The 114135-nt window shown below is 57.5% G+C and carries 105 protein-coding genes, 1 tRNA gene and 2 other annotated features (1 of these 108 only partly in view); of the genes, 65 read left to right on the top strand and 41 right to left on the bottom strand.

Annotated features, from left to right (window positions below; translation table 11 throughout):
* A protein-coding gene (locus DWV57_RS12465) for a LexA family transcriptional regulator (protein WP_097776430.1) crosses the window boundary here: on the bottom strand, window positions 1–379 show its 5' portion. It extends 449 nt beyond the left edge of the window; 379 of the gene's 828 nt are visible here — the first part of the coding sequence; it begins with the start codon at window positions 377–379; the stop codon falls past the left edge of the window.
* Window positions 380–588: 209 nt separating this feature from the next.
* On the opposite strand from DWV57_RS12465, the gene DWV57_RS12460 reads away from it, so the two are divergent.
* The 9 genes from DWV57_RS12460 (at window position 589) to DWV57_RS12420 (ending at window position 6984) form a co-directional block, all read left to right on the top strand.
* The gene (locus DWV57_RS12460; protein WP_097775157.1) at window positions 589–786 is read left to right on the top strand and encodes a hypothetical protein; all 198 of its coding nucleotides are present in this window, start codon (window positions 589–591) and stop codon (window positions 784–786) included.
* 43 nt (window positions 787–829) lie between these two features.
* Complete coding sequence (locus DWV57_RS12455; protein ID WP_097775158.1) at window positions 830–1111, top strand: hypothetical protein; 282 nt, start codon at window positions 830–832, stop codon at window positions 1109–1111.
* Window positions 1111–1818, top strand: coding sequence for an ImmA/IrrE family metallo-endopeptidase (locus DWV57_RS12450; protein WP_097784816.1), 708 nt, complete (start codon window positions 1111–1113; stop codon window positions 1816–1818). The genes DWV57_RS12455 and DWV57_RS12450 overlap by 1 nt, the downstream gene beginning before the upstream one ends.
* Window positions 1819–2351: 533 nt before the next feature.
* Window positions 2352–2843, top strand: a complete 492-nt coding sequence (locus DWV57_RS12445; RefSeq protein WP_015565818.1) for a sigma-70 family RNA polymerase sigma factor — start codon at window positions 2352–2354, stop codon at window positions 2841–2843.
* A gap of 374 nt (window positions 2844–3217) precedes the next feature.
* Window positions 3218–3445 carry a hypothetical protein gene (locus DWV57_RS12440; protein WP_097775161.1) on the top strand — a complete coding sequence of 76 codons (228 nt, stop codon included), beginning with the start codon at window positions 3218–3220 and terminating at the stop codon, window positions 3443–3445.
* Window positions 3446–3531: 86 nt separating this feature from the next.
* Window positions 3532–4206: a type II toxin-antitoxin system PemK/MazF family toxin gene (locus DWV57_RS12435; RefSeq protein WP_097771475.1), complete on the top strand. Its 675-nt coding sequence runs from the start codon at window positions 3532–3534 to the stop codon at window positions 4204–4206.
* Window positions 4197–5006 carry a DUF6551 family protein gene (locus tag DWV57_RS12430; RefSeq protein ID WP_097775162.1) on the top strand — a complete coding sequence of 270 codons (810 nt, stop codon included), beginning with the start codon at window positions 4197–4199 and terminating at the stop codon, window positions 5004–5006. The genes DWV57_RS12435 and DWV57_RS12430 overlap by 10 nt, the downstream gene beginning before the upstream one ends.
* A 113-nt stretch (window positions 5007–5119) precedes the next feature.
* On the top strand, window positions 5120–5485 hold the full coding sequence (locus DWV57_RS12425; protein WP_113993110.1) for a helix-turn-helix domain-containing protein: 366 nt from the start codon (window positions 5120–5122) through the stop codon (window positions 5483–5485).
* Between the two features lie 2 nt (window positions 5486–5487).
* Window positions 5488–6984: a site-specific integrase gene (locus tag DWV57_RS12420; protein WP_118526504.1), complete on the top strand. Its 1497-nt coding sequence runs from the start codon at window positions 5488–5490 to the stop codon at window positions 6982–6984.
* A gap of 62 nt (window positions 6985–7046) precedes the next feature.
* On the opposite strand, the gene DWV57_RS12415 is transcribed toward DWV57_RS12420, so the two are convergent.
* A tRNA-Leu gene (locus tag DWV57_RS12415) sits at window positions 7047–7125 on the bottom strand.
* A gap of 538 nt (window positions 7126–7663) precedes the next feature.
* On the opposite strand from DWV57_RS12415, the gene DWV57_RS12410 reads away from it, so the two are divergent.
* The 7 genes from DWV57_RS12410 to rfbB all read left to right on the top strand — a co-directional run bounded on the left by DWV57_RS12410 (window position 7664) and on the right by rfbB (window position 17381).
* A complete protein-coding gene (locus DWV57_RS12410; RefSeq protein WP_165853703.1) occupies window positions 7664–9586 on the top strand; it encodes an HD domain-containing phosphohydrolase in 1923 nt (640 codons plus the stop codon).
* Between the two features lie 155 nt (window positions 9587–9741).
* Entirely contained in the window at window positions 9742–10791 is a 1050-nt protein-coding gene (locus DWV57_RS12405; RefSeq protein ID WP_120020952.1) for a SpoIID/LytB domain-containing protein, read from the top strand.
* Window positions 10792–10921: 130 nt separating this feature from the next.
* The gene (locus DWV57_RS12400; RefSeq protein WP_120020951.1) at window positions 10922–13345 is read left to right on the top strand and encodes a glycosyltransferase family 2 protein; all 2424 of its coding nucleotides are present in this window, start codon (window positions 10922–10924) and stop codon (window positions 13343–13345) included.
* Window positions 13346–13350: 5 nt separating this feature from the next.
* Complete coding sequence (locus DWV57_RS12395; RefSeq protein ID WP_097776436.1) at window positions 13351–14142, top strand: glycosyltransferase; 792 nt, start codon at window positions 13351–13353, stop codon at window positions 14140–14142.
* A gap of 329 nt (window positions 14143–14471) precedes the next feature.
* Window positions 14472–15359: a glucose-1-phosphate thymidylyltransferase RfbA gene (gene rfbA / locus DWV57_RS12390; RefSeq protein WP_005944568.1), complete on the top strand. Its 888-nt coding sequence runs from the start codon at window positions 14472–14474 to the stop codon at window positions 15357–15359.
* 21 nt (window positions 15360–15380) lie between these two features.
* Entirely contained in the window at window positions 15381–16298 is a 918-nt protein-coding gene (gene rfbD, locus DWV57_RS12385) for a dTDP-4-dehydrorhamnose reductase (RefSeq protein ID WP_120020950.1), read from the top strand.
* 18 nt (window positions 16299–16316) lie between these two features.
* Window positions 16317–17381 carry a dTDP-glucose 4,6-dehydratase gene (gene rfbB / locus DWV57_RS12380; protein WP_120020949.1) on the top strand — a complete coding sequence of 355 codons (1065 nt, stop codon included), beginning with the start codon at window positions 16317–16319 and terminating at the stop codon, window positions 17379–17381.
* A 98-nt stretch (window positions 17382–17479) separates the two neighbouring features.
* Here the strand turns inward: rfbB and DWV57_RS12375 are convergent, their stop codons facing one another.
* A complete protein-coding gene (locus tag DWV57_RS12375) occupies window positions 17480–17995 on the bottom strand; it encodes a hypothetical protein (RefSeq protein WP_120020948.1) in 516 nt (171 codons plus the stop codon).
* Window positions 17996–18270: 275 nt separating this feature from the next.
* A complete protein-coding gene (locus DWV57_RS12370; protein WP_120020947.1) occupies window positions 18271–18870 on the bottom strand; it encodes a uridine kinase in 600 nt (199 codons plus the stop codon).
* Between the two features lie 332 nt (window positions 18871–19202).
* Here DWV57_RS12370 and DWV57_RS12365 point away from each other — a divergent pair, with 332 nt between their 5' ends.
* The 8 genes from DWV57_RS12365 to DWV57_RS12330 all read left to right on the top strand — a co-directional run bounded on the left by DWV57_RS12365 (window position 19203) and on the right by DWV57_RS12330 (window position 27102).
* Window positions 19203–19787, top strand: a complete 585-nt coding sequence (locus DWV57_RS12365; protein ID WP_120020946.1) for a DUF3793 family protein — start codon at window positions 19203–19205, stop codon at window positions 19785–19787.
* A gap of 445 nt (window positions 19788–20232) precedes the next feature.
* The gene (locus DWV57_RS12360) at window positions 20233–20448 is read left to right on the top strand and encodes a FeoA family protein (protein ID WP_005944556.1); all 216 of its coding nucleotides are present in this window, start codon (window positions 20233–20235) and stop codon (window positions 20446–20448) included.
* Window positions 20449–20530: 82 nt separating this feature from the next.
* The gene (locus DWV57_RS12355) at window positions 20531–20752 is read left to right on the top strand and encodes a FeoA family protein (RefSeq protein ID WP_005944554.1); all 222 of its coding nucleotides are present in this window, start codon (window positions 20531–20533) and stop codon (window positions 20750–20752) included.
* Window positions 20753–20777: 25 nt separating this feature from the next.
* On the top strand, window positions 20778–22964 hold the full coding sequence (feoB, locus tag DWV57_RS12350; protein ID WP_120020945.1) for a ferrous iron transport protein B: 2187 nt from the start codon (window positions 20778–20780) through the stop codon (window positions 22962–22964).
* A gap of 33 nt (window positions 22965–22997) precedes the next feature.
* Window positions 22998–23180, top strand: coding sequence for a FeoB-associated Cys-rich membrane protein (locus tag DWV57_RS12345; protein ID WP_044954063.1), 183 nt, complete (start codon window positions 22998–23000; stop codon window positions 23178–23180).
* A gap of 117 nt (window positions 23181–23297) precedes the next feature.
* A complete protein-coding gene (locus tag DWV57_RS12340; protein ID WP_005944549.1) occupies window positions 23298–23702 on the top strand; it encodes a MarR family transcriptional regulator in 405 nt (134 codons plus the stop codon).
* Window positions 23699–25429: an ABC transporter ATP-binding protein/permease gene (locus tag DWV57_RS12335; RefSeq protein ID WP_120020944.1), complete on the top strand. Its 1731-nt coding sequence runs from the start codon at window positions 23699–23701 to the stop codon at window positions 25427–25429. The genes DWV57_RS12340 and DWV57_RS12335 overlap by 4 nt, the downstream gene beginning before the upstream one ends.
* 2 nt (window positions 25430–25431) lie before the next feature.
* Window positions 25432–27102 (top strand): ABC transporter ATP-binding protein, encoded by a 1671-nt coding sequence (locus DWV57_RS12330; RefSeq protein ID WP_120020943.1) that lies wholly within the window; start codon window positions 25432–25434, stop codon window positions 27100–27102.
* A gap of 65 nt (window positions 27103–27167) precedes the next feature.
* Here DWV57_RS12330 and DWV57_RS12325 read toward each other — a convergent pair whose 3' ends face one another.
* The 11 genes from DWV57_RS12325 to glgB all read right to left on the bottom strand — a co-directional run bounded on the left by DWV57_RS12325 (window position 27168) and on the right by glgB (window position 43162).
* Complete coding sequence (locus tag DWV57_RS12325; RefSeq protein ID WP_120020942.1) at window positions 27168–28205, bottom strand: GDSL-type esterase/lipase family protein; 1038 nt, start codon at window positions 28203–28205, stop codon at window positions 27168–27170.
* A 205-nt stretch (window positions 28206–28410) separates the two neighbouring features.
* Window positions 28411–30147, bottom strand: a complete 1737-nt coding sequence (locus DWV57_RS12320) for a class I adenylate-forming enzyme family protein (RefSeq protein ID WP_120020941.1) — start codon at window positions 30145–30147, stop codon at window positions 28411–28413.
* A gap of 222 nt (window positions 30148–30369) precedes the next feature.
* Complete coding sequence (locus tag DWV57_RS12315; protein ID WP_120020940.1) at window positions 30370–31299, bottom strand: ATP-binding cassette domain-containing protein; 930 nt, start codon at window positions 31297–31299, stop codon at window positions 30370–30372.
* Between the two features lies 1 nt (window position 31300).
* Window positions 31301–32353 carry an ABC transporter ATP-binding protein gene (locus DWV57_RS12310; protein ID WP_120020939.1) on the bottom strand — a complete coding sequence of 351 codons (1053 nt, stop codon included), beginning with the start codon at window positions 32351–32353 and terminating at the stop codon, window positions 31301–31303.
* Between the two features lie 12 nt (window positions 32354–32365).
* Complete coding sequence (locus tag DWV57_RS12305) at window positions 32366–33397, bottom strand: ABC transporter permease (protein WP_120020938.1); 1032 nt, start codon at window positions 33395–33397, stop codon at window positions 32366–32368.
* Entirely contained in the window at window positions 33397–34338 is a 942-nt protein-coding gene (locus DWV57_RS12300) for an ABC transporter permease (protein WP_118526474.1), read from the bottom strand. Before DWV57_RS12300 ends, DWV57_RS12305 begins: the two co-directional genes overlap by 1 nt.
* A 255-nt stretch (window positions 34339–34593) precedes the next feature.
* Complete coding sequence (locus DWV57_RS12295; RefSeq protein WP_243112358.1) at window positions 34594–36627, bottom strand: ABC transporter substrate-binding protein; 2034 nt, start codon at window positions 36625–36627, stop codon at window positions 34594–34596.
* Window positions 36628–36781: 154 nt separating this feature from the next.
* Complete coding sequence (locus DWV57_RS12290; protein ID WP_097776453.1) at window positions 36782–38143, bottom strand: 4Fe-4S dicluster domain-containing protein; 1362 nt, start codon at window positions 38141–38143, stop codon at window positions 36782–36784.
* A gap of 3 nt (window positions 38144–38146) precedes the next feature.
* Window positions 38147–39121 (bottom strand): trigger factor, encoded by a 975-nt coding sequence (tig, locus tag DWV57_RS12285; protein ID WP_120020936.1) that lies wholly within the window; start codon window positions 39119–39121, stop codon window positions 38147–38149.
* Between the two features lie 36 nt (window positions 39122–39157).
* Window positions 39158–41077 carry a hypothetical protein gene (locus DWV57_RS12280; RefSeq protein ID WP_120020935.1) on the bottom strand — a complete coding sequence of 640 codons (1920 nt, stop codon included), beginning with the start codon at window positions 41075–41077 and terminating at the stop codon, window positions 39158–39160.
* Window positions 41078–41212: 135 nt separating this feature from the next.
* The gene (gene glgB, locus DWV57_RS12275; protein WP_120020934.1) at window positions 41213–43162 is read right to left on the bottom strand and encodes a 1,4-alpha-glucan branching protein GlgB; all 1950 of its coding nucleotides are present in this window, start codon (window positions 43160–43162) and stop codon (window positions 41213–41215) included.
* Window positions 43163–43398: 236 nt separating this feature from the next.
* Here glgB and DWV57_RS12270 point away from each other — a divergent pair, with 236 nt between their 5' ends.
* The 3 genes from DWV57_RS12270 (at window position 43399) to DWV57_RS12260 (ending at window position 46003) form a co-directional block, all read left to right on the top strand.
* Window positions 43399–44757, top strand: coding sequence for an alpha-amylase family glycosyl hydrolase (locus tag DWV57_RS12270; protein ID WP_005944533.1), 1359 nt, complete (start codon window positions 43399–43401; stop codon window positions 44755–44757).
* 79 nt (window positions 44758–44836) lie between these two features.
* Complete coding sequence (locus DWV57_RS12265) at window positions 44837–45355, top strand: transcription repressor NadR (RefSeq protein WP_005944532.1); 519 nt, start codon at window positions 44837–44839, stop codon at window positions 45353–45355.
* A 96-nt stretch (window positions 45356–45451) separates the two neighbouring features.
* Window positions 45452–46003 (top strand): TetR/AcrR family transcriptional regulator, encoded by a 552-nt coding sequence (locus tag DWV57_RS12260; RefSeq protein WP_118526462.1) that lies wholly within the window; start codon window positions 45452–45454, stop codon window positions 46001–46003.
* A gap of 436 nt (window positions 46004–46439) precedes the next feature.
* Here DWV57_RS12260 and asnB read toward each other — a convergent pair whose 3' ends face one another.
* Window positions 46440–48014, bottom strand: a complete 1575-nt coding sequence (gene asnB / locus DWV57_RS12255; RefSeq protein WP_005944530.1) for an asparagine synthase B — start codon at window positions 48012–48014, stop codon at window positions 46440–46442.
* A 64-nt stretch (window positions 48015–48078) separates the two neighbouring features.
* Window positions 48079–48341 (bottom strand) — a binding site (T-box leader).
* Window positions 48342–48355: 14 nt separating this feature from the next.
* Window positions 48356–48841, bottom strand: coding sequence for a transcriptional repressor (locus DWV57_RS12250; protein WP_097775183.1), 486 nt, complete (start codon window positions 48839–48841; stop codon window positions 48356–48358).
* A 344-nt stretch (window positions 48842–49185) separates the two neighbouring features.
* On the opposite strand from DWV57_RS12250, the gene DWV57_RS12245 reads away from it, so the two are divergent.
* Window positions 49186–49845: a GntR family transcriptional regulator gene (locus DWV57_RS12245; RefSeq protein WP_097781559.1), complete on the top strand. Its 660-nt coding sequence runs from the start codon at window positions 49186–49188 to the stop codon at window positions 49843–49845.
* Between the two features lie 85 nt (window positions 49846–49930).
* Here the strand turns inward: DWV57_RS12245 and DWV57_RS12240 are convergent, their stop codons facing one another.
* The 9 genes from DWV57_RS12240 to rpmG form a co-directional block, all read right to left on the bottom strand.
* Complete coding sequence (locus DWV57_RS12240; protein ID WP_118526460.1) at window positions 49931–50701, bottom strand: HAD family hydrolase; 771 nt, start codon at window positions 50699–50701, stop codon at window positions 49931–49933.
* Between the two features lie 51 nt (window positions 50702–50752).
* Window positions 50753–51889 carry an aldo/keto reductase gene (locus DWV57_RS12235; RefSeq protein WP_120020933.1) on the bottom strand — a complete coding sequence of 379 codons (1137 nt, stop codon included), beginning with the start codon at window positions 51887–51889 and terminating at the stop codon, window positions 50753–50755.
* A gap of 179 nt (window positions 51890–52068) precedes the next feature.
* A complete protein-coding gene (rplL, locus tag DWV57_RS12230) occupies window positions 52069–52443 on the bottom strand; it encodes a 50S ribosomal protein L7/L12 (protein WP_005944525.1) in 375 nt (124 codons plus the stop codon).
* A 73-nt stretch (window positions 52444–52516) separates the two neighbouring features.
* Window positions 52517–53032 (bottom strand): 50S ribosomal protein L10, encoded by a 516-nt coding sequence (gene rplJ, locus DWV57_RS12225; RefSeq protein ID WP_005944524.1) that lies wholly within the window; start codon window positions 53030–53032, stop codon window positions 52517–52519.
* Between the two features lie 277 nt (window positions 53033–53309).
* Window positions 53310–54002, bottom strand: a complete 693-nt coding sequence (rplA, locus tag DWV57_RS12220; protein ID WP_005920494.1) for a 50S ribosomal protein L1 — start codon at window positions 54000–54002, stop codon at window positions 53310–53312.
* A 57-nt stretch (window positions 54003–54059) separates the two neighbouring features.
* Window positions 54060–54485 carry a 50S ribosomal protein L11 gene (gene rplK / locus DWV57_RS12215; protein WP_005920496.1) on the bottom strand — a complete coding sequence of 142 codons (426 nt, stop codon included), beginning with the start codon at window positions 54483–54485 and terminating at the stop codon, window positions 54060–54062.
* A 136-nt stretch (window positions 54486–54621) separates the two neighbouring features.
* On the bottom strand, window positions 54622–55155 hold the full coding sequence (gene nusG, locus DWV57_RS12210) for a transcription termination/antitermination protein NusG (protein ID WP_005944521.1): 534 nt from the start codon (window positions 55153–55155) through the stop codon (window positions 54622–54624).
* Between the two features lie 30 nt (window positions 55156–55185).
* Window positions 55186–55437 (bottom strand): preprotein translocase subunit SecE, encoded by a 252-nt coding sequence (secE, locus tag DWV57_RS12205; RefSeq protein ID WP_097776462.1) that lies wholly within the window; start codon window positions 55435–55437, stop codon window positions 55186–55188.
* 16 nt (window positions 55438–55453) lie between these two features.
* Complete coding sequence (rpmG, locus tag DWV57_RS12200; protein WP_005920501.1) at window positions 55454–55603, bottom strand: 50S ribosomal protein L33; 150 nt, start codon at window positions 55601–55603, stop codon at window positions 55454–55456.
* A 308-nt stretch (window positions 55604–55911) separates the two neighbouring features.
* On the opposite strand from rpmG, the gene DWV57_RS12195 reads away from it, so the two are divergent.
* The 5 genes from DWV57_RS12195 (at window position 55912) to dusB (ending at window position 61407) form a co-directional block, all read left to right on the top strand.
* On the top strand, window positions 55912–57003 hold the full coding sequence (locus DWV57_RS12195; RefSeq protein WP_097775185.1) for a D-alanine--D-alanine ligase family protein: 1092 nt from the start codon (window positions 55912–55914) through the stop codon (window positions 57001–57003).
* Window positions 56996–57823 (top strand): glutamate racemase, encoded by an 828-nt coding sequence (murI, locus tag DWV57_RS12190; protein ID WP_097776463.1) that lies wholly within the window; start codon window positions 56996–56998, stop codon window positions 57821–57823. Before DWV57_RS12195 ends, murI begins: the two co-directional genes overlap by 8 nt.
* A 15-nt stretch (window positions 57824–57838) precedes the next feature.
* Window positions 57839–58315, top strand: a complete 477-nt coding sequence (locus DWV57_RS12185) for a DUF1934 domain-containing protein (protein WP_120020932.1) — start codon at window positions 57839–57841, stop codon at window positions 58313–58315.
* Window positions 58316–58348: 33 nt separating this feature from the next.
* On the top strand, window positions 58349–60163 hold the full coding sequence (gene argS / locus DWV57_RS12180; RefSeq protein WP_118526452.1) for an arginine--tRNA ligase: 1815 nt from the start codon (window positions 58349–58351) through the stop codon (window positions 60161–60163).
* A gap of 224 nt (window positions 60164–60387) precedes the next feature.
* Complete coding sequence (gene dusB, locus DWV57_RS12170) at window positions 60388–61407, top strand: tRNA dihydrouridine synthase DusB (protein WP_097776466.1); 1020 nt, start codon at window positions 60388–60390, stop codon at window positions 61405–61407.
* 8 nt (window positions 61408–61415) lie between these two features.
* Here the strand turns inward: dusB and yfbR are convergent, their stop codons facing one another.
* Window positions 61416–62006 (bottom strand): 5'-deoxynucleotidase, encoded by a 591-nt coding sequence (yfbR, locus tag DWV57_RS12165; protein ID WP_118526448.1) that lies wholly within the window; start codon window positions 62004–62006, stop codon window positions 61416–61418.
* Between the two features lie 131 nt (window positions 62007–62137).
* Between yfbR and DWV57_RS12160 the strand changes: the two genes are divergently transcribed.
* From DWV57_RS12160 to DWV57_RS12145, 4 genes are all read left to right on the top strand, one after another.
* Window positions 62138–64525: a YfhO family protein gene (locus tag DWV57_RS12160; RefSeq protein WP_120020931.1), complete on the top strand. Its 2388-nt coding sequence runs from the start codon at window positions 62138–62140 to the stop codon at window positions 64523–64525.
* 446 nt (window positions 64526–64971) lie between these two features.
* Window positions 64972–66069, top strand: coding sequence for an ABC transporter substrate-binding protein (locus tag DWV57_RS12155; RefSeq protein WP_118526444.1), 1098 nt, complete (start codon window positions 64972–64974; stop codon window positions 66067–66069).
* Between the two features lie 179 nt (window positions 66070–66248).
* A complete protein-coding gene (locus DWV57_RS12150; RefSeq protein ID WP_120020930.1) occupies window positions 66249–67193 on the top strand; it encodes an ABC transporter permease in 945 nt (314 codons plus the stop codon).
* A gap of 7 nt (window positions 67194–67200) precedes the next feature.
* Entirely contained in the window at window positions 67201–68013 is an 813-nt protein-coding gene (locus DWV57_RS12145; RefSeq protein ID WP_165853704.1) for an ATP-binding cassette domain-containing protein, read from the top strand.
* 143 nt (window positions 68014–68156) lie between these two features.
* Here the strand turns inward: DWV57_RS12145 and DWV57_RS12140 are convergent, their stop codons facing one another.
* From DWV57_RS12140 to DWV57_RS12100, 8 genes are all read right to left on the bottom strand, one after another.
* On the bottom strand, window positions 68157–68390 hold the full coding sequence (locus tag DWV57_RS12140) for a hypothetical protein (RefSeq protein ID WP_005944505.1): 234 nt from the start codon (window positions 68388–68390) through the stop codon (window positions 68157–68159).
* Window positions 68391–68478: 88 nt separating this feature from the next.
* Window positions 68479–69294: a TatD family hydrolase gene (locus DWV57_RS12135; protein WP_120020929.1), complete on the bottom strand. Its 816-nt coding sequence runs from the start codon at window positions 69292–69294 to the stop codon at window positions 68479–68481.
* Window positions 69291–70253: a DMT family transporter gene (locus DWV57_RS12130; RefSeq protein WP_120020928.1), complete on the bottom strand. Its 963-nt coding sequence runs from the start codon at window positions 70251–70253 to the stop codon at window positions 69291–69293. The genes DWV57_RS12135 and DWV57_RS12130 overlap by 4 nt, the downstream gene beginning before the upstream one ends.
* Before the next feature lie 6 nt (window positions 70254–70259).
* Window positions 70260–72257 carry a methionine--tRNA ligase gene (gene metG, locus DWV57_RS12125; RefSeq protein ID WP_005944502.1) on the bottom strand — a complete coding sequence of 666 codons (1998 nt, stop codon included), beginning with the start codon at window positions 72255–72257 and terminating at the stop codon, window positions 70260–70262.
* A gap of 69 nt (window positions 72258–72326) precedes the next feature.
* Window positions 72327–72568: a binding site (T-box leader), on the bottom strand.
* A gap of 45 nt (window positions 72569–72613) precedes the next feature.
* Complete coding sequence (locus tag DWV57_RS12115) at window positions 72614–72916, bottom strand: Dabb family protein (RefSeq protein ID WP_097775196.1); 303 nt, start codon at window positions 72914–72916, stop codon at window positions 72614–72616.
* A gap of 74 nt (window positions 72917–72990) precedes the next feature.
* Window positions 72991–73209: a hypothetical protein gene (locus DWV57_RS12110; RefSeq protein WP_120020927.1), complete on the bottom strand. Its 219-nt coding sequence runs from the start codon at window positions 73207–73209 to the stop codon at window positions 72991–72993.
* Between the two features lie 9 nt (window positions 73210–73218).
* The gene (locus DWV57_RS12105; protein WP_120020926.1) at window positions 73219–73524 is read right to left on the bottom strand and encodes an SdpI family protein; all 306 of its coding nucleotides are present in this window, start codon (window positions 73522–73524) and stop codon (window positions 73219–73221) included.
* 19 nt (window positions 73525–73543) lie between these two features.
* Window positions 73544–73867 (bottom strand): hypothetical protein, encoded by a 324-nt coding sequence (locus tag DWV57_RS12100; RefSeq protein ID WP_120020925.1) that lies wholly within the window; start codon window positions 73865–73867, stop codon window positions 73544–73546.
* 1543 nt (window positions 73868–75410) lie between these two features.
* Between DWV57_RS12100 and DWV57_RS12090 the strand changes: the two genes are divergently transcribed.
* From DWV57_RS12090 to DWV57_RS12055, 8 genes are all read left to right on the top strand, one after another.
* Window positions 75411–76097 (top strand): F0F1 ATP synthase subunit A, encoded by a 687-nt coding sequence (locus tag DWV57_RS12090; protein ID WP_165853702.1) that lies wholly within the window; start codon window positions 75411–75413, stop codon window positions 76095–76097.
* 43 nt (window positions 76098–76140) lie between these two features.
* Complete coding sequence (gene atpE, locus DWV57_RS12085) at window positions 76141–76368, top strand: ATP synthase F0 subunit C (protein ID WP_118526424.1); 228 nt, start codon at window positions 76141–76143, stop codon at window positions 76366–76368.
* A 15-nt stretch (window positions 76369–76383) separates the two neighbouring features.
* The gene (locus DWV57_RS12080) at window positions 76384–76881 is read left to right on the top strand and encodes an ATP synthase F0 subunit B (RefSeq protein WP_120020924.1); all 498 of its coding nucleotides are present in this window, start codon (window positions 76384–76386) and stop codon (window positions 76879–76881) included.
* Window positions 76865–78592, top strand: coding sequence for a F0F1 ATP synthase subunit alpha (gene atpA, locus DWV57_RS12075; RefSeq protein ID WP_118526420.1), 1728 nt, complete (start codon window positions 76865–76867; stop codon window positions 78590–78592). The genes DWV57_RS12080 and atpA overlap by 17 nt, the downstream gene beginning before the upstream one ends.
* Window positions 78579–79460, top strand: a complete 882-nt coding sequence (gene atpG / locus DWV57_RS12070; protein WP_118526418.1) for an ATP synthase F1 subunit gamma — start codon at window positions 78579–78581, stop codon at window positions 79458–79460. Before atpA ends, atpG begins: the two co-directional genes overlap by 14 nt.
* A gap of 33 nt (window positions 79461–79493) precedes the next feature.
* Window positions 79494–80906 carry a F0F1 ATP synthase subunit beta gene (gene atpD, locus DWV57_RS12065; RefSeq protein WP_120020923.1) on the top strand — a complete coding sequence of 471 codons (1413 nt, stop codon included), beginning with the start codon at window positions 79494–79496 and terminating at the stop codon, window positions 80904–80906.
* Entirely contained in the window at window positions 80906–81313 is a 408-nt protein-coding gene (atpC, locus tag DWV57_RS12060; protein WP_005944484.1) for an ATP synthase F1 subunit epsilon, read from the top strand. The genes atpD and atpC overlap by 1 nt, the downstream gene beginning before the upstream one ends.
* Before the next feature lie 171 nt (window positions 81314–81484).
* Window positions 81485–82333, top strand: a complete 849-nt coding sequence (locus tag DWV57_RS12055) for a sugar phosphate isomerase/epimerase family protein (protein ID WP_120020922.1) — start codon at window positions 81485–81487, stop codon at window positions 82331–82333.
* A 161-nt stretch (window positions 82334–82494) separates the two neighbouring features.
* Here the strand turns inward: DWV57_RS12055 and DWV57_RS12050 are convergent, their stop codons facing one another.
* Genes DWV57_RS12050 through DWV57_RS12040 form a run of 3 tightly spaced genes read right to left on the bottom strand, consistent with a single transcriptional unit; the run spans window position 82495 to window position 84372 of the window.
* A complete protein-coding gene (locus DWV57_RS12050) occupies window positions 82495–83307 on the bottom strand; it encodes a hypothetical protein (RefSeq protein WP_120020921.1) in 813 nt (270 codons plus the stop codon).
* Window positions 83301–84002: an ABC transporter ATP-binding protein gene (locus DWV57_RS12045; RefSeq protein ID WP_118526408.1), complete on the bottom strand. Its 702-nt coding sequence runs from the start codon at window positions 84000–84002 to the stop codon at window positions 83301–83303. Before DWV57_RS12045 ends, DWV57_RS12050 begins: the two co-directional genes overlap by 7 nt.
* The gene (locus tag DWV57_RS12040; protein ID WP_120020920.1) at window positions 83995–84372 is read right to left on the bottom strand and encodes a GntR family transcriptional regulator; all 378 of its coding nucleotides are present in this window, start codon (window positions 84370–84372) and stop codon (window positions 83995–83997) included. Before DWV57_RS12040 ends, DWV57_RS12045 begins: the two co-directional genes overlap by 8 nt.
* 260 nt (window positions 84373–84632) lie before the next feature.
* On the opposite strand from DWV57_RS12040, the gene fucO reads away from it, so the two are divergent.
* The 3 genes from fucO (at window position 84633) to DWV57_RS12025 (ending at window position 88459) form a co-directional block, all read left to right on the top strand.
* Window positions 84633–85781, top strand: a complete 1149-nt coding sequence (fucO, locus tag DWV57_RS12035) for a lactaldehyde reductase (RefSeq protein WP_120020919.1) — start codon at window positions 84633–84635, stop codon at window positions 85779–85781.
* Between the two features lie 167 nt (window positions 85782–85948).
* On the top strand, window positions 85949–87256 hold the full coding sequence (locus DWV57_RS12030; protein WP_118526404.1) for a putative ABC transporter permease: 1308 nt from the start codon (window positions 85949–85951) through the stop codon (window positions 87254–87256).
* A gap of 240 nt (window positions 87257–87496) precedes the next feature.
* On the top strand, window positions 87497–88459 hold the full coding sequence (locus tag DWV57_RS12025) for a calcium/sodium antiporter (RefSeq protein ID WP_118526402.1): 963 nt from the start codon (window positions 87497–87499) through the stop codon (window positions 88457–88459).
* Window positions 88460–88513: 54 nt separating this feature from the next.
* On the opposite strand, the gene DWV57_RS12020 is transcribed toward DWV57_RS12025, so the two are convergent.
* The 3 genes from DWV57_RS12020 to aroF form a co-directional block, all read right to left on the bottom strand.
* Window positions 88514–89596 carry an FAD:protein FMN transferase gene (locus DWV57_RS12020; RefSeq protein ID WP_118526400.1) on the bottom strand — a complete coding sequence of 361 codons (1083 nt, stop codon included), beginning with the start codon at window positions 89594–89596 and terminating at the stop codon, window positions 88514–88516.
* A complete protein-coding gene (locus DWV57_RS12015) occupies window positions 89593–90015 on the bottom strand; it encodes a DUF3783 domain-containing protein (RefSeq protein WP_118526398.1) in 423 nt (140 codons plus the stop codon). The genes DWV57_RS12020 and DWV57_RS12015 overlap by 4 nt, the downstream gene beginning before the upstream one ends.
* Window positions 90016–90232: 217 nt before the next feature.
* Window positions 90233–91246, bottom strand: coding sequence for a 3-deoxy-7-phosphoheptulonate synthase (gene aroF / locus DWV57_RS12010; protein ID WP_097776488.1), 1014 nt, complete (start codon window positions 91244–91246; stop codon window positions 90233–90235).
* Window positions 91247–91689: 443 nt separating this feature from the next.
* On the opposite strand from aroF, the gene ybaK reads away from it, so the two are divergent.
* The 17 genes from ybaK to DWV57_RS11920 all read left to right on the top strand — a co-directional run bounded on the left by ybaK (window position 91690) and on the right by DWV57_RS11920 (window position 113995).
* Window positions 91690–92172 carry a Cys-tRNA(Pro) deacylase gene (gene ybaK / locus DWV57_RS12005; protein ID WP_005944468.1) on the top strand — a complete coding sequence of 161 codons (483 nt, stop codon included), beginning with the start codon at window positions 91690–91692 and terminating at the stop codon, window positions 92170–92172.
* A gap of 446 nt (window positions 92173–92618) precedes the next feature.
* Window positions 92619–93119, top strand: a complete 501-nt coding sequence (gene purE, locus DWV57_RS12000; protein WP_097775213.1) for a 5-(carboxyamino)imidazole ribonucleotide mutase — start codon at window positions 92619–92621, stop codon at window positions 93117–93119.
* A gap of 10 nt (window positions 93120–93129) precedes the next feature.
* A complete protein-coding gene (purF, locus tag DWV57_RS11995; RefSeq protein WP_120020917.1) occupies window positions 93130–94608 on the top strand; it encodes an amidophosphoribosyltransferase in 1479 nt (492 codons plus the stop codon).
* Between the two features lie 4 nt (window positions 94609–94612).
* A complete protein-coding gene (purM, locus tag DWV57_RS11990; protein ID WP_118526394.1) occupies window positions 94613–95659 on the top strand; it encodes a phosphoribosylformylglycinamidine cyclo-ligase in 1047 nt (348 codons plus the stop codon).
* Window positions 95653–96249: a phosphoribosylglycinamide formyltransferase gene (gene purN / locus DWV57_RS11985; protein ID WP_120020916.1), complete on the top strand. Its 597-nt coding sequence runs from the start codon at window positions 95653–95655 to the stop codon at window positions 96247–96249. Before purM ends, purN begins: the two co-directional genes overlap by 7 nt.
* A 176-nt stretch (window positions 96250–96425) precedes the next feature.
* Window positions 96426–97232, top strand: a complete 807-nt coding sequence (locus DWV57_RS11980) for an IMP cyclohydrolase (protein ID WP_120020914.1) — start codon at window positions 96426–96428, stop codon at window positions 97230–97232.
* Window positions 97233–97261: 29 nt separating this feature from the next.
* Complete coding sequence (locus DWV57_RS11975; RefSeq protein ID WP_097775217.1) at window positions 97262–98443, top strand: phosphoribosylaminoimidazolecarboxamide formyltransferase; 1182 nt, start codon at window positions 97262–97264, stop codon at window positions 98441–98443.
* A 185-nt stretch (window positions 98444–98628) separates the two neighbouring features.
* Window positions 98629–99933 carry a phosphoribosylamine--glycine ligase gene (purD, locus tag DWV57_RS11970; RefSeq protein ID WP_120020913.1) on the top strand — a complete coding sequence of 435 codons (1305 nt, stop codon included), beginning with the start codon at window positions 98629–98631 and terminating at the stop codon, window positions 99931–99933.
* Between the two features lie 183 nt (window positions 99934–100116).
* The gene (locus DWV57_RS11960) at window positions 100117–103809 is read left to right on the top strand and encodes a phosphoribosylformylglycinamidine synthase (RefSeq protein WP_120020912.1); all 3693 of its coding nucleotides are present in this window, start codon (window positions 100117–100119) and stop codon (window positions 103807–103809) included.
* Between the two features lie 140 nt (window positions 103810–103949).
* Window positions 103950–105395 (top strand): adenylosuccinate lyase, encoded by a 1446-nt coding sequence (purB, locus tag DWV57_RS11955; protein WP_120020911.1) that lies wholly within the window; start codon window positions 103950–103952, stop codon window positions 105393–105395.
* Window positions 105396–105751: 356 nt separating this feature from the next.
* Window positions 105752–107299 carry a hypothetical protein gene (locus DWV57_RS11950; RefSeq protein ID WP_120020910.1) on the top strand — a complete coding sequence of 516 codons (1548 nt, stop codon included), beginning with the start codon at window positions 105752–105754 and terminating at the stop codon, window positions 107297–107299.
* A gap of 17 nt (window positions 107300–107316) precedes the next feature.
* Window positions 107317–108018: a pseudouridine synthase gene (locus DWV57_RS11945; RefSeq protein ID WP_120020908.1), complete on the top strand. Its 702-nt coding sequence runs from the start codon at window positions 107317–107319 to the stop codon at window positions 108016–108018.
* A gap of 264 nt (window positions 108019–108282) precedes the next feature.
* Window positions 108283–109368 carry a helix-turn-helix domain-containing protein gene (locus tag DWV57_RS11940; RefSeq protein ID WP_005944450.1) on the top strand — a complete coding sequence of 362 codons (1086 nt, stop codon included), beginning with the start codon at window positions 108283–108285 and terminating at the stop codon, window positions 109366–109368.
* 108 nt (window positions 109369–109476) lie between these two features.
* Window positions 109477–110244, top strand: coding sequence for a cell division ATP-binding protein FtsE (gene ftsE, locus DWV57_RS11935; RefSeq protein ID WP_120020907.1), 768 nt, complete (start codon window positions 109477–109479; stop codon window positions 110242–110244).
* Window positions 110241–111149: a permease-like cell division protein FtsX gene (locus DWV57_RS11930; protein WP_120020906.1), complete on the top strand. Its 909-nt coding sequence runs from the start codon at window positions 110241–110243 to the stop codon at window positions 111147–111149. Before ftsE ends, DWV57_RS11930 begins: the two co-directional genes overlap by 4 nt.
* A gap of 16 nt (window positions 111150–111165) precedes the next feature.
* The gene (locus DWV57_RS11925; RefSeq protein WP_120020905.1) at window positions 111166–112482 is read left to right on the top strand and encodes a M23 family metallopeptidase; all 1317 of its coding nucleotides are present in this window, start codon (window positions 111166–111168) and stop codon (window positions 112480–112482) included.
* Window positions 112483–112633: 151 nt separating this feature from the next.
* A complete protein-coding gene (locus DWV57_RS11920) occupies window positions 112634–113995 on the top strand; it encodes a S41 family peptidase (RefSeq protein ID WP_120020903.1) in 1362 nt (453 codons plus the stop codon).
* Window positions 113996–114135: the final 140 nt, after the last annotated feature.

Genomic DNA, 114135 nt, shown 5'->3' with positions numbered 1-114135 from the left:
GGTAGCGCCGGGATGCAATCAAGTCCATTTCGTACTCAGCGACTTTTTTTTGCCCGATGTCATTTAGAAGGGCGGGTTTCTGGAAGTTCTTTGTAAAGTAGGAAGGACCCTCCTTGATGTTCAATGCGTAGCAGATTGCAACTAGTTGGTAGATGCTAGGAGTGGTATAGCCTTTTTCCCATTTGCTGATTCCTTTATCACTGACATCGACGCCATAGTGACGGAGAAGTTCAGAGAAAGTTACAAGTGAATAGCCATTCCTTTTTCGTGTGCCTGCGAGAATCTGACCAACCTCATTGCTATCCCTCGCAGCGACTGCATCATAGCGCACTGTGGATGGGGCTATGTGCATTTTGGTGAGCGTGGTTTTCTTTTTCATAACAAGAACACTCCTTTGTGATCCGGTAGCTCTATTATAGTATAGAAAATATAAGAAATCAACAGGAAATCTCTAAAATGGCGACAAATGCGTAATTGACATCTCCATAAAGTGGGTATATAATCAAACCAAATCCACAAATAACAGCCTTTTGGTGTTATTTTCGTATGGGATTGTGTTTGTTTGGCGTTTTTTTGCGAGGTGATACTATGAGAAAAGAAAATGTAAGATGTCCAATGTGCGGAACCATGAATTATGATGTGGATCTTGATGAAACCGGTGGCTGGACAAAATGCCGTCTGTGCAAAGCAGTGACCTGCTCTATGGATGAGTGGAAAAAACATACAGTGTCCGTTCCGCTGTTGAACGAAAAACAGCTCGTGGCACGCAGTATGATTCGCAAGTAATGCACGCCGTGTTTTGATAAATCCGCAAAAAGGAGGAATTCTGATGTGTGGTGATTACAACCTTCGCCGTGAGAAAAGATACGTCGAAGTGGACGTTCGTTTTACTCCTGACGGTAAGATCCGCCCTCTTGCCATAAACTATGACAAGGCTCACACTTATGGAATTGATCGGGTCTTGGCAGTCAAACATGGGACATCACGCCTAGGCGGAAAAGGTCACTGCTTCACCTGCCTGATCTGCGGTCAGAAGCGGAATCTTTGGCTTGAACGGGGCAAGTGGTTCGTGGAAGCCTACTGCTCCGTGCCGGAAAGCTGTGCTTCGTAATGGCAAGATACTTATCCCGCGCAGATCTTTCGCACATAGCGGGTAAGTATATCGACCAGTACTATACCCGTTTCGGGATCAGTAAAGATGACCCAGAACCCATTGACCCTGAACGGCTCGCAAGTTCTGTTCTTGGGCTGAATGTGAAAATGCTGCCGCTATGCAGCGATGGAAGTATTCTAGGACTGACTGTTTTCCAGAAATGCGGTTTTACCGTAACCTTGGGGGACGGGACAAAGCTTGTGGAGGTGTTCATGCCGAAGGACGTTGTAATCGATTCCGCCCTTGCGTCAGACAGCTGCACCGGATGCCGGAATTTCACGATAGCGCATGAAGCGGCGCACCATATACTGGCTGACCTGTTTCCGAACGACTACGGAAAAGCAGTCAAGTGCCGTGGGCACATTGCCTATCGGGAACGAAACGGACAGCCCTCATGGGAAGAATGGCAGGCGAATACCCTTGCAGCGGAGCTGCTGATGCCAACATTTCTGGTCAACGCCGAAATAGAACGTGCAGCGCTGTGCCTGCCAAATGGAATCCTGTACAAATCCGCATCGGACCCGAACTATGAAAGAATTCTGGAGATGGCTGCACGGATCGGGGTATCGTGGTCTGCGATCAGGATCAGATTACAGCAGATGCAGGTCATCAACGGAAAACCCATCCACTGCCATCCATTGGACGTCATTCGATTTGGAGAATAATATGACTTGGTCAAATAATCGCTCTTTTAAGAGTAAACCGCTGAACAATATACAGCAGGCACAATTCAGCATTGGCTGGAGGTTTTGTCCGGTTTGCGGACACAAGCTCTACCAAAAAAACGAGAGCTGTTCAGGCTCTATCAGCATAAAGTGCCTCAAGTGCGGTAACATAGCAACAGTTGACTTAGCCTACCGCAGACGCTGACTTTTTTAGACAAACCACAATTTCAAAAATCGGGTGCATTGCACCCTGAATATGGACTGTTCGTCACCGAGCAACGGGCCATTGCCGCAAGGCAATGTATGAAACGCGCACCAAATAGCCGGGCAACAGCTGATAGAGTGATTCTGCTTTAGAACCGCTCTGTTAGTTGGTTGTCCGGCTATTTTTTTAGCCTTCAGGTAGCCTGCTCCCGTAAAAAGGAGCAGGCTTTATGTTTGTCCGTTTTTCATGGATGCCCCAAGCGGCGAAATATCCGTAGCCTTCCAAATTTTCGACTTTTTACGACTTATCGAAAATTTGGAGGTTTACGATGTCTTTTAATAAAGGCTATGAGTTGAAGAAGTTTGAAGCACACTGGGAAAAGTTGCGCATCGAGTACGCAGCTGCGGGAATGACGAAAGAGGCCATCCAGAAGATGTACGATTATGACCGTCAGCAATTCAATTCGGAGCGTACCTTTATCGAGCGGACGCAGGAATTCACCGCTCCTGCGTATGAAAGCTCTGAGGAAGAAGCGTCGCCTTTGATGCTACGCTATCAGGATGCGATTACCGTGACAGATACTTACCACGAAACTAAAAGCCGTTTTGCATGGATTGGTGAGATTGAGAACGAGCAGTTGCTTACTGCACTCGAAACTTTGAAAACCGAAGATTTGGAAATCATCACCATGTACGCTTACGAGGGATACGACATCACTGAAATTTCTAAAGTCTACGGCGTATCTCGGCCCACTATTAGTATCAAAATCAAGAGAATTACTAAATTTTTGAAAAACTTCAATTTCAATGCTACGAATTGACCTTTCTCGTCGGCTACCAAGTGAGAGGACAATTTCCCAAGCGGCACCTGCCGCAGGGCGAAACGTCCGACCTCAGGGACCTTGAAAACTGAATAGTTCCGTCATCTGGTACTCCGATAATGATACTTCCGTAATTCGCGGCCCGGTCACAAAGCAGACGGGGTGGCTGAAATGCCAATGAAGCGGTACAAGTCCGCTGCCAGATGTTCATGCCCCACTCGCAGGGAGCCGAGGGCGAATATGCGAGACCTTTAATCATATTGATCCGGGAACTGTCGGGTACGTTCCACGCATCCGGCAGTTCCCGTTTTTTTACGTACTCTTATTTATTCTTTATCCGAATATTCACTTTTGATACATAGGAGGACACTTTTATGGACGAGTTGAACCCCACGGTGCGCGAGCAGGAGATCTACGAGGAGATGGAGCTGACCCCTGAGATGGTCAAGTCCATCCGAACTCTCTGCGGTACCTGTCTGCGGCACTTTGTGGATGCAAAGGCTTTCAAAATCGCGCTTGTACCCAGCCCAGACCGGAGCATGGACACATGCACCGTCTGCCAGATGCGGCGCGGCTATGATTATGTGGTCATGCACCGCTGACCCAACCATACCACCATACCTTGAACGAAGCTCGTTGCGGAACATCCGGCAGCGGGCTTTGCACATAACAACATGGAGGTACAATTTTGCAGCAAAACTGGAAATTCCAACGCGGAGACATCTTCTTCACCCATTTCGGGGCGAGCACCGGCTCGGAACAGCACGGTGACCGCCCGGCGGTCATTCTTCAGAATGACGTGGGCAATTATCACTCTCCGACCCTGATCGTTGCGACCATGACAAGCAAGGCGGAAAAGAAAGTAAACCAGCCGACCCACTGCCTGTTGGAAAACGCAGGGTTGAATATGCCGTCCGTTGTGCAGGCAGAGCAGATCTTCACCATCGACAAAAGCCGGGCACTGAAGTATCTGGGGCATCTGACCCCAGAGGAGATGCGCCGGGTGGATGATGCGGTTCGCATCAGCCTTGCGCTGAACCCTATGGGCAGCATCCAGCAGATAGAGCCTATCCGGCGCTCTACGGCGGTTTATGCGCCGCCTGAGGTGGTGGATGGCAAACCGCCTGTCTACCCCTATACGCCCATCCGGTCGTCCTTTGAGAACGCCGGAAGCATCGAGGAAATGATGCTGTACACCGAACTGCAATCCGCGGTTCATGCCATGATCCAGCGGCTCGAATATAGCTTCACCTTCAATCCCAGCCTGCTCACCAGCCCGAAGCGGAAGCAGCAGGTGACTGAGATCTTAGAGGAAGCCGAGAAGTACATTTGGAGAATCAAGGAGGAAATGCGATGCGCCTGAACGACAACAATACTTTCATTGGTATCAACCCGCCGTACCAGCTTTCGGTCATCCACAGCAGCAAACTGATCTATCCCCGCGAGATCTACCAGCGGGGCGTAGAGCGCAAGAGGGTGGAGCTGATTGCAAGGGACTTCAACGAGTACATCGTTAACGAGCCGAAGGTCAGCTTCCGCAACGGCAGGTACTATGTAATGGATGGGCAGCACACCATCGAGGGCTGCATCCTCCTCAACGGCGGCGAGGACCGCCCGATCCTCTGCAAGGTCTACACCGGTCTGACGATGGAGCAGGAAGCCCTGCTCTTTGCCGAGCAGAACGGTCACGCCGCACCCCTGTCGGCGGGCATCAAGCTGCGCGCCAAGGTGGTGGGCGGCGATGCGCCTTCCAAGGCGTTTGTCGCAGCCACTAACCGGGCGGGGCTTTCCCTCAACTACGACAGTATGCAGCTGAGCGACTACCGCATCGGCTGCGTGGGCACGGCGCTGAAGCTGTACGACCAGCTGGGCGAAGAGATCTACTGCGAAGCTCTGCGGCACATCGTGGAAGCGTGGGAGGGCAAACCGGATTCCTTCCGGGCGGCTGTCCTGCGGGGCGTGATGTACTTTGTGCAGCTGTATCATGGGCAGTACAGCGAGGAGCGGCTTGTCCGTGCGCTGAGCGGCGTCCATCCCATGGAGCTCTACCGTGTCAGCCGGGATAACCCCGCCAAGCTTCCGGGCTGGCGGCGGTACGTTTACCCCATCTACACCACCTACAACGGCAAGTGCAGGAAAGACGCACTGCCGATGAAGTTCTAAGCTCAAATATCTCCTTTGGCAAGTGAGATGGTCCCCGAAAAAGACCATCACACTTTACATATAGTATTTTCTGCTGAATAATCGACATATTGAACTAGAAAGAGAGGACAGGAATGAGCGAGATCGCAGCCTGCACTTTGATTCAGGAAGAGCCTGACCGAAAGACGGAGAGGTATCTGACGATGTTCAAGGACTACCCGGATGTGGTGACGGTGGAGCATCTTCAGGAAATGCTTGGCATCTGCCGGAAGAATGCGTATCTGTTGGTCAAGCAGAATAAGATCCACTCGGCGCGTGTAGGACGCAGCTATAAGATACCAAAACTCTGCGTGGTAGAGTACCTGCTCGATCAGGATCGGCAACTTGGAGGGATGCACCTTTCAAACTCCCTTGTGCCATCCTTGCAAAACACTCCAGAATCTTCTAAACTTATGATGCCTAAGCAAAGGACGTTTGGCTGCGAACAGAAAGGAGCATAACTATGACAAATGTGGCCGGACATTTAAGAGAACAAAACGGTATGTATCAGATGATTCTGAGCTGGAAAGACACAGATGGAAAGCGCAGAACCAAATCCATCAGCACAGGACTTCCTGTTAAAGGAAACAAAAAAAGAGCTGAATCTCTGTTGCGTAAAACACAAAAAGAGTTTAACCCTGAAACGATGCAGCAGGTTTCCGACCTGCCGGTATCGGAATATCTGAACCGCTGGCTTCGGGAAAGCGTGATGAACCTTCCGCCCGAAACCTATGGCAGATATGCTTATGATCTAGGAAGAGTAGTTGTCCCATACTTTGAAAAGAAGCGGCTGTCTTTGAAAGCACTCTCTCCGCGCGATCTGGAAACGTTCTTCCGCTATGAGCGTCAGCAGGAGGAGGCCAGTGTACAGCAGCTTCTGGATTGGCACAAGGAGTTGACCGATGCCCTACAATATGCCGTTGACAATAATTGGCTGAAGGTCAGCCCCATCAAAGAAGTTGACCCCTGCCTTGATAACTCCCCGGTACTTTTCACCGACTTCATCACGGACTGGTTGAAAATGATGAAGTCACGAGTGGAAATCACAACCTATACCAGCTATGAAAGAGCAATCGTTCACAAGATCGTCCCATATTTTGAACCGCTCCACTATACATTGCAGGATATGGAACAGCATCCCAAATACATCCAAGACTTCTACCAGCATGAGTTGGATCGTGGCCTTACGGCAAACACCGTCATTCACTATCACGCCAACATCCGCAAATGCTTGCAGTACGCTTTTCAAATCGGCATGATCCGTTCCAACCCGGCAGATCGCGTTGAACGTCCTCGTAAGGAAAAGTTCAAGTCGGAGATTTACAGCGGTGAAGAACTGGAGCAGCTTTTCAAAGCGATTCAAGGTGACCCTTCGGAGTTTGGCGTTATCATGGCTGCATTCTACGGCCTGCGGCGCAGTGAAGTTGTTGGCTTGAAATGGGATGCCATTGACTTTGAAAACAAGAAAATCAGCATTCAGCATACGGTTGTGACCGCAAAGGTCAACGGAACGCTAACAGAAATCGCACGAGATAAGACAAAAACAAAGTCGAGCTGCCGGACACTTCCCCTAATCCCTGCCTGTGAGCAGATGCTCAATAAAATGAAAAAGGAGCAGGAGCAGAATCGGAAGGTCTGCGGCAAAAGCTATTGCACCGATTATCTTGACTATATCTATGTAGACCCGATGGGAAAACGGATTCGGCCCGATTTCCTGAGCCAACATTTCCCGGATTTTCTGATCGCACACCAGATGAAGCGTATCCGCTTTCACGATCTGCGCCATAGCTGCGCCAGTCTGCTCTATGCCAATGGCGTGAGCCTGAAGGAGATTCAGGAGTGGCTGGGGCACAGCGACATCAGCACGACAAGCAACATTTATACACATCTGGATTTCTCCAGTAAGGTATCTTCGGCGAATGCAATCGTCAATATCTTCCCAGAAAACGCCAAAGTATAAAAAATGGGCAAAAAAGAAAAACAGCCTAAAATCTTTCGATCCTAAGCTGTTTTATGATGAAGTGCCGATGGTGGGACTCGAACCCACATGGTTTCCCGAACGATTTTGAGTCGTTTGCGTCTGCCATTCCGCCACATCGGCTGATATTCAATTTTGAGACATTCGTACCGGTTTCTGAAGATTGGAGGGATGTTCAGGAGGGATGTAAGAAATCCTGCTTCGACAAACCTTCAAAATTCAACGCACACTCGTGAATTTCTCGTACAGACAAGAAAAATCACGAAGCGGATTTTGAGTCCCCCTCGTCTGCCATTCCGACACACCGGCTGATATGCAATTCAAAAGAACGTTACTATTATAGCGGATTCTGCGCACAAAATCAAGACTGAGTTTCCGGCGAAAACACGTGGACCGTTCCCGGGCAGAGCGGGCAGCAGACGGCCGGAAAACTGCACTCCCCAATTTGCGTCGCTTTGTGCGGCACAGTACGGTGCCTGATGAGGAAATTTGACAAAAAATAAAGAGCTTGCGTTGATTTTACAGGATCAAAACGACACATTCCGTACCGCAGGCTACAAGGGTTGAAGATTGACGTATTCTGGTAAAAAATAGTATAATGTTACTTGTGAAAGAATGCCGTGCGGCCCAAAACGCGCGGCTTTGCAGCGGGAGATATGCGATGATGAGCAGAAAAAACAGAACACGCCAGCAGATGGAAGAGGAAATGCGCCAGCTCCGCAAGGTGTTCATGACGGTGCGCCTGATGAAGGCGGACGAGGTGCAGGGCGGCAAAAAGGGCAGCGCGCCCTGCTATGCCCAGTGGCGGCGCAGCCGTCCGTGTGAAAACTGCGTGGCAAGGCAGGCGCTGGAAAAGAACACCCGGAAAACAAGGCTGGAATACTTTGGGCAGGAGCTGTACGAAATCACGGCCAGCTGTGTGCAGGTGGATGGCCAACTCTGTGTGCTGGAGCTGACCCGCAAGATCGACCGCAGCGTTCTGTTGGACCCGGAAAGCGGTGAGCGGCTGCTCAACAGTATTACCGATGAGCGGGAAAAGCGCTACCGCGACCCGCTGACCGGTGCCTACAACCGCACCTATTATGATGAGAACTACCGCTACCGCAGCATTACCGCCGGTGTGGCGATGCTGGATATGGACGATCTGAAGTTCTCCAACGATGTTTACGGCTCCGGTGCGGGCAACAGCGTGCTGGAAACGGCGGTAAGCACCATCCGGCGCGGCCTTTCGGAAAAAGACCGCCTGATCCGCTACGACGGCGGCAGGCTGCTTTTGCTGCTGCCGGACATCCGGCAGGAACAGCTCAGCCCGCGTCTGGAACAGATCCGTCTGCAGCTGCAGGCGGCCAACGTGCCGGGCTACTCCCGCATCCGCATGTCGGCCAGCATTGGAGGCGTGTGGATCGACGACGAAAATGTGGACGATGCGGTGCAGCACGCGGAACGGCTGATGCACTATGCACGCATCCAGAAAAACACCGTGATCACCGAGCGTCAGCCGGAGCCGCACGCCCTGCAGCCCACCCACAGCCGCCAGAGTGTGCTCATCGTGGACGACTCGGCCATGAACCGGATGCTGCTCAGCCAGATGCTGAACAGCCAGTTCGACACTGCCGAAGCGGCTTCCGGCGAGGACTGCCTGCGCCTGCTGGAACAGAACCCCACCGGCATCTCCGTTGTGCTGCTGGATATCCACATGACCGGCATTGACGGCTTTACCGTGCTGGAAGCCATGAGCCAGCGCGGAATGCTGGAAGAGATCCCGGTCATCATGATCTCCAGCGAGGACAATGTGGACACGGTGCGCCGCGCCTTTGATCTGGGTGCGTCCGATTATATCAGCCGCCCCTTTGATGCAAGGGTGGTGTATCAGCGCATTACCAACACCATCCGCATGTATGCAAAGCAGCGCCGCCTGAGCGCCATGGTGGCGGATCAGGTGTCGCAAAAGGAAAAGCGCAGCCAAATGATGATCGGCATTCTGAGCCGGGTGGTGGAGCGCCGCAACGGCGAGAGCCGCACCCATGTGCAGCACATCAGCACCCTGACCGGAATGCTGCTGGACCATCTGGTGCAAAAGACCGAGACTTACCCCCTGACGCAGGAGATGCGCCGTACCATCAGCATGGCCTCGGTGCTGCACGACATTGGCAAAATGGAGATCGGGGAGCAGGTCCTGAACAGCCCGGAGCCGCGCACGCCGGAGGATGAAGAAACCATGCGCCAGCATACCCTGCTGGGTGCACGGATGCTGGAAGAGCTGGATGCCTACCGCGACGAAGATTTTGTGCGGGTAGCCTATCAGATCTGCCGCTGGCACCACGAGCGGTACGACGGCAGCGGCTACCCGGACCAGCTGGTTGGCGAACAGATCCCCATTGCGGCACAGGTGGTCGGCCTTGCGGATGCCTACGAAACGCTGACCACTGGCAGCGGAAGCCAGTCGCCGGTACCCTGCGCGGCTGCAGTGCAGATGCTTTGCACCGGCGAGGCCGGGGCGTTCAATCCGGTGCTGCTGGACTGCCTGCGGGAGATCGAGAACGAGATCGACGATGCCATGCGTCGTCGGCCGGAGACCTTATAAATCAGACCGGAGAGCTGCCCGAACGGGAAAGGCTCTCCGGTTTCTTTTTGTCCGGAAGCAAAAAACGAAAGTCCAGTCCTTGCCCGCAGGCGCAGGCTGTGTTACACTGTAAAAAACACAGTCAGAAATCTGCAAAAAACAGGAGGAGATCACTTTTGAAACATCTGCATCGGTTTGCGCGCCGCGCGGCGGCGTTTGTGCTGGCAGCAGCGCTGTGCGTTTGCGTGCTGGCCCCGGCGGCTTCGGCAGCCACCACTATGGGTGGCGCGGACACGACCCTGATCCCTGCCGAGGAGGAAAACTGCCTTGCATGGCTCTTTGGCACCAGTGATACCATCACCATGCCTTACCTCAACATCAAGGGAAAAGGCCTGCAGCGCAATGTCACGCTGAACCTTGTGGACTGCCTTGTGGGCATTACCTACACGGAGCTTGGCTCCATTGGCAGCTATGTCAGCGCCAGCGCCGCCCAGCAGGCGTGGAAGGCACAGGCGGTGGCCATCCATTCCTATCTGGAATACCACAAGCAGTACGGCTCCTCTGCCAATGCGCTCATCTACACTCCGGTGGATCAGATCCCATCCTCGGCACGGGAAGCCATCCGCAGGGCGGTGGAACCGGTGAAGAACGAGGTGCTCACCTACAACGGCAGCGTCTGCGATGCCGTGTGGTCGGCCAGTGCGGGCTATAACACCCAGACCGGCGTGTACGGCACCTGCTCCAGCCGGGACGCATGGGGCACCGATGTGCCGTATCTGCAGAGCGTGGAGAGCCCCTATGAGCAGCAGTACCACAACAAGCTGCGCCGGGTCATCGGAAAAGACTATACCTATAAAGAGTATAACGACAGCCGCACCGGCGAGCCCTACGTCAGCGCCGACACCACCCACAAGGATCTGGGCGGCTTTGTGCAGTACAACACCTTTGTTTCCAATGGCCGCAGCTACCGCTATATCGGCCAGTTCGTTTCCTCCCGCTACTGCTTCGACTTTGGCGCGGACGAAAGCGGCACTCCCTGCATGACCTATTACGGCTTTGGCCATGGCGTGGGCATGAGCCAGTGCGGTGCTGTGGGTTACGCACAGGAGCAGGGCATGGGCTACCGGGAGATCCTGAGCCACTACTACACGGGTGTGAGCATTTCCACTTCCGGCAGCTCCGGCGGTGGGTTCTTTGGCTGGCTGCACAGCCTGTTCCACTGGTAAGCAGTGGAAAACTGCAAAGAAATGCGCGCAAAACCTTCTCAAATCATGCCGGATTTGGTATACTATAAATCGTGTGATTTTTTGAGAGATCATTTTAAGATAAAAAAGTTCCATAGGAGCGGAGATCGGAATGGATCAGGAAAAAGAAACCAAACGACAGGCCGAGCGCTGCCGTGCACTGGCGCAGCGCATCGTGCGGGAGCTGACTCCTGCCAGCATTCAGGTGCTGGGCGGCAGCGGCGCACTGGCCGAAGCACTGGAAAAGGCCGGCGCACAGCTGCTGCCAGAGAACGCAGAGCAAGGCACCGCTGCCCTGCTGGTGGTGGAGGATCCGGAATGGGTGGACCTGCCCGCACTGCAGTGTGCACAGGTGCTGCTGGTATGCACCGATGCATCGGCCATGGCTGACTGTGCAAAGCAGTTGGCCGCACAGGGCCTGTACCGGGATTTTGAGTGGAAGAACCGCGGCAAAGCCCAGCAGACCGCGCTGTTCTGCCGCAGCGCCGCTGTGCAGGATGCACAGCAGCTGCTGGCAGGCTACGAGATGACGCTGGACGATCTGCGAGAGCGGATGCAGCAGGCCGAGCGCACCGGCGAAGAGCTGACGGCTCAGCTGGAACGCCTGCGCAGTGATCTTTCGCTGAGCCGCAGCCATGAGCAGGATCTGGAAAAGACACTGAACAATGTGACCAGCTCTACTTTCTGGAAGATGAGCTGGCCGCTGCGCTACTTTGTCAGCAAGGGCCGTCAGCTGGCACACACCTTCCCGCCGTTCGTCTTTCTGGGCCAGCTGCGCCGGGTGGGCATTTCCGGCGTGCGTGCGCAGGCAAAGGCAAAAAAGGAATATGCAAAGCTGTTCCCGGGCAGGACCATGCGCGCCGACCGCTTTGCCAGCGCAGAGCTGCTGGTAAGGCAGGCGGCCGACCAGCCCGCCGCGCCGCGCATCAGCATCGTGGTGCCGCTGTACAATACGCCGCAGCAGTTTCTGGTGGAGCTTCTGGACTCGGTGCAGAACCAGACCTATCAGAACTGGGAGCTGTGCCTTGTGGATGCCGGTCAGGACGAGACGGTGGGCCAGACCGTAGCAGCCCGTGCTGCGGAAGACCCCCGCATCCGCTACCAGAAGCTGGAAAAGAACGAGGGCATTGCGGGCAACACCAATCAGGGCTTTGCGCTGGCAACGGGCGAGTTCATCGCCCTGCTGGACCACGATGATATCCTGCACCCCTGTGCTCTGTGGTACGTGGCACAGGCCATTGCCGAACAGGGCGCAGACTTTGTGTATACGGATGAAGTGACCTTTGAGGGCGACATCGACCATCTGACCGTTTACCATTTCAAGCCGGATTATATGCTGGATAATCTGCGCTCCAACAACTATATCTGCCACCTGAGCGTGTTCAGCGCAAAGCTGCTGGCCGCTGTGGGCGGCGATGAGCGTGCAGCCTACAACGGCAGTCAGGACTATGACCTCTACCTGCGCCTGACCGAAAAAGCGCACAAGATCGTGCATATCCCGCATCTGCTGTACTACTGGCGCTCCAGCCCCACCAGTGTGGCAAGCAACATCTCGGCCAAGACCTACTGTCTGGAAGCTGCGGTCAAGGCCCTGTATGCCCACTACGAGCGTGTGGGTGTGCCGGTGGATGAAGTTTCCATGATCCCGGGTACGCCGGGCTTCTATAAGACGGACTATACCATCACAAAGCCGGGCCGGGTCAGCATCCTGATCCCCAGCTGCGACCATTCTTCCGACCTGCGCACCTGCGTGGAGTCCATCTACCGCAGGAGCACCTATGAGGATCTTGAGATCATCGTCATCGAGAACAACAGCAGGGAGCCTGCCACCTTCCGCTGCTATGAAAAGCTGCAGAAGGAGCACAAGAACCTGAAGGTGATCACATGGCAGGGCACCGGCTTCAACTACAGCGCCCTGAACAACTTTGGCGCAAAGGAAGCCACCGGCGAATACCTGCTGCTGCTCAACAACGATACCGAGGTCATTTCTCCGCGCTGGATCGAAGAAATGCTCATGTACGCCCAGCAGGACCGTGTGGGCTGCGTGGGCGCAAAGCTGCTTTATCCGGACAACACCATCCAGCACGCGGGCATCGGCTTCGGCTTTTTGACCCTTGCGGCCCACATGCACAAGAACTTCCCGGTGGGCCACCCCGGTTATATGGGCCGTCTGGTCTATGCACAGGATGTGTATGCGGTCACTGCCGCCTGCCTGATGGTGCGCAGGAGCGTCTACGAGCAGGTGAACGGTCTGGACGAGAGCTTTGCTGTGGCCTTCAACGACGTGGACTTCTGCGTGCGCGTGCGTGAAGCGGGCTATACCAACGTGTTCACCCCGTTTGCACAGCTGTACCACTACGAGAGCAAGAGCCGTGGTCTGGACGAAAACCCGGTCAAGCGCAAGCGCTTCATCTCGGAGGTGGAGCGCTTCCAGAAGCGGTGGGCAAAGCAGCTGGCCGCAGGCGACCCCTGCATGAACCCGAACTTTGACCTGATGAAAGAGGACTTCAGCTTTGACATCAAACCGCTGGAGTGAACGACATGGAACTTTCTGCTTGTATTGTAGTTTATAACGGCGCAGATGAAGCGCTCAGGGCGGCACAGACCGTGCTGGACTGCACCCGCCGCCACCCGCTGACGCTGTATCTGGTGGACAACGCCAGCCCGGACGGCAGCGGCCAGTGCCTTGCCAAGGCCGCGAAGGACGGCACCCTGCACATCCGCGAGGACCAGAAGGTGGAGGTGCTCTGCCGCACAGAGAACGGCGGCTTTGGCACCGGCCACAACACGGTGCTCAGCCTGCTGCAAAGCCGGGTGCACTTTATCCTGAACCCGGATATCCAGCTCACTGCGGATACGCTGAGTGACCTTGCGGACTGGATGGCACAGCACCCCGGCGTGGTGATGGCGCGGCCCGCACTCACCTTCCCGGACGGGCGGCCCCAGCGCCTGCCGCTGCGCCGGTGCAGTGTGCGGGCCATGGTGTACCGCCAGCTGCCCTGCCTGAAATTCTGGGCAAAGTACAACGAGCGCTATCTCATGGCGGACAAAGACCTGACAAAACCCACCGAGATCGAGTTCTGCACCGGCAGCTTCTCGGCCGTGGATACTGCGGTGTTCAAGGCTGTGGGCGGCTTTGACGAGGACTACTTCATGTACGTGGAGGATGCCGACCTCACCCAGAAGATGCGCACCCGGGGCAAAGCGTATCTGGTGCCCCAGTATACGGCCATCCATGCATGGCACCGCGCCGCGCACCGCAGTCTGAAGCCCTTTTTGTGGCAGCTGCGCAGCCTGCTGCGCTATTTCTCCAAGTGGGGCTTTGCGTGGTAACTCCCCCAGTCAATGCCTGCGGCATTGCCAGCCCCCTCGGAGAGGGGGCCTTTTGGGCGGAACAAATGCGAGATTGAAGGAGTTTCAGAACGGCTTTTCCGGAAAATTTTTCGGGAAAGCCGTTCTTTCTTGCTTTTTGTGTGATTTGATAGTAAAATAAAGTGAACTGCTATTCCCATTTTGCCATTTTGGGCAGGGGGGAGCGGCTCCTGAATTTGTTTACAGCGGACGCAGCTCCGCTTTGAATCCATACGTCATCCGGGCGGTCTCCCGTCTGGGCGGCGTACAGCTGCACAACTTTTCAATCTATTTTAAAGGAGTGCACAAATATGAAAGGTATCATTCTTGCCGGCGGTGCCGGCACCCGGCTTTACCCGCTGACCATGGTCACCAGCAAGCAGCTGCTGCCGGTCTACGACAAGCCGATGATCTATTACCCCCTGTCCACGCTGATGCTGGCAGGCATTCAGGACATCCTGATCATCTCCACCCCGACCGATACGCCTCGCTTTGAGGCGCTGTTGGGTGATGGCAGCCAGTACGGCATCCATCTGCAGTATAAAGTTCAGCCCTCTCCGGACGGTCTGGCACAGGCCTTCATTCTGGGCGAAGAGTTCATTGGCGACGACTGCTGCGCCATGATCCTGGGCGATAACATCTTCTACGGCAACGGCTTCTCCAAGATCCTCAAGACCGCCGCCGCCAATGCGGAAAACAAAGGCCGCTGCACCGTGTTCGGCTACTATGTGCAGGACCCGGAGCGCTTTGGCATCGTGGAGTTCGACAAGGACGGCAAGGTGCTCAGCGTGGAGGAAAAGCCTCAGCACCCCAAGTCCAACTACGCCATCACCGGCCTGTACTTCTATAACAAAGAGGTCGTGAAGATGGCAAAACAGGTCAAGCCCTCTGCCCGCGGCGAGCTGGAGATCACCACCCTGAACGACATGTATCTGAAGAAGGACGAGCTGGATGTTCAGCTGCTGGGCCGCGGTTTTGCATGGCTGGACACCGGCACCATGGACAGTCTGGTGGAAGCAGCCGACTTTGTGCGCATGATCGAGAAGCGTCAGGGCATCAAGATCAGTGCGCCGGAAGAGATCGCCTTCAAGTACGGCTGGATCGACCGCGACACCCTGCTGGAAAGCGCTGAGCGCTACGGCAAGAGTCCTTACGGCCAGCACCTGAAGAACGTTGCAGACGGCAAGCTGCGCTATTAAGCAAAAGAGAGGCATACCCATATGAAAATCATTGTTACCGGCTGCAAGGGTCAGCTGGGCACCGAGATCCTCAAGCAGCTGCGCGAAGGCCGCAGCGAGATCGGCCCCATCCCCGAAAAGCTGCTCAATGCCACGGTGATCGCCGTGGACCTGCCGGATCTGGATATCTCCAACTACAAAATGGTGGACGAGTTCATCCGCCGCAACCGCCCGGATGTCATCATCAACTGCGCTGCCTACACCAATGTGGACGGCTGCGAAGTGAACCATGATGCCGCCTTCAAGGCAAACGCCCTCGGCCCCCGCAATCTGGCACAGGCAGCGGAAAAGACCGGTGCACGACTGGTACACGTCTCCACCGATTATGTGTTCTCCGGCCGTGAAAACGGCGGCGTTGCACAGGACGAAGCCACCATTCCCGGCCCCATCAGCGCCTATGGCTCTACCAAGCTCATGGGCGAAAAGTATGTGGAGCAGTTCTGCCACCGTCACTTCATCGTGCGCACCGCGTGGCTCTACAGCTACTACGGCAAAAACTTCGTCAAGACCATCGTGAACGCAGGCAAGAAGTTTGGCAAGCTGGAAGTGGTCAATGACCAGTGCGGCAACCCCACCAACGCGGTGGATCTGGCCCACGAGATCCTGCAGCTGTGCGTGACCCACGAGTACGGCCTGTACCACTGCACCGGCGAGGGCATCTGCTCGTGGTACGATTTTGCGTCCGAGATCATCCGCCTGTCCGGCGTGGATGCCACCGTGGCACCCTGCACCAGCGAGGAATACAAGGCAAAGCACCCGGAAAGCGCCGACCGCCCCAAGTGGAGCGCACTGGACAACCGGATGCTGCGCTGCACCGTGGGCAACGATGTGCGCGACTGGAGGGACGCTCTGGCCTGCTTCTTCGCCCACTGGGACGGCGACAATGGGATGAAAGATTGAAAAGAGGAAATTGAACCTATGAAAACCTATCTGATCACCGGCTGCGCCGGTTTTATTGGCTCCAACTTTGTGCATTATATGCTCAAGAAATACCCGGAGATCCTGCTGGTCAATCTGGATAAGCTGACCTACGCCGGCAATCTGGAAAACCTGAAGGATGTGGAGGGCGACCCCCGCCATGTGTTCGTGCAGGGCGATATCTGCGACAAGGAGCTGGTGGAAGGCCTGTTCCAGAAGTACGATTTCGATTACGTTATCAACTTTGCCGCCGAGAGCCACGTGGACCGCTCCATCAAGAACCCCGAGATCTTTGTGCAGAGCAACGTGATGGGCACCGTCAACCTGCTGCAGCGCGCCAAGGAAGCATGGTATGATGCCGATGCCAAGACCTGGAAAGAGGGCAAGAAGTACCTGCAGGTGTCCACCGATGAGGTGTACGGCGCACTGGGTGCGGACGGCTTCTTTATGGAGACCACCCCCCTGTGCCCCCACAGCCCCTATTCTTCCTCCAAGGCAAGCGCCGATATGTTCGTTATGGCATTCCACGATACCTACGGCATGCCGGTGAACATCACCCGCTGCTCCAACAACTACGGCCCCTACCAGTTTCCGGAGAAGCTGATCCCCCTGATGATCAACAACGTCAAGCACCACAAGCAGCTGCCCGTCTACGGCGACGGTATGCAGATCCGCGACTGGCTGTATGTGGAAGATCACTGCAAGGCCATCGACATGGTAGCCAACGGCGGCAAGGTCGGCGAGGTGTACAACGTGGGCGGCCACAACGAGCGCCCCAACATCTTCATCGTCAAGACCATCATCAACCAGCTGCATGACCGTCTGCAGGACGAGGGCATCAGCGAGGACCTCATCAAGCATGTGGCCGACCGTCTGGGCCACGACCGCCGCTACGGCATCGACCCCACCAAGATCAAGAACGATCTGGGCTGGTACCCCGAGACCCCCTTTGAAAAGGGCATCGTGCTGACCATTGACTGGTACCTGAACCATCAGGAGTGGATGGACCACGTCACCAGCGGTGATTACCAGAACTACTATCAGGATATGTACAAGAATAAGTAACAGCCTGTAGATCAGGCCAAACCAAAAGCCGGACAGCCCGCAAGCTGTCCGGCTTTGTTCAGTTCAAGGGGTGCTGTTCTATGCGGGGAGGGGGGAGATCAGTTGTAGAACACGGTGCAGGTCCAGTACATCTGTCTGTCAATTGTCACAACGGCAATGCCGACGTGCTTGCAACCATCATAATCAAAGGTACCAGAGTCTCTCAATTCTTTCAACAGCTCTGCCTTGCCCTCCGGGGTGTTGGCTGGAACCTTGGCAGACAGAATGTCGAATTTCCCATCCTCTCTTCTATCCAAACCCCAGCCGAAATCATCATATGAACTCCAACCATTGGTCATGCTATACCAACGATCAAAGACTTCACCTGTTTCGCTTTCTGGCAACTCAGTCTTACCGGCGGCGCGGAACTGCTCTGCCCAAACCTGCTCGGCATCAGAGAGCTGTTTTACTTCCACCAGCGGCGCAAGTTGGATGCTTGCGCGGTAGCTGTTGATCTCGCCCAGCAGCCGCTGCTTTGCCTGCTGCTCGGTCTCGGTCACAGCCCCGCAGGCGGTCAGCACCAGCAGCAGCGCACCGGTGAGCAAAAGAGCGGTCAGTCTTGCCGGTTTTTTCATAAATCTACCTCCGTTCTTTGTTGTAGCGTGGTGTTGCTTTCTTCCATACCATAAGTATATCAGACGCCGCCCGCCCCCTGCAAGCGCGATTCGATGCAAAAGAACCCCAATTCACGCAGGGAGAGAAAAATATTTCCCGCCTTTTTGGGCAAGGTGCGCAAAAAGGGAGCCCCCTCCCCGTGAAAAAGTAGTTCCGAAACGCCCGCAGGCGTTTCGGAACTACAAATAAAAATAATTCTTCCGCTGATAATGGCTAGAGCGAAGCGGAAGCCATTTCAAATCGTCCCGCTTTGGGTGGTGTCTACCACAAAATCCGCCGTCTCCGCAATGTGGTACTGCGCAAAATAGCCCTCCTCCAGCGGCACCCACCGGGCGGCAAAATTGGCATATCGCTCCCCCTCCCGCGCCTGCAGGCGGCGGGTCTGCTCTTCTTTTGCGCAGGTCAGGAACACCCGCAGCGTTTCGCAGCCGGTCAGCAGCGGGTGGTGGCTGTAGCTGCCTTCCAAAATCACCAGCGGCTGCGCGGCCAGCTCCCGCGCGGGCAGGTACGCACCCTCGCGGCAGGAATAGGCACGGTACTGCACCGGCTGGCCCTCGTAGGCTGGGCGCAGGGCTTCGTCCCGCAGGCGGGCAAGGTCCATATTGGCGCAGGGCGTTTTCTCCCAGCCGCGGATGCGCTGTGCAGGCGGCAGGTAAAAATCATCGGTGTGCAGGGTGATGCTGGCCGGGAACTGCCGGGCCAGCGTATTTGCAAGGGTGGTCTTGCCGCTGCCGCAGCGGCCATCCAGCGCCAGCACCAGCGGCTTTGTGGGCTGCTGTGCCAGTGCGGCGGCGAGGATTGAGATCAGGCTTTCCGGTGTGATGCTCTGTGGCATGGATACGTGCTCCTTTAAGAGAATATAAATTTTTTTCATTATATCACAGCCTGCGCCAAAACGGTAGAACGCACAAAAAGCGAGGTGGAGAAAAACGAGGTTTGCTGCGAATAACTTTTTTCAAGAAAAGTGTTGACAACGGCCCACCGCTGTGGTAAGATACAGTCACGTTAGAAATAACTAACCACAAGAAACAGATCAGCAGGCCGAAGCATTGAATGCTCCGCGCAAAGCCGCTTCTTTTTTGGAATCAGGGTTAGGAAAAACTAACTTATAAACACGGCACAGCCGGGGAATAATAGCCCGGAGAAACAAGGCGGGAGGGCACAGACATGGAGCGCAATTTTGAAACGGTCATGATTGAACAGTGTGCCCCGGTGCTGGCAAGCCTGAAACCGGCAGGCCTGTTCCGCTATGAGACCCGCGACTGCGCCGACCTTGCACGCCGGGTGAAAAACTGGAATGCCCAGCTTCAGCCCAAGGGCCTGCGTGTGCGGGTGCTCAAGGGCTGCGTGCTCAACCACCGGTATCTTGTGTATGTCTACCGCGAAAGCAAGCTGGCTGCCGTGCTGGCAGATGAAAAGGTGCAGAGCTTTCTGCGGCAGGAGGGCTACCGCCTGCCGGAAGCGGGCGAAGCACCGGATGTGGGCAATATGCTCACTCAGCTTTCCCGCAAGCTATGCTGTTCGGCAGAATTTCCGCATGAGATCGGGGTGTTCCTTGGCTATCCGCTGGGGGATGTTGTGGGCTTTATCGAGAACCGCGGCAAGAACTTTACCTGCTGCGGCTGCTGGAAGTCCTACGGCGACCCGGATGCAGCGCAGAAGCACTTTGACCAGCTGAGCAAGTGCACAGCAGTCTATCTGCGGCTGTTCCACAGCGGAACACCGATTCTCCGCCTTGCCGTGGCGGCTTAAAATTTGTCATTTTCTTTTCAAATACTCTCTTTTTATCCTGGCACCTGCTGGTGTCCACGCACTGGCAGGAAAGAAATCCTCCTTTTGACACGCGGCCGCGCGGTGCAGACTGACCACTGTACCGCGCGGCTGTGTCATTTGCAGCAAAAGAGCACAGCACAGCAGAGAAAAAGCTTTGTGATAGTTTACAAGATGCCGCCAAAAAAGAACAAGAAAATGTAAACAATAGCTAACTTTGACTCAATAATTTGAGTTAGTTATTGTTGATTGTGGTGAAAAAACGGAAAAAATCGGGCAGAAAAATTGTTTGTTCATACGAACTAACTTTTAATTATGAAAAAACTATTGACATAAAAGGTTAGTAAGCGTAAACTATCCACGCTGGTAGTTGCGGCTGACTAACCGCAGCGATATCCCAGATTCAAACAGGAAGGGAAGCGGAAATATGATGCCTTTGACAATGGCAAAAGCAGGGGAGACCGTCACCATCAAAAAGATCACCGGCAAGGACGAGATCCGGCTGCATCTGGCTGAGCTGGGTTTTGTGGTGGACAGTGAGGTAACGGTCGTCAACGAGATCGCAGGCAACCTGATCATTCAGGTCAAGGAGAGCCGCATCGCGCTGGACAAGACCATGGCAAACCGTATCATGATTGGCTGAACAGTGCCCAGGCGCTGTTTGGGAGCTGCTCCGAAACTGGAATAGTCTCTCTATAAAGACAAGCAGAGGAGGATGGTTAAGGATGAAAACTCTGAAAGACGTAAAGGTCGGCGAGACTGCTACTGTGGCAAAGCTGCACGGTGAAGGCCCGGTCAAGCGCCGCATCATGGACATGGGCATCACCAAGGGTGTCGAGATCTATGTCCGCAAGGTGGCACCTCTGGGTGACCCCATGGAGCTGACCGTGCGCAACTACGAGCTGAGCGTGCGCAAGGCCGATGCTGAAATGATCGAAGTAGTCTGATCCCAAAGGGAGGAAGGATTAAGCAATGAGCATTAAAATTGCACTTGCCGGCAACCCGAACTGCGGTAAAACGACCCTGTTCAACAATCTGACCGGCTCCAACCAGTATGTCGGCAACTGGCCCGGCGTTACGGTGGAAAAGAAGGAAGGTAAGCTGAAGGGCGATAAGGATGTTATCATTCAGGATCTGCCCGGTATCTACTCGCTGTCTCCGTACACGCTGGAAGAAGTGGTTTCCCGTACTTATCTGGTCAAGGAGAAGCCCGATGCCATCCTGAACATCATCGATGGTACCAACATTGAGCGTAACCTGTACCTGACCACCCAGCTGATCGAGCTGGGTATCCCGGTGGTCATGGCTGTGAACATGATCGATCTGGTGCGTAAGAACGGTGATAAGATCGACCTGAAGAAGCTGAGCGCAGAGCTGGGCTGTCAGGCTGTTGAAATCAGCGCACTGAAGGGCGAGGGCACCGAGGCCGCTGCAAAGGCTGCTGTGGCTGCTGCAAAGGCTACCAAGGCTGCTGAGCTGCCCCATGTGTTCACCGGCAGCGTGGAGCACGCCATTGCCCACATCGAAGAGTCCATTCAGGGCAAGGTGGATGACCGCTTCCTGCGCTGGTATGCCGTCAAGCTGTTCGAGCGCGACGAGAAGGTCATGGACGAGCTGAAGCTCGACAAGAGCCTGACCGACCACATCGACCAGCACATCAAGGACTGCGAAGCTGAGATGGACGATGACGCTGAGAGCATCATCACCAACCAGCGCTATGCATATATCAACACCGTCGTGGGCAAAGCTGTTAAGAAAAAGGCCCGCGTGGAGCACCTGACCGTTTCCGATAAGATTGACCAGATCGTGACCAACCGTATTCTGGCTCTGCCCATCTTCGCACTGGTCATGTTCCTGATGTACTCCCTGTCCATGGGCACCTCCATTGCAGACGGCGGCTGGGCCATTGGTACCTTTGCCACCGACTGGACCAACGATGTCCTGTTCGGTGAGATCGTGCCGGGTGCTCTGGGCGGCTTGCTGGAGAGCATCGGCGTGGCAGGCTGGCTGTACGGCCTGATCATGGACGGCATCGTTGCCGGTGTCGGCGCAGTTCTGGGCTTCGTTCCCCAGATGCTGGTGTTGTTCTTCCTGCTGTCCATTCTGGAGGATGTGGGCTATATGTCCCGTGTCGCCTTCATCATGGACCGTATCTTCCGCAAGTTCGGCCTGTCCGGTAAAAGCTTCATCCCCGTGCTGGTCGGTACCGGCTGCGGTGTGCCCGGTGTTATGGCTTCCCGTACCATCGAGAACGAGCGTGACCGCCGCATGACCATCATGACCACCTGCTTCATCCCCTGCGGCGCAAAGATGCCCATCATCGGCCTCATCGCAGGTGCGATGTTCGGCGGTTCTTCTCTGGTGGCTGTCTCTGCTTACTTCATTGGCATGGCTGCCATCATCTGCTCCGGCGTGATCCTGAAGAAGACCAAGCTCTTCGCAGGTGATCCCGCTCCCTTCGTGATGGAGCTGCCCGCATACCATGTGCCTGCATGGGGCAACGTGTTCCGTGCAACCTGGGAGCGCGGCTGGTCCTTCATCAAGCGCGCAGGCTCCGTCATTCTGGCCGCTACCGTTGTGCTGTGGTTCCTGCAGGGCTTCGGCTTCGAGAACGGTGTCTTCGGCATGGTCGAGGATCAGGACAACTCCGTGCTGGCTGCGATCGCTACCAAGGTCGCATGGATCTTTGCACCTCTGGGCTTCGGCAACTGGCGTGCAACTGTCGCTTCCGTCTCCGGCCTGATCGCAAAGGAGAACGTGGTTGGTACCTTCGGTGTTCTGTATCACTTCGGCGGCGAGCTGTCTGAGAACGGCGATGAGATCTGGGCTGCTGTTGCGCAGGACTACACCGCTCTGTCGGCTTACGCCTTCATGATCTTCAACCTGCTGTGCGCTCCCTGCTTCGCTGCTATGGGCGCCATCAAGCGCGAGATGAACAACGGCAAGTGGACGGCCATCGCCATTGGTTACATGTGTGCTCTGGCTTACTGCGCAGCTCTGGTGGTTTACCAGCTGGGCGGCATCATCACTGGTGAGGTCGGCTTCAACTTCTTCACCATCGTGGCTGCTGTTGTTCTGGTGGCCTTCATCTACCTGCTGGTCCGTCCCAACAAGTATGTTGGCGACAACGAGGTCAAAATCGACATCTCCAAGATTTAAAAGAACGCTTTGCACGGAAAGGGTGTGTTTTGTATGATGGAATTCCTCGCTGCAAATTTTAATCTGCCCACGATCATTGTGGCAGTCATCGTGTTTGGCGGTGTGGGCTGGATCACATGGCACTCCCACAAGCATGGCGGCGGCTGCAGTGGGTGCAGCGGCTGCGGCGAAGGCGGCTGCAATGGCAGCTGCAGCGGTTGCAGCGGCTGTCACTGAGCATTGAAATGATCCGCAAAGGGCGCGGGCTGAGCATTCGGCTCGCGCCCTTTTTTCAAAAACAAAAAGTTAGCTTTGGATAACATCGGAAATTCAGAACGAAAGAGAGTGATCGGGATGGAACTTACGTCGGCGCATCTGCGCTATCTGCTGGCGATCTACGAAGTCTCACAGACCCATCTGGATATCAGCTCCCGCAGCATTGCCGAAAAGCTTGGCGTGACCAAGCCCTCGGTGGTGCGTATCATGAATCTGCTCATGGAGCGCGGCATGATCGTAAAGGAGCACTACGGCAAGATCTATATGACAGACCGGGGCATCTGGGTGGCAAAACAGGTGGATCGGGAGCTGAAAACGATCCTGACCCATTTCCCGCCGGTCAGTGAGCCGCTGAGCGAAGAAGAGCGCTTTACCGCTGCCCTTGCCATGACCAGTGCACTGCCGGAGCGCATCTTTACCGGCGAATATGAGCGTCTGTTCGGCAGTGATGCAGAAAAAGCAGAAACGGAGAAAGCCCAGTGATCAATAAAAAATTGCTTTCCTTTGACCACGGTGCACTGCGCTATGTGGGAGCCAATGTGGCTTTCCAATGGCTGGGGATGCTGTGCAACGTGATCTTTGTGCGGGCCATTGCCCGGCTGGTGGGCGCAGCCTTTGCGGGCAGCCTGACCAGTGCACAGCTGTGGCAGAACCTTGTGCTCTGCCTTGCCACGGTGCCCATGCGCTTTGCCTTTACCATGCTGGCATCGGCCATGAGCGATCAGGCTTCCAAGGATGTCAAGCGCACCCTGCGCAGCAGCATCTACGCAAAGCTTGCCCGCCTTGGCCCCAACTACACCGAGACGGCGGCCACCAGCGAGGTGGTGATGCTGGCCAGCGAAGGCGTGGAGCAGATCGACACCTACTTTGCAAAATACCTGCCGCAGCTGTTTTACAGCCTGCTGGCACCCGTTACCCTGTTTGTGCTGCTGGTGGGCGTGCACGCACGGTCGGCCATCATTCTGCTGTGCTGCGTGCCGCTGATCCCCATGTCCATTGTGGCAGTGCAGAAGTTTGCCAAAAAGCTGCTGGCAAACTACTGGGGCGAATACACTACCCTTGGCGACAGCTTCCTTGAGAACATTCAGGGCCTGACCACCCTGAAAATTTATCAGGCCGACGGCTGGAAGCACGAGCAGATGAATGCGCAGGCCGAGCGCTTCCGCAAGATCACCATGAAGGTGCTCACCATGCAGCTGAACTCGGTGACACTGATGGACCTGATGGCTTACGGCGGTGCGGGCCTTGGCATCATCAGCGCGGTGGCTGCATTTGCGGCAGGCCGGCTGACCCTGACCGCCACATTGACCATCGTGCTGCTGGCGGCGGACTTTTTCCTGCCGCTGCGGCTGCTGGGCAGCTACTTCCACATTGCCATGAACGGTGCCGCTTCGGCAGAGAAGATCTTCAAGCTTCTGGCAGCGGAAGAGCCTGCCGATGGCGACCGCGTGCCCGGAGAGAATACGACTCTGAAGCTTGAGCATATCACCTTTGGCTACGAGAAGGACCGCACCATCCTGAACGATGTCTCCTTTACCATTCCGCAGGGCAGCTTTGTCTCGCTGGTGGGTGAGAGCGGCTGCGGCAAAAGCACCATTGCGGCACTGCTGTCCGGCAGCCGCACCGGCTATACCGGCAGCGTGACGCTGGGCGGTGTGCCGGTGCAGGAGCTGCAGCAGGAACAGCGTCTGCGCACCCTGACGCTGGTGCCCCACAACGCCGCCATCTTCAAGGGTACGGTGGAGAGCAACCTGCGCATGGCAAAGCCGGACGCGGACGAGGCACAGCTCTGGGCGGCATTGGAACAGGTGAATCTGGCCGATTTCTGCCGCAGCCAGAACGGCCTGCAGACCGCTCTGCATGAGGGCGGCAGCAATCTTTCCGGCGGTCAGCGCCAGCGCCTTGCCATGGCCCGCGCCCTGCTGCATGATACGCCCATCTACCTCTTCGACGAGGCTACCTCCAACGTGGATGCCGAGAGCGAGAACGATATCATGCAGGCCATCCACAGTCTGGCCGGAAAAAAGACGATCATCCTCATTTCGCACCGTCTGGCCAATGTGGTGCACAGCGACTGCATCTATGCAATGAGCAATGGCCGGGTGATCGAGCAGGGCACACATGCCGAACTGCTGGCCCGGCAGGGAGCCTATAGCCGCCTGTATACGGCCCAGAAACAGCTTGAAACGCTGGGAAAGGAGGATGCCTGAGCATGAACAAGAGCAATCATCGCAGCCCCTTTGCCATTGTGGGGCGGCTCATCGTGCTGGTAAAGCCCATGCTGCCCGTCATGCTGGCAGCGATCGTGATGGGTGTGGCAGGCCATTTCTGCGCCACCTTCATTACGATCTTTGGCGGCTTTGGCATCCTGCGTGCGCTGGGTTTTGCCAGTCCGCTCAAAACCGTGGGCACAGCCTTTGCCTGCATTCTGGTGTTTGCCCTGCTGCGCGGCGTTCTGCGCTATGCAGAGCAGGCATCCAACCACTATATCGCCTTTAAGCTGCTGGCCCTGATCCGCGATAAGGTGTTCGGTGCCTTGCGCCGTCTGACCCCTGCAAAGCTGGAAGGCCGTGACCGCGGCGACCTGATCTCGCTCATCACCGCCGATATCGAAGCGCTGGAGGTGTTCTATGCCCATACCATTTCGCCCATCTGCATCGCGTGCATCTGCGTCATCGGCATGACGGGCTTTGTGGGCAGCTGGCACATCCTGCCTGCGCTGGTGCTGCTGGCGGGCTATCTGCTGGTGGGCGTGGCCCTGCCGGTGTGGAGCGCAAAGCGCGGCGACCGTGCCGCCCGGGAGTACCGTCAGGCACTGGCCGATACCAACAGCTATGTGCTGGAAAGCCTGCGCGGCCTGAAGGATACCCTGCAGTATCAGGACACCGCAGCCCGCGCCGAGGGCATCACGGCCCACAGTGAGATGCTGGGCGAAAAGCAGAAGGCGATGAAATACCGCGAGGGCCTGACCGTGGCCATCACGAACACCTTGATCCTGCTCACGGTGCTGGCCGTGCTGGGTGTGAGCCTGAACCTTTACCAGAGCGGTAAAATGGGCGTGGAGGGCGTACTGGTGTGCACCCTTTCGGCCCTCAGCTCCTTTGGCCCGGTGGTGGCGCTGGCAAACCTTGGTGCCAGCCTGACGCAGGTGTTCGCCAGCGCAGACCGCGTGCTGGACCTGCTGGACGAACAGCCCATCACCGCCGATGTGACCGACGGCACAGACACCGCATTTGCAGGTGCTGCGGCAGAGCATGTGAACTTTGCCTATGCCAATGAGGAAGTGCTGCATGACCTGAGCCTGACCATTCCGGAAAAGAAGATCGTGGGCATCACCGGCCGCTCCGGCAGCGGAAAGTCTACCTTCCTGCGGCTGCTGATGCGCTTCTGGGATGTATCCAGCGGCAGCATCCGCTTTGGCGCAGAGGATATCCGCCGCGTGAACACCGCCGCCCTGCGCGAACAGGAAAGCCTTGTGACGCAGGAGACCGAGCTGTTCGACGATACCATTGAGAACAACATCCGCATTGCAAAGCGGGATGCCACCCGGGAAGAGGTGGAAGCAGCCTGCAAAAAGGCTGCGCTGGACGGCTTTATCCACAGCCTGCCCAAGGGCTATGATACCCCGGTGGGTGAGCTGGGCGGTGCACTTTCCGGCGGCGAGCGCCAGCGCATCGGTGTGGCGCGTGCCTTCCTGCATGATGCACCCTTCCTGCTGCTGGACGAGCCTACCTCCAATCTGGACAGCCTGAATGAGGGCGTGATCCTCAAGGCTGTGCGGGCAGAGTGCAAAGACAAAACGGTGCTGTTGGTCTCCCACCGCAAGTCTACCATGGCTGCGGCAGATATCAGCTTTTCGGTGGAAAGCGGCCGGCTGAGCTGAAAACAGAACAGCGCAAACAAAAAGCCTGTCTCGCAAAAATGAGACAGGCTTTTTTGATGGAAAGCTCACTTCAGAGCATTCAAAATCTGGTTTGCAATGTACTGGTGGCCCTTAACGGTGGGGTGGCCGTCGGCAGCGGTCTGCGCACGGGGAATGGCAACATAGGTCAAGCCTTCCTGTGTGGCAAGGTCTTTGGCAAAGCGGTTCAATTTGCTGAAATAGCGGTTCCATGCGGGCAGCAGAGGCACGGGATTGGTATAGCCCAGCAGCACGATTTTGGCATCCGGGTTCAGTGCGCGAATACCGGCCACGATCTGCGGCAGGCTGTTGGTCACATTGGTATAGGCCTGATCGCAGATCTCATCCATGCCGCGGAACAGCAGGCGGTTGGTGGCGCGGCTCTCGTCAAAGGTAAGGGTCATACGGTTCAGCGCTTCGAGGAAGAGCCCCAGCTTCTGGAAGTTGAAATCACGCAGGGCACCGCTGACCATCAGTGCGGCAAGCTGCTCGCTCTTCCAGTTGGTGGCCTCGCCCAGACCTACGATGCAGGGCACCAGCGCGTCGTTGGAGCCGATCTGGATGGAAATGATATCGGCCTTGCGCAGATACTCCTGATATTCCGGGTAGACGTAATATGCGCCGGAAGCCTGATTCATCTTGGGCATGGCGCTGTTCTGCACCATATCCACCATGTCAGGGCTCATCAGGCCGGGCAGGCCCAGATTGATGGCGTGCTGGCGGTCCAGCCCAAGGCCCTTGCCCACAAGGGCGGTGTAGCATTGGGAAGGGTAGCCCTCAAAGTTCGGCTGCAGATCGTAGCCGATCTGGGCGATGTTGTATTTCATATCGGCAAGGCCGACACCGGAGGTGATGCTGTCGCCCAGCGCCACATAGGTGAGCTGCTGCTCCGGTTCGCCGGCTGTCTGGGCATCGGCGGGCAGGGAGGTCTCCTGCTCGGCAGGCGCTGCGGTCTGCTCCTGCTGCACCTCTGCCGCTTCGGCGGCAGGCAGCTCCGTCTGTTCGTCGGCAGCAAATGCAGGCATGGCCAGCAGCACAAGCGCTGCCGCTGCGGCCAGAAAGCTGGCAAACTTTTTGTTTTTCATTGTAATTCCTTCTTTCTGGAATGACTGCACCTGTGCGGCACAGCTGTTGTCTCTATGATAAAATGGAAAGTAAAAATTGTCAACTGACAAAATTCAAAAAATTGCGGCCATTGCTGCATCCGTATTCTGCGGTTTCTTCCATACAAAAAAGCTCTCCCTTTCGGGAGAGCTCAGTGTCTGAAAAATTACAGGGTGAAGTTCAGGATCAATAATCGCGGGGAGTGATCTCTTCCTCCAGCTTGCGGTAGTCCACCTTGCCAACAGGGGTAAAGGGCATTTCGGAGATGAACTTGTAGCCCACCGGCTGCACATACTCCGGCAGCTCTTCCTTGCACAGCTGGCGCAGCTCCCGCACGATCTGGCGCTTCTTCTTGTCGGCCTCCGGGTCCAGCACCACATACACGAAAGGCAGACGGCCCTGCACATGGTCCTTATCGGTGCAGCCCACCACCGAGCACTGATGCACGGCCGGGTGGCGGCTGATGACGTTCTCGATCATGGACGGGAACACCTTGAAGCCATCGTGACGGATGATCATGCGCTTGATGCGGGAATCCAGATACACAAAGCCGTCCTCGTCCATGTAGCCGACATCGCCGGTGTGTGCCCAGATCTGGCCGTCTGCATGGCGGCGCAGGATCATGTCGGTCTCCTCGGGCTTATTGTAGTAGCCCTTCATGACGGTGGGGGTGCAGATGCAGATCTCGCCGCGCTCACCGATGGGCAGTTCGGTCTCGGTGCCAGGCTCAAAAATGGACACCACCGTGTTCAGCATGGGGATGCCCACGCTGCCGGGCTTGGTCACGTTGCCGGCGGCAACGGTAGCGGCAGAGGCGACCTCGGTCATGCCGTAGCCCTTGGCCAGCGGATATTCCACGTTGTGCGCCTTCAGGAACTCGTTCACAGTCAGCTCAGCGCCCAGCGGCAGCGAGTCGCCGCCGGCGGCATAGTTGCGGATGAAGGAGAGATCCTTCTTCTTCTTGAGCAGCGGAGAAGCTGCCATCTGCTGGTAGTGGGCCGGAACGCCGAACATGTGCTCGGGCTTGTGCTTCCAGATTAGTGCGCCCAGCTTGTCGGGGTCCAGATTGGGGATGATGACGACGTGCAGGCCCATGACCAGCGGCATGTGCACGCCGCAGGCATAGCCGTAGGCAATGAACGGAGGCATGACGTTCATCAGCTTCTGGCCGCGGCAGAACAGGTTGCTCTGGGCGATGAATTCGTGGGCCAGAGAGTTGAAGCTGTCGTCGGTCAGCATAACGCCCTTGGGCGAACCAGTGGTGCCGCCGGTGTGCACCACCACGCAGGCGTGCTGCGGGTCGTAGGGCTCGGCATTCATGCTTTGATCCTTGCCCTGTGCAATAAAGTCCTTCCAGTGGATCACATTGGACTTGTAGCGGTTCTTATCGGGGTTGGTCAGCTTGTAGCCGACGGCCAGATGCAGCGGCAGAGAGTCTGCGGGGCTGATGACCAGAACGCGCTCCACATTGGTGCGCTTTTCTGCCTTGTGGCAGCGCTCATAGGTCACATTCAGGCAGATCAGCAGGCGGGAATCTACCTCTTCGATGTACTCGTGGATGCCCTCAACGCTGTAGCGCGGGTCTACCAGATTCAGCGTTGCGCCGATCATATCGACAGCGTAGAAGGCATAGATCACCTCGGGGGTCATCACACTGACAACGGTGATGATGTCGCCCTTTTTCACGCCGAGAGCACGGAAGGCGGCAGCGGTTTTCTTGATATTCACAAAGAGGTCTGCAAAGGTGAATTTGCGGCCATAATACTCCAGAGCGGTCTCGCTCAGATGGTTCTTGTTCTGATGGCACAGAAACTCAAAGGCGCTGCACTTGGGCAGGGGCATGTCGATGTATTTCTGGTCATAGTACTTCAGCCAGGGCTTCGCAGTGGACGCATAGAGCGGTTCACGCTGTTCAGTAGTCATAGAATAAAGTCCTCTTTTCTTTCTTCTTCTTTTCATTGCCAAAAGCCGACAGCTTTTGCAAAGAAGATGAAAGCCGCCGGTCAGAACACGCTAATAACTCAAAAATCAGAATCAATGATGCAGATTCTATTGTAGTGGAGCTGCCGGAGAATGTCAAGGAATAAACTATGAACGTTGCGTAAAAGAGCCGTAAAACAACGATTCAGCCCGAAATGTCAGGGGTTAGCGCGGTAGCCACTGCTCCGCCTCGGCGGCGCTGCACAGCACAAAATGCGCAGGCCGCAGCTCGCGCCACTGGGGGGCCTCTCTGGAGTAGTCGTGCATGGCGGGGTCGTACACCAGCAGCTTTTTCTGCCGCTCCCGGCGGGGGTCCGGCATGGGAATGGCGGAAAGCAGGCTGCGGGTATAGGGGTGGATGGCGTGGACCGTCAACTCTTCAGCTTCGGCCAGCTCCACGATGCGGCCCTTGTGGATGACGGCGATGCGGTCGGAGATGTAGCGCATCACGGAAAGATCGTGGGCGATGAACAGGTAGGTGATGCCGCGTTCCTTCTGCAGGCGGCGCAGCAGGTTCAGCACCTGTGCACGGATGGACATATCCAGTGCGCTGATGGGCTCATCGGCAATGATGAACTCCGGTTCCACGATCAGGGCCCGGGCAATGCCGATGCGCTGGCGCTGTCCGCCGGAAAATTCGTGGGGGAAGCGGGAGGCAAATTCCGGCAGCAGACCCACGTCCAGCAGAGCCTGACGCACCTTTTCCTCCCGCTGGGCGGTGGAAAGATCAGGCCGGACGTTCTGCAGGCCCTCGCCCACGATATAGCTCACCTTGGCGCGCTCGTTCAGCGAGGACTGCGGGTCCTGAAAGATCATCTGGATCTCTTTGATGATCTGCCTGTCCAGCTGGCGGGAAATTCTGCCGTTGATCTTCTGGCCCTTATAAAGGATCTCGCCGCCGGAGGTGGGCAGAATGCGCAGGATGGCGCGGCCAATGGTAGTTTTGCCGCTGCCGCTTTCGCCTACAAGGCCGAAGGTCTCGCCCTTATAAATTTTAAAGTTGGCATCCTGCACAGCTTCATATGCTTTTTTGCCGGAGCCGTAGGTTACGTTCAGGTGGTTCACTTCCACAAGAACTTCGCGTTCATTTCCCATCTTACAGCCCCTCCTCTCGCAGCATTTTTACCGCAGCAGGCGGCTCGATCTTGGGTGCCCGGGGGTCCAGCAGCCATGTTTTGGCCTTGTGGGTGGGCGTTACCTCAAAGTAAGGCGGGCGCTTGACAAAATCGATCTTGAGCGCCTGCGGGTTGCGGGGCGCAAAAGCATCGCCGCGAATTTCCGCAAACAGGTTTGGCGGTGTGCCCACGATGTTGAACAGGTCCTCGCCCTTCACGCCCATCTGGGGCATACTGGAAAGCAGTGCCCATGTGTAGGGGTGGCGGGGATCGTAATAAATTTCGTCAGCAGTGCCGATCTCCACGATATCGCCTGCGTACATCACAGCTACGCGGTCTGCAATGTTTGCCACAACGCCCAGATCGTGGGTGATCATGACGATGGTCAGATCGTACTTGAACCGCATTTCCTTCAAAAGCTGCAAAATCTGGGCTTGAATGGTCACGTCCAGTGCGGTGGTAGGCTCGTCGCAAATCAGGATCTTGGGGCTGCAGGCCACCGCAATGGCAATGACCACACGCTGGCGCATGCCGCCGGAGAACTCGTGCGGGTACTGCTTAAAGCGCTTTTCCGGGTCAGAGATGCCCACATCCCGCAGGTATTCCAGCGTTTTTTCCTTGGCGGCAGCACCCTTTAAGCCCTGATGCAGGGCAACGGCTTCCATGATCTGTGCCCCGATGGTCTTCAGCGGGTTCAGGCTGGTCATGGGGTCCTGCATGACCATGGCGATCTCTCGGCCGCGTACCCGCAGCCAGTCCTTTTCGGTTCTGAGGTCAGAAAGGCGCAGCGGTGCACCCTCTGCCATGCCGTAGTAATCAATGGTGCCGCTGGTAATGGAGCCGTTGGCATCCAGAAGGCCCATGAAGCTTTTGGTGAACACGCTCTTGCCGGAGCCGCTCTCGCCCACGATGGCGAGCACTTCGCCCTGATAGAGGTCAAGGTCGATGCCGCGGATGGCATGCAGCACTTTTCCACGCAGGTTGAACTGGATGTTGACATCTTTTGCGGAGAAAATGAGCTGGTTGTGTTCCATGATATCCCCTCCTTACTGCAGATGGTTCTTCGGATCGGCAGCATCCGAGAAAGCGTTGCCGATCAGATAGAACGCAATGGTAACAAAGCTCAGGATGAGGGTGGGGTACAGCAGCTGGTAGCGCAGCCCGGCCTGCATCATCACCTTGCGGCCGTCGTTGACCAGGTTGCCCAGCGAGGGGGTCTCCACGGACAGGCCCAGACCGATGTAGGTGATGAACACCTCGTTGCCAATGGCTTCCGGGATGGTGAGGGCCATGCGCAGCATGATGACCGAGACGAGATACGGCAGCAGGTTGCGCAGCACGATGCGGATGGTGGGCGTGCCGATGCAGCGGGATGCCACATTGTAATCCCGGTCGCGGATGATGAGGATCTGGTTGCGGATGAAGCGTGCCATTTCGATCCAGCCCTTGATGGCCATGCCAAGGACCATGGTCCAGATGCTGGGGGTGGCTACATAGGAAATGAGGATCAGCACGATGGCGGTGGGAATGTTATCGAAGATGTTGTACAGCTCGGTGAACACAAAGTCCAGCCCGCGCACATAGCCCCACAGCACACCGGCGGTAATGCCCACCACAGCTTCGATGAGGGCCACGAAAAAGGCGATAGTCAGACTGGTGCGTGCACCGGCCCAGATGCGTGTCCACAGGTCCTGACCGATGGAGTTGGAACCCCAGATAAAGCCGTCCTGCCCGGGGGCGATGTTGCGGTACTGAATGCCGGTCACAGGGTCCACGGCGCACAGGTTCGGGTCAGCCTGGCCGGGCAGGTGGGGCTGGATGAATGCAAAGGCAACCACAGCTGCCAGCGCGATCAGCAGGGTCACGGCGAACTTGTTCTTGAAAAAGGCACGGAAGGTGCTGCCCCAGTAGCTGTAGTTGGAGCTGGCGGTGGCTTCGGCCTGCGCCTCACTGAATCCGGCGGGGGTGAACAGCTCATCCTCCGGCAGATCTTCCCAGCCGGTGCGGCGCTTTGCCTGAGCAGCATTCAGCTTATCCTCCAGCTGCTTCGATTTTTCGCGTTTCAGAAAAGAGAGCATCAGCGTCCACCTTCTTTCTTGCCAAAGTTGATGCGGGGGTCAATGAGCACCATGAGCACATCGCCCAAGATCAGGCCGATGATGCCCACGCAGGCGTACAGCAGCACGATGCCCTGCACCATGGTGTTGTCGTGGCGCTGCACACAGGTGACCAGTAGGCCGCCCATGCCCGGGATGCTGTACAGGCTTTCGATGTAGATGGAGCCGACGACGGTGTTCAGGAATGCGGAGGGAATGTACTGCACTAGTGGCACCATGGCGTTGCGGAATACGTGGTGCAGGGCGATATTGTTCTCGCTCACGCCCTTGGCTCGGGCCAGCTTGACGTAGTCCTTGTTGCTCTCGTCCACCATATAGCGGCGCAGCCACATGGCGTAGAACGCAAGGTTTGCAAGGCTCATGCTGCACACCGGCAGCACCCAATAGCGCCAGTCGGAAGCGTCGAACAGCAGGCCCACGCCCATGGCGGTGGTGCCGTACATCTGGATATACAAAAAGTACACTGCCGCAGGCACCGCCTGAATGAGCACGATGAATGCCGTGCCCAGCTTATCCGGCCAGCGGCCCTTATAACGGCCCATGACAAGGCCCAGCGGGATGCCCAGCACAAGGCTCAGCAGCATGGCCAGCACACCCATCTCGATGGAAATGGGCAGCTTCTGGGCAAGGATCCTGGTCACGGGAGCGTTGAGCTTGTAAATGTGGCTCACGCCCAGATCACCGTGCAAAGCGTTCACCCAGAAATGGCCGATCTGTACCGGCAGCGGGTCCAGCAGGCCCATGGACTGCAAACCGGCCTGGATCTGTGCCTCGGTCATTTTTTCGTAGTTTGCAAAGTAGCCTTCCACCGGCATGAGCCGCAGCAGGCAGAACACCAGCGTCACAATGACGAACAGGGTCAGAATGGAGCGCCCGATGCGTTTTGCGAGATATTGCACCATAGCTGTGCACCTCTCTTTTCGATTGAAATACAAGTAAATATAGCATACCGCAAATTGCGCCTTTTGGAAAGGGATTTGTGAGTTTTTGCGGGAAAATGAGGAGCAAACAAAAACTCCCTCAGCCTTTGCTGCGCAAAGCCAGCTCCCTCGGGGAGGGAGCCCTTGGCATGACGGGAAAGTTTCCGGTTTCGCCAGAGGCCCCATCCCAGAGGGGGCTGTCTGCGCAGCAGACTGGGGGAGTTTCCGATTCAGTTTTTACCGCGCATCCCGGTTGGCATTATACTCGTCCATGGAAACGTAGTGGTCGAGGATGTGCACGCCCTTCAGACGGTTGGTGGAAAGGCCTGTGGGCGCGTACTGGCCCTCCCACAGGTTCAGGCGGGTGGCAATGTAGGGCGGCACCGGCATCCCCAGCGGGATGACCAGTGCGTTCTCAATGAGAAAGGCTTCGGCATCCGCAAAGGCTTCGTACCGGGCATCCAGATCCTCGGTGATGGTCTTGGCGTTCTCCACCATGGACATGTACTGCATCACGAGGTCGGCGGTCTCGCCGGTCACGATGCCGTCCTCCACGCCGGTGCGCAGGAAGCTGTAGCAGGTGCCGCGGTCGCCGGCTTCCTGATAGAAGGGGTACACCTCGGTCTCGGGGTCGGAGTAATCGGCACCCCAGTAGTAGGACATCAGCTGGTAGGCACCCGCCCGGCGCACCGCGTTCAGGAAGTTGTCGGACGGACCCTGCGTGATGATGATGCTGATGAAGTCGAAGCCGTCGTTCAGCACGGCTTCCACCTGCTGCTTGAACACCTGACACTGCTTGTCCCAGTCCACCACAGCGGGGTTGTACGGATACTGGATCTTGATGGGGAAGGTGACACCGGCGGCGGTCAGCTCTTCCACGGCGGCATCACGGTACTCTTTGGCCTTGGCTTCGTCAAAGAAGTCGGAGAGGTTTGCAAGGCCGCCGCACTCAGTATAATCCACGCCTTTGCTGTTGGCACAGAAGGACGGCGGAGTGATGGTGTGCAGCTTGTAGTTATCGTAGCCTTCCGGCGCGGTGACGGCCAGCGTCACAGACGGATTGATGGCATACAGGAAAGCCCTGCGGAAGTTGGTGGAGTTGATGGCCTTGGCCCAATTGTCCGGCTCGTACTGGGCATCCACGCCGGTCACGGTCCAGTTTGAGAACTCGTGGCGGTAGGGCAGGAAGTTGAAGATGTAGAAGTAGCTCTTGCCGGTTTCCGGGCGCTCCATGGAAACCATGTCCTTGGTGGTGTCGTCGGCCAGCCAGCTGTCCAGAATGTCGGAGCTGATGGTAGCCTGATCGATCTCGCCGCGCTTGACCATCTCCGGGCCGCTGATCAGCTCTTCCTGATTGTAGATGTAGCGCACCGTGTCGATGTAAACGCTGTCGGCATCGTAGTTTTCGGGGTTCTTCTTCATCACCCAGTTTTCCAGCGGAGTGTACTCGGCCAGATAGAACGCGCCGCAGCTGCAGGCGGTCTCGGCACTGGTGCAGAACTGGTCGGCAAACTCCTCCAGCAGCGGGCCGTAGGCAGGCTCGTAGGGAGCATAGCTCAACAGGCTGAGGAAGCCAGGAAAGTCGAAGTTCAACGTGTAGGTCAGGGTGTGGTCGTCCACAGCCTTCACGCCCACTGTGGAAAAATCCACAGCCGGGTATTCGGTGGTGGTGCCGTCGGCGGCAGCGGCGGTCACGGTGCCGTTGGCATCAATGGCGTAGGTGGTGCCGTCCTCGGCCACGGTGCCGTTATTGGCGTTGTTGCGGTAAACGCAGTAGTTATAGTAGTCGTCCGCACCGGCCACATAGGGGGTGACAAGGCTTGCAGTGGAGGATGCGTAGTCCGGGTCCAGCACATAGGCCAGCGCATCCACAAAGTCCTGCGCGGTCACAGGGCCAAGCACCTCGCCGTTGCAGTCCACCCAGTTCTCATCCCGCAGGTGGAACGTCCAGGTCAGGCTGTCGGCATCCCACTCCCAAGCAGTGGCAAGGCCCTCCCGGATCTTGCCGCGGTTGTCGTACTCCACCAGCGTGTCGATGCACTGGGTGCCGTGGTAAAGGTCCGGGTCAGCTGAGCAGACCAGATAGTTCAGGGTGGCGGGCTGACGGGAATACAGCACGGTGTAGGTGGAGCTGCTGCCGGCAGCGCCGGTGCTGCCGCCATTGGAAGCGGAAGAGCCGCCGCAGCTGCTCAGCAGACCAGCCGCTGCTACAGAAAGGACGGCTGCGCCGCTGCCTTGCAGGAACTGGCGGCGGGAGATGGAATGAGCCATAGTAAAATCCTTCTTTCGTAAGATCTTGGCAAAAGCTTGCTTCGTGCTTTGGGATAAGAAAGGGGTAACGGAAATAGCTCCGTTACCCCTTTGTAACAGTCGGTGGCCACGGTGCGTGGTCTTATGGTCAGTATAGCATTGAATCTGTGCGCCGTCAATCGTTTTTCGGTGTGTCGGGCACATCCTTTTCTGCGGTGTTTTCCGGTGCGGCAGCAGGGGCTTCGTCCAGCGCGGCGGGGGCTGCTTTTTCCGGGGTCAGTGCTGTGATCACGGAACCGGCCGCAGCAGGCACGGCAGCGGCCACGGCGGTTTCCGCGGGGGCGGCAGCGGTCTCGGCAGAAACAGCGGCACCGGCTTCCTCCGCTGCCTTTGCGGCCTCCTCGGCAGCCTTTTTGGCTTCCCGCTCCTCCCGCAGCTGCTTTGCCTTGGCAGCGGCTTCTTCCTGCCGCTTTTTGGTGCGGGCCTTGATGCGGCACACGGTGCACACACCATCCACACTGCCCGGCGCAATGGGCTTGCCGCATTCCTTGCACAGGGTCTTGGTGCATTTGTGTACACTTACCGGGCCAAGGGTGGTGAGCTGGCGCAGCTTCATGCCGTCGATGCCATGGTTGGAGCAGGAGGCCACGCACACCTCGCACTCGCTGCACTTCCACGGCGTGATGACGATGCGGGTCTGGCCGTCGGGCAGGTCCTCCAGCTTCAGCGCACCGGCGCGGCAGGCTTTTTCGCACTTGCCGCAGCCAAAGCATTTATCGGTAAAGTTGGGCAGGTAGTAGCCGTACTTCAGCGGCGTTTCCATGGATGCCTTCAGCTGCTTTGTGCGCTGGTGCAGCAAAAGGCGGAAATCCACACCGCCGTCGTCCTCGCTGTGCAGGCCGGGCAGCATCTGCAGCAGCTTTTTGGTGCCGCTCTTGGAGCCGTGGCTTACCTGCTCAAACATTTCGCGGCGGCTCAGCTCCTTTACGTGATAGGGCGCTTCGTCCTGCTCGTAGGCCAGAGTGAACCGTGCCTCGAACATGGGCTGGCCAAAGAAATCCACAAGCCTTGTCAGCTCCTTGCGCAGCTGGGCGGCGCACAGGTCGTTCTCACATTCACCGCAGGGGGTCAGGTCCAGCACGATCTTTTTGTTCAGGGCAAGGTAGGCCAGCGTCTCCCATGTGAGGGCCGCAATACAGGTGCGCACCACGCTGTTTTTGCGGGTGGATTTTTCACAGCCGATCCAGATGGTGTCATTGTCGGTATCGGCGGCAGAGGTGTCCCGCTGCACCTGCTCCGGCGAAGGGATGATGCAGCCGCTGCGGCAGGCAGAGACGCACAGGCCGCACTCGGTACAGGGATCCCAGTCCTTCACAAGGTTCGGGCGGGTAAAGATCTGTTCGCCATAGGGGCAGATATCCTTGCACTCGGTGCAGGGCTTGCGATGGGGATGCAGGTTCCAGCACTGGCGGCGGTTGATCTCGGGATGGGTAGTTTTCATCAGCATATCCATCGCGGTGCGTGTAAAAAAGCCCATAGTTTACTCCTTTTCCACAACCGAAGTGATGTTTGCGTGGTCGATCAGGAAACGCTGCACCTTCTGAGTGGTCACGGCAGAGGCCACAGCGTCCCGGCTGAGCACATTGCGGATCTCGGCTTCCGGGGTATCGTGCAGCTTGGAAAGGCGGACGTACTCGGCATCCACCTCTGCGTTGGACACGGTGATCTGTTCGGCCTTGGCGATGGCCTGCACCGCAAGGATGCTGCGCATCTTGCGCTCGGCATCCCGGCGGAAGGCGGCGCGCACCTCGTCCGGTGTGGTCTGGCCTGCCTTGCAGTACAGCTCCATGGTCATTTTGCTGCGGCGCAGCCGTTCGCGCAGGGCGTTCATGTCGTGGTCGGCATTCTGGTCCAGAATGGCGTTATCCAGCTCCGCCGTCAGGTTGGCACCGGCCATGCCCAGCAGGGCGGCTCCGGCAATTCGGTCGGCGTTGGCCTCGTGGGAGCGGCGCTTTTTCTCGCGGATGCTCTCCTTCAGGGCATCCACCGTATCAAAGCCCAGTGTCTTGGCAAAGGCATCGTCCAGCGGTACAGGCTGCTTCTGTTCCACGGTGTGCAGGGTGATGGCGAATTGCGCCGTCTTGCCGGAAAGCTCCGGCACCCGGAACTCGGCGGGATAGGTAAAATCGAACCGGAAGCTCTCGCCTGCTTTGTGGCCGTACACGGCATCCTCGGCGGCGGGCATCAGCTGACCGGTGCCCAGCACCACGGTCACATTTTCCATTTTGCTTTCCGGGATGGGTGCGCCGTCCATGAAGCCCTCAAAATCCAGCGTGACGCGCATCCCGCGCGCGGCGGATTTTTCCACCGGTTCAAAGGGGGCGCGGGTGCGGGTGAGGTTTGAAGCCTCCAGCTCCACGGCCTTTTCCGATACCGGGCGCACCCGGCGGGTGAATTCCAGCCCCTTGTATTGGCCCAGCGTGACCTTGGGCAGGGCGTTTGCATTCTGTTCCATGGGAAATACTCCTTTTATATCCAAAGCGTTTGCAATTTAAAGTCCATGTCCGGCAAGCCAGGCTTCCGCCACCTGCGAGAACATTTCGGGGTAGAGCGCATCCTCCTGCGCGAAGGCATTCAGATAATACTCCACCTCAGCCCGGTCGGCAGGCTCGGTGCGCTCCCACACGGTGAACACGGTGCCGTTGCCCATGTCAAAGCTGGCGGCCTGCGTAAAGTGCGCATCCCGCGCGGCGCAGAAGAGGGCATTCCACCGGCCGGAGAGCTCACCGCCGCTGACAAAGGTCTGGGGGAGCGGCTCTGCGGTGAGCACGTACTTTGCCTCGAAGAACCGCACCGGGAACTCGTGGGTGCCCGGGATGGAGATGCCGGCGGCCAGCTTGCCCTGCAGCTGGATGTCCGGCAGGGCGGCGTACTGGAACATGTCCGAGTTGTACAGCATATCGTGGGGGATCATGTAGGCGAACTCGCCCTTTTCCGCATCGCAGTGGGCATCGATCCAGTCGTCCACGCGCTGGATCTGGGCGGCATCGGTGCGGTCGTAGGTGAGCTTGTCCAGCCGGACGAATTCCGACACGGCCTTGAGGGGAAAATGATCCACCACAAAGCCCGGCAGAGCAACGGTGGTCAGCGGCGAGCAGCGCACGGACACCGCAAACACCATGGTAAAGCCCCAGTAGCAGAGCTTGACGGCGGTGTGCTTTTTCAGGCCGTCGGCCAGTGCGGCGGAACCAACGAGGAACAGCAGCAGCCACCCAGGCACGAACAGTAGCATCTGGTGGGAGCCGGTGTTCTGTACCCGGGTAAACAGCACAAGGCTCACCAGCAGCTCTGCCCCTGCAAGGCAGGGCAGGGCAGGCAGACGGCGTTTTGCGGCAAACCACAGCCCCATTCCGATGAGGATGAAGTTCAGCAAACCGATGCGCAGTGTCTGTGCGGCCAGCTCCAGCGTGATGCCGCCGAAGTTGTAGTAAGAGTAGCGCCCGGCGTAGTCAAAGCTTAAAATTTTGCGCACCATGGGCAGAAGCAGCAGCACCATGGCCCCGGCCGCACACAGGCCGAACACCACCAGCCGTACCATGCGGTGCACAGCGCGGCTGGGTTGGCCATCTTTTGCCAGCCGGATGCTGGAAACTGCCAGCATCAGCACGTAGGCAAAGCAGTAGCCCACCACAAAATATAAGTACCAGCGCCGGGTGAGGATGATGCCCGCCGTGGCGGCGAAGATGAGCAGATAGCGGGGCAGGTCGATGCCGTCAAAGCGGTAGTCCAGTGTGAGCAGCATAAGCATGAAGGCAAAGATCAGCCCGAACCAGTCCGGCTGGCCCAACACCGCCGACATGCGCACGAACGGGAAGGTAGCGCACCACGAAAAGCCGATGAGGAAATACCAGAACCGGTTCTTTACCCGTAGCATCCGGCCCACCTTGACCGTCAGGCCCGCCAGCAGCACCAGCAGGCTGGGCAGTACGCTGAATACCTGACAGAATGCGTAGTCGTCGCCGGTCTTGCCGCTCAGGCAGAACGGAAACTCGGTGAACAGGGTGATGAAGCTGGTGTAGTCCTCGGTGATGGAATCGAGGAGGAAACGGAAGCCTGCACCTGCGCTCTGTGCAAAGGCAGCTTCGGCATGATACTGCTTTAAAATGTAGTTCACATAGTCCCAGTGGTAGAGGAAGGTGCGGCTGCCGAGGACCCAGTAAAAGTAAAGCACGGCCGCTGCCCACAGGCCCACCAGCACCGCCTTGTGGAACAGGTCCAGCTCCACACCGGCCCGGCGCAGCACCAGCAGCGCCAGTGCAAACAGTGCTGCATTGCACCACAGGCTCACCAGCGGGAAAAACAGGCTGCTGCCCGGTGCGGCAAGGCCGAATACAATAAGCGCCAGTGCCCCGGCAGCAAGGCCCAGCCAGACCTTGCCAAGGACAGACAGACGGGAAACGATTCCACTCATCCCAAAAACCTCTCAGCTGCAGAATATCACAGCTACAGTATAGCAAGCAAAATCTGCACTGTCCAGCCGCTGTGCACGGAAAACAACAAAATGTCCCGCCGCTTTGAACGCAGACGGGACATTTTGAAACGAATATTACTTGTTGGAATTGGCTGTGGCCTTTGTGCTGCGGGCAGCGCGGCGCTTTGCGTTCAGGGCTTTGTTGGCGCTGATGCGGGCTGCATCGGGGTTCGGGGCCTCCGGCGCAAGGCGCAGCAGGCAGCTGCCCATGGCAGGTAGGTCTACTGTAAGGGTATAGTCCCGACCAAACACACCGCCATCGGTGGTGTGAAGCTTTGTCTTGCGGCGGCCCTTCAGTGCACCGCCCCACTCGGGGGATTCGGTGTTCAGCACCTCCTCGGCACTGCAGGGAAAGCGCAGATACAGCGGGAACTTTTTGTGGGCGTGGTCCTGCGTGTTCATGATGCACAGCAGGTTTTCGCCCCGGCCCTTGCGCAGCCATGCGTACACGCCCTCGCTGCGGCTCTCGCAGGCCACCCACTCAAAGCAGTCGGGGTTGTACTCGCCATCGTAGAGTGCAGGCTCAGTGGAATACACCCGGCACAGGTGGGCAAAGTATTTCTGGAACGCATCGTGGAAGGGGTATTTCAGCAGGTCCCAGTCCAGCTCCCGTTTTTCGTCCCACTCCCGGAAGTGTCCCATCTCGTTGCCCATGAAGTTCAGCTTCTTGCCCGGGTGCATGTACATATAAAAATAGAGGGTGCGCAGCTGGGCGCATTTTTCCGCATAGGTGCCCCACAGCTTATCAATGATGGTCTTTTTGCCGTGCACCACCTCGTCGTGGCTCAAGGCCAGCAGATACAGCTCGTTGTAGAAGTAGTGCATGCTGAAAACGATCTTGCCGTAGGCATTTGGCCGCTCACCGAAGGGGGTAGCAAAATAGTCCAGCGTATCATGCATCCAGCCCATATCCCACTTGTAGTCAAAGCCCACGCCGTCGTAGCGGGTGGGAGCTGTCACCTTGAGGAAGTTGGTGGAGTCCTCGGCGGTGTAGATGCCGGTGGGCCAGAGCTCGTTCAGGCCGTGATTCAGGCTGCGCAGAAAGTTCACGGCACCCTCGTTCACGCCGCGGTTCGGGTCGCCCTGCCAGTACAGCGCGCGGGAGATGGCATCCATACGGATGCCGTCGCAGTGGTATACGTCCATCCACAGGGCGGCAGCGCTGTTCAAAAAGCTGCACACCTCCCGGCGGTAGTAGTTGAAGTTGCAGGTGCCCCACTCGCTGTGGCCCACATCGCTGTCGTACTCGTAGAGGTAGGTGCCGTCAAACTTTGCCAGAGCGTCGGCGTTAGCGGCAAAGTGCACCGGCACAAAGTCCATGATGACGCCGATGCCCATGCGGTGGCAGGCGTTGACGAAGCCGGCAAACTGGGCGGGGGTGCCGTAGCGGCTGGTGACGGAAAAATAGCCGGTGGTCTGGTAGCCCCAGCTGCCGTCGAAGGGATGCTCGGCCAGCGGCAGCAGCTCCACATGGGTAAAGTGATGGTCCAGCAGCCATGGAATCAGCTCCTTGGCCAGCTCCTCATAGTTATACCAGCCGTCTGAGCCGTCCTCCTGCTTGCTGCCGGGCTTGTGCCGCCAGCTGCCAACGTGCATCTCGTAGATGTTCAGCGGGCGGTTGCGGCATTTGTCGCGGCGCTCCATCCATGCGCTGTCGTCAAAGTGGAAGTCCATCTTTGCCAGACGGCTGGCTGTGCCCGGCCGCAGCTCGGTGGAAAATGCGTAGGGGTCGCTGCGCATCACCACACTGCCGTCGGCACCATGCACCCGGTATTTATAAAGGTCGCCCTCTGCGAGGCCGGGGACGAATGCGCTCCACACGCCGGTATCGGCTTTTTCCATGGGCACGCCTGCCTCCCAGCCGTCGAAGCCGCCGCAGACTTCCACTGCCGTGGCACCGGGGGCCCACACCGCAAAGCGCCACCCTTCGGTGCCGTTGTCAGAGCAGGGATGCGCACCAAGGATGCGGTAGGCATCAAAGCAGTCTCCATTGAAGAATTCACGGGGAATGGCGGGGTAATTCATGCAAAGATCTCCTTACATTCTATGATAGGCAGCGCCCGGCGGCACTGCATGTGACACAGGTGTTTGGGCAATATATCCAATAAAAACAAGACGAAATGGGGCACAGTAGCTGATATTCTTGTAGATTCTTGACAAAAATCAGCAAAAATTAACATGTTTTACAGATTCTGTGCTATACTATTCCTGCCGCCGCAGTGGGCGGAGGCTGATTTTTTTGTATGGGAGCGGTATGAACAATGGCTTGGTATGACAACGCGGTATTTTATCACATCTATCCTCTGGGGCTGTGCGGCTGCGCACATGAGAACGATGGGCAGGCGGTGCCCGGTGCGTTTAATAAACTGAACGCATGGGCTGAGCACGCAGCGGACATCGGCTGCACGGCCATTTATATCGGCCCGCTGTTCGAGAGCGGCTCCCATGGCTATGACACCATCGATTACCGGCTGGTAGACCGCCGTCTTGGCACGAACGCAGAGTTCAAGGACTTTGTGGCCCGGTGCCATGCCCGGGGCCAGAAGGTGATCGTGGACGGCGTGTTCAACCATGTGGGCCGCGATTTCTTTGCGTTTCAGGATCTGAAGGCAAACCGCGAGAACGCCCGCTATAAGGACTGGTTCTGCGATGTGAATTTCTGGGGCAACAACGAGTACAACGACGGCTTTTCCTACGGAAACTGGGGCGGCTTCAATCTGCTGGTCAAGCTGAACCAGCGCAACCCGGAGGTGCAGAACTACCACTACGATACCATCCGCTTCTGGGTGGATGAATTTGACATTGACGGCATCCGTCTGGACGCAGCCGATGTGCTGGACTTTGACTTTATGCGCGGTCTGCGCCGCCTTGCCAACGAGGTAAAGCCAGAGTTCTGGCTTATGGGCGAGGTAATCCACGGCGATTACAGCCGCTGGGCAAACCCGGAGATGCTGCACTCGGTGACCAACTACGAGCTGCACAAGGGCCTGTGGAGCGGCCACAACGACCACAACTATTTCGAGATCGCCCACACCATGCGCCGTCTGCAGGGCCTGTGCCACGATACCCGGCTGTATCTGTTCTCGGACAACCACGATGTGGAGCGCCTGCCCAACAAGCTGCGCAACCGGGAGCACATCCGCCACATTGCAATTCTAGTATATACGCTTTGGGGCATTCCGTCCATCTATTATGGCTCAGAATTTGGCATTGAAGGCAAAAAAGAGTGGGGAAGCGACTGGCCGCTGCGCCCCTGCCTGGAACTTTCCGACTTCAAGGACGCTGAGACCACCAATCCTGTCACCAGCGTGTATGCCGCACTGGGCAGACTGAAGGCGGAGCTGCCGGAGCTGACCGACGGCGAGGTGAAAGAGCTGCAGCTCACCACCCAGTGCTATGCCTTTGCCCGGGTGCTGGATGGAAAGGCCTGCGTCGTGGTGCTGAACAACGGCGACAGTCCCGCACAGCTGGAATTCCAGCTGCCGGTGGAGGCATCCTCTGCAAAGGACCTGTTGGCCGACACGGTGGGCGCACAGCCCGTTTTGACCAGCATGGAGTGGGGCCGCATGAAAGTGCAGCTGCCCTCCAATTATGCTACCATCCTGCAGCTGGAAAAGTAAACGCATTCTTGCATGATCCGCCGTCTTTTGCTACAATAAGAGCATAATACCGTAAAGCGGAAAGGAAGCTTTGAAAACCATGAATGCAGCGCAGCGCAGAGAATCCATTCTGAAACGGCTCAGCGGGGCCGAAGCACCGGTCAGTGCCAGCGCACTGGCGGCTTTGCTGGGGGTCTCGCGCCAGATCGTGGTGGGGGATGTGGCTCTGCTGCGGGCAGGCGGTGCGCAGATCGATGCAACGCCCCGGGGCTATCAGCTGCACCCGGCGGAAAAAGGCTATACCGCCATTCTGGCCTGCGTGCACAGCACCGAGGACGAGATGCGCACCGAGCTGTACACCGTGGTGGATCAGGGCGGCATCGTGGTGGATGTGGCCGTGGAGAACAGCCTGTATGGCGAGCTGCGCGGCAACCTGAACCTTGCCAGCCGCTACGATGTGGACAACTTCATCCAGCAGGCCAAAGACACGCCGGAAGCGCTTTTGAGCCGCATGACCGGCGGCGTGCATCTGCACACCCTGCACTGCCCGGATGCCGGGAGCTTTGAGCGCATCAAAAAAGAGCTGGAAGAAAAAGGCATCCTATACCGCAAGGAGTGATGCGGATGGGGATAGACCCAGTATAAAAAAGGCTGAGGGCCTTGTCTATCCGCAAAACAGGAAAATGGTTGGATAATCAACATAAATGCAAAAGAGGTGGGTTTTCTGGATATTCGCATTGAAAAAACGGAGCGTGCCATCAAGCAGGCATTCATGGAGCTGCGGGCGCAGAAACCGCTGGAAAAGATCAAGGTCAAGGAACTGTGCGATCTGGCCTGCATCAATAAGTCCACCTTTTATGCGCATTATCAGGATATCTATGCGCTGGCCAACGCCATGGAGGACGAAATGGTGGAGGTGGTGGTGGAAAGCCTGCCGCAGCTGACCGCCCGTGATGTAAGCGAGCGCACCGAGTGGCTGACCCGGGAAATGTTCCGGGCGTTTACCCGGAAGCAGACCGAGATCGGCATTCTGTTTTCCGGCTCCCGTCAGGGGCTGTTCATCAACCGCGTGGAAGCTGCAATGAGCAAATGCATCTCGGAGAGCGACCCCTCGTTTGATGCCGATGTGGTGCGTAAGATCGTGCTTTCCTTCTGCGTGCAGGGCTGCTACTACACCTTCACCAGCTACTGCGGCCAGATGGACGAAAAGCGGCTGGTGGCTCTGCTTGCGTCCATTGCACGCGCGGCACAAAAAATCAGGATGTAACACAACAATTTAGAATGCCCGCCGCGTGCGCTTTGGGCATGAATAGCGGAAAAATAATTTTAATAGAGCAATGCCGGGCGGTCTGCGGACCGCCCGGCATTGCATTTTCACAGATGGAGCTTTGACGGCAAGAGGCGGATGCCGCGCCTGCTTCCTATGGAAGCGGCGGCGCAGCGGGGGAAGAGCTAGCCCTCTCAGCCTCGCTCCGCTCGGCAGCTCTCCCAAAGGGAGAGCCCTTGGCATGGCGGCAAGGTTTCCAGTTTCGCCAGAGCCTCTCCCTTTGGGAGAGGTGTCACCACAGGTGACGGAGAGGGTTCCCTCTCGTGAAAAAGTAGATCGGGAAAATCCGCAGATTTTCCCGATCTACAAATTATAGAATATTCTTTCCGCTATTCATGCGCAAAGCAAAGCGGAGCGCATTCAAAATGGTCTGGCGTTACACGCCGGAAGCGCCGTAGTTTGCCAGTACACGGGCCGAAGGGTCGTTGACGTTGCAGTTCGGCCATGCCTTGTTGGGCATCCAGAAGCCCACGATGGTGCGGCTCTGGTCGTGATAGTACTTCTCGAAAATTTCGCGGTAAAACAGGCTTTCCTTGGTGAACGGCATGCAGTGGGCCGAATAGTTTGCCCGGCGCAGCTGGAACTCCTCGTCGGTGTAAAGACTTTCGGCATACTCCTTGATGTCGTCCACCATGCTGTGGCCTACAGCATCCGAGAAGGCGGCCTTTTCGCGCCACAGGATCTCCGGCGGCAGCCAATCGCCCTCAAAGGCCTTGCGCAGCAGATACTTGCCCTTGCCGTAGCTGTTCAGCTTTTTTTCCGGGTCAATGGCCATGACGTAACGCACAAAATCCAGATCACCAAAGGGCACGCGGGCCTCGATGCTGTTGGAGGAGATGCAGCGGTCGGCGCGCAGCACATCGTACATGTACAGCTCACGGATGCGCTTCTGGCTCTCCTGCTGGAAGGCATCGGCGGTGGGGGCGTAGTCGGTGTACTTGTAGCCGAACAGCTCATCGGAAATCTCGCCGGTCAGCAGCACGCGGACATCGGTTTGCTCGTGGATGGCCTTGCACAGCAGGTACATGCCCATGCTGGCGCGGATGGTGGTGATGTCCCAGGTGCCAAGCAGGCGGATGACCTCTTCCAGACTGTTGATGACCATATCCCGGTTGATGATGATCTCGTGGTGCTCGCTGCCCAGATATTCTGCGGTCTGGCGCGCATATTTCAGATCAATGGCATCGGTGTCCATGCCAATGGCAAAGGTGCGGATGGGCTTGCCAAGCTTCTTGGCGGCAATGGAGCACACCAGCGAGGAATCCAGACCGCCGGAGAGCAGGAAGCCCACAGGGGCATCTGCGTCCAGACGCTTCTCTACGCCTGCGATCAGCTTTTCGCGGATGTTCCGCAGCACGGTGTCCATGTCGTCCTGCATGGGGGCGGGCACATCGGCAATGTCCTCATAGCGGACGAAGCGGCCATCGCAGTAGTAGCTGCCAATGGGGAAGGGCCGGATGTCGTCGCACCAGCCAATGAGGTTCTGCATCTCGGAGGCGAATGCGATCTGGTGGCTGGACTTGGAGTAGCCGTAGAACAGCGGACGGATGCCGATGGGGTCGCGGGCGGCGATGAGCCGGTCCTTGCGGGAATCGTACATGATAAGCGCGAACTCGGAGTCCATGTGGCGGAACATATCCAGACCGTACTCATAGTACAGCGGCAGCAGGATCTCGCAGTCACAGTCGGACTGGAACTTGTAGCCGCGGCGCTTGAGGATCTCTTTCTCAAAGCGGAAGCCGTACAGCTCGCCGTTGCACACCACGCAGTCGGCACCGCGGTAGAACGGCTGCATGCCTTCCGGGGTCAGGCCCATGATGGCAAGGCGGCCAAAGCCCATCAGACCGAAAGGCCCTTCCACCACACGCTGGTCGTCCGGGCCGCGCATGACCGTGCGCAGCAGGTATTCCTTGAATTTGGCGGCACTCAGATCGTGCCCGGTATAGCCCATAACACAACACATATTTCTTACCCCTCTTTTTAAATAAAAAATACGGCAGCTCATTCATCCCAATCGCTAGGACGAATATGCTGCCGTATCCGTGGTGCCACCTAAATTACCGGCATAAAACCATGCCAGTCACTTTTGTGCGCTCTCCCCGTTGAAAGCACTGCCGCGATAACGAGCGGCGCACGTCGGCCCCTACTGCTGCACAAACAGGTTCAGGGGGAAGCTTGCGGGTGTTCGTTCGGGTTTCGCTCTCTGCGCGGCTTCCACCTACCCGCACTCTCTGAAAGAGGACATTGAAACCTTACTTTTCCCGGTCAACGCTTTTTCTTGCATGCATTGTATCACGGCTTTTTGTCCGTGTCAACACAGCAGGCGCATTTTTGTGCGGTTTGACCATCAGAGTCGGACTGTTCCTCTTTTTGGGCGCAGTGGCGGCACAAACCATACAGAACACTGCCCTCGCACTGCAGGGTAAAGCCATGCTCTGCCATCAGGTGGGCGCGCACTTCGTCCATGAAGTGGCAGTCCAAATGATAGATGCGTCCGCACTGCACGCATTTGAGGTGCAGATGCTCCCGGCAGTGTCGGCCCTCGTCCACGTACTGGAACACGGCTTTTTCGCCCTTGTCGGCAACGTATTTCATGATGCGCTGCTCCCCGGCCAGCTTGTCCAGATAGCGGTACACTGTGGTGGGGTTGGGGCTTGCGCCCTGCTCTTCCAGATGCTCCAGAATGTTGGAAGCACTCACCGCGTGCTGCCGGTTGTTGATGAGATAATCTAAAATCAGTTGACGGGTCTTGGTATTGTAGCCGTCGCTTCGTGCCATAAGAGAGATCCACACCCTTTTCAATATTTTTTACATTGTAGCATATTTTTGCATTGGATGCAAAAGAACCGGGCCAAAAGAAGCGGCATTGGCTACAAGCACAAAAAAACTTGTTGATTTTGGCAAAAATGGGATATAAAAATTAGATAAAACATAAAACGCGCCAAAGTTCATAAAAAAGTATTGTAATAATTGCCCTATTATGAAATAATAGAACTGGAATACTACTTGGATTGCAGCAAGAATACAAGATGCTTTGAAGTTAAAAAGCATGCGCCCCAGAGTATTATAGGAGAAGAACCTTTTTCTTTACAAGGGAAAAGGGAATAGGAGTTGTGCAGAACATGAAAGAAATGGAGTCGCAGACCAAACCGAGCCTGAAGCTGCAGGCATACCAGTACCTTAAGACCAAGATCCTGAACTGCGAGTACCGGCCCAACGAGTTTTTGAACGAGCAGAAGCTTTGTGCCGAGATGGGCAACATCAGCCGCACCCCCATGCGGGATGCTCTTGGCCGCTTGGAGCAGGAAGGCCTGATCACCATTCTGCCCAAGAAGGGCCTGATGGTTTCCGGCATCACCGAGGAGGACGTGCACAGCATGTTCGAGATGCGCCTGCTGGTGGAGCCTTACGCCCTGCGTACTTATGGCAGCGGCATCCCGCGGGAACAGCTGGAGACATTTGCCGAGTTGATGCATCACCCGGACAGCATCACCGACTTTTGCGAGTCGGACGATGAGTTCCACGAACTGCTCATGAGCACTTTGCCCAACAAGTACCTGCGTTCGGCGTATGACCGCATCACCGGTCTGAACACCCGCTTCCGCATCATGACCGGCAAGGTGAGCATGATCAATCAGGAGCAGACCTGTGACGAACATCTGGAAATTCTGGATGCCGCTCTGGCCGACAACTGGGACAGTGCTGCAGATTCCCTGCAGCACCATCTGGAGCTGGCCCGCGATAAGGCTGAAAGTGTGATCAAGGTCATCCGGCTGTGGTAAGACGATAAGAACCTCAAAAGGCTGCTGCACAAATGCTGTGCAGCAGCCTTTTGTAATAAACGCCGGAAGATGAAAGATGTTTCGTTCAAATGAGGTGGTTTTCAAGGCAGTAATGGTAGACGCCGTCCTCTTCCACGGAACGGCAGATAACAGCAGCCCTTGCCTTGACCTCGTTGAGCGCATTTCCCATGGCAACGCCGGTACCAACTGCTTCCAGCATCTCAATATCGTTTCGACCATCTCCAAAAGCAATGGCTTCTGCCTTTGAAAAGCCGTAATGCGCCAAGATGGCTCTCACGGCGTTTCCTTTGCCACAGGAGAGTGGAATAATGTCCACTGCCTTGTCCCACCATGCGGTGATCTGTGTGGCGTGGGTCCCCTGTAAGATCTGCGCGTATTCGGCGCTGTTGCAGGAGCACATGATCTGATAAATCTCCTCCTCGCACAGTGCATCGAAACGATCGGAGACCATCAGCTTCTCACTGCCAAAGGAAAAATACTGTGCCAGATCCGGGTCGGTTCCGTTCGTCACGATAAAGTGCTCGTTGCTGATGGCAGCCGCCCGGTGCATCTGTTTCAGATTTTGCAAAATTCGATACTTGTCGTCAACATCCAGTGGGTTTTTGAAGAGCACAGTATCCTTGCTGCGGACATAAGAGCCGTTGAAAGTCAGCCAGATATCAAAGTCAACGCTCTCAAAATGCGGGACGGAGAGATAGCCTCTGCCAGTTGCCATGCATAACAAGACCCCGTTTGCCCGTAGCTTCTGTAAAGCCTGCACAGTTTTGGGGGACGGCTCCTTACTGCCTAGCTGGAGCAGGGTCCCGTCTACGTCAAAAAAAGCTATTTTTATCATACGATCACCCTCGGTTTATGAGATATCCTATAGGACCTCATGGCTTGATTTTTACAGTGCGTCCAGCTCCTTTTGCAGTTGTGCCAGAGAATCGCGGATGGGCAGCTTCTGCGGGCAGACGGCTTCGCACTTACCACAGCGCACACAGTGCAGGGCCTTTTCGCTGTCCGGGAAGCGGGTGGTCCACTGGGCCTTGATGGCATCCTTCTGGCCGAACATGCCCAGCTTGTTCCAGATGCTGAAATTGTCCGGGATGTCCACCCCCATGGGGCAGGGCATACAGTACCGGCAGCCGGTGCAGCCAATCTTGATGCGGCGGTGCAGCTCGTTGGCTACGCTTTCCACAGCGGCATTCTCGGCGGGGGAAAGCGGTTCAAAATGGTCAAAGGTGGCAAGGTTGTCGGTCAGCTGACCCTCAGCACTCATGCCGGAGAGGATCACATGCACATTTTTGTGGCTGCCCACCCAGCGCAGCGCCCAGGAGGCATCGGTGGCATCCGGACGCAGGGCGTGCAGCGGTGCGGCGGCATCTGCAGGCAGGGATGCCAGCGTGCCGCCCTTGATGGGCTCCATGATGATAAGCGGCACGCCGCATTCTTCGGTCAGCTGATAGCCCCGGTCGCCGGAGATCTCCTCGGCACGGTCGTCCCGGTCCAGATAATTGTATTGCAGCTGGCAGAAATCCCACGGCTGGTCGCGCAGAATATACTCAAATCCGGCAGAGTTGTCATGGCAGGAAAACCCAAAGTTCCGGATGCGTCCTGCGGCCTTCTGCTGCCACAGCCAGTCCACAAGGCCCATGGCTTTTGCCTTTTCGTACCGGGCCTTGTGCAGGGAGTGCAGCAGGTAGAAGTCGATGTAGTCCACGCCCAGCCGCTGCAGCTGCTCTTCAAAAATGCGCTTGGCATCGTCCAGGCTTTTGCAGCTCCACAGCGGCATTTTGGTGGCAAGATAAAAGCTGCTGCGGTCCCATTTGGCGATCACGCGGCCCACAAATGGCTCACTCTGGCCGTTATGATAGGGATAGGCAGTATCGAAGTAGTTGACACCGGCGGCCTTAGCGGTGTTCAGCAAAGCTTCGGCGCGCTCTTCGTCAATGGTGCCGTCGGCTTTGGTGGGAAAACGCATACAGCCGTAACCCAAAAGGGAAGTGCGGATGTTGTTTTTGTTCCAGATGCGGTGTTCCATAAACTCTCTTTTTGCGGCAGAGGGGACAAAGGCTCTGCCGTTCCTCCTGTTGAGAACAGTATAGCATAGTTTTTGAATGCGGAAAAGACATGCCGATCATCAAACAAAAAAAGATGCCCGCACCTTTCGGTACGGGCACCTCATTGCTCAAGAATGAACGACTCTCAGAAGAGGTTCAATTACTTGACCTCGACCTTAGCGCCAGCCTCGGTCAGCTTCTTCTGGATGTCCTCAGCCTCGGCCTTGGAGACCTTCTCCTTGACAGCCTTGGGAGCGCCATCGACGATAGCCTTAGCTTCCTTCAGGCCCAGACCGGTGATCTCCTTCACCAGCTTGATGACCTGCATCTTGGTAGCGCCAGCCTCAGCCAGGATGACGTCGAACTCGGTCTTCTCTTCCTCAGCGGCAGCAGCAGCGCCAGCAGCAGCGGGAGCAGCAGCAGCAACAGCGGAAACACCGAACTCTTCGCAGTAAGCGTCGATCAGTTCCTTCAGCTCCAGAACGGACAGCTCCTTAACGGAGTCGATGATGGCAGTAATCTTCTCAGAAGCCATAGTAGTAACCCTCCAATATCAATGGTTTTGTTTGTTAGTTTCTTGTTTTGTTTAAGCAGCGGTCATGCAGCAATCAGGCTGCAGGCTCCTCCTGCTTGTCGGCATAAGCCTGCATTGCAACGGCCAGACCAGACAGAGTGCTGGTGAGGGCGCCTGCGAACATGGACAGCATGCCTTCGCGGTTGGGCAGCTTTGCGATTGCGTTGGTCTCGGCAGCGTCCATGACCTTGCCTTCCATGAAGCCAGCCTTCACGACGAACTTCTTGGACTTATCGCCATCCTGATACTTGCACAGGATGCGGGCAGCGGACATGGGATCCGCTTCGTGAGCAAAAGCGATAGCGGTATCGCCCTTGAACTGCTCAGCCAGGCCCTCCAGAGAGGTACCCTTGACAGCCAGACGCAGCATGGTGTTCTTCACGACCATGTAATCGACGCCTGCCTCACGCAGCTCCTTACGGAGCTTGGTGTCGTTCTCGACGTTAATGCCGCCGTAAGCGACGACGCAGCCGGAAACCGCACTCTCAAACTTTGCCTTCAGATCAGCGACATAAGCCTGCTTTTCAGAAAGAATCTTTGCACTGGGCATTCGGTTTCACCTCGTTTCAAAAACTTGTATCGAAAACCGGAGCAAGTATGAAAAAAGCCTCTTTCCCGCACTTGGTCGAGAAAAAGGCATAAAACAACTTTACGCACGTTTCTCGGCAGGCGGCATAGCCTTACACTGGACTCCAGTACCTGCTGTCTCAAAAACAGCATGATTATTTTACCGCAAACGTGCGGAGTTGTCAAGTCTTTTTTGAAATTTTCTGACAAAATTTTTCTGCCGCCCATACGAACGGCAGAAAAACGATCAGAACTTCAAATCAGACACCGTACTTCAGGGTGTTCAGACGGATGCCAGGGCCCATGGTGGTGGCGATGGTAGCGCTCTTGAAGTAGGTACCCTTTGCTGCAGCGGGCTTTGCCTTGGCAATAGCCTCCATCACAGTGTCCAGGTTGGTGTACAGCTTCTCTGCACCGAAAGAAGCCTTGCCCACGGGCACATGGATGATGTTCTGCTTGTCCAGACGGTACTCGATCTTACCAGCCTTGGCCTCGGAAACAGCCTTGCCCAGGTCAGGAGCAACGGTGCCGGCCTTGGGGTTCGGCATCAGGCCGCGGGGGCCCAGGACCTTACCGAGACGGCCAACGCGGCCCATCATATCGGGAGTGGTCACGACAACGTCGAAATCCATGAAGCCGCCGGCGATCTTTGCGATCAGCTCGTCATCACCGACGATATCAGCGCCAGCAGCCTCAGCAGCGGCAGCTGCGGGACCCTTGGCGATTGCGCAGACGCGGACGGTCTTGCCGGTGCCGTTGGGCAGAACGACAGCGCCGCGGACCTGCTGGTCAGCGTGACGGCCATCAACGCCCAGACGGACGTGCAGCTCAACAGTCTCGTCGAACTTGGCAGAAGCGGTCTTGCAAGCCAGCTCCAGAGCCTCATTCACATCATATGCCTTAGTAGAATCGACCAGCTTTGCAGCGTCGACATAGTGCTTGCCATGTTTCATTGTATATCCTCCTGTGTGGTCATGCGGGCAGTTTTATGCCCTCCCACTGTTTATGTCTCAGCCCTCGACGGTGACACCCATGGAACGGCAGGTGCCGCGAACCATGCTGCATGCAGCTTCCAGAGAAGCAGCGTTCAGGTCGGGCATCTTGGTCTTGGCAATCTCTTCCACCTGAGCGGCGGTCAGAGAAGCGACCTTTTCCTTGTTGGGCTTGCCGGAAGCGGTGTTGATGCCAGCTGCCTTCTTGATCAGAACGGCTGCCGGAGGAGTCTTGGTGATGAAGCTGAAGGAGCGGTCAGCATACACAGTGATGACGACAGGGATCACATAACCCATCTGGTTCTTGGTACGCTCGTTGAACTCCTTGGTGAATGCCATGATGTTGACACCCTTCTGACCCAGAGCAGGGCCAACAGGGGGAGCCGGAGTTGCCTTGCCGGCCTCGATCTGCAGCTTAATGTAGCCAGTAACTTTCTGTGCCATAATAAATGCACCTCCAAAAATCTGTGGTGAGTTGCGGCACGGTGTCTCCGTGCCTCCCACGAGCATGTGCACAGTGCACACGCTCTATAAGAACCGCACTGCGGTCTTACCTTGGTAAACGATTTGTGCCGGTTGGTTACGGCAGCTCGACCTGACCGATCTCCACTTCTGCGGGGGTCTCGCGGCCGAACATGTTGACCTTGAGCTTCACTTTGAAGTTCTCGGTATCGATCTCCTCCACAAGGCCCATAAAGCCTTCCAGAGGACCGGCGGTGATCTGCACGGTGTCGCCGACGTTGAAGTCGACTGCCAGAGGTGCAGCCTTTTCCACGCCCATCTTCTCTACTTCCTCAGCAGAGAGGGGAACGGGCTTGGATGCGGGGCCGACGAAGCCGGTGCAGCCGCGCGTATTGCGCACCACGTACCAGGTATCGTCGTTCATCACCATTTTGACCAGAACGTAGCCGGGGAAGAGCTTGTGCTCCACCATCTTCTGCTTGCCGTTCTTGTCAATTTCGGGAACCATCTCGACGGGAACCTTGATATCGCAGATCAGATCCTGCAGATGACGGTTCTCCACCATGGTCTGCAGGTCGTTCGCGACCTTGTTCTCATAGCCGGAATAGGTATGCACTACATACCAAAGTGCCTCATTGGATTGTTCTTCCATTTTGGTCTGCCCTCCGTTTCAAGATGATTCTCAGGCGCCGATGATCAGGCCCAGGATGCCGCCGAAGATGGCATCCAGCAGGATCATCACGACCGCTGCGATGGCGACGGTCACGAGCACGACGATGGTGTTGGTCTTAACGTCCTCTTTGGACGGCCACACCACCTTCTTCAGCTCGCTCTTGGTGTCGCGGAAGAACTTGGCACACTTGCCAAAGAAGTTCTTCACAGCGGCCTTTGCTCTGGCCACAAAGCCCGGCTTGTTCTCGGTTTTGTCTGCCATGATGCGTCCGCCTTTCTTACTTGGTTTCGCGATGAACGGTGTGCTTCTTGCAGAAACGGCAATACTTCTTCATCTCGAGACGATCGGGGTTGTTCTTCTTGTTCTTCGTGGTGTTGTAGTTGCGCTGCTTGCACTCGGTGCAGGCCAGAGTGATTTTAACGGTCATTTGTTGACACCTCCATTATAACGGTTGTTTTGAACCTCCCTCGGGTTGCGGGTGGTACCTGTAAAACAGGCGCACTTAATAACCCCGCAAAAGAGGTGATATCATTGTATCACGCACTTTTCCATCCGTCAAGCGGAAATCTTCGATTTTTGGAAAGTTTTTTTGAAAAATATCTCTTTTACCCACCGGCAGCTTTTTGGCATTCTGCTTGCATCGCGCGCATAGATATTGTATAATAAGCCAGAACGGCATTTTTACCGGTTATATCCCACCCAGGTCTTGGGCTTTATAAATAGGAGAGAGTTATCATGCAGTCTGAAAAAATGTGCGTTGTGCTGCTGTTCGGCGGTATGTCCAGCGAGCACGAGGTCAGCCGCGTTTCTGTGGGCAACTTCGTCAACAACATTGACCGTGAAAAATATGAGGTGCTCACTGTGGGCATCACCAAGGAGGGCCGCTGGCTGTACACTGAGGCCACGGCCGCCCAGATGGCCGATGGCAGCTGGGAAGAGCTGGCAGGCAACATGGCCTGCGTCATCAGTCCGGACCGCGCCGACCACGGCATGATCCTGTTCACCCCGGAAGGCCATGTGGAAAAAGTGCATGTGGATGTGGTCATCCCGGTGCTGCACGGCCTGTGGGGCGAGGATGGCACGGTGCAGGGCCTGCTGGAGCTGGCCGGCATCCCCTACGTGGGCTGCGGCGTGCTGGCAAGCGCGGTGTGTATGGACAAAGCCGTGGCCAATGCTCTGTTTGAGGCCAACGGTGTGCCCCACACCAGATGGCTGGCTGCCGACCGCTGGGAGATCGAGTCCGATCTGGAAGGCGTGTGCGAGGGTGTGGAAAAGAAGCTGGGCTGGCCTGTGTTCGTCAAACCCGCAAACGCCGGTTCCAGCGTGGGCATCTCCAAGGTGTCCAGCCGTGACGAGCTGAAAAAGGCCATCGACCTTGCACTGGAAAACGACCGCAAGGTGGTGTTTGAAGCCTTTGTGGACGGTCAGGAAGTGGAATGCGCCGTGATCGGCTCCGACCCCGCCGTGGCTACCCGTCCGGGCGAGATCCTTGCCGGTGCCGAGTTCTATACCTACGACGACAAGTACAAGAACGGCGTGAGCCAGACCGTCATCCCGGCCCACCTGCCGGAAGCAAAGCTGGACGAGGTGAAGACCTACGCCGCCATGGCCTACACTGCCCTGAACTGCGAGGGCCTTGCCCGCTGCGATTTCTTTGTGGAAAAGGGTACTGGCCGGGTGCTGATCAACGAGATCAACACCTTCCCGGGCTTCACGTCCATCAGCATGTACCCCAAGCTGATGGAGCACGAGGGCCTGCCGGTGCCGCAGCTCATCGACCGGCTGATCGCGCTGGCTCTGGAAAGAAAGGAAAAGCAGCATGGATAACCGCCCGATCGGCGTATTCGACAGCGGCCTTGGCGGCCTGACCGGTGTGCGGGAGCTGCGCAAGCGCCTGCCCCACGAGGAGATCATCTATTTTGGCGATACCGGCCGCGTGCCCTATGGCAGCCGCAGCCCGGAGACCATCCTGCAGTATGCCCGTCAGGACGTGGCATTCCTGCTTTCTAAAAATGTAAAGTGCATCATGGCGGCCTGCGGCACCGTGTCCAGTACCTACCCGGCTGCAGAAGCGGCAAAGCTGCCGGTGCCCTATCTGGGCGTAGTGGATGCTGCTGCCCGGGAGGCAGCCTTTGCTACCCGCAACCGCCGCATCGGCGTGATCGGCACCGCTGCCACCATCCGCTCCCGCAGCTACGAAAAGCTGCTGCGTCAGCTGGTGCCGGGGGTGGAGATCACCGCCCGGGCCTGCCCGCTGTTCGTGCCGCTGGTGGAGGCCGGTTACGTGGACCACAGCGAGGAGAGCCGACAGCAGGTGACGAAGCTGGTGATCGCTCAGTACCTGACCGAGGTGCGTGAGGCCGGTGTGGACACCCTGATTTTGGGCTGCACCCACTACCCGCTGCTCAAGACCATGATCGGCGAGTTCATGGGCCAGAGCGTGACGCTGGTGGATCCGGCCAAGACCGCCGCCCACCATCTGGAACAGATGCTCTCCGAGCGCGGCCTGCGCGCTGCACAGGAGCACGAGGGTCAGGCGCACTTTTATGTGAGCGATGTGCCGGACAGCTTTGTGCAGACGGCAGACCTGTTCCTGGGCGAGTACAAGGGCGGCCCGGTGGATCAGATCGCCATTGATAAATATTGATAAGGACAGAAAAACGTGAGCAAACCGCTGAAGGAAGATTATATCATCCGCATCAAGAGCCGCATTGAGCAGCATGTGAAAGAGCCTGTGGAGCAGGAAGAAAAGGAAGAGTTTGTGGAGCTGATGACCCGCGGCCAGTTCGTGCAGAAGGGCGGCAGCTACTACATTACCTATAAAGAGACCGAGACCACCGGCTACGAGGGCTGCACCACCACCCTGAAAATTGCCGCCGACGGCAGCCGCGTGGCGATGCTGCGGTTTGGCAAGGGCGGCGGGGCCGGCACCCAGCTGCTGATCGAAAAAGGCAAGCGCAACCTCTGCCACTACGAGACAGGCTACGGCTCCATGACGCTGGGCGTGACCGCCGACGAGATCGAGTGCGGCCTGACCGAGAAGGGCGGCACCGCAAGGTTCGGCTACCTGCTGGATGCCAACAGCGCCGAGCTTGTGAGCCGCAACCGCCTTGAAGTGACCGTGACCCACGTAAACTGAGATATTTCCCAGACTGTGAAAGGAACCAGACCAATGACTGAATTTGAAAAGATCTACCAGAACTATAACCCCCGTCAGGCTGCGCTGGACGAGGCACGCGCTCTGCTGACCGCTGCCGCCAAGGCCGCCATGGCCGATGGTGCTCTGCCGGAAGCTGAGCTGCCCGCCTTCATCGTGGAGATCCCCGCCGATACCAAGAACGGCGATATCGCCTCCAACATCGCCATGGCCGGTGCACGCAGCTGGCGCAAGGCTCCCAAGATGATCGCCGATGCGCTGCTGGCACATCTGCCCTCCATCGAGAACAGTGTGTTTGCCAAGGTGGAAGTGGCTGGCCCCGGCTTCATCAACCTGTTTTTGGCTCCGTCCTTCTGGGCCAGTGTGGTGCTGGGTGCCTGCTCCAACAAGGAGTATGGCCGCACCGATCACGGCAAGGGCGCCAAGTACAATGTGGAATTCGTTTCCGCCAACCCCACCGGCCCCATGCACATGGGCAACGCCCGCGGCGGCGCTTTGGGCGACTGTCTGTCCGCTGTGCTGGACTGGTCCGGCTACGATGTGACCCGTGAGTTCTATATCAACGATGCCGGCAACCAGATCCAGAAGTTCGGCAAGAGCCTTGCTGTGCGCTACCTGCAGAAGTACTGCGGCGAGGAAGCCTATCCGCTGCCCGCCGAGTGCTATCAGGGCGGCGACATCAAGGTGCTGGCCGGTGAGTTTGCCGAGCTGAACGGCGACAAGTACGTTGCCGCCTGCAAGGGAATGGACGAGGAGACTCTGTTCGAGAGCGAGGCTTTTGCCGCCCTGAAGGACGCACTGGTGGCCTACGCTCTGCCCAAGAACATTGCTGCCCTCAAGCGCGATCTGGGCAAGTACCGCATCGACTACGATGTGTGGTTCCATGAGAGCACCCTGCACGAGTCCGGCGCGGTGATGGCCGTGGTGGATAAGCTGCTGGAGCTGGGCGCATGCTATAAGGCAGAGGACGGTGCCATCATGTACCGCAGCGCCCAGTACGCTGCCAAGTACGGCACGGTGAACAAGAAAAAGACCGAGGACGGAACCGAGGAGGAAGCCAAGGACGAAGTGCTCGTCCGTGCCAACGGCATCCCCACCTACTTTGCCGCCGATATCGCCTACCACTACAATAAGCTGGCCACCCGCGGCTTTGCCAAGGCCATCGATGTCTGGGGTGCAGACCATCACGGCCATGTGGCCCGCATGAAGGGTGCCATGGATGCCATCGGCCTGAACGGCGAAGATCTGGACGTTGTGCTGATGCAGATGGTCAACCTGATGCGCGACGGCCAGCCTGTGCGGATGTCCAAGCGCACCGGCAATGCCATCACCCTGACCGACCTGCTGGAAGAGGTGCCCATCGACAGCGCACGCTTCCTGTTCAATATGCACGACGCAGGCAGCGGCATCGATTTTGACCTCGATCAGGCTGTCAAGACCGACAACGATAACCCCGTGTACTATGTGCAGTATGCCCATGCCCGCATCTGCTCCATTCTGAAAAAGATGGAGAGCGAGGGCGTGCAGTTTGCCGGTGCCGAGAAGGTAGATGCCACCCTGCTCACCGAGCCTTCCGAGATGGATCTGATCCGGATGCTGGCAGCCTTCCCGCAGGAGATCGTCATGGCGGCAGAAAAGTACGACCCCAGCCGCATCAACCGCTTTGTCATTGATCTGGCCAGCGCCTTCCACCGCTTCTACGGCAGCTGCCGCATTCAGGGTGCAGACCCGGCTGTGCAGCAGGCACGTCTGGCCCTGTGCATCGGCGTGAAGAACGTCATCTTCAACGTGCTGACCATGTTCAAGATCAACGTGCCGGAGAAGATGTAAAGGCGAACGGGCTCGCCCTCTCAGTCTGCTTTGCAGACAGCTCTCCCAAAGGGAGAGCCTCTGGTGAAACCAGAAACTTTCTATGGACTGCCAAAGCCTCCCACTTTGGGGGAGGTGGCATTGCGTAAGCAATGACGGAGAGGGCGAAGCCGCTGCCCGAAATAACAAAAAAGGCTCCTCCCGGTGGAGGAGCCTTTTTAAATCAATCAGATTTGAGGAAACCTATGGAACCTTTGAAGATCGGCAATATCATCCTGCCCCACCGGGCGGTGTTCGGCCCGATGGCGGGCTTTACGGATGCACCCTGCCGCCGCCTGATGGCCCAGCACGGTGCAGGCTTTACTGTGAGCGAAATGGTGTCCAGCCGGGCGCTAGTGTACGGCGACCACAAGACGGTGAGCCTGCTCAAGGCCGAACCCAACGGTGCACCCTATGGCGTGCAGATCTTTGGCGAAGTGCCCGAGATCATGGGCGAAGCCACCGCCGCCATCGAACAGTACGAGTTCGACTTTGTGGATATCAACATGGGCTGCCCGGCCCCCAAGATCGTTTCCGGCGGCGCAGGCAGCAAGCTGATGCTGGACCCGGACCGCTGCGGCCGCATCGTGGAGCAGGTTGTGGCAAATACAAAACGGCCTGTCACCGTGAAAATGCGCAAGGGCTGGGATGCGGACCACATTACCGCAGTGGAGTGTGCCAAGGCCTGTGAGCAGGCCGGCGCAGCCCTCATTGCGGTGCACGCCCGCACCCGGGAGCAGATGTACACCCCGGGCATCGATCCGGAGATCATTGCCCGGGTGAAGGATGCCGTCAAAGTGCCGGTGCTGGGCAACGGCGACATCCACTCGGCTGAGGATGCTGTGTGGATGATGCAGGCCACCGGATGTGACGGTGTGATGATCGCCCGGGGCGCGCTGGGCGACCCGTGGCTCTTTGAGCGGGTGAACGCCGCCATTGAAGGCCTGCCCGCACCCAAGGCACCCAACCTGCAGGCCCGCATGAATGCGCTGCGCCGTCAGGTGGAGGAAATGGTGGAGCAGAAGGGCGAGTTCGTCGCCATGCCGCAGGCCCGCTCTCAGACCATGCACTATATGAAGGGGCTGAAAGGTGCGGCCAATCTGCGCCGCTACTGCTGCACCCTGACCCATCTGGAAGATCTGGACGAGCTGATCGATGCTGTTTTTGAAGAGCAGCGCAAAGCGGGCATCGATCCGGACGACGTGCGCGAGGTGCCGTTTCCGTAAGGGAAATATTACTGCTGCCGGGTCAGCTCATCCAGATTCTGGGTGTAACAGGGCAGACAGTGCTCTATGAACCAGTCGGCTTCCGGGCAGTGCATGGCCTGCAGGGCCGCTTTCTGCTGGGCCAGCGCCGCGTCAAACTCATGGTTGCCGCTGCGCTGCTCCTCCATGCATTTGATGAGGGCGCTCAGCCGGTCGGCGGCCTTCAGCAGGCGCTTTTCCTCGGCGGTGAGCAGTTCCCCGGAGATGAACGGGGACAGCTCTTCGCTCAACTCGTCCGGCAGAAGGCCGGTCATGCAGCGCACGCTCTCGGTTTCCAATGCCTTGTAGGCATCCCGCAGGGTGGGGCTGCTGTACTTGACCGGTGTGGGCATGTCGCCGGTAATGATCTCCGGCGCGTCGTGGTACAGCGCCGCCACTGCTACCGTTTTGGGGCGGCAGGGCGTGCCGGTGTACCGCCGTGCGATCAGACAAAGCATGTGGGCCAGCAGGGCGGTATCGCAGGTGTGCTCGCTGAGAGATTCGGCCCGGGTGGAGTGCATCAGGCTCCAGCGGGTAATGTATTTCATGCGCGCCAGCAGGGCGCTGAACGGGTACAGCATGGCAGCTTCCTCCTTTTTTCTCCAACATACCTGTCCGGCAGAGCGTTGTCAAGCCCTTTTTTCTGCGCAGTGTTCGTGCTATACTAAAACAAACCAACTTTCTGCCGCTTTGGCAGAGAAAAGAGGAAACCATGGAGCGGTCTGGTATTGCCCGGCAGCCGCAGCTGCTGGGACAAAAAAAGGATAAATTCTGGCTGACGGTGGGCCTGTGTGCCCTCACGGCGGCCCTGTTCTTTCTGCCGTTTTATATCATCGACGGCGGCTTTTTCCACTATGCAGGCGATTTCAACAGCCAGCAGATCAGCTTTTACCGCTATATGAACGGCTTTATCAAGGACGCAGGCTACCCGGACAGTGCGTTCACCTCGGTGCACAATACCTTTTCATGGGCTACCGACCTTGGCAGCGGCGTGATGAACGCCTATTCGTTCTACCTGTACGGCTCGCCGTTCTTCTGGTTCTCGCTGCTCTTCCCGCAGGGGTGGCTGCCCTACCTCATGGTGCCGCTGCTGGTGTTCAAGTTTGCCGTGGCGGGCGGCGGTGCGTACCTGTATCTGCGCCGCTACGTCAAAAATATCGACTACGCCGTGCTGGGAGCCTGCCTGTATACCTTCTCCGGCTTTACGGTATACAATGTGTTCTTCAACCACTTTGTAGATGTGGTGGCGCTGTTCCCGTATCTGCTGTGGTCGCTGGACGAGGCCCTTTACAATGACCGCCGCAGCTGGTTTGCGTTCTGGGTGGCGGTGAACCTTGTCAACAACTACTTCTTCTTCATCGGTCAGGTGGTGTTTCTGGCCATCTACTTCATCTGCAAGCTCAGCACAAGGGACTTCCGTCTCACTGCAAAAAAGTTTGGCCTGCTTGCATTTGAAAGCCTGCTGGGCGTTGCCATGGGCAGCATCCTGCTGGTGCCTGCGGTGCTCTCCATTTTGCAGAACCCGCGCACCATCGACCTTTCCTCCGGCTGGGGTTTTCTGACCTACAGCAAGGTGCAGCAGTACCTTGCAATTCTCGTCAGCTGGATCATGCCGCCGGATTCTCCCTACCTCACATCCATCTGGTCGGAGGGCGTGATCAAGTGGACCAGCATGTCGGCCTATCTGCCGCTGTGCAGTCTGGCCGGTGCCGTGGCCTACTGGAAAGCAAATTGCGGCGACAGTAAAAAGCGCATCGTGGGCACCTGCGCCGTGTTCGCGCTGGTGCCCATCCTGAACAGTGCGTTCTACGCCCTCAATTCCAGCTACTATGCGCGCTGGTACTATATGCCGGTGCTGGTGCTGGCCGCAATGACCGTGAACGCGCTGGAAGACCACAACACCGATCTGGACAGCCCGGCCCGCGGCATCAGCTGGCTGATGATCGCCACGGTGGCCTTTGCGGTGGTGCCGGTAAAGGACAGCGACACGGGCAGCTGGTCGTTCGGCGTGCTCAAGAACCCCGGTCAGTACTGTGCGGTGCTGGGCTTTGGCCTGCTGGGCCTGCTGTTGTACCGCTATCTCTGCCAGAAGTGGCGGGGCGACAGCCGCTTTGCCCAGCGCATGACGGCGGCAGTGCTGGCGTTTGCCTTCCTGTTCAGCGTGGTGCACATCGGCATTGGCAAGTTCGGCCAGTGGTATACCGACAGCGACCTTGTGAAGCAGGACACAAGCGCCCTGCTGCTGAAAAACGACCTGCCTGAAGGCGATTACCGCGTGGATACGTACAAGATCCACGACAACATCGGCATGTGGCTGGATAAGAGCTGCCTGCAGTATTTTGGCAGCACGGCGGCCCCCAGCATCCTCAGCTTCTACCCGGCGCTGGGGGTCAAGCGGGATGTGCGCAGTGAGCCGGAGCTTTCCAATTATGCACTGCGGGGCCTTTTGAGTGTGGAGTACCTTATCACCACGCCGGAAAAGCAGACCGACTTTGAAAACGAAGCCGACGACGGCTGGGAATATGCCTTTGCAAAGGACGGCTATGCGGTCTACCGCAACACGAACTACGTGCCCATGGGCTTTGCCTATGATTATTACCTCACCCAGACCGAGTACGAAGAAACAGCCAAGGCCACCCGCGCAAACCTCCTGATGCGTGCACTGGTGCTTACCGACGAGGATGCTGCAGTCTACGGCAAGTACCTCACCCATCTGCCGGAAGGCAGACGGGAGGAGCTGTACTATGAGTCCTACGTGCAGGACTGCCGCGAGCGCCGTGCCACGGTTGCCAGTGTGTTCCAGATGAACAATTCGGGCTTCCACGCCGAGATCACGCTGGAAAAAGAGAACCTCGTGTTCTTCTCCGTGCCTTACGATGACGGCTTTACGGCCTATGTCAACGGGCAGGAGGCCGACATTGTGGAGGTGGACGAGGGATTGATGGCTGTGCTGTGCCCGGCAGGTGAAAACAGCATCGATTTTGTCTACCAGCCCGACGGCATCCGGCTGAGCCATGCGCTGACTTTGGGCGGCATTGTGGTATGGCTGGCGTACACGGCGTACTTCGTCTGGCGCAAGCGTCGCACAAAGCGGGCTTGATGCACGGAAGAATGACTTTGTGCTGCAGAAAAAAGAAATTTTTGAAATTTCCCCTTGACTTTATGCCAATAAAGTGTATAATGCAATCAAACCGATGAGGCGGAAGAGAACCTGCACAGCGCATCTTCAGTGAGCCCGGACAGTGAAAACGGGCGAGAGCGGGGCAGAGCTTCGTGGGCCGCCGAGGGCCGGGCAAATGGGCAGCAAGCCTTAGTAGCTTTGGACGGAAGTCTCCGTTACAGGACAGGGGAGTGTTGGCTCTCCGTGAGAGGCTCTGCAGTTTGCAAAGCAGGGCAAGCAAGGTGGCACCGCAGAATCGAACTTTACCGATCCTGTCCTTGTGGATAACACACAGGGACAGGGTCGTTTTTATTTGTAAGACCCGTCCCGCAAGGGGAGCGGGTCTTTTACTTTTGCCGCCCGCTCCGGGAAAGGAGTTTACTGTTATGAAAAACGTTACCATGATCTCCCGCCGCAGCTTCCTCAAGGCCGCTATGGCTGCTTCCGCCGTTTCTGCACTGGCATTCACCGGCTGCGGCGGCTCCGCTTCCAGCACCGTGGCTGCATCTTCCACCGCTTCTTCCGCTGCCGCTTCCGCAGCAGCCGAGGGCGGCCAGACCTTCAAGGTGGGCATCGTCAACTATGTGGATCATGCTTCCCTCAACCAGATCGTGGAATCTGTGGAGAGCCGTCTGGATGAGCTGGGCGCTGAGAAGGGCGTTACCTTCGACTACGCCGACTACTACGCAAATGCACAGGCTGACCAGTCCAACCTGAACCAGATCGGTGCCGACCTCGTAGGGGACGGCGTGGATGTGATCGTGGCTGTGGCTACCCCCACCGCCGCAACCATGCTGGCCGCTGTGGAGGATACCGATATCCCCGTTGTCTACTCTGCTGTCACCGACCCCGCTGCTGCAGGCTTTGACGGCGAGGAGAACATCACCGGTACCTCCGACGCACTGAACACCGAGGCCATCATGAACCTGATCACCGCTGTCAACCCGGATATTGACACCATTGGCCTGCTGTACGACCTGAGTCAGGATGCCTCCACCCAGGCCATTGCCGATGCCAAGGCTTTCTGTGATGCCAACGGCATCAAGTACATTGAGAAGAACGGAACCACCACCGCTGAGGTGCAGATGGCGGCTGAGGCTTTGATCGCCGCCGGCGTCAAGGCCGTGTTCACCCCCACCGACAACACCGTGATGACCGCAGAGCTGTCCATCTACGAGACCTTTACCGAGGCAGGCGTGCAGCACTACACCGGTGCCGACAGCTTTGCACTGAACGGGGCCTTTGTGGGCTACGGCGTGGATTACGTCCAGCTGGGCGAAGCCACTGCCGACATGGTGGCGGAGATCCTCTGCGACGGCAAAACTACCGCAGACCTGCCCTACCAGACCTTTGACAACGGCATCGTCACCATCAACACCGAGACCTGCGAAGCGCTGGGCCTTGACCTTGACACCGTGAAGGAGGCCTTCAAGCCCTACTGCACCGAGATCGTGGAAGTGACCACCGCAGAGAACTTCTCTTAAAAAAGTACCCTCTCAGGCAAAACCTGACGGTTTTGCCAGCTCCCCCGAAGGGGGAGCTTTTGGCGGTTCTGAGGAAAGGTTCTGTTTATAAAACCTTCCCGTGAAAATGGAATACCGGAGCGTCCGCAGACGCCATTTTAAATCGTCCAATCAAAAAGAAACATAAAAGGAGCACACACATGCTGGCGAGTATCTTTTCGCTCAACGTCCTACAGACGGCGCTGGAACTGGGCTGTATCTATGCCCTGGTGGCGCTGGCACTGTTCCTGAGCTATTCCATCCTGAACATTGCAGACCTTTCCACTGACGGCTGCTTCACGCTGGGCTGCGCCGTGGCCTGTCAGGTAGCACTGACCGGCCACCCCATTCTGGCCCTGTTCGCAGCCATGGCGGCAGGCGTGTGCTCCGGCTTTGTTACGGCTTTTCTGCAGACCCGCCTTGGCGTGGAGAGCATCATGGCAGGCATCATCGTCAACACCGGCCTTTACACCATCAATCTGGCCGTGATGGGCTTTTCCTCCACCATGTCGCTGGTCAAGACCGACACTGTTTTCTCGCTGGCAAAAGGCCCGCTGAGCTTCCTTGGCGGCTGGTATAAGCTGGCCATCGCGCTGGTCATCATCGTGCTTGCAGGCGCGGCGATGCTGGGCTTCCTCGGCACCCGTCTGGGCCTGTCCATCCGCGCCACCGGCGATAATGCCGCCATGGTGCGCGCTTCCAGCATCAACCCGGCTTTCACCATCACGGTGGGCCTGTGCGTTTCCGGCGCATTGTGCGCCCTCTCCGGCGGCCTGCTGGCACAGTATCAGAAGAGCTGCGATATCAATGTGGGCACCGGCATGGTGACCATCGCACTGGCTTCCCTCATCATCGGCGAGACATTGCTTGGCAAGCGCACCATGCCGCGCCGCATCATCGGCGTGGTGTTCGGCAGCTGCCTGTACCGTTTTATCGTGGCTGTGGCCCTGCGCTTCAATGTGCCCGCCGCCGCCATGAAGCTGGTGTCCGCCATCATCGTGGCCATCGCCATTTCGATGCCGGCCATCAAGGAAAAAATCGCCTTTGAGCAGCGCAAGCATGGGGCCTGCCGCCGCCGCGTAACTACCGGCAAGGAGGGAAAGTAAAATGGAAATGCTTCAGCTGAACGATCTGCACAAGACCTTCAACCCCGGCACGGTCAATGAAAAAGTGGCCCTGAACGGTGTCAGCCTGCACATGGAAGCCGGGGACTTTGCCACCATCGTGGGCTCCAACGGCGCGGGCAAATCCACCCTGTTCAACGCCATCACCGGCGGCTTCATCGCCGACGAGGGCAGCATCCTGCTGGGCGGACAGGATATCACCTTTGCGCCGGAGCACCAGCGCAGCAAGGTCATCGGCCACCTGTTTCAGGACCCGCTCAAGGGCACGGCACCCAACATGACCATTGAGGAAAACCTTGCGCTGGCCTATCTGCGTGCCGGCACCGCGCCCCACGCCATCTTCTCCCGCATCTCCCGCAAGGACAAGGAAGTGTTCCGCGAAAAGCTGGCGCTGCTGGATATGGGCCTTGAGGACCGGATGAAGCAGCCGGTGGGACTGCTTTCCGGCGGTCAGCGGCAGGCGCTGACCCTGCTCATGGCCACCCTCGTCACCCCCAAGCTGCTGCTGCTGGACGAGCACACCGCCGCACTGGACCCCGCCACCGCCGAAAAGGTGCTGGAGCTGACCAAGAGCATCGTGGCCGAAAAGAAGATCACCTGCCTGATGGTCACCCACAATATGCATCAGGCATTGGAGCTGGGCAACCGCACCCTGATGATGGATTCCGGCCGCATCGTCTTTGACGTGAAGGGCGAGGAACGCAGCCGGATGACCGTGGACGGCCTGCTTGAAAAGTTCCGCGAGAATGCCGGCAAGAATCTGGATAACGACCGCATCCTGCTGAGTAAAGTGGAAAAGTGACCTGGACAGAAAAGCACAGCCCCGACAGACCATGCAGTCTGCCGGGGCTGTATTTTTGCGGGAGCACACCGCAGGAAAAATGGCCCCTGAAACAGCAAATCCCCCCTGCGCAGATGCACAGAGGGGATTTTAAATATCGGAAATTACTGAACGTATTCGACCGTGTACTCGAAGCCGTACTCTTCCTGCAGCTTCTTCACCTCGGCCTCGCAGTCCTCGATGAAGGTGGGGGCGTAGACGGAAGCGCCATTGTGGGCCTTCTTGTAGTCCTCAACGATCTGCTGCAGCTTTGCCCAGCCCTCGTTGGCCTTGTTCTGGTCGATGCTGTCGGGGAAGTTGATGATGAACTCGCGGTGCTTAGGAATACGTGCTTTCATGGTAGGTTCTCCTTATAACAGTTTGGATTTTGATTGTTGATTTATACAGAAGCACAGAGAAAAACCTGTGCAACTTGCGAAAAACGGATCACAGCCCGTATACCCGGCGGGCATTTTCGGCTGTGGTGCGGAACACCTCTTCCACAGAGATGCCCCGCAGCTGGGCGATATACTCGCCCACATAGCGGATGAGGGAGCTGTCACAGCGGGTGCCGCGCACCGGCTCCGGTGCCATGTAGGGGCAGTCGGTCTCCAGCACGATGCTTTCCAGCGGCAGGGCGCTGATGGCTTTTGCCGCCCGCTTGGCACCCTTGAAGGTGCACGCCCCGCCAAAACCGATGAACAGTCCCTGTTTTGCCAGCCACACCGCGTCGTCGGCACTGCCGGAATAGCAGTGGACGATGCCCTTGGGCTGGTATTTTTTGAGCAGGGCGTAAACGTCGGCGTGGGCGTTGCGGTCGTGCACGATGATGGGTTTGTCCAGCTCCAGCGCCAGCCGGATGTGTGCCTCAAACATGGCCAGCTGGGCATCCTTGGGCACAGGCCAGTGGTAGTCCAGCCCGCACTCCCCCACTGCCACCACCTTGGGGTCCTCGTAATACAGGGCCAGAGCGCGCATCTCTGCGGCCCAGTCTCCGCCGTACACCGAGACCGTAGGAGCCGGGCCTTCCTCGCCGCAGTCGGCGGCGGGCAGCAGGCTTTCCGGGTGGATGCCAACAGCTGCCACCACCCACGGGTAGCGGTGCGCCAGCTCCAGCACTTTGGGTGCATCCCCGGAGTGGGTGGCCTGTTCACACACGCCCACCACGCCCTTGCCGGGCAGGCTGTCCAGCAGGAAATCGCGGTCTGCGTCAAAAGCGCGGGCACTGTAGTGCGCGTGGGTGTCAAAAATGGGGCCGGTCATTTGCCCTCCTTTTTGGCGGGGGCCTTGTTCACCAGCCAGATGCCCACACACACGAACACCAGCGCCGCCAGATACTGCCAGCGGAACAGGGGTTCGCCGTTGAGCACGACGCTCAGCAGCACGTTGACCACCGGGTTCACGAAGCCAAAGATGGCAATGCGGCTGACCGGGTTGTTCTTCATCAGCAGGGCCCACAGCACATAGCCTGCCCCGCAGATGAAGGCCAGATACAGCATGACCACCACCGCCAGTGCGCTCTGCACATGGAGACTGCCGCCCAGCACAGTGCCCAGCACGAACAGTGCCAGACCGCCCACGAACAGGTTGATGAAGCAGACGGCAAAGCTGTCTGCTTTTTTGGTCACGGATTTGTTCCACGGGCCGGACAGGGTAAAGATGATGGTAGCGGCCATCATGCAGAACACGCCCCAGCCGCTTCCGCTGCCGTGGTTGCCCAGCGTGCCGATGAGCACGCCCGCAAAGCCGATGACACAGCCCAGCGTTTTGGCAGCGGTCATGCGGTCGGCGTTGCCGTAGATGAAATGGGCAAAAATCACGCCCAGAAAGCTCTGGGTGCTGTTCAGGATACCGCCAAAGGCACCCGTGAGCATGGCAACAGCGATGTAATAGAATGCGTACTGGGTCGTGGTCTGCCACAGGCCCAGAGCACAGCACTCCGCTGCCACTTTGCTGCGGGGAAACTTGGGCAGGCGGCTCTGCAACAGAACACTGCCCAGAAGCACCAGAAAGCTGCCCAGCATGAACCGCACACCGGCAAAGCAGAAGATGGAGGCGGTGCTGCCGGAATCAATGGAGAACAGCCGGTAGCCCAGCTTGATGAAGGGGAAGGCCGAGCCCCACAGCACATTGCAGAAGATGGCCAGCAGCACGGCAAACACCGGCGTGCCGAAAATTTTATCCAGCCATTCCGCGTGGGAAAGCGTTTTGTTTTCCTGCATGGCGGCTCAGTGGATGCGGCTGCCTACGGGGGTGTCGTCGCCGTAGAAAGCGATGGAGCAGCCGCCGTCGGCGGTATCAGCAGCAAAGATCATGCCCTCGCTGACGTACTTGCCCTTCATCATCGGGCGGGGAGCCAGATTGCACACAATGCCGATCTTCTTACCGATCAGGTCTTCCGGCTTGAACCACTTTGCAATGCCGGAAAGGATGCAGCGCTCCCGCTCGCCGTCGAACACGGTCAGGTGCAGCAGCTTCTTGCTCTCCTTCAGGTTCTCGCAGGCGCGCACCTCGGCCACGCGCAGCTCCACCTTGCAGAAGGTGTCAAAGTCGATCTCTTCCTCGTGGGTAAAGTCCACGGTGCTCTCCTCGGCGGGGGCGGCAGCCTTCTTCTCTGCTTCGGCCTTGGCCTTGTTGGCAGCTTCGGCAGCGGCCTTGCGTTTCTCGTCCTCTTCCTTCAGGTGGGCAATTTCCTTTGCCACATCGATGCGGGGGAACAGTGCCTCGCCCTTGTGCACGGTGTAGGTCTCCTGTGCGCCGTAGGTGGTCTTGGTCAGGTCCAGAGCAGATGCGTCCAGACCCAGCTGTTCCATCATCTTGGGTGCGGTGGTGGGCAGGTATGCGTTCAGCAGGATGCCGCACACGCGCAGTGCCTCGCACAGGTGGTACAGCACGCTCTCCAGACGGGCCTTGTTGGCCTCGTCCTTGGCCAGCGCCCAGGGTGCGGTCTCGTCGATGTACTTGTTGGCGCGCTGGATGACCGCAAAGATCTCCATCAGGGCCTGCGGGATGGTCAGGCTGTCCATGTCGGCCGTGACCTTGGCGGTCAGCTCGTTGACCATGGTCTCCAGCTCGGTGTCAATGGCCTCGGTACCGGCCACATTGTGCACGGTGCCGCCGAAGTACTTCTCGCACATGGCGACCGTGCGGCTGAGCAGGTTGCCCAAATCGTTCGCCAGATCGCTGTTGATGCGGGTGATCAGGGCTTCGTTGGTGAACATGCCATCGTTGCCGAAGGGAATCTCACGCAGCAGGAAGTAGCGGATGGCATCCACGCCGTAGCGGTCGCACAGGATCACAGGGTCCACCACGTTGCCCACGGACTTGGACATCTTGCCGCCGTTCATCAGCAGCCAGCCGTGGCCGAACACCCGTTTGGGCAGGGGCAGATCCAGAGCCATCAGCATGGCGGGCCACAGAATGGTGTGGAAACGCAGGATCTCCTTGCCCACCATGTGAAGGTCGGCAGGCCAGAACTTGTCGTAGTCGTGATATTTTTCGTTACCGTAGCCCAGCGCGGAGATATAGTTGCTCAGGGCGTCCACCCACACATACATGGTGTGCTTGGGGTCGAAGGGCACGGGGATGCCCCACTTCACGGAGGTGCGGGACACGCAGGTGTCCTGCAGGCCCTGCTTGATGAAGGCGATCATCTCGTTCTTGCGGCTCTCAGGCTGGATGAACTGGGGGTTCTCCTCGTAGAGCTTCAGCAGGCGGTCGGCATACTTGCTGGTCTTGAAGAAGTAGGCTTCCTCGTGTGCGTCGTACACTTCGCGGCCGCAATCGGGGCACTTGCCGTCCACCAGCTGGCTGTCGGTCCAGAAGCTCTCGCAGGGCTTGCAGTAGTGGCCGATGTACTCGCCCTTGTAGATGTCGCCCTGCTCATACAGCTTGGTGAAAATTTTCTGGCAGGACTCCATGTGGTAGTCGTCGGTGGTGCGGATGAAGCGGTCGTAGCTGACGTCCAGCAGCTTCCACAGATCCTTGACGGTGGCTACGATCTTGTCCACATACTCCTTGGGGGTCACACCGGCATCGGCAGCCTTGTCCTGAATTTTCTGGCCGTGCTCGTCGGTGCCGGTCAGGAACATGACGTCATAGCCCTGCATCCGCTTGAAGCGTGCCAGTGCGTCGCAGGCGACAGTGGTATAGCTGTGGCCGATGTGCAGCTTGTCGCTGGGGTAGTAGATGGGAGTGGTGATGTAGAATGTCTTGTGCTCACTCATAGGTTGATACTCTTCCTTTCCTGATTTGGCGGGGGACGAAAAAAGCCCTCATCCTGCCGGACTGAGCCGGACAAGGACGAGAGCCTGAAACTTTCGTGGTACCACCTTGCTTCGCCGCACCCTTGCGGGCGCAGCCTTTTGCCGGGCCAAAAAGCACGGCGCAGCGCGGTAACGGGCGCACCCGTCGCAGGCTCAATTTTCACCTGCGCAGCTCCGAGACCATCTTCGGCATCGCGCGGCCTGCCCGGTTCCATCCTTCGGGCTTTCTGTCAGGCGCAGACGGTGCGTACTCTTCTCTTCACAGCCAATTTACACTGTTATGTCTATAATACGCAAAAACGGTGGGTTTGTCAACATTAAATCTCGTAATCCAGACAGAACCGTGCCTTGGTGTAGGGCCGCACCTTGCCGTCGGCCACAGCCACATGGGCGGGATGGACGGAGTAGCCCTTGAGGGCCTCGGCGCTTTCAAAGGTGGTGTCCAGCATCAGGTCGGCGGTGGAAGAGGGGAGACCGTTGATGTTGACATGCACTTCCACAAGGCCGGGGATCTTGCCGGCCAGACTTTCCAGCCCCTCTTTGATGCCTGCCTTGACGGCGGCTTTTTCGGCATCGGACAGTTCGTCCTTCAGCTGCCAAAGGATCACATGCTTGACCATAATAAAATACCTCCTGCGTTTTTTCTCATTGTAGCAGGATGAGAAAACGAACGCAAGAGGAAAGCTGCAAAGTATTATTGGGGTGCGAACAGCAGCACCACCAGAAGTACGGCACAGAGCACCGAAAGCCCAATGCCTTCCAGCCGGGTGAGCTTGATGTATTTTTCTGTTGGTTCGGTCTGCGTATACCGCCCACGGTCATGCAGGGCAATGGCATCCTCCGGCTGCAGTGCCATAAAAATGCCGAAGCCGATGCCGAAAAGTGCGACTAAAATCGAAAAGATAACTTCCATGGAACCCCCTCACTTTTTGTCGTCCTTGCTCAAGAGATAGCACAGATGCGAGATCAGCAGAACAACACTGAACACGAGCGCCGCCACCATCAAAATGGAATTCAGCGGCTTCACCTTGGGCAGAAAAATGTTGACCAGATAGAGTGCACCGCAAAGGATCGACAGGATGCCGAAGGATCTGTGGAAGTGCTGCTTTTCGTCCTCGCTGCTCCAGCCGGTGCCGGTGCCATTGTACAGGTCCCGGATGCCGCGGTATAAAAACAGCACACCCAGCGCGGCGTTCAGCCAATCCCAGTCCGAAAGATTCAAATTCATGGTGGCCCCTTTCCGGCTGTCAATCCGCACTATGGTTCCAGCTTTCGTAGGCGACAAGATAGATCAGATCTGCCACAATCCAGATGATGCTGAGGACACGGTGAAGCAGAGTGGCCGGGTCCAACAGGAGAAGAGTGAAGAAAATCACAGCATTGCACATGAAAAGGACGCCGTTTTTCTTCTGCCACATAGCACGGTATTCCGGATCGCGGTCGTACTGGTTGAAAAAGGTATGGATGAGCGGGTCTTTGCCCAGCAGGTCCCGCAGGCCCATCCAGAATGCAAAGATGCCCAAAACAAGATGCATCAGGTTCAGCCGATCAAACGTAAATACAATCTGCATAAAATGCACCTCCTTTTTCACCATTATACCATAGGGGGGGTGGAAACACAAGGACGGTATTCAACCGCGCAGCGTAAAATTTGCACAAATCGGGCATCAACTGCTGGTTGAAAAAGTACAAAATAAAACCAGCCGGACGAGGCGGTTGCAAGCCCTCGTCCGGCTGGATACTTACTTCTTCGGAGTCATAAGCCTCTTCTCCTTGGGGTTCCTCATTTTCGGAGTAAACGTTTCATAGGGTGACTCTCCTTAGAAACTACTGGAAACTGAGAATCTATTTCAAGGGGACGAATTTACTTAGTACATTGGATTGACCCTTCTCTTAACTGATGGAGTGCGGCACCGAGATTCGGAAGATGAATTTCATATTACCACATTCTTTCGAGTTAGATTCGCTAGGGGCAAACTACTTAGTACATTGGTAGAACTCCTTTTTTGCTATTCAAATAATGTTCTCCGTACAAAAGATACCTTCATAGGAATCATCTCCGGCGGATCTATTTGAATCGCTGGGGGTTAAGTTTATCGACAGGTTGTCGTGTAATCGCATTTTTGATGCTCAAGACTGGCTCATTTTTGTTGTGTTTTTATACGGGGGAAACATCCCGTCTGTGGTGAGCCTCTATTTTGCTTCTCAGCGAATCCCGACAGCCTGTCCAAACTGTGCGGGTTCCATATCGACCATCGGTCTCGCTCCTTTCTGCTTCAAGTCAGCGGGATTAGCTCTCTCTTGAGCTTCTGCTGTACTTCTCTGGTTTCTGGCTTTATTATACATATTTCTGATCGATTTGTCTATTCGCAGAGTGCACAAGGATAGAAACATATAATTGTGCAGTTCTTGAAAAATAGCAGATAGAACGTGCAAAATGCTGCTTTCTGCGCGGTGTGTCCGGGCAATCAGACCCTTTGGAGAGGAACTCTGTGCCCTGCAGGGAGGGCTGCCGAGGAAGTCACGACGAAAAGCAGATGCTGTACTGCGGGCCGCTTGCCCGTGCCATCTTCCGGCTGGTGTTCCGCCGCGGCGCAAAACAGGAGGACTGACAGATTTTAGATATGCAGTTATAATAAATATGTATAAGAGCGGGTGTAATCCCAGACGAGACACCTATACGAATTTTATATATCGGGCATATAAAGTATGTACAATGGGGCATTTTTGATGGAAATATTTCCCGGAATGCCCTGAAAAAGCCATTGAAACCTAAGAATTGGCTAAGAAATTTGTGGAAAAAGTACATGCGAAGAGTGCTTTGTTGGACAAGATGCACAACTTTTTTAATATATCAATGCAGTAGAATCACCTAAAATGTAGAATGTGCACAAAGCCACTTGCCAATTTTCGTCAATCGTACTATCATACACAACGAAAAAAGACGAAGTGACCCGTGCAGGAGGGAGGGTGTGACCGGACAGAGCCGAACACCTTCCTTACTTTTTTCACAAAGCTGCGCCTTTCTTCGAGCGATAAGAAGGACGCTGTGCCGCACACCGGCATGGCACCTTGCCCCCAAAATCCCATTCTTCAGGAAGGAGGAAAAATAAATTGAGCAATCTGACCAAAGCCCTGATGGAAGAACTGACTGTCGAGTACGTCAAGGTCGGCCCGATGCAGATCCCGGAATCCGTGGTCATCAGTTGGGTGATCATGCTGATCGTCGTCATCGGCTCGATCCTGCTTACCCGGAACCTGAAGGTGGACCATATTAGCAAGCGTCAGGCTGTGCTGGAAATGGCCTACACCGCAGGCAACGATTTCTTTGTAGGTCTGCTGGGCGAAAAAAATAAGTGCTATGTGCCGTATCTGGTGACCGTAGCCATCTACATCGCCTTCTCGAACCTGATCGGTGTGTTCGGTGTCAAGCCCCCCACGAAGGATCTGGACGTGACCGCAGCGCTGGCGCTGATGAGCATTGTGCTGATCGAGGGTGCCGGCATCCGTGCACGCGGCGGCGTTGGCTTTCTCAAGAGCCTTGCCGCTCCCACCCCGGTCATGACCCCCATGAACATCCTCGAGATCGCCATCCGCCCCACCAGCCTGTGCATGCGACTGTTCGGCAATGTGCTGGGCGCATTTGTTATCATGGAGCTGATCAAGCTCGTGGTGCCTGTGTTCGTCCCGGCGGTGTTCAGCCTGTACTTTGACCTGTTCGATGGTCTGATTCAGACCTACGTGTTCGTGTTCCTGACTTCGCTGTTCATGAAAGAGACCATCGGCGATGAAGAGGAATAAACCAAAACTTTTACTTATTTCAAATGAAAAAGGAGATTTAACTATGAGCGGATTGGTTGCTCTGGGCGCTGGCATTGCAGCGCTGACCGGCATTGGCGGTGGTATTGGTATTGGTATTGCAACTGGCAAGGCAGCTGAGGCTATCAGCCGTCAGCCGGAAGCTTCCAGCAAGATCCAGACGAACCTGCTGCTGGGCGCTGCTCTGGCAGAAGGTACTGCAATTTTCGGCTTCGTCGTTGCACTGCTGATCATCCTGTTCCTGGGTCAGTAACGGAGGCGCGTACGAATGCTGAAGTTGGATATGAACCTGCTGTGGACCGTTGTGAACGTCCTCATCATGTATGCGCTGCTGCGTAAGTTCCTGTTCAAGCCTGTTCAGGATGTGATCGCAAAGCGCCAGCAGATGGTGGATGCAAGCATGGCTGATGCGCAGGAAGCAAAGAACAAGGCACAGGCTGCCTTGAATGCAGCAGAAGACAAGCTGCACAATGTGGATGTGGAAGCTGCTGCCCGCCGCGAGGCAAGTGAGCAGCTGGCTGAGAAACAGAAAGAACAGCTGCTGGCCGACGCACAGCGTCAGGCCGATGCCATCGTGGCCGAGGGCAAGGCAGCTGCAGAGGCAGAGCGTGCCAGCAAGCTGCGTCAGGCCGATGCTCAGATCGCTGACCTGACCCGTACCGTGTGCGCCAAGGTGCTGGAACGCAACCTGACGCAGCAGGACGATGCCCGTTTGCTGGACGACCTGCTGCAGAAAGCGGGGGACAGCGATGGCAAGCGCAGCTGAGACCTTGAAAGCATATCTGCACTGCGCCCGCACTCCCTCTGAGGAGGCGCTGCAGCGCATCCGCACCCAGCTCAAAAAGCAGTACGGCGCTGAGGTGGTGATCACCGTCAGCGTGGAGCCGGAGCTGATTTCCGGCTATGTGCTGCAGGTGGGCGACCAGGTGATCGACAACTCTGCAAAGCATATGCTGGAGAACATCACCGCAGGCACCCCCGATCTTGCCACCATGCAGACCCGCGCAGAGGACTACAAGCCCGCTGCCGAGGCTTCTGAGGGCGGTACGGTCATTTCCGCCGCCGACGGCGTTGTGGATGTCAAGGGCATGGACAAGGCCGTTTACGGCGAGATCGTTACCTTTGACACCGGTGCAAAGGGCATGGTGGAAAGTGTGGAACCCGATCATCTGGGTGTCATGCTGTTCGACGATATCGAGAAGGTGGGCGTGGGTACTCTGGTGACCCGCAGCGGCAAGCGTGCCGGCATCCCGGTGGGCGATGCCTTTCTGGGCCGTGTCATCAGCCCGCTGGGCGAGCCCATCGACGGAAAAGGCCCCATTGAAGCTGTGGGCTACAACCCCATCGAAAAGCAGGCTCCCGGCATTCTGGAGCGTCAGAGCGTGGATACTCCGCTCCACACCGGCATCCTCGCCATCGATTCCATGTTCCCCATCGGCCGCGGTCAGCGTGAGCTGATCATCGGCGACCGCCAGACCGGTAAGACCTCCATTGCCACCGATGCCATCCTGAACCAGAAGGACACCGGCGTGCTGTGCATCTATGTGGCCATCGGCCAGAAGGCTTCTTCCATCGCCCGCGTAGCAGGCGACCTGCAGAAGCACGGTGCCATGAGCTACACCACCATCGTGGCGGCAACTGCTTCGGATTCTGCTCCCCTGCAGTACATCGCACCCTATGCCGGCACCGCACTGGCCGAATACTTCATGTCCAAGGGCAAGAGCGTGCTGATCGTTTACGACGATCTGTCCAAGCATGCAGTGGCTTACCGTGCCATCTCTCTGCTGCTGCGCCGCTCTCCGGGCCGTGAGGCTTACCCCGGCGATGTATTCTATCTGCACTCCCGTCTGCTGGAGCGCTCCTGCCGCATGAGCGACAAGCTGGGCGGCGGTTCCATCACTGCACTGCCCATCGTTGAGACGCAGGCAGGCGATGTTTCCGCCTACATCCCCACCAACGTCATTTCCATCACCGATGGCCAGATCTTTTTGGAGAGCGCCCTGTTTAATGCAGGCAACCGCCCGGCTGTCAATGTGGGCCTGTCGGTGTCCCGTGTGGGCGGCGCTGCCCAGACCAAGGCCATGAAGAAGGCCAACGCAAACCTGCGTATCGAACTGGCACAGTACAAGGATATGGAGTCCTTTGCACAGTTCAGCTCTGATCTGGATGCAGAGACCCGCCGCCAGCTGGATCACGGCAAGGCACTGACGGAAATGCTCAAGCAGCCGCTGTACCAGCCCAAGTCCGATGCAGAGCAGGTGGTCACGCTGGTGCTGGCTTCCCACGGTATGCTGGATCAGCTGCCCACTGCCGAGCTGCGCGCCAAAACTTCCGCATTTGTGCGTCAGTTCCGCGCGGATGTGTCCGGTACGATGGATAAGATCACTGCTGCCGGCAAGCTCGAACCGGATATGGTCGATGCCATCCTGAACGCCTGGAAAGCTTATGCGGGAGGCGACAGCCATGCCGTCCAGTAAGCTGCTGAAGGAGCGCATTGAGAGCATTCAGGACACCATGAAGATCACGAACGCCATGTATCTGATCTCCTCGTCCAAGCTGCGCAAGGCGCGCAAGAACTACCAGAATGTGTCGCCCTACTTCAACCGTATGCGCGACACCATTTCCCGCGTGGTGCCCCACCTGCCGGAAGAGCCGGTGCATCCGTTCTTCCACGAGCGCAATATCGCAAACCCCAAGCGGGCCTACATTGTGCTGACGGCAGATAAGGGCATGGCAGGCGCTTACAACCAGAACATCATCAAGTTCCTCAAGGAAAATGCGGATGAGAACGACCGGTTCTATGTGATCGGTCAGACCGGCTACCGCGCCCTGTACCACAAGGACCCGCGTCTGGTGGAGGATTTCCACTACAGCGCTACCGAGCCTACGCTGCAGCGCGCCCGCGATATCACGGTGGATGCCATCGATGATTTCAAGACCGGCAAGCTGGATGAGATCTATCTCATCTATACCCGCATCGAGAATGCACTGACCAGCGAACCGACCATGGTGCGTCTGCTGCCGCTGGACCGCGCCCATCTTCAGCCCGCTCCCAAGGGTCTGGGCGACCCGAAGGGCGAGGTGGAGATGTTCCCGTCTGCATGGACGGTGTTCGAGCAGACCGCGCCCATCTACATGCACGGCATGATCTTTGGTGCCATGACCGAGAGCTTCTGCGCAGAGCAGAGCGCCCGCATGACCGCCATGGATTCCGCCACAAAGAGCGCCAACGATATGATCCGTGAGCTGCAGCTGGAGTACAACCGCACCCGTCAGGGCTCTATCACGCAGGAGATCACCGAGATCATCGGCGGTGCGGCTGCTGTGCAGAACCGGGCGGAATAAAACGTATTTACAAATTAGTATAGAGGCAATCGTATGATACAGGGAACTATTATTCGCGTAGCCGGCCCTGTGGTGGACGTGCAGTTCACCGCAGGCAGGCTGCCTGCCCTGCAGGAAGCGCTTACCGTGACCGCTGAGGGCACCGAGCGCACGATGGAAGTGACACAGCATGTCAACGAGACCACTGTGCGCTGCATCATGCTTTCCGCCAGCGAGGGTCTTGGCAAGGGCATGACCGTGACCGCTACCGGCCACGGCCTGACCGCACCGGTGGGCGAAGCCACGCTGGGCCGCATGTTCGACCCGCTGGGCAGACCCATCGACGGCAAGGGCTCTGTGGATGATGTGCCGCATTGGCCCATCCACCGCAAGGCCCCCAGCTTTGCGGAGCAGAAGCCCGCGACCGAGATCCTGGAGACCGGCATCAAGGTCATCGACCTGCTGGCCCCCTATGCAAAGGGCGGCAAGATCGGTCTGTTCGGCGGTGCAGGCGTCGGCAAGACCGTGCTGATTCAGGAACTGATCCATAACGTGGCCACCGAGCACGGCGGCTACTCCATCTTCACCGGCGTGGGCGAGCGCTCCCGCGAGGGCTGCGACCTTTGGGGCGAGATGAACGAGTCCGGTGTTCTGAATAAGACCGCACTGGTCTTTGGTCAGATGAACGAACCTCCCGGAGCACGTATGCGTGTTGCCGAGACCGGCCTGACCATGGCAGAGTACTTCCGTGAGGAGACCCACAAGGACGTGCTGCTGTTCATTGATAACATTTTCCGCTTCGTGCAGGCAGGCTCCGAGGTGTCCGCCTTGATGGGTCGTATGCCTTCTGCTGTGGGCTACCAGCCCACTCTGGCCAACGAGCTGGGCGCTCTGCAGGAGCGCATCACCTCCACCAAGGAAGGCTCCATCACCTCTGTGCAGGCCGTCTACGTCCCCGCCGACGACCTGACCGACCCAGCCCCCGCCACCACCTTTGCACATCTGGATGCCACTACCGTGCTGTCCCGTAAGATCGTGGAGCAGGGCATTTACCCGGCCGTGGACCCGCTGGCATCCACCTCCCGCATTCTGGAAGCGGATATCGTGGGCGAGGAGCACTATCGCGTGGCCCGCAAGGTGCAGTCCATTCTGCAGCGCTATCAGGAGCTGCAGGACATCATCGCCATTCTGGGCATGGACGAGCTGGACGAGAACGACAAGCTCACCGTCGCCCGCGCCCGCAAGCTGCAGAAGTTCCTGTCCCAGCCCTTTGCTGTGGCCGAGAACTTTACCGGCCTGAAGGGCAAGTATGTGCCCCTGCAGGATACCGTGCGCAGCTTTGCCGCCATTGTGGACGGCGAAGCCGACGACCTGCCGGAGTGGGCGTTCTTCAACGTTGGTACGCTGGAAGATGCCCGCCAGAAGGCAGCGGAAAAGCTGGCTGAGGAAAAGGGCGGTGCCGTCTGATGAACAAGTTCATGCTGAACATCACTGCGTCCAGCGGTGAGTACTATCAGGGCGATTGCGAAGACCTTGTGTTGCCCATCAGCGATGGCGTGTACGGCATACAGGCCGGACACAGCCCGGTGCTGGTGGCCATCCACATGGGCATCCTGCACTTTGAGGTGAACGGTGAAAGCCGGGACATCCTGGTAGGCGACGGCATTGCCGAGGTGACGCCTGCCTACGTGATGGTGCTGGTGGACAGCGCCGAGCGCCCGGAGGATATCGACAAGAACCGTGCCGAGGCTGCCCGCATCCGTGCCGAGGAGCGTTTGCAGCATCAGCAGAGCATGCATGAATATTATCAGAGCAAGATCGCGCTCGACCGTGCGATGCAGCGCCTGCAGGCCGCTGCAAAGTACCGTCGCTGAGAATGAGCCGCATCTGCCAGGACCAGATCTGCAAAAAGAGCATCATTTGTATCCATTGAGGGTGCAAAGTGATGCTCTTTTTTGTTTCAGGAGGTTCCATGGAACGCAGCTTTCGTGTATAATAAGGTCAATGCAACCCCGCGTGTTGTGCGGGAAAGGAGGAGGTTTTCCATGATCCAATTCGGCCTGCGTCTGCATGACGCGGAAAAGCTGCCTGTTGAACAGGTGCTGCCGCTGGTGCGCCGGAAAGGCTTTACCTGCGCCCATGTGGCTCTGAGCAAATCCTTCAAGGAGCTGCCCTGCACCCCCAGCGCCCTGACCCCCGGCTATGCGCTGTATCTGCGGCATCTGTTTGAGAAAAACGGCATCGACATTGCCGTGTTGGGCAACTACCTGAACCTTGCCCACCCGGATGCGGATGCCCTGCACGCCATTCAGGAAAAATACTATGCGCACATCCGCTTTGCAAGCCTGCTGGGCTGCGGCATGGTGGGCACCGAGACCGGTGCGCCCAACGCAGAGTACAAGTTCTGCCCGGAGTGCCGCAGCGATGCCGCACTTTCCACCTTTATCAAGAACTTCAAGCCGGTGGTGCGCTGCGCCGAGCAGTATGGCGTGACCATTGCCATTGAGCCGGTGGTCAAGCACATCGTGTACGATGCCAGACGCGCCCGCACTGTGCTGGACGAGATCGGCAGCCCGAACCTGCAGATCCTGTTCGACCCCGTCAACCTGCTGAACATGGAAAATGTGGACCGCCGCGAGGAAGTGTTCGCCGAGGCCATCGAGCTTCTGGGCAAGGACATCGCCATGATCCACTTCAAAGATTTCCTGCGCAAGGATGCGGGCGGCCAGCTGGCTGCTACGGGTGCAGGGCAGGGAGGCATGGAGGACTACCGCACCATCCTGCGCTTTGCAAAGCAGGAAAAGCCCTATATCTTTGCAACGCTGGAGAATACCACCCCGGAAAACGCGGTGGAATGCCTGAACTACCTGAAAAAGCAGTACGACGAGTGCTGAACACTTTATAACAAGAAAAACATCTGCAAACTTTGCCCGGAATGGGGCAGCTTGCAGATGTTTTTTGTATCAGATGAAGTTTATGGTTCGGCCTTTTACAAATAGCAATTAAGAAGTAGTTTCGCTGAAAATGCCCAGAGCGAAAGCGGAGGACATTAAAATTATTCCAGATTCAGCTTATGCTCCATCAGCCAGCGGGTCAGCAGGAAGTACCCTGCGGCAAAGGCAATGCTGACCGCCAGCCCGAACAGGGTGGTGAAAGCACTGGGCGCAGCAATGGAGATGTCCACGCCGCCAAGGGTGGGATAGGAAACAGCCTGCAGCATGTCGGCACTGCTGACACCGGAGCTCAGCCAGCTCTGCAGGAAGGACAGCAGGAAAAATGCCAGAATACCGGCCGGGACCATGTGCTTTTTGAACTGGTGGCCGATCATGCATGCGGCATAGATGCACAGGATGCTGGACACCAGTGCCACCAGCCCGTTCAGCGTTTCAAAGGCCAGCCAGAGCCACCCGGAGCTGCCGGTCATGCGGAAGATCTCTCGGAAGATCTCTACCACTTTCTGCCACAGCTCCGGCAGCTGCTGCAGGGCCGCGCTGTTCAGAGACAGAGCCAGCAGCATCACCGCAAAGGAGAAAATACCCACGATGCCGCTGCAAAGCATCCAGACCACGCTGGAGATCAGCTTGGAAAGGATGAGCTGGCTTTCCGTCACCGGCAGGGTGTGCATCAGGTAGCCTTCGCGGCCCAGCAGATTGCGGGTGAAGCGGGTCACAATGGTCATCACGGACACCACTGCCACTGCAACGGCTACGACCATGTAGGCGAACAGCAGCAGAGATGCAAAGTTGTCCTTGGAAGAGCTGCGCAGGGAAAAGCCGCTCAGCACTGCCAGCGCAACAAGGGCCAGATACAGCCCGCCATAGGTGCGGCCGGTGGCCTTGAATTCATATTTTAACAGTTGTTTCAGCATTTGAATACCTCCCGGAAATATGCATCCACGCTCATGCCCTCGGTCTCGCGCAGCTCTTCGGCATTGCGGTGGGCGAACACCCGGCCATCCTTCAAAAAGACGGCTTCGTCCAGAATTGGCTCGATATCGCCGATGAGGTGGGTGGATAGAATGACGGTCGCATCCCGGCTGTAGTTGTTCAGGATGGTGCTCAGGATATAGTCCCGGGCAGCAGGGTCCACGCCGCCAATGGGCTCATCCAGCAGGTAGAGCTTTGCGGCACGGCTCATGGCAAGGATCAGCTGCACCTTTTCCTTGCTGCCCTTGGAGAGGGTCTTGAGCCGCGCCTTCGGTTCCAGTTCCAGCCGGGCCAGCATTTCGTTTGCCTTAGCGGGGTCAAAATCGGCATAAAATTCGTGGAACATTTCCACCAGCTGCTCCACACGCATCCAGTCCGGCAGCCAGTCAGCATCCGGCAGATAGGACACGATGGCTTTGGTGTCCGGCCCGGGGGTCATGCCGGCGATCCGGATGCTGCCTGCACTGGGCTGCAGCAGACCGTTTGCCAGCTTGATGAGGGTGGTCTTGCCGCTGCCGTTGGGGCCAAGCAGCCCCACGATGCGGCCAAAGCCGATGTGCAGGTCTACATTTTCCAGTGCGGTCTTATCCTTCTGGTAGCACTTGGTCAGTGCTTCACAGCTCAAAAGTTCACTCATTGCGGTCCTCCTTTGCGTCCCAGTGTTCCAAAAGCGCGGCTGCCTGTGCGGGACTGTAGCCGATGCCGCGCATCTTTTCCAGAAAATCCGACGCCAGCGTCCGGGCGGTGTCGGCACGAAGCTGTTCGATCAATGCAGTATCCTCCGTAACATAGCGGCCTGCGGTGCGTTCGGTGTGCACCAGCCCCTCCGTTTCCAGCTGGGCAAGGGCACGCTGCATCGTGTTTGGGTTCACCCCGGCGGCTGCGGCCAGATCACGCACCGAATCCAGATGCCCGCCCGGCGGGTAGGTGCCGGCCAGGATCCGGGCCTTCAGCCGTTCCACAAGCTGTGCATAGATCGGGCGGCTGGCATCAAACTGTTCGCCCATGGTATCATCTCCTTGTCTTGATGTATTAAGCGCTTGATACAATAATACACGATTTGCTCTGTTTGTCAAGGGGAAAAAGAAAAAACAACATAAAACTGTGGGAAATTGGAAAAAGTGCCCATAAAACACTGCACATTGATAAAAATTTACAATAAATTCAAATAATTTCACATTGCAAAGCTTTTGACAATGTGCTATGCTGAAAAACAGAGAGCTCCGCCCGGAAAGCGGCGGAAAAGAGATTTGGAGGAAAAATAACTATGGCTGACCGCATCGTTCTGAATACCATCTCCTACCATGGCCACGGTGCCATTGAGAACATCGTTCCCGAACTGACCGCCCGCGGCTACAAGAAGGCATTCGTCTGCTCCGATCCCGACCTGATCAAGTTCGGCGTCACCAAGAAGGTCACCGATCTGCTGGATGCTGCAAACTTTGCCTACGCTGTTTACAGCGAGATCAAGCCCAACCCCACCATCGCCAACGTGCAGGACGGCGTGGCCGCTTTCAAGGCTGCTGAGGCTGACTGCATCGTGACCATCGGCGGCGGCTCCTCCATGGATACCGCAAAGGCCATCGGCATCATCATCAATAACCCCGAGTTTGCGGATGTCCGCTCTCTGGAAGGCGTTGCTCCCACCAAGAAACACGCTGTGTTCACCATCGCTGTTCCCACCACCGCCGGCACTGCTGCTGAGGTCACCATCAACTACGTCATCACCGATGTGGAGAAGAAGCGCAAGTTCGTCTGCGTGGATACCAACGATATCCCCGAGATCGCCGTGGTCGATCCCGATATGATGTCCTCCATGCCCAAGGGCCTGACCGCCGCCACCGGCATGGACGCTCTGACCCACGCCATCGAGGGCTACATTACCAAGGGCCACTGCGTCATCTCTGATATGTTCCATCTGGAAGCCATCAAGCTCATCAGCCAGAGCCTGCGCGGCGCAGTGCAGAACACCCCGGAAGGCCGCGAGGGCATGGCTCTGGGCCAGTACATCGCCGGCATGGGCTTCTCCAATGTGGGTCTGGGCATCGTGCACTCCATGGCACACGGCCTGTCCGCTCTGTATGATACCCCGCACGGTGTGGCCTGCGCCATCCTGCTGCCGGTGGGTCTGGAGTACAACAAGAGCGTCGCCGGTGAGCGCTACCGCGCCGTGGGCAAGGCCATGGGCGTTGTGGGCATCGATGAGATGAACGATGTGGAAGCCGCCGATGCAACCATCGCCGCCGTCAAGCAGCTGGGCGCAGACGTGGGCATCCCCGCAAATCTGCACGGCATCCTGAAGGAAGAGGATATCCAGTTCCTCGCCGAGTCCGCATTTGCAGATGCCTGCCGTCCCGGCAATCCCCGCGACACCAGCGTGGAGGAGATCGTGGAGCTGTATAAGAGCCAGCTGTGAGCTGTAAACTGAATCAATAAGAAAGGGCCGCTGTGCGTTTGAATGCACGGCGGCCCTTTTTGCAGGCAGGACGGCTTTTGTGAATTTTTCACAACAGCTCTTGTAGAATATGCTTAAACCGGGTACAATCAGTGTATCGACAAAATTCCACAAGCGAAAGGATGCCTATGACGCTGAACTTCTATACTCTGGGTGTTATTTATCTAGTATATTCCTTTCTGGGCTGGGTGGCTGAGACGGTAGTCGCGACCATCCGGGGCGGAAGGTTTGCCAACCGCGGTGCGGCGGCAGGCCCGTTCTGCTTTATCTACGGTACCACCGGTGTGCTGCTGGCCGTGAGTTTCAGCGACCTGCGCACCGAGCCGGTCTACCTGTTCTTTGCCTGTATGATGGCGGCAACGGTGATGGAATGGATCACCGCCAAGCTGCTGGAACGCCTGCACCGCCGCAAGTGGTGGGACTATTCCGGAAAAAAATTCAATCTGAACGGCTATGTGTGCCTGCAGTATTCGCTGCTGTGGGGTGCGCTGGGCACGGCAAGTGTGCTGTGGGGCAATAATGTGTTGCTGCAGCTGTGCGCGCATATCCCTGTCTGGCTGCTGCGCCCGGCAGTATGGGTCTCGCTGACGGTGGCGGTACTGGACCAGATCGGTTCGGCGGTGCTGGTGCAGCAGTATGCGGCCCGGCACCCGATGCTGGAGCAGCTCAACCAGAGACTGGGGGAGCGGTCGGACACGCTGCGCCGCAGGATCGCGCTTTACATTGAAAAACGCATCCAGTATGCTTACCCGGCTGCGGCCCGGCAGGAGCAGACTGCGCTCCGGAAGGGGGAAAAGAACTTTCTCAGCGTGTCCGACCTGCTGTGGCTGTTCGTGATCGGCGCGTTTCTGGGCGACATGGTGGAGACGGTGTTCTGCCGCGTGACGGCAGGCGTGTGGATGAGCCGCTCCAGTCTGGTCTGGGGGCCGTTCAGCGTGGTGTGGGGGCTGGCACTGGTGATGGCTACAGTGCTGCTGCGGCAGGAAAAGGACAAAAGCGACCGCTATCTGTTCGCCTTCGGCACCGTCATGGGCGGTGTGTACGAATACGTGTGCAGCGCCGTCACCGAGCTGCTGTTCGGCACCGTGTTCTGGGACTACAGCAAGTTCAAGTTCAATCTGGGCGGGCGCATCAACCTGCTGTACTGCTTTTTCTGGGGCATTGCAGCGGTGGCGTGGATGCGCTACGGCTATCCGCTGGTGGAAAAGGGCATGGCAAAGGTGCGCAGCCATATCCGCCCGTGGGTAACTGCGGTGCTGGCCGTATTCATGGCGGTGAACATGCTCACCAGTGCGCTGGCCCTTGCCCGCTACGATGCCCGCACCAGCGGCGAAGCGCCCAAAAACAGCATCGATACGCTGCTGGATGCGCATTTTGACGATGCCCGCATGGAGCGCATTTATCCCAATGCCAAAAAAGTAGCCAAGGCTGGCTGAAATTTCAACGTTCCTCTTGCACTTTGGTGCAAAAACCGGTATAATACGTTTCGGATAAAAGGGAGTAAAGGGCGCTCGTTTTGCAAAAACGGTGCGCTGTGGCGCAGCGACATCCCGGCAGAAATGCCCGCTGTGTCACCGGATGCTTGAGACTTTTATTACACCTTCCCATTTCTGGGCAGGATGTAATAAAGGTCTCTTTTTTATTGCCGCTCTGCCAAAAACAAAAGGAGAAAAACTATGCTCATTCCTGTTTTGCTGTTCATCGTGGGCCTGCTGTGCCTCATCAAGGGCGGTGACTGGTTCGTGGATGGTGCCACGGGCATTGCCCGTCGCTTCCATGTGCCGGAGCTGCTCATCGGTGCCACCGTGGTGTCCATCGGCACCACCCTGCCGGAGGTGATGGTCTCCACCACCTCGGCTCTCACCGGCCACGGCGAGATCGCCTACGGCAACGCCATCGGTTCGATCATCTGCAATGCATCGCTCATTGCGGCCATCACCATTGCGGTGAAGCCGGGCAAGGTAGACCCCAAGAGCCTGCGCACGCCGGTGCTTTTTTTCTTTGTGGCAGCGGCCTTCTATGCCGGGGTGGCCTACACCACCGGCTACTTCTCCCGCCCGGTGGGCCTGATCCTTCTGGCCATGTTCGCAGCGTATATCATCTGCAACGTGATGGCCATGAAGAACGCCCCCGCCCCGGAAGAAGAGGAAGAACCGGAAGAAAATGCATCCTTTGCCAAGGAGCTGGGTTTGCTGGCCGTGGGCGCGGTGCTCATTGCTGTGGGCGCGAATCTGCTGGTGGATAACGGCACCCTGATCGCACAGGCACTGGGCGTGCCGGAGTCGGTGATCGCGCTCACCTTTGTGGCACTGGGCACCTCGCTGCCGGAGCTGGTAACGGCCATCACCTCGCTGGCAAAGGGCCACGGTGCACTTTCGCTGGGCAATGTCATTGGTGCAAACGTGTTCAATTTGGTTCTGGTGAGCGGTGTTTCCGCCGCGGTGGCACCCTTCACCATCCCGCAGAACTCCCTGCTCTTCGGCCACAATGCATCGCTGGTGCTGGAGTTCCCGGTCATGTTCGCCGTGATGCTGCTGCTCACCCTGCCCGCCCTCTTCAAGGGCAAGCTGAGCCGCCCGCAGGGCATTGCGCTGCTGTGCATCTACGCTGCATTCTGTGTGGTGCAGTTCACCATCTGATAAAACGGCAAAAGGCCGACGCAGTGCTGCGTCGGCCTTTTGCCGTTTTAAGGGTTACTTTTTCAAATGGGAATCCCAGCCGGAAGAGGTGATGACCTGCTGATCCGGTGTGCACCACATGGCTTCCACGCCGTCCAGACTTTCCACGATCTTCATCCCGTCCTCCAGCGGCTGGCAGAACAGGCCGGTGGTCAGGCAGTCGGCAAGGCCGGAGTCGCTGCACAGCACGGTCACGCCGTTAAAGTAGGCAGCGGGGAACAGGGTGCTCGGGTCGATCAGGTGGTGGTAGCGCTTGCCGTCCACCACGTAGTAGCGCTGGTAGTCGCCGCTGGTCACAAGGGCCATATCGCTCATGTTGATGGCACCGTCCAGCATGGAATCCGAGGTGTATACATCCGAAGAACTCCACGGGTTTTCCACGCCGCCGGTCCACTGGCTGCCGTCCGGTTTTACACCAATGGCGCGCAGGTTGCCGCCCACGCTCACCAGAGCGCTGGTCAGGCCGCGGGCCTCGGCAGCCTGACACACCATTTCCACGGCGTAGCCCTTGCCCACGCTGCCCACATCCAGCGACATTTCCGGGTCGGCCAGATAAACGGTCTTGGCATCCGCGTCGATGATCACGTTGTTGATATCACAGTGCTGGGCGGCTGCTTCCAGCTCTTCCATGGTGGGCAGCTTGTTGTCGGCATCCGTCTCGGCGGCTTCGGCAGCTTCGCGGTAATTGTGCCAGATATTCAGCACGCTGCCCATGGCAATGTTCAGCTTGCCGTTGGTGGTCTGGTACATCTGGTCGGCCAGCTCCAGCATGGAGAGGATGCGGTCGTCCACCTCCACCGGAGCGCTGCCGGCATTGTCGTTGATGGTCTTGACGTTAGTCACGCCGGGGTAATCGTTGTAGATATCATACAGCTGATTATAGGTAATAAGGTCTGCGTGCAGGGCATCCATCTGGGTGTTGAATTCTTCCTCGCTCTCGCAGTAGGCGATCACCTGCGTTACGGTATCGAACACATCATAAAAAACGGTGGAATAGCGGGTAAGCTCTTTCTTTTTGGAGGCACAGCCTGCCAGCAGGCTCAGGCAGAGCACCCCGGCCAGCAGGGCGCTGACGAAACGGTTTGCGCGGGTCTTCATACGGTGTGGTTCTCCTTTGCGGCGGTAAAGGCGGCGTGCTCCTCCTGCAGGTGGGCCAGCAGATCGCCGAACACCCAGCTGCGGTTTGAGGGAGTCACAACGGCCTTGAGCGGAATGGTGACCTGTGCCTGCTTCATCAGATCCAGCAGGGTGTCCACATCCTTCTCCTTGAAGTTGGCCAGAACCACTGCCGGCGGGTAGGCACCCGGCTCCAGCACCAGCGTGCGGGCGGCCTTGGTCTCCACCTCGCCCAGCAGCTGGGCCACGGTCTTGCCCGCATCGGCAGGGGAGACGAGCAGCAGCTTCATGCCAAAAGCAGGAGCCATGCCTTCCAGCTTGCCGCGGTCGGCGGGGGAAAGGTTCCAGCCCAGAACCAGCGGGACACCGGCGTTCTGGTTGCGTGCGATATGTGCTTTCATAATGATACCTCTTTTTAAAGGACAGATTCAAAATACACTATAGTATACCATAAATAAGAGCAAAAGAAAACAAAAACTCCCCCAGTCATCGCTGCGCGATGCCAGCCCCCTCAAAGATGGGGCCTTTGACAGAACCGGAAAGTTTTTTCGGTTCGCCAGAGGCTCCCTCCTTGAGGGAGCTGTCTGCGCAGCAGACTGAAGGAGGATGTAAAATGCCTTAGTTCAGCTTTTTGCCAAAGAACTCCACTTCCTTGCCAATGAACTGCATCAGCTCGTCGAACTGGTCAGGGGTCAGGCTCTGGGCACCATCGCACTTTGCCTTGGCGGGGTTGTTGTGCACCTCGATCATCAGGCCATCGGCACCGGCAGCAACAGCGGCCTTTGCCAGCTCCGGCACCATCCATGCGTGGCCGCAGGCATGGCTGGGGTCCACAATAACGGGAAGGTGGGTCATCTTGTGCAGCATCACCACACCGGCAAGGTCGAGGGTGTTGCGCATGCTGGTCTCAAAGGTGCGGATGCCGCGCTCACAGAGGATGACGTTCTCGTTGCCCTCAGCCATGATGTACTCGGCGCTCATCACGAACTCTTCCAGCGTATTGGCAAGGCCGCGCTTGAGCAGCACCGGCTTGTTCTGACGGCCGACGGCCTTGAGCAGCTCAAAGTTCTGCATGTTGCGGGCACCCACCTGAATGAGGTCTACATTCTCGAACAGGGGCAGGTGCTCGGTGTTCATGATCTCGGTCACGATGGGAGCACCGGTGGCACGGCGTGCCAGCTTGAGCAGGTCGAGGCCCTCGCTGCGCATACCCTGAAAGGAGTAGGGCGAGGTGCGGGGCTTGAATGCGCCGCCGCGCAGCAGGGAAGCACCCGCAGCCTTTACGCGCTGTGCGCAGTAGGTGATCTGCTCCTCGCTCTCAATGCTGCAGGGGCCGGCGATCACGGCAAAGCTGCCGCCGCCGATCTTTACGCCGTCCACATCGATCACGCTGTCGTCCGGGTGGAACTTGCGGTTGGCCTTCTTATAAGGCTCGGTCACGCGGCGGCAGGTCTCCACCACCGGGTTTGCCAGCACCCAGCTCTCGGCCACGGCCTTGGTGTCGCCGATCAGGCCCAGAATGTGGCTCTCACTGCCCTTGGAATCGTTGATCTGCAGGCCCATATCCTGCAGTTCGTGGCAGAACTCGCGTACCTGTACCTCAGGTGCGTCCTGTTTGAGTACGATGATCATAGTGTTTTGTCTCCTTTGCCTTATCGTGTGAAACGGCGAGGGAGACCGGCTCCTTTGCCGCAGCTTGCAGTGTCAAACTTCAGGGTTCTGAAGTGTGTGACGCTATGATATCACTTCAGGAAACTGAAGTCAAGAGAATTTTGAATTTTTTTGAAGAAAGTGGTAGAATAGAAAAAACTCCTTCAGTCCCGCATACGCTCGACAGCTCCCTCTGAGAGGGCGCCCTTGGCAAAACAGGAAACGTTGTGTGGGCTGCCAAAGCCTCCCTCAATGAGAAAGACTTCCCCCGGCCGGGACAGATTCTCCCCGCGCCGGGGAGAAATGTCACCACAGGTGACAAAGAGAGGAACAGATGTCACGCAAGTGACAAAAAGGGGAGCAGTGGCATCGCGTAGCGATGACGGAAGGAGTCTGTTTAATGCAATCAGAAGGGGATATCAGAGATGGGAAAAGAAGCAAAAACCAATGCCATGCGCATTCTGGAACGTGAAAAGGTGCCCTACACCGCCCACGAGTACGCTCATGAAGAGGGCGTTGCCGTGGCAGGTGTGGATGTGGCCGGCAGCATGGGCGAAGACCCTGCCTGCGTGTATAAGACGCTGGTGACGCAGGGCAATAGCAAAAACTATTTTGTGTTCGTCATTCCGGTGGCAGCAGAGCTGGACCTGAAAGCCGCTGCCCGCAGTGTGGGCGAAAAAAGCGTTGCCATGATCCATGTGGCCGATATCAACAAGGTCACCGGCTATGTGCGCGGTGGCTGCAGCCCGGTAGGCATGAAAAAGCAGTATAAGACCGTGTTCGATGAGAGCGTGCTGACGCAGGAGAAGGTCTATGTCTCCGGCGGGCGCATCGGCACGCAGGTGTGCTGTGCCCCAGCGGACCTCATCCGTGCTGCACGGGCAATTACAGCAAAAATTATTTTTTAAAAAAGTCCGTCTATTGTACAAAAAGTTAACGCATCCTATTTACATAAAATATACTTAAAATATAAGTCATACTTAAAAAGAAAAACAATGTCGAAACTGCACAAAACTTTTGAAAGTTTTTTGACGGCATGAAAACACAAGGTAGAATTTGTGGGAACACTCTTTTCAAAGATGTTTTTTTGCCGTAAACTGTATGTAGTACAGGGACGGCGGCCCGCAGAAAGGGCTTTTCCGCCGCCTGAAAACGCAAGCACAAGGAACTGCGGAGGAGAACTTCAATGATGAAGATGCTGCCGGGTCTCATGGGTCGAAACAACATTCGGGCATGTCAGGGGCATCGTGCAACTTTGTGCAAAGCGTCGGGAGAGCATACGCAGAATTAAAGGCCGTGGTACGGGTGTACCGCAGCCTTTTTTGTTTGTCGGTTGAGAAAGAGAGGTTTGGATATGGTTCGTAAAGTGGCTGTGATCATGGGTTCTGACAGCGATTGGCCGGTGGTAAAGGGCGCATGTGCCCAGCTGAAAGCGCTGGACATCCCTTTTGAGGCGCACATCCTTTCGGCACACCGCACCCCTGCCGGGGCAGCGGAGTTTGCCAAAAGCGCCCGTGCCAACGGCTTCGGCGTGATCCTGTGCGCAGCAGGCATGGCAGCACATCTGGCGGGTGCCTTTGCTGCCAACACCACCCTGCCGGTGATCGGCATTCCCATGAAGGGCGGTGCCATGGACGGCATGGATGCCCTGCTTGCCACGGTGCAGATGCCCAGCGGCATCCCGGTGGCAACGGTGGCTCTGAACGGTGCCAAGAACGCCGCATGGCTGGCTGCGGAAATTCTAGCTTTGAGCGACGACGCTCTGGCCGAAAAGCTGGCAGCAGAGCGCACCGCCATGGCCGCACAGATCGCTGCCAAAGAGGAAAAGCTGCAGGCTGAGATCGCCCAGCTGTAAAGGAGAACCAATGTCTGATTTTGCATATCCGCTGCATGAAGAATGCGGCGTTTTCGGCATTTACGACCGTGCCGGTACCGAGGATGTGGCCGCTGCGGCCTACTCGGCTCTGTATGCCCTGCAGCACCGTGGTCAGGAGAGCTGCGGCATCGCCGTGAACGATGATGGTGTGATCAACGGCCACCGCGACCTCGGCCTTGTGAACGAGGTGTTCACCCCGGCGGTGCTGGCAAGCATTTCCAAGCCCACCGCTCATATGGCGACCGGCCATGTGCGCTATGCCACTGCTGGCAGCCGCGTGCGGGCCAACGCACAGCCCATGATCGTGCGCCATGGCCGCGGCACCATGGCACTGTGCCACAACGGCAACCTGACCAACGCCATCGAGCTGCGCCGCCAGCTGGAAAATGAAGGTGCCATCTTCCACGGCTCCTCCGATACCGAGGTGATCTGCTACCTGATCACCCGCAACCGCCTGCGCATGGGCAGCATCGAGACCGCCATCAGCAAGACGATGGATGTGCTGGAGGGTGCCTACAGTCTGGTGATCATGTCGGCCACCAAGCTGATCGCCGTGCGCGACCCCCGCGGCTACCGGCCCCTGTGTATCGGCACCTTGCCCGGCGGCGGCTATGTGTTTGCCAGCGAGAGCTGTGCACTGGACGCTGCCGGTGCCACCCTGCTGCGGGACGTGGAGCCCGGCGAGATCGTGGTGGCAGACGCAAAAACCGGTGAGCTGCGCAGCATCAAGGATCACTGCGGTCGGCCGGACACCCAGATGTGCGTGTTCGAGTTTATTTACTTCTCCCGCCCGGACAGCATCATCGAGGGCAGCTCGGTGCACGAGGCCCGCAAGCAGGCCGGCCGGTTCCTTGCACAGGAACACCCCGTGGAAGCGGACGTGGTCATCGGCGTGCCGGATTCCGGTCTGGATGCAGCTCTCGGCTACTCGCAGGAGAGCGGCATCCCCTATGGCATCGGCTTTATTAAGAATAAGTACATCGGCCGCACCTTCATTCAGGGCAGCCAGAAGCAGCGCGAGAACAGCGTGCGCATCAAGCTGAACGTCGTTTCCAGCACGGTCAAGGGCAAGCGCGTGGTGCTGGTGGATGACTCCATCGTGCGCGGCACCACATCTGCCCGCATCATCAAGCTGCTGCGGGATGCCGGTGCCACCGAGGTGCACTTTATGGTGTCGGCACCGCCGTTCAAGTACCCCTGCTACTTCGGCACTGACATCCCGGATCAGAAACTGCTGGTGGCCACCGGCCGCACGGTCGAGCAGATCAATGAAGTGATCGGGGCCGATACGCTGGGCTACCTTTCCACTGAGCATGTTGTCCAGCTTGCAAAGAACACAAAATGCGGATTCTGCACCGCCTGCTTTACCGGCGAATATGCCGTGAAGCCGGACGAGGTGCTTTCCACCGATATTCACGAACGCCACCTGAACGACCGTCCCAAGGACGAGAAAAAATTAGGAGAGTAAGACCATGGAAAAAAGCTATTCTGAAAGCTATGCAGCCGCCGGTGTGGATATCACCGCCGGTTATCGCTCTGTTGAACTGATGAAGCAGTATGTGGCCCGCACCATGAACGAGCACTGCATTGGCGGTCTGGGCGGCTTTGGTGGCCTGTTTGAGCTGGACTGCACCGGCTACAAGCACCCGGTGCTGATCTCCGGCACCGACGGCGTGGGCACCAAGCTGAAAATTGCCATGATCATGGACAAGCACGATACCATCGGCATCGACTGCGTGGCTATGTGCGTGAACGATGTCATCTGCGCCGGTGCAAAGCCGCTGGTGTTCCTGGATTACATCGCCTGCGGCCGCAACATTCCCGAGAAGATCGCCGAGATCGTCAAGGGCGTGGCTGAGGGCTGCGTGCAGGCCGACTGCTCTCTGGTGGGCGGCGAGACTGCCGAGCACCCGGGCATGATGCCGGAGGAGGAGTACGATCTGGCCGGTTTCACCGTGGGCGTTGTGGATAAGGAAAAAATCCTGAACAACGATTCCATGAAGCCCGGCGATGTCATCATCGCTCTGCCTTCCACCGGTGTGCACTCCAACGGTTTCTCGCTGGTGCGCAAGATCTTTGACATTGACGCAAACCCCGATGTGCTGCACACTGCCCCTGCAGAGCTGGGCGGCAAGACGCTGGGCGAGGCCCTGCTGGCTCCCACCAAGATCTACGTCAAGCCTGTGCTCAAGGTGCTGGAAGAGGTGGATGTGAAGGGCATTTCCCACATCACCGGCGGCGGCTTCTACGAGAACATTCCCCGCAGCCTGAAAAAGGGCTGCTGCGCACGCATCAACAAGGCAGATGTCCGCACCCCGGCTCTGTTCCAGCTGATGCAGAAGACCGGCAATATCTCCGAGCACGATATGTTCAACACCTTCAACATGGGCGTTGGCATGGTGCTCACCGTCCCCGCAGAGCAGGCCGACAAGGCGCTGGACATCCTGCACGCAAACGGTGAGCCGGAAGCTTACCGTCTGGGCGTCATTGCAGAAGGTGAGGGCGTGGAGCTGTGCTGAACATTGCAGTTTTAGTCTCCGGCGGCGGCACCAACCTGCAGGCTCTGCTGGACAGCGAAGCCCGGGGCGAGAACCCCAATGGCAGGATCACCCTTGTGGTGGCCTCCAAGCCCGGTGTCTATGCGCTGGAACGGGCCGCAAAGGCCGGTGTGGAAGGCTGCGTGGTGCACCGTAAGGATTACGCCAGTAGTGAGGACTTTGACGCTGCTCTGCTGAAAACGTTGAAAGACCACAACATCGATCTGGTGGTGCTGGCAGGCTTTCTGTCCGTGCTGGGGCCCAGTGTCATTGAAGCGTATCCCCGCCGCATCCTGAATGTGCACCCGGCACTCATCCCGTCTTTCTGCGGGCCCGGCATGTACGGTCTGCGTCCGCACGAGGCGGCTCTGGCCCGGGGTTGTAAGGTGACCGGTGCCACCGTCCACTTCGTGAACGAAGAGTGCGACGGCGGGCCCATCCTGCTGCAGAAGGCCGTGGACATCCTGCCCGGCGACACCCCCGAGGTGCTGCAGAAGCGTGTGATGGAGCAGGCCGAATGGAAGCTGCTGCCCAAGGCCGTGGCTATGGTGTGCAGCGGAGAGATCGAGTAAAGAGATAAACTGGCTCGCCCTCTCAGGCCGCTTCGCGTCCAGCTCTCCCAAAGGGAGAGCCCTTGGCAAAACCATGAACTTTGTGTGGACTGCCAAAGCCTCCCACTTTGGGGGAGGTGGCAGCGCGTCAGCGCTGACGAAGAGGGCGAGGTCGTTATCCGTAAAGGAGAACAACAATGGAAAAGATCAACCTGAACGAGTATCTGGCATCCAACGAGTATCCCGGCCGCGGCATTGCTGTGGCAATGGCTCCGGATGGCCGCCAGATGTTCATTGGCTACTTTATCATGGGCCGCAGCGAGAACAGCCGCAACCGCGTGTTTGACCCCGTGCCCGAGCGCGGCGGCATCTGCACCATCGCAGCGGACCCCGCAAAGCTGGAGGACCCCAGCCTCATTATTTACAATCCGGTGCTGACGCTGGGCAAGACCCATATCGTGACCAACGGCGACCAGACCGATACCATTTATGACCTGATGAGTCAGGGCAAGAGCTTTGCCGATGCCCTGCGCACCCGCACCTTTGAGCCGGACGGCCCCAACTACACCCCCCGCATCTCCGCTGTGGTGTACGCCGACGGCAGCTATCAGATGAGCATTCTCAAGTCTGCGGACGGCAATGGCGACAGCGTGCAGCGCTATTTCTTTGATTACCCGCAGCCCGTTGCAGGCGAGGGCCATTTCATCAGCACCTACAAGCACAACGGAAATCCCATCCCCAGCTTTGAGGGTGAGCCGCTGCGCTTTGCCTGCCCCCGCACCATCGGCGATTTTGCCCACGATCTGTGGAGCAGCCTGAACCCGGACAACAAGGTGAGCCTGTTTGCCCGGGTCATTGATCTGGACTCCGGCGAGACCGGCGACATGATCTTTAACAAGTACGATGCCGTGTGCAGCGATCTGGACGACCCCGAGGAGCCGGAGCTGCTGCCCGAAGAGCTGGAACTGCTCAAAAAGCTTGACGCAGAGGAAAAACAGGACTAAAACAATAGAGAAATAAGGAGGATGCACCAATGAACGAACTGGCACTGAAGTACGGCTGCAACCCCAACCAGAAGCCCAGCCGCATTTATATGGAAGATGGCTCTGACCTGCCGGTCACTGTGCTGAACGGCAAGCCCGGTTATATCAATTTTCTGGATGCCCTCAACTCCATCCAGCTTGTCAAAGAACTGAAAGCTGCCTGCGGTCTGCCCGCAGCAGCTTCCTTCAAGCACGTTTCCCCGGCAGGCGCAGCGCTGGGGCTGCCCCTGACCGATGTGGAACGCAAGATGTACCACATTGCCCCGGATATGGAGCTGTCGCCGCTGGCAAATGCCTATGCCCGTGCACGCGGTGCGGACCGCATGTCCTCCTTTGGCGACTGGATCGCCTTGTCCGACATCTGCGATGTGCCCACCGCAAAGCTGATCCAGCACGAGGTGTCCGACGGCATCATCGCCCCGGGCTACGAGCCGGAGGCACTGGCTATCCTGTCCGGCAAGAAGAAGGGCAACTACAATGTGGTCGCCATCGACCCGGCCTACAAGCCCGCTCCCATCGAGCACAAGCAGGTGTACGGCATCACCTTTGAGCAGGGCCGCAACGAGCTGGTCATCAACGCCGACACCATGCTGAACAACTGGGTCACCGAGAACAAGGATGTGACCGAAGAGCAGAAGCGTGATCTGGTCATTGCGCTCATCACCCTGAAGTATACTCAGTCCAACAGCGTGTGCTACACCTACCACGGCCAGACCATCGGCGTGGGCGCAGGCCAGCAGAGCCGCATCCACTGCACCCGTCTGGCAGGCCAGAAGGCCGACAACTGGCAGCTGCGCCACATGGATAAGGTGCTCAACCTGCCCTTCCGCGACGATGTGGCAAAGCCTAACCGTGACAACGCCATTGATGTTTACATCGGCGATACGCCGGAGGATGTCATTGGTGATGACGTTTGGGCAGAGACCTTCACCGAGCAGCCCGCGCCCCTGACCGCCGAGGAAAAGAAGGAATATCTCAGCAAGGTGACTGGCGTGTGCCTTGGCTCGGATGCCTTCTTCCCCTTCGGCGACAACATCGAGCGTGCCCGCCGCTCCGGCGTGACTGCCATCGTGCAGCCCGGCGGCTCCATCCGCGACCAGCAGGTCATTGACACCTGCAACAAGTACGGCATCGCAATGGCCTTCTGCGGCCTGCGGCTGTTCCATCACTAAGGGAAACGGGCTCGCCCTCTCCGTCATTGCTTGCGCAATGCCACCTCTCCCAAGGGGAGAGGCTTTGGCAGTACGGTAAAGTTTCCGGTTTTGCCAAGGGCTCTCCCTTTGGGAGAGCTGGACGCGAAGCGGACTGAGAGGGCGAGGTAGCTGACGGAAAGAACGAAAGTTTAGGAGAAAACGATATGGCTAAGAAAATCTTAGTAGTGGGCGGCGGCGGCCGCGAGCACGCCATCATCAAGGCACTGAAAAAAAGCCCTGACTGCGGCGAGATCTGGTGCGCACCCGGCAACGGCGGCATCAGCTATGACGCAAAGTGCAAAAACATCAAGTCTACCGATGTGGACACCATGGTGGGCTTTGCCGTAGAAGAAAAGTTCGATTACGTTGTGGTGGCGCAGGACGACCCGCTGGCTCTGGGCATGGTGGATGCGCTGGCAGCAGTGGGCATCCCGGCCTTTGGCCCGGATAAGGCCGCTGCCCGCATCGAGGCCTCCAAGGTGTTCTCCAAGGACCTGATGAAGAAGTACGGCATCCCCACCGCAAAGTACGAGACCTTTGACGACCCCGCCAAGGTCATGGAGTACATCAAGGCCGAGGGCAAGTACCCGGTGGTCATCAAGGCCGACGGTCTGGCACTGGGCAAGGGCGTGCTGATCTGCGAAAACGAGCAGCAGGCTGCGGACGGCGTGAAGGAGATCATGCTGGATAAGAAATTCGGCGCATCCGGCAACCATGTGGTGGTGGAGGAATTCCTCACCGGCCCCGAGGTCAGTGTGCTGAGCTTTACGGACGGCAAGGTGGTCAAGCCCATGGTGTCCAGCATGGACCACAAGCGTGCCAACGACCACGACACCGGCCTGAACACCGGCGGCATGGGCACCATTGCTCCCAACCCCTACTACACCCCGGAAGTGGCCGCTGAGTGCATGGAGAAAATTTTCCTGCCCACCATCAAGGCCATGAACGCCGAGGGCTGCCCCTTCAAGGGCTGTCTCTACTTCGGCCTGATGCTCACCCCGGACGGCCCGAAGGTCATCGAGTATAACTGCCGCTTTGGTGACCCCGAAACGCAGGTGGTGCTGCCCCTGCTGGAAGGCGACCTGCTGCACATCATGCAGGCCTGCACCAACGGCACGCTGGAAAACGAGGAGGTCAAGTTCTCGGACGGTGCTGCCGCTTGCGTCATTCTGGCTTCCGGCGGCTACCCGGTGGCTTACGAGAAGGGCAAGCCCATCACAGGCCTTGTGGACGGCCAGCTGCCCGGCGAGGAGAATGTGACGGTCTACCACTCCGGCACCGCCATCACCGAGGACGGCACCCTTGTCACGGCCGGAGGCCGTGTGCTGGGTGTCACCGCTACCGGCCCGCGCCTGACCAATGCGCTGAGCCATGCCTATGAGGCGGCAGAGAAGATCCGCTTTGAAAAGCTGCACAAGCGCAGCGATATCGGCCTGCGCGCCCTGAAGGCACTGGCTGAAAAGGAATAAATGGCTCGCCCTCTCAGGCCGCTTCGCGTCCAGCTCTCCCAAAGGGAGAGCCCTTGGCAAAACCATGAACTTTGCGTGGACTGCCAAGGCCTCCCACTTTGGGGGAGGTGGCAGCGCGTGAGCGCTGACGGAGAGGGCGAGGACGCTAGATAAATTTTAGAATCATAAGGGGGAACCTACCCAATGGTCTATCGTATTTATGTGGAAAAAAAGCCCGGCTTTGATGTGGAAGCCACCGGCCTGAAAAATGAGCTGACCAGCCTGCTGGGCATCCAGTCGCTTACCGGTCTGCGTCTGCTGAACCGCTACGATGTGGAAGGCATCGACGAAGAACTGTTCAACCAGTGTGCAAACACCGTGTTCAGTGAGCCGCCGGTGGATAACACCTATGCCGAGCTGCCCGCCAGCGACGGCGTGTCCTTTGCAGTGGAGTATCTGCCCGGCCAGTTCGACCAGCGCGCCGACTCCGCTGCTGAGTGCATCCAGCTCATCAGTCAGGGCGAGCGCCCGCTGGTGCGCTCTGCCCGCGTCTATCTGCTGGAAGGCACCCTGACCGACGAGCAGGTGGCCGAGATCAAGAAATACGTCATCAACCCGGTGGAGGCCCGCGAGGCTTCGCTGGACACCAAGCAGACCCTGAAAATGGAGTACCCCGTGCCCGCCCCGGTCAAGGTGCTGGAGGGCTTCAACCAGCTGGACGAAGAGCAGCTGAAAAAGTTCATTGCGGACAACGGCCTTGCCATGGATCTTGGCGATATCGAGTTCTGCCAGAAGTATTTCCGTTCTGAGCACCGTGACCCCACCATCACCGAGATCAAGATGATCGACACCTACTGGTCCGATCACTGCCGCCACACCACCTTCGGCACCATTCTGGACGATGTGCAGATCGACGATGCCATCGTGCAGAAGGCCTTTGACCGCTACATGGCCATGCGCGCCGATCTGGGCCGTGAGAACAAGCCCCGCTGCATGATGGACCTTGCCACCATCGGTGCCAAGGAGCTGAAGAAGCAGGGCATCCTGAAAAATCTGGACGAGTCCGACGAGATCAACGCATGCACCGTCAAGATCAAGTGCGATGTGAACGGCAAGGACGAGGACTGGCTGTTCCTGTTCAAGAACGAGACCCACAACCACCCCACCGAGATCGAGCCCTTCGGCGGTGCGGCTACCTGCATCGGCGGTGCCATCCGTGACCCGCTGTCCGGCCGCAGCTACGTCTATCAGGCCATGCGCGTCACCGGCGCAGGCGACCCGCTCAAGCCGGTCAGTGAGACGTTGCCCGGCAAGCTGCCCCAGCGCAAACTGGTGACCACCGCAGCTGCCGGCTATTCCTCCTACGGCAACCAGATCGGCCTTGCTACCGGTCAGGTGGACGAGATCTATCATCCCGGCTATGTGGCAAAGCGCATGGAGATCGGCGCCGTTGTAGGCGCTACCCCCGCTTCCCACGTCCGCCGCGAGTGCCCCGCCCCCGGCGATGTCATCGTTCTGCTGGGCGGCCGCACCGGCCGTGATGGTGTGGGCGGTGCTACCGGTTCTTCCAAGGCCCACAAGCTGGACAGCCTTGAGCACTGCGGTGCCGAGGTGCAGAAGGGCAATGCTCCCATCGAGCGCAAGCTGCAGCGCCTGTTCCGCCGCGAGGATGCCTGCAGGATGATCAAGCGCTGCAACGACTTTGGTGCAGGCGGTGTGTCCGTTGCCATCGGTGAGCTGGCCGACGGCCTGTACATCGACCTGAACAAGGTCACCAAGAAGTACGAGGGTCTGGACGGCACCGAGCTGGCCATCAGCGAGAGCCAGGAGCGCATGGCTGTGGCGCTGGCCCCCGAGGACGTGGACAAGTTCATTGCTCTCGCCAACGAAGAGAACCTTGAGGCCACTCCGGTGGCAAAGGTGACGGCTGAGCCCCGCCTGAACATGGTGTGGAACGGCATGTCCATCGTGAACATCAGCCGCGAGTTCCTGAACTCCAACGGTGCCGAGAAGCACCAGAAGGTCCATGTGGAAAAGGCCACGGTCTGGCAGCCCCAGTGGGAGGGCCTGACCTTCAGCCAGAAGATGAAAAACATGGTGGGCGATTTGAACATCTGCAGCAAGAAGGGCCTGTCTGAGCGGTTCGACTCCACCATTGGTGCCGCCACCGTGCTCATGCCCTTTGGCGGTGCCTATCAGCTGACCCCGCAGAACGCCATGGTGGCAAAGCTGCCGGTGGACGGCGAGACCAGCACCTGCTCCGGCATGGCATGGGGCTTCAACCCCTTCCTGATGAGCGCAGACCAGTACAAGGGCGCTCAGATGGCTGTCATCGAGAGCGTTACCAAGCTGGTGGCCTCCGGCTTCCGCTATGAGGATGCTTACCTCACCTTCCAGGAATATTTCGAGCGTCTGGGCACCGCCCCGGAGCGCTGGGGCAAGCCGCTGGCCGCTCTGCTGGGTGCATTGGATGCTCAGATGGGTCTGGGCATTGCATCCATCGGCGGCAAGGACAGTATGTCCGGCTCCTTTGAAAAGCTGGATGTGCCTCCCACGCTGGTCTCCTTCGCCACGGCCATCGGCAAGGCAAACAAGGTGGTGTCCACCGAATTCAAGAAGCCGGAGAGCACGGTAGTGCTGGTACGGCCCATCATCGATCCCGAGACCGGCTGCCCCAACTTCTTCTCCCTGAAGGCCAACTACAAGATCGTGGAGGACATGATCGAAGAGGGCATGGTGGCATCCGCCTGCTCTGTGGGCTACGGCGGCATTGCCGAGGCTCTGTTCAAGATGGGCCTTGGCAACCACATCGGCTTCAAGATGCGTGCGGACAAGACCACCCATGAGATGTTCCAGCCCATGTACGGCTCCATCGTTCTGGAAATGGTGTCGGATTCTCCCGCCGGTGAGATCCTGGGCGAGACCACCAAGGAATACGTCTTTGAAGCCTGCGGCGAAAAGCTGGATATGGCCCAGCTGCAGGAGATCTGGGAAGGCAAGCTGGAGCCGGTGTACCCCTACCGCAAGGCAGGCCCCACCGTGGAGAAGATCAACGGCAAGCTGACCGCACCCGCCGCACCCAAGATCGGTGTGGCAAAGCCCAAGGTCATCATTCCGGTGTTCCCGGGCACCAACTGCGAGTACGACACCGCCAAGGCCTTTGCCCGCGCCGGTGCCGACCCGGAGATCCTGGTCATCCGCAACCTGACCCCCGCCGATGTTGCCGAGAGCTGCAAGGCACTGGTCAAGGCGATCGATAACAGCCAGATCGTCATGCTGCCCGGCGGCTTCTCCGGCGGCGACGAGCCGGACGGCAGCGCAAAGTTTATTGCCTCCTTCTTCCGCAACCCGGAAGTCACCGAGGCGGTGCGCCGTCTGCTGCAGCAGCGCGACGGCCTGATGCTGGGCATCTGCAACGGCTTCCAGGCTCTCATCAAGCTGGGTCTGGTCCCCTACGGCGATATCCGCCCCATCACCGCTTACGATCCCACCCTGACCTTCAACACCATTGGCCGCCACCAGAGCATGCTGGTGCGCACCCGCATTGCATCCACCGGCAGCCCGTGGCTGTCCAAGTGCGAGGTGGGCGAACAGTTCACCGTTGCCATCAGCCACGGCGAGGGCCGCTTCGTGGCTCCGCAGGAGGTGCTGGACACCCTCATGAAGAATGGCCAGATCGCCACCCAGTATGTGGACATCGAGGGCGATCCCACCATGGACCAGCGCTATAACCCCAACGGCTCTGTGCTGGCGATCGAAGGCATCACCAGCCCGGATGGCCGTGTGTTCGGCAAGATGGGCCACTCGGAGCGCAGCGGCGAGTACCTGTACAAGAACGTTACCGGTGACAAATATCAGCCGATCTTTGAGGGCGGCGTGGACTATTTCAAGATTTGATGGTAGAATAGAGAAAAACTCCTTCCGTCATCGCTGATGCGATGCCACCTCCCTCGGAAAGGGAGGCTGAAAGGCCCCCTCCCCGAGGGGGCTGTCGCCGGAAGGCGACTGGGGGAGTCACTTTCAGGAGGAAACAATCAATGTCTCAGCATGATCGTTATATCAGCCCCTTTTCCACCCGCTATTCCTCGGACGAGATGCAGTATATCTTCTCGGACGATAACAAGTTCCGCACATGGCGCCGCCTGTGGGTGGCACTGGCCCGGGCCGAAATGGAGCAGGGCCTGACCAACATCACCCCCGATATGGTGGCTGAGCTGGAAGCCCATGTGGACGATATCAACTATGAAGTGGCCATTGAGCGCGAAAAGCTGGTGCGCCACGATGTGATGAGCCATGTGTACGCCTACGGCCAGCAGTGCCCCAAGGCAGCCGGCATCATCCATCTGGGTGCCACCAGCTGCTATGTAGGCGACAACACCGACATCATCGTGATGCGTCAGGGTCTGGAGCTGGTGCGCAAAAAGCTGATCGGTGTGTTGGCAAAGCTGGGCCGCTTCGCCGAGGAATACAAGGACATGCCCTGCATGGCCTACACCCACTGCCAGCCTGCTCAGCCCACCACTGTGGGCAAGCGCGCCACTCTGTGGGCCAACGAGCTGGTGATGGACCTGCAGGAGATCGACCACCGTCTTGCTGTTCTGCAGCTGCGCGGTGTCAAGGGTACCACCGGCACGCAGGCTTCCTTTATGGAGCTGTTCAAGGGCGATGCCGATAAGATCCGCGCCGTGGATGCTTCCATCGCCAAGGAGATGGGCTTTGCGCCCAAAGCGGTCATCCCCGTGTCCGGCCAGACCTACAGCCGCAAGGTGGATGCTTTCATCCTGAACGCCCTTGCCGGCATTGGCCAGAGCTGCATGAAGTTTGCCACCGACCTGCGTCTGCTGGCTAACTTCAAGGAGATGGAAGAGCCGTTTGAAAAGAACCAGATCGGTTCCTCCGCCATGCCTTACAAGCGCAACCCCATGCGCTGCGAGCGTATCTGCGCACTGAGCCGCTACCTGATGGTGGATGTGCTGAACCCCAGCTTCACCACCGGCACCCAGTGGTTTGAGCGCACGCTGGACGACAGCGCCAACAAGCGTGTCGCCATGGCTGAGGGCTTCCTTGCCACCGACGCTATCCTGAACATCATGCTCAACGTCACCGACGGCATCGTGGTGTATCCCAAGGTGGTGCGCAGCCGTCTGATGGCAGAGCTGCCCTTCATGGCCAGCGAGAACATCATGATGCAGGCTGTGGAAAAGGGCGGAAACCGTCAGGAGCTGCACGAGCGCCTGCGCCAGCACGCCATCGCCGCCGGCAAGCAGGTCAAGGAAGAGGGCCTGCCCAACGATATGGTGGACCGTATCGCTGCCGACCCTGCCTTTGGCCTGACCCGCGAGGAGATCGTGGCGGGCCTTGTGCCGGAGAACTTTGTGGGCCGTGCACCGCAGCAGGTGGAGGAGTTCATCGCCAATGTGCTCAAGCCCATCTTCGATGCAAACCCCGATGCCGTGGAGCAGCACGCATCCCTGAGCGTGTAATAGGGCAGGCCATCAGGGAGCTTTCTCCGCGAACAGCGACGGGTTGCGGCACCCAGCATCCGCTTCGCTATCGCTTGCGTCTTGCTGGCCGCTGCCCCAACAGCTTCTCCCTGTTTTCTGCCGCGGGCAGCGGTCGTCGCTGTTGCGAGACTCCAGTCCCGCCCTACCGCCTGCGGCGGCAGGGTCCCACCCCCAGGACATTCGCTGGAGAAACTTCCTGCCGTCCTGCCGGGTAGCTGCAGTAAATATTAAAAGGTCGTCGCCGAAGGGCGGCGGCCTTTTTGTTTGCAAAAGGGATAAAGTGTGATATTATAATTAAAACAAAGTAAAAAAGTATTGCGTTTGCGGAGGAAAAAATGAAAAAGAAATCTAAAAAAGAGCTTTTGATGGCAGGAGGGCTTGCATTGGAAATACTGGTGGTGCTGCTGTTCCTGAATGCACGAATAAACGCCCTGCTGGATTCGGATATGTCCAGCGAAATGGTTCTGGCCCAGCTGCTTGCAAAAGAAAATGCAGCCCTCAGTACACATTGGTACTATTCGACCGAACTGCGTGTACTGAACACACAACTTCTTTATGCCTTCTTTTTTAAGCTGAGCAATAATTGGCACTGGATCAGAATGGCATCAATTATATGCTTGTGGTGTATTATAATTGGTATCTATTATTTCTGGGCTTGTGCGGAAGGCTGCAAAAAGTATTTCCTGATTACAGCACTCCTTTTACTGGCACCGATCTCCGAAGACTATTTCCGATTCGTACTGGCGGGTGTCTATTATATTCCTCATATTGCAATTGCGTTTGCGGCGCTGGCAATGAATGAGCTTTATATGAAAGCGCAGAGGGGAAGCAGAAAGCTGTGGCTGGTGGTTTCTGTGCTGCTTGCTTTTGTGGCAGGCTTGGGCGGCCCGCGAGAAATCATTGCGCTATACGGCCCCATTGGCGTTGCCGCAGCGGCAGAACTGCTGAATAAGAAAAACAAAACAAGATGGCAGCAGTTCATATATGCGACGTTTGTGGGCGCAGCAGCACTGCTGGGTTATGCACTGAATATGTTGGTTTTGGCCAGAATTTATCATTTTGCCACTTGGGGATGGCTGGGCTTTCAGCTTGCAGACGGCAGCAGAATGGTAGAAATCTTCAGTTCCTTCCTGCAGCTGTTTGGAGCACGCGGCACAGGAACAGAATATGTTTTCACCTGTGCAGTGAGTGTGATGTGGATTGTGCTGACGATTGGATGCATCGTTTATGCTTACACGCACGAAGTGTCCGATGGGTACCGCCGTCTGGCAGATTTTACAGTGGCAGTGTATCTACTGTATTTTCTCCTGTACAGCGTCACAAATATGCTGTTCTCGGCCCGCTATGGAATTCTGAATACAGTTTTGTCCATCCCACTGCTCGCAATGGCGGCAAATGAAGTACATCTGAATGAGAGCAAAAGGCAATGGTTGCTTGCTGTAGTCGCTACAGCGACTATTGCGGGTGGGGCATTGGTACTATTCAGGATCGCTGGAGAAGATCAGACCACTGCACAAAGAGATGTGACAGAAAAGCTGCTGGCAGAAGGGTATGTGAACGGATATGCGACTTTCTGGAATGCGAATGTTCTGACAGAACTTTCGGACGGAAAAATTGAAGTCTGGCAGTGGTGCGGCGGACAGGATCTGCCGGAGCATAGTTCTGATATAGATGATATGACTCAGTGGTTGCAGCTTGCCAGCCATATGGTAGAGCACCCGTCCGGAAAGGTGTTCGCGCTGTTTACGAGAGAAGAATTTGAAAGCAATCCGTGGCGGAAAAACCTACACCCGGAAGATGTGATCTATGAAAATGAGGAATACATTGTGATGAGTTACCCAGATCATGATACGATGAAAGCAACTCTGGAAAAAGGCCTGTGAAGGCACGGAAGATATATATGCGATTGGATAAATATTTGGCCGAGACGGCCCAGTGCACCCGCAGCGAGGCTAAGGCACTGCTTTCCAAAGGGCGGGTGCAGGTGAACGGTGCTGTCTGCAAAAAAGGGGACACCCAGCTCAGGGAAACCGATACGGTGGCCGTGGACGGCAAAGCCCTGAATTACCAGCAGTTTGTGTACCTGATGCTCAACAAGCCCGAGGGCGTGGTGAGCGCTTCCACCGACAAGCGTGACACCACCGTGGTCGATCTGGTGGGGGACGCCTATCCCCGGCGGCAGCTGTTCCCGGCGGGGCGGCTGGACAAGACCAGCACCGGCTTTGTGCTGCTGACCGATGACGGCACCTTTGCCCACGAGATCCTTGCTCCAAAGCGCCATGTTTCCAAGACCTACACTGTGGTGTTGGATACGCCGCTGACCGAGCAGATGCGCACCGGCTTTGCGGCGGGCGTGACCCTTGCCGACGGCACAGCACTTTCGCCTGCGGAGGTGACGGCCCTTTCTGCCGATGGCTGCACTGTGCGGGTGGTGCTCAAGCAGGGCGTATACCACCAGATCAAGCGGATGTTTGGCGTGTACGGCGCAGGCGTGAACGGCCTGCACCGGGATGCCATCGGCGGCCTTGCACTCGACCCGGCCCTTGCACCGGGCCAGTGGCGGGAGCTTTCTGCCGAAGAAGTGTCAAAAATTTCCAGCTGACAGGGTCGGCTTTTCACCCGATTTTCAAAAAAGCAACACATTTTGCCGGTAGAATAGGGAACAGAACCACGCAAAAAGGCACTTTTTTGGTTCAGAATGGCCCCCAAAGATAATATTCACAAGAAAAAACTATCTTTTTTGTTGAAATATGTTGCAAAAGTAAATTCTTTTGTGTAAAATATAAAATGTAATGCAGCTAAATTGTTGAAAATCACGACCGGCTGCCGCTGCGGTTTGCACAAACGAGGAAAAGGGGTATCCATTATGGCCAATAGAGTATTTCAAAGCGTGATCTACCAGATGAAAGACGCAATCAACCGGGTGGTCGGCGTGGTGGATGAGACCGGCGCTGTTATTTCCTGCTCGGAGCTGAACCTGATCGGCGAGGTGCGCGAGGGTTTCATGGCGGAGCGTCTGACCGCAGGCGACCGCTTTGTGCGCGATGGCTACACCTATCAGCAGTTCTCCAGCGCCAAGCATAATGATTATGCAGTATTCGTGGAAGGCGTGGACGAGACGGCTGGTCAGTTTGCCGCCATGCTGTCCATCAGCCTGCAGAGCATCAAGCAGTACCACGACGAAAAGTTTGATAAGTCCAACTTTATCAAGAATGTGGTGCTGGATAACATCCTGCCCGGCGATATCTATGCCAAGGCCCGTGAGCTGCACTTTGCCACCGATGTTTCCCGCGTGGTGTTCATCGTGCGTGTTACCAGCGGCGGCGATATCTCCGCCTACGATGTGGTCAGCAGCCTGTTCCCCGACAAGCAGAAGGACTTTGTGTTCAATATCAGCGAGACGGATACCGTACTGGTCAAGGAGATCCGCAAGGGCATCGACCGCACCGATATGGAAAAGCTGGCTGCCAGCATCGTGGATACCCTGTCCGGCGAGCATTACATCAAGGCTGTGGTGGGCATCGGCACCCCCATCTCCAACGTGAAGGATCTGGCTACCTCCTTTAAGGAAGCACAGATCGCCATGGAAGTGAGCAAGGTGTTCGACACCGAAAAGCAGATCATCCGCTACGATAATCTGGGCATTGCACGCCTGATCTATCAGCTGCCCACCACCGTGTGCGAGATGTTCCTGCGCGAGGTGTTCAAGCAGGGCAGCATCGAAAGCCTGGATCAGGAGACCCTGTTCACCATCCAGCGCTTCTTCGAGAATAACCTGAATGTGTCTGAAACCAGCCGCGGCCTGTTTGTGCACCGCAACACGCTGGTGTATCGTCTGGAAAAGATCAAAAAGCTGACTGGCCTGGATCTGCGTGAGTTCGACGATGCTATCGTCTTTAAGGTAGCACTGATGGTCAAGAAGTACCTGTCCAACAATCCGGCCAAATACTAATAAGCTGCAGGCTCTGCCTGCAGTGCAGAACCGGCCGCTCGAAACCGATGCTGGCCGGTTCTTTTTGCTGTGAAAACAGATTCTAATGTCAGGAGCTAATATTACCCTATGATCGATTTAGAACACGTTTCCAAGGAATATAAACGGGGCGGACCGCTGGCACTGGACGATATCAATCTCCATGTGGACGACGGCGAGTTCGTGTTCCTGCTGGGTCATTCCGGCGCAGGCAAATCCACCCTGCTCAAGCTGTTGTTGCGCGAAGAGCTGCCCAGTGAGGGCAAGGTGACCGTGCTGGGCAAGGATGTTGCCTGCCTGCACCGCCATCAGGTGCCGTATCTGCGCCGTCAGATGGGCATTATCTTTCAGGATTTCCGGCTGATCCCCACCATGACTGTGTACGAGAACATCGCCTTTGCCATGCATGTGACCAACGTCAAGCGCCGGGAGATCAGCGACCGTGTGGAGTACATGCTGGAGCTGGTGCATCTGGAGGATAAGGCCAAGGCCTATCCGGACACCCTTTCCGGCGGTGAACAGCAGCGTGTGGCTGTGGCCCGCGCCCTTGCCCACGGCCCCAAGCTGGTCATTGCGGACGAGCCCACCGGCAACATCGACCCGGAATTGAGCCTGGAAATGATGGAGCTGCTGGAGCGGGTGAGCGAAATGGGCATCACCGTGGTGGTCGTTACCCATGAGCACGAGCTGGTGCGCCAGTTCCACCAGCGCGTCGTCACCCTGAAAAAGGGCCGCATCATTTCGGATGTGCCTGCCGACAAGGAAGCCATCCGCGCACGCGCAGAGCGCAAAGAACGCCTGTTCGAGACCGAGCTGGAACCTGCTGACACCGCAGAAAAGGAGGCGGCCACCGTATGATGAGACCTTCTACCTTCTTTTTTCTGATCCGGCGCGGCATCCGCAATCTGGGCAAGCACTGGGCCATGACCTTTGTGTGCATCCTGTCCCTCAGTGTCTGTATGACCCTGAACACCTTTGCAAGCCTTGCCGAGGTGAATGTGGACAGCATGGTGAACTATCTGGGCAGCCAGAACGAGACCGTGGTCTATCTGGACCCGGAGTGTGATGATGCCACTGCGCAGGCCGTGGGCGAAAAGCTGGCGGCAATGCCCGGCGTGACCAATGTGCAGTTCGTCTCCAAGCAGGACGTGCTGAACACCTACCGCAATTACATGGAAGATTACTCCTCCCTGTGGGATGAGTTTGAAAATGACAACCCCTTCAAGGCCAACTACCGCGTTTCCATCGCGGATCTGAGTCAGATGGAGAGCATGAGCAAGCAGATGCAGGCCATTCAGGGCGTGTACAGCGTTACCGCCCCGGTGGAAATGACCAACGTCTTTGTGCAGGTGCAGCGCTCTGTTACCAAAGTGGGCCGCGGCATCGTGCTGGTGCTGATGGTCGTCAGCATCATCACGGTGGGCAGCACCATCCGCCTGAGCGTGTTTGCGCGCCGCCGCGAAATTGAGATCATGAAGTACGTGGGTGCCACCAACGGTCTGGTCACTCTGCCCTTCGTTGTGGAAGGTCTGGCCATGGGCCTGATCTCCGGCGTGCTCACTGCAGCGATCAGTCTGGGCGGCTACTCCTACATGGTGCAGGCCTCCGACGGTCTGGGCGGCGTGTGGGAAATGATCATGGGTCAGGCACTGGTGCCGGTGAGCGCCGTCTGGTCCACTATCATCCCGTACAGCCTCATCGGCGGTGCCGTTGTGGGTGGTCTGGGCAGTATGTTCTCCATCCGCAAGCACCTGAACGTGTGATCGAAAGGAGCCGCACATGAAAAAAGCACTTCATGCAAAGCCCTTCCGCCTGCAGATGCCCGGCCATACGCCGCGCCATGCACGGCCGGAGCCTGCCCGCAGCAAGCTGCTGCGCGGCGTGAGTCTGTGCCTGGCGGCGGTATGCCTTGCGGCAAGCGTCAGCTTCCAGCCGGCCACGGCAGCCACCAGCATGGCCAGCCTGCAGAACAAGCTGAACAGCCTTTCCAAATCCATCGACCAGCACAAGAAGGAGCTTTCGGACGCAAAGAAAAAGGAAGTTGCTGCAAAAGCGCTGGAAAGTGAGCTGAAGGAGCGCGTGGGGGTCATTCAGGATCAGATCAGCGTGCTGAGCACCCAGATCGCTGCTGTGCAGAACAACATTGGCCAGACCGAGCAGAAGATCACCGCCAAGGAAGGCGAGATCACCCAGAAGCAGGCCGAGATCGACAGCCAGTGGGGCGATTTTAAAAAGCACATGGCTGCCATGCAGGAGCTGCGCGACGGCGGCAGCGTGGCCATGCTGAGCGCAGTGAACGACCTGTATGAGCTGCTCACCTTCAACGAGGTCATGCAGGATATCTCCATCAAAGATACCGAGATCATGGACAACATGAAGGCGGCCAAGTCCGAACTGGAAGCGGACAAGGTGGAGCTGGAGGCCCAGCGCAAGGAACTGCAGAGCCAGAAGGCGGAGCTGGATACCCAGAACTACCAGATGAAGGCAAAGCAGAGCGAGTTGAACAGCAGCATTTCTGCGGCGCAGCTTTCTGCACAGGATGCCCAGAAGGCCCAGCAGACGGCACAGGCCGCTATTGAATCGGACGAGCTGAACTATGAGGCCGTCAAGAAAGAGATCCAGAAGCTGATCGCGGCCGCTGCATCCAGCAAGCCGCAGCTGAGCTTTACCGGCTTTGCCTGCCCGCTGAAGAGCTATACCCGCATTTCCAGTGAGTACGGCTGGCGCAAGAACCCGGTGTCCGGCGTGAACAGACTGCATGCTGGCATTGATCTGGCTGCGCCGGGCGGTACCCCCATCTACGCAGCCGCAAGCGGCTATGTGCAGGTGGCGGGCTGGTCCAGCGGCGGCTATGGCAACTATGTCATCATCTACCACGGCAGCATGTCGGACGGCAACGCCTACAGCACCCTGTACGGCCATATGAAGTCGGTAGCCACCAGTGCGGGCAAGTATGTCAAGCAGGGCGAGCTGATTGGCTACGTTGGTTCCACCGGCAACTCTACCGGCAACCACCTGCATCTGGAAGTCTGGAAGGGCGGCAGCAAGGCCAATGCGGTCAATCCGCGCGGTTATATCCCGTTCCCGCACAACTGAGTGTATTTATAAGGAGTCTGGTATTCTATGAACGAACAAAAACATAAGCGTTTGCTGCGCATCGGCTGCCTTTTGCTGGCAGGCGTGTTTGCACTTTCGCTGCTGGGCAGTGTGCTGATGATGCTGCTGTTCTGACAGGAGGGAGCAAGGCATGAACCGTAAGATCTCTGTGGGCATGGCTGTCACCATTGTGATCCTTGCCATGACCGTGACCTTTTCCATTACCATGCTCATTGCCATGCGTCTGTTTGACAGCACAGTGAGCAGCGTGAAGGAAAAGGAGAGCATGTACAACAAAGTGGCCGAGGTGGACCGCTATGTGCGCAGCAACGACTACTACACCATTGATGAAACGGTGCTGTACGACCGCCTGACTGCAGGCTACCTGCTGGGTATCGGCGACAAGTACGCCCGTTACTACACCGCCAACGCCTACACCGAGCTGATGAACCAGCAGAGCGGCAAGGTGATGGGCATTGGCGTGGAGCTTGGCATGGACCAGACCGGCTATGCCAGAGTGACCAGGGTGTATGAGGACTCGCCTGCGCAGGAAGCCGGTATCGTGGTGGGCGATTACATCACTGCTATTGACGGCACCGATGTGAAGAGCCTTTCCGGGGTGGATGCCGTGCAGTCCCGCCTGCAGGGCGAAGCCGGCACCATCGTCAATGTTACATGGCTCGACAGCAAGGCTGCTTCCCGGACGGCGGACCTGACCCACTCCGGCTACACTAGCACGACTGTGGACTACCAGATGCTGGACAGCGTGGGTTACATCAAGATCCGCCAGTTCGACGGCAGCACGCCCAGCGAGCTGGACTATGCCATCCGGTCTCTCACTACCAGCGGTGCCCAGAGCCTTGTGTTCGACCTGCGCGATAACGGCGGCGGCGTGTTGGATGATGCCATCAGCTGCATCGACCTGATTGCCCCGGAAGGCACTGTGGCCTATGCCGAGGATAAGAACGGAAACCGCACCATCATTGGCAGCAGCGACGATGAGAGCAAGGTGGAGCTGCCCATCGTCTGTCTGGTCAACGGCAACACCGCCAGCGCAGCAGAGCTGTTTGCTGCCAGCCTGCGCACCATGAACGGCGCACGTCTGGTGGGCACCACCACCATGGGCAAGGGCACCATCCAGAGCAGCCCGCAGCGCCTTTCGGATGGCAGCGCCGTGAGCATCACGGTGGCAAAGCTCATCTGCGGCGACGGCTCCTGCTTTGATGGCACCGGCCTGAGCGTGGATGTGGAGCGTGCCCTCAGTGCCGAAGAGACCACGAATTTCTACGATTATACCCCCAAGGATGACCCGCAGATCCAGCGTGCGGTCAGCGCAGCACAGCAGCTGAGCGGTACCACGACTCTGGGCGGTGTCAACGAAGCAGCTTCTTCGGCTGCCGCTTCCGAAGAAGCCGACAGCGCTGCCACTGAGCCGGAGAACGCTTCCTCTGAGGAAACGGCTTCCTCCACCGAAGCAGAAGCTGGCAGCGAAGCAGCATCCAGCGCAGAATAAAGGGTAAAACCGGCAGAAATGCTGCATGGGCTTCTTCTTGTAAAAAAGGAACCCGGCTTATCCTCACGTGAAAGGGCGTTTTGGAGCGCCCTGCAGTGCTCCCGTTTACCGTACCGCCCCCTTCTCGTGAAAAGGCAACC

Origin of the sequence: Faecalibacterium sp. AF10-46 (genome assembly GCF_003604105.1) — a bacterium.
Lineage (GTDB): Bacteria > Bacillota > Clostridia > Oscillospirales > Ruminococcaceae > Faecalibacterium > Faecalibacterium taiwanense.
The sequence above is the reverse complement of the archived record's forward strand: the minus strand, read 5'-3'. Positions and strand labels throughout refer to the sequence as shown.

What these genes read in the sequence shown, in the direction of transcription:
- glgB (WP_120020934.1), bottom strand. Translation starts at nt 43,162, where the DNA reads ATGAATTACCCCGCCATTCCCCGTGAATTCTTCAATGGAGACTGCTTT.
- DWV57_RS12320 (WP_120020941.1), bottom strand. Translation starts at nt 30,147, where the DNA reads ATGACTACTGAACAGCGTGAACCGCTCTATGCGTCCACTGCGAAGCCC.
- rfbB (WP_120020949.1), top strand. Translation starts at nt 16,317, where the DNA reads ATGAAAACCTATCTGATCACCGGCTGCGCCGGTTTTATTGGCTCCAAC.
- DWV57_RS12370 (WP_120020947.1), bottom strand. Translation starts at nt 18,870, where the DNA reads ATGCCACAGAGCATCACACCGGAAAGCCTGATCTCAATCCTCGCCGCC.
- DWV57_RS12325 (WP_120020942.1), bottom strand. Translation starts at nt 28,205, where the DNA reads ATGAAAAACAAAAAGTTTGCCAGCTTTCTGGCCGCAGCGGCAGCGCTT.
- DWV57_RS12420 (WP_118526504.1), top strand. Translation starts at nt 5,488, where the DNA reads ATGACAAATGTGGCCGGACATTTAAGAGAACAAAACGGTATGTATCAG.
- DWV57_RS12425 (WP_113993110.1), top strand. Translation starts at nt 5,120, where the DNA reads ATGAGCGAGATCGCAGCCTGCACTTTGATTCAGGAAGAGCCTGACCGA.
- atpE (WP_118526424.1), top strand. Translation starts at nt 76,141, where the DNA reads ATGAGCGGATTGGTTGCTCTGGGCGCTGGCATTGCAGCGCTGACCGGC.
- ybaK (WP_005944468.1), top strand. Translation starts at nt 91,690, where the DNA reads ATGGGAAAAGAAGCAAAAACCAATGCCATGCGCATTCTGGAACGTGAA.
- DWV57_RS12130 (WP_120020928.1), bottom strand. Translation starts at nt 70,253, where the DNA reads ATGCAGGAAAACAAAACGCTTTCCCACGCGGAATGGCTGGATAAAATT.
- rfbD (WP_120020950.1), top strand. Translation starts at nt 15,381, where the DNA reads ATGAAAATCATTGTTACCGGCTGCAAGGGTCAGCTGGGCACCGAGATC.
- dusB (WP_097776466.1), top strand. Translation starts at nt 60,388, where the DNA reads ATGGAACCTTTGAAGATCGGCAATATCATCCTGCCCCACCGGGCGGTG.
- atpD (WP_120020923.1), top strand. Translation starts at nt 79,494, where the DNA reads ATGATACAGGGAACTATTATTCGCGTAGCCGGCCCTGTGGTGGACGTG.
- DWV57_RS11940 (WP_005944450.1), top strand. Translation starts at nt 108,283, where the DNA reads ATGGCCAATAGAGTATTTCAAAGCGTGATCTACCAGATGAAAGACGCA.
- DWV57_RS11960 (WP_120020912.1), top strand. Translation starts at nt 100,117, where the DNA reads ATGGTCTATCGTATTTATGTGGAAAAAAAGCCCGGCTTTGATGTGGAA.
- DWV57_RS12150 (WP_120020930.1), top strand. Translation starts at nt 66,249, where the DNA reads ATGCTGGCGAGTATCTTTTCGCTCAACGTCCTACAGACGGCGCTGGAA.
- feoB (WP_120020945.1), top strand. Translation starts at nt 20,778, where the DNA reads ATGAGCATTAAAATTGCACTTGCCGGCAACCCGAACTGCGGTAAAACG.
- purM (WP_118526394.1), top strand. Translation starts at nt 94,613, where the DNA reads ATGGAAAAAAGCTATTCTGAAAGCTATGCAGCCGCCGGTGTGGATATC.
- purD (WP_120020913.1), top strand. Translation starts at nt 98,629, where the DNA reads ATGGCTAAGAAAATCTTAGTAGTGGGCGGCGGCGGCCGCGAGCACGCC.
- DWV57_RS12460 (WP_097775157.1), top strand. Translation starts at nt 589, where the DNA reads ATGAGAAAAGAAAATGTAAGATGTCCAATGTGCGGAACCATGAATTAT.
- DWV57_RS12365 (WP_120020946.1), top strand. Translation starts at nt 19,203, where the DNA reads ATGGAGCGCAATTTTGAAACGGTCATGATTGAACAGTGTGCCCCGGTG.
- argS (WP_118526452.1), top strand. Translation starts at nt 58,349, where the DNA reads ATGACTGAATTTGAAAAGATCTACCAGAACTATAACCCCCGTCAGGCT.
- DWV57_RS12340 (WP_005944549.1), top strand. Translation starts at nt 23,298, where the DNA reads ATGGAACTTACGTCGGCGCATCTGCGCTATCTGCTGGCGATCTACGAA.
- atpA (WP_118526420.1), top strand. Translation starts at nt 76,865, where the DNA reads ATGGCAAGCGCAGCTGAGACCTTGAAAGCATATCTGCACTGCGCCCGC.
- asnB (WP_005944530.1), bottom strand. Translation starts at nt 48,014, where the DNA reads ATGGGCTATACCGGGCACGATCTGAGTGCCGCCAAATTCAAGGAATAC.
- DWV57_RS12145 (WP_165853704.1), top strand. Translation starts at nt 67,201, where the DNA reads ATGCTTCAGCTGAACGATCTGCACAAGACCTTCAACCCCGGCACGGTC.
- purE (WP_097775213.1), top strand. Translation starts at nt 92,619, where the DNA reads ATGGTTCGTAAAGTGGCTGTGATCATGGGTTCTGACAGCGATTGGCCG.
- purF (WP_120020917.1), top strand. Translation starts at nt 93,130, where the DNA reads ATGTCTGATTTTGCATATCCGCTGCATGAAGAATGCGGCGTTTTCGGC.
- DWV57_RS11920 (WP_120020903.1), top strand. Translation starts at nt 112,634, where the DNA reads ATGAACCGTAAGATCTCTGTGGGCATGGCTGTCACCATTGTGATCCTT.
- rplK (WP_005920496.1), bottom strand. Translation starts at nt 54,485, where the DNA reads ATGGCACAGAAAGTTACTGGCTACATTAAGCTGCAGATCGAGGCCGGC.
- atpG (WP_118526418.1), top strand. Translation starts at nt 78,579, where the DNA reads ATGCCGTCCAGTAAGCTGCTGAAGGAGCGCATTGAGAGCATTCAGGAC.
- DWV57_RS12105 (WP_120020926.1), bottom strand. Translation starts at nt 73,524, where the DNA reads ATGAATTTGAATCTTTCGGACTGGGATTGGCTGAACGCCGCGCTGGGT.
- ftsE (WP_120020907.1), top strand. Translation starts at nt 109,477, where the DNA reads ATGATCGATTTAGAACACGTTTCCAAGGAATATAAACGGGGCGGACCG.
- DWV57_RS11945 (WP_120020908.1), top strand. Translation starts at nt 107,317, where the DNA reads ATGCGATTGGATAAATATTTGGCCGAGACGGCCCAGTGCACCCGCAGC.
- aroF (WP_097776488.1), bottom strand. Translation starts at nt 91,246, where the DNA reads ATGATCATCGTACTCAAACAGGACGCACCTGAGGTACAGGTACGCGAG.
- DWV57_RS11930 (WP_120020906.1), top strand. Translation starts at nt 110,241, where the DNA reads ATGATGAGACCTTCTACCTTCTTTTTTCTGATCCGGCGCGGCATCCGC.
- purB (WP_120020911.1), top strand. Translation starts at nt 103,950, where the DNA reads ATGTCTCAGCATGATCGTTATATCAGCCCCTTTTCCACCCGCTATTCC.
- DWV57_RS12025 (WP_118526402.1), top strand. Translation starts at nt 87,497, where the DNA reads ATGCTCATTCCTGTTTTGCTGTTCATCGTGGGCCTGCTGTGCCTCATC.
- DWV57_RS12440 (WP_097775161.1), top strand. Translation starts at nt 3,218, where the DNA reads ATGGACGAGTTGAACCCCACGGTGCGCGAGCAGGAGATCTACGAGGAG.
- metG (WP_005944502.1), bottom strand. Translation starts at nt 72,257, where the DNA reads ATGAGTGAGCACAAGACATTCTACATCACCACTCCCATCTACTACCCC.
- DWV57_RS12295 (WP_243112358.1), bottom strand. Translation starts at nt 36,627, where the DNA reads ATGGCTCATTCCATCTCCCGCCGCCAGTTCCTGCAAGGCAGCGGCGCA.
- DWV57_RS12265 (WP_005944532.1), top strand. Translation starts at nt 44,837, where the DNA reads ATGAATGCAGCGCAGCGCAGAGAATCCATTCTGAAACGGCTCAGCGGG.
- rfbA (WP_005944568.1), top strand. Translation starts at nt 14,472, where the DNA reads ATGAAAGGTATCATTCTTGCCGGCGGTGCCGGCACCCGGCTTTACCCG.
- DWV57_RS12080 (WP_120020924.1), top strand. Translation starts at nt 76,384, where the DNA reads ATGCTGAAGTTGGATATGAACCTGCTGTGGACCGTTGTGAACGTCCTC.
- DWV57_RS12140 (WP_005944505.1), bottom strand. Translation starts at nt 68,390, where the DNA reads ATGAAAGCACGTATTCCTAAGCACCGCGAGTTCATCATCAACTTCCCC.
- DWV57_RS12155 (WP_118526444.1), top strand. Translation starts at nt 64,972, where the DNA reads ATGAAAAACGTTACCATGATCTCCCGCCGCAGCTTCCTCAAGGCCGCT.
- DWV57_RS12310 (WP_120020939.1), bottom strand. Translation starts at nt 32,353, where the DNA reads ATGGAACACAACCAGCTCATTTTCTCCGCAAAAGATGTCAACATCCAG.
- DWV57_RS12250 (WP_097775183.1), bottom strand. Translation starts at nt 48,841, where the DNA reads ATGGCACGAAGCGACGGCTACAATACCAAGACCCGTCAACTGATTTTA.
- DWV57_RS12135 (WP_120020929.1), bottom strand. Translation starts at nt 69,294, where the DNA reads ATGACCGGCCCCATTTTTGACACCCACGCGCACTACAGTGCCCGCGCT.
- DWV57_RS12040 (WP_120020920.1), bottom strand. Translation starts at nt 84,372, where the DNA reads ATGGGCGAACAGTTTGATGCCAGCCGCCCGATCTATGCACAGCTTGTG.
- DWV57_RS11925 (WP_120020905.1), top strand. Translation starts at nt 111,166, where the DNA reads ATGAAAAAAGCACTTCATGCAAAGCCCTTCCGCCTGCAGATGCCCGGC.
- DWV57_RS12315 (WP_120020940.1), bottom strand. Translation starts at nt 31,299, where the DNA reads ATGGGAAATGAACGCGAAGTTCTTGTGGAAGTGAACCACCTGAACGTA.
- DWV57_RS12375 (WP_120020948.1), bottom strand. Translation starts at nt 17,995, where the DNA reads ATGAAAAAACCGGCAAGACTGACCGCTCTTTTGCTCACCGGTGCGCTG.
- DWV57_RS12330 (WP_120020943.1), top strand. Translation starts at nt 25,432, where the DNA reads ATGAACAAGAGCAATCATCGCAGCCCCTTTGCCATTGTGGGGCGGCTC.
- DWV57_RS12270 (WP_005944533.1), top strand. Translation starts at nt 43,399, where the DNA reads ATGGCTTGGTATGACAACGCGGTATTTTATCACATCTATCCTCTGGGG.
- DWV57_RS12430 (WP_097775162.1), top strand. Translation starts at nt 4,197, where the DNA reads ATGCGCCTGAACGACAACAATACTTTCATTGGTATCAACCCGCCGTAC.
- DWV57_RS12020 (WP_118526400.1), bottom strand. Translation starts at nt 89,596, where the DNA reads ATGAAGACCCGCGCAAACCGTTTCGTCAGCGCCCTGCTGGCCGGGGTG.
- DWV57_RS12050 (WP_120020921.1), bottom strand. Translation starts at nt 83,307, where the DNA reads ATGCTGAAACAACTGTTAAAATATGAATTCAAGGCCACCGGCCGCACC.
- DWV57_RS12455 (WP_097775158.1), top strand. Translation starts at nt 830, where the DNA reads ATGTGTGGTGATTACAACCTTCGCCGTGAGAAAAGATACGTCGAAGTG.
- DWV57_RS11980 (WP_120020914.1), top strand. Translation starts at nt 96,426, where the DNA reads ATGGAAAAGATCAACCTGAACGAGTATCTGGCATCCAACGAGTATCCC.
- DWV57_RS12235 (WP_120020933.1), bottom strand. Translation starts at nt 51,889, where the DNA reads ATGGAACACCGCATCTGGAACAAAAACAACATCCGCACTTCCCTTTTG.
- atpC (WP_005944484.1), top strand. Translation starts at nt 80,906, where the DNA reads ATGAACAAGTTCATGCTGAACATCACTGCGTCCAGCGGTGAGTACTAT.
- DWV57_RS12360 (WP_005944556.1), top strand. Translation starts at nt 20,233, where the DNA reads ATGATGCCTTTGACAATGGCAAAAGCAGGGGAGACCGTCACCATCAAA.
- rplA (WP_005920494.1), bottom strand. Translation starts at nt 54,002, where the DNA reads ATGAAACATGGCAAGCACTATGTCGACGCTGCAAAGCTGGTCGATTCT.
- DWV57_RS11975 (WP_097775217.1), top strand. Translation starts at nt 97,262, where the DNA reads ATGAACGAACTGGCACTGAAGTACGGCTGCAACCCCAACCAGAAGCCC.
- fucO (WP_120020919.1), top strand. Translation starts at nt 84,633, where the DNA reads ATGGCTGACCGCATCGTTCTGAATACCATCTCCTACCATGGCCACGGT.
- DWV57_RS12305 (WP_120020938.1), bottom strand. Translation starts at nt 33,397, where the DNA reads ATGCTCTCTTTTCTGAAACGCGAAAAATCGAAGCAGCTGGAGGATAAG.
- rpmG (WP_005920501.1), bottom strand. Translation starts at nt 55,603, where the DNA reads ATGACCGTTAAAATCACTCTGGCCTGCACCGAGTGCAAGCAGCGCAAC.
- DWV57_RS12355 (WP_005944554.1), top strand. Translation starts at nt 20,531, where the DNA reads ATGAAAACTCTGAAAGACGTAAAGGTCGGCGAGACTGCTACTGTGGCA.
- DWV57_RS12110 (WP_120020927.1), bottom strand. Translation starts at nt 73,209, where the DNA reads ATGGAAGTTATCTTTTCGATTTTAGTCGCACTTTTCGGCATCGGCTTC.
- nusG (WP_005944521.1), bottom strand. Translation starts at nt 55,155, where the DNA reads ATGGAAGAACAATCCAATGAGGCACTTTGGTATGTAGTGCATACCTAT.
- DWV57_RS12345 (WP_044954063.1), top strand. Translation starts at nt 22,998, where the DNA reads ATGATGGAATTCCTCGCTGCAAATTTTAATCTGCCCACGATCATTGTG.
- DWV57_RS12160 (WP_120020931.1), top strand. Translation starts at nt 62,138, where the DNA reads ATGGAGCGGTCTGGTATTGCCCGGCAGCCGCAGCTGCTGGGACAAAAA.
- DWV57_RS12445 (WP_015565818.1), top strand. Translation starts at nt 2,352, where the DNA reads ATGTCTTTTAATAAAGGCTATGAGTTGAAGAAGTTTGAAGCACACTGG.
- DWV57_RS12300 (WP_118526474.1), bottom strand. Translation starts at nt 34,338, where the DNA reads ATGGTGCAATATCTCGCAAAACGCATCGGGCGCTCCATTCTGACCCTG.
- DWV57_RS12045 (WP_118526408.1), bottom strand. Translation starts at nt 84,002, where the DNA reads ATGAGTGAACTTTTGAGCTGTGAAGCACTGACCAAGTGCTACCAGAAG.
- DWV57_RS12290 (WP_097776453.1), bottom strand. Translation starts at nt 38,143, where the DNA reads ATGGGCTTTTTTACACGCACCGCGATGGATATGCTGATGAAAACTACC.
- DWV57_RS12115 (WP_097775196.1), bottom strand. Translation starts at nt 72,916, where the DNA reads ATGGTCAAGCATGTGATCCTTTGGCAGCTGAAGGACGAACTGTCCGAT.
- DWV57_RS12240 (WP_118526460.1), bottom strand. Translation starts at nt 50,701, where the DNA reads ATGATAAAAATAGCTTTTTTTGACGTAGACGGGACCCTGCTCCAGCTA.
- DWV57_RS12245 (WP_097781559.1), top strand. Translation starts at nt 49,186, where the DNA reads ATGAAAGAAATGGAGTCGCAGACCAAACCGAGCCTGAAGCTGCAGGCA.
- DWV57_RS12280 (WP_120020935.1), bottom strand. Translation starts at nt 41,077, where the DNA reads ATGAGTGGAATCGTTTCCCGTCTGTCTGTCCTTGGCAAGGTCTGGCTG.
- secE (WP_097776462.1), bottom strand. Translation starts at nt 55,437, where the DNA reads ATGGCAGACAAAACCGAGAACAAGCCGGGCTTTGTGGCCAGAGCAAAG.
- DWV57_RS12450 (WP_097784816.1), top strand. Translation starts at nt 1,111, where the DNA reads ATGGCAAGATACTTATCCCGCGCAGATCTTTCGCACATAGCGGGTAAG.
- DWV57_RS12055 (WP_120020922.1), top strand. Translation starts at nt 81,485, where the DNA reads ATGATCCAATTCGGCCTGCGTCTGCATGACGCGGAAAAGCTGCCTGTT.
- rplJ (WP_005944524.1), bottom strand. Translation starts at nt 53,032, where the DNA reads ATGCCCAGTGCAAAGATTCTTTCTGAAAAGCAGGCTTATGTCGCTGAT.
- DWV57_RS12395 (WP_097776436.1), top strand. Translation starts at nt 13,351, where the DNA reads ATGGAACTTTCTGCTTGTATTGTAGTTTATAACGGCGCAGATGAAGCG.
- murI (WP_097776463.1), top strand. Translation starts at nt 56,996, where the DNA reads ATGGATAACCGCCCGATCGGCGTATTCGACAGCGGCCTTGGCGGCCTG.
- yfbR (WP_118526448.1), bottom strand. Translation starts at nt 62,006, where the DNA reads ATGCTGTACCCGTTCAGCGCCCTGCTGGCGCGCATGAAATACATTACC.
- tig (WP_120020936.1), bottom strand. Translation starts at nt 39,121, where the DNA reads ATGGAACAGAATGCAAACGCCCTGCCCAAGGTCACGCTGGGCCAATAC.
- DWV57_RS12195 (WP_097775185.1), top strand. Translation starts at nt 55,912, where the DNA reads ATGCAGTCTGAAAAAATGTGCGTTGTGCTGCTGTTCGGCGGTATGTCC.
- rplL (WP_005944525.1), bottom strand. Translation starts at nt 52,443, where the DNA reads ATGGCTTCTGAGAAGATTACTGCCATCATCGACTCCGTTAAGGAGCTG.
- DWV57_RS11950 (WP_120020910.1), top strand. Translation starts at nt 105,752, where the DNA reads ATGAAAAAGAAATCTAAAAAAGAGCTTTTGATGGCAGGAGGGCTTGCA.
- DWV57_RS12100 (WP_120020925.1), bottom strand. Translation starts at nt 73,867, where the DNA reads ATGCAGATTGTATTTACGTTTGATCGGCTGAACCTGATGCATCTTGTT.
- DWV57_RS12400 (WP_120020951.1), top strand. Translation starts at nt 10,922, where the DNA reads ATGGATCAGGAAAAAGAAACCAAACGACAGGCCGAGCGCTGCCGTGCA.
- DWV57_RS12410 (WP_165853703.1), top strand. Translation starts at nt 7,664, where the DNA reads ATGATGAGCAGAAAAAACAGAACACGCCAGCAGATGGAAGAGGAAATG.
- DWV57_RS12015 (WP_118526398.1), bottom strand. Translation starts at nt 90,015, where the DNA reads ATGAAAGCACATATCGCACGCAACCAGAACGCCGGTGTCCCGCTGGTT.
- DWV57_RS12030 (WP_118526404.1), top strand. Translation starts at nt 85,949, where the DNA reads ATGACGCTGAACTTCTATACTCTGGGTGTTATTTATCTAGTATATTCC.